This window comes from Saccharopolyspora sp. NPDC045941 (genome assembly GCF_056431445.1).
Genome location: NZ_JBWKKU010000030.1, coordinates 1 through 107,023 on the forward strand (window position 1 = coordinate 1; position 107,023 = coordinate 107,023).

Annotated in this window: 97 protein-coding genes and 4 pseudogenes; 51 read left to right on the forward strand and 50 right to left on the reverse strand. The window is 70.3% G+C overall.

Going from position 1 to position 107,023, the window contains the following annotated elements:
* Positions 1-94: 94 nt before the first annotated feature.
* From AC07FN_RS23690 to AC07FN_RS23720, 7 genes are all read right to left on the reverse strand, one after another.
* Positions 95-862, reverse strand: a complete 768-nt coding sequence (locus AC07FN_RS23690) for a succinate dehydrogenase cytochrome b subunit (RefSeq protein WP_478397580.1) — start codon at positions 860-862, stop codon at positions 95-97.
* A gap of 290 nt (positions 863-1,152) precedes the next feature.
* Positions 1,153-2,100 carry a LysR family transcriptional regulator gene (locus AC07FN_RS23695; RefSeq protein ID WP_478397581.1) on the reverse strand — a complete coding sequence of 316 codons (948 nt, stop codon included), beginning with the start codon at positions 2,098-2,100 and terminating at the stop codon, positions 1,153-1,155.
* Positions 2,101-2,296: 196 nt separating this feature from the next.
* Entirely contained in the window at positions 2,297-3,103 is an 807-nt protein-coding gene (locus AC07FN_RS23700; protein WP_358571505.1) for an ABC transporter permease, read from the reverse strand.
* A 210-nt stretch (positions 3,104-3,313) separates the two neighbouring features.
* Positions 3,314-4,204, reverse strand: a complete 891-nt coding sequence (locus AC07FN_RS23705; RefSeq protein ID WP_452618422.1) for an ABC transporter permease — start codon at positions 4,202-4,204, stop codon at positions 3,314-3,316.
* A gap of 73 nt (positions 4,205-4,277) precedes the next feature.
* Entirely contained in the window at positions 4,278-5,483 is a 1,206-nt protein-coding gene (locus AC07FN_RS23710; protein WP_478397582.1) for an ABC transporter substrate-binding protein, read from the reverse strand.
* A gap of 26 nt (positions 5,484-5,509) precedes the next feature.
* Complete coding sequence (locus AC07FN_RS23715) at positions 5,510-6,601, reverse strand: ABC transporter ATP-binding protein (RefSeq protein ID WP_478397583.1); 1,092 nt, start codon at positions 6,599-6,601, stop codon at positions 5,510-5,512.
* Between the two features lie 491 nt (positions 6,602-7,092).
* Positions 7,093-8,511: a gamma-aminobutyraldehyde dehydrogenase gene (locus tag AC07FN_RS23720; protein ID WP_478397584.1), complete on the reverse strand. Its 1,419-nt coding sequence runs from the start codon at positions 8,509-8,511 to the stop codon at positions 7,093-7,095.
* 125 nt (positions 8,512-8,636) lie between these two features.
* Here AC07FN_RS23720 and AC07FN_RS23725 point away from each other — a divergent pair, with 125 nt between their 5' ends.
* Positions 8,637-9,380 carry a FadR/GntR family transcriptional regulator gene (locus AC07FN_RS23725; protein ID WP_478397585.1) on the forward strand — a complete coding sequence of 248 codons (744 nt, stop codon included), beginning with the start codon at positions 8,637-8,639 and terminating at the stop codon, positions 9,378-9,380.
* 140 nt (positions 9,381-9,520) lie between these two features.
* The gene (locus AC07FN_RS23730; protein ID WP_452619486.1) at positions 9,521-10,267 is read left to right on the forward strand and encodes a cache domain-containing protein; all 747 of its coding nucleotides are present in this window, start codon (positions 9,521-9,523) and stop codon (positions 10,265-10,267) included.
* A gap of 18 nt (positions 10,268-10,285) precedes the next feature.
* Here the strand turns inward: AC07FN_RS23730 and AC07FN_RS23735 are convergent, their stop codons facing one another.
* From AC07FN_RS23735 to AC07FN_RS23755, 5 genes and pseudogenes are all read right to left on the reverse strand, one after another.
* On the reverse strand, positions 10,286-11,818 hold the full coding sequence (locus AC07FN_RS23735) for a sensor histidine kinase (protein ID WP_478397666.1): 1,533 nt from the start codon (positions 11,816-11,818) through the stop codon (positions 10,286-10,288).
* 66 nt (positions 11,819-11,884) lie between these two features.
* Positions 11,885-12,874 (reverse strand): annotated as a pseudogene (locus tag AC07FN_RS23740) (universal stress protein); the annotation flags it as partial.
* A gap of 66 nt (positions 12,875-12,940) precedes the next feature.
* A complete protein-coding gene (locus AC07FN_RS23745; protein WP_478397586.1) occupies positions 12,941-13,480 on the reverse strand; it encodes a hypothetical protein in 540 nt (179 codons plus the stop codon).
* 369 nt (positions 13,481-13,849) lie between these two features.
* The gene (locus tag AC07FN_RS23750; RefSeq protein WP_478397587.1) at positions 13,850-14,983 is read right to left on the reverse strand and encodes a threonine synthase; all 1,134 of its coding nucleotides are present in this window, start codon (positions 14,981-14,983) and stop codon (positions 13,850-13,852) included.
* A 47-nt stretch (positions 14,984-15,030) separates the two neighbouring features.
* Positions 15,031-15,948, reverse strand: a complete 918-nt coding sequence (locus tag AC07FN_RS23755; protein ID WP_478397588.1) for a LysR family transcriptional regulator — start codon at positions 15,946-15,948, stop codon at positions 15,031-15,033.
* A 182-nt stretch (positions 15,949-16,130) separates the two neighbouring features.
* Between AC07FN_RS23755 and AC07FN_RS23760 the strand changes: the two genes are divergently transcribed.
* On the forward strand, positions 16,131-17,213 hold the full coding sequence (locus AC07FN_RS23760; RefSeq protein ID WP_478397589.1) for a tartrate dehydrogenase: 1,083 nt from the start codon (positions 16,131-16,133) through the stop codon (positions 17,211-17,213).
* Positions 17,214-17,326: 113 nt separating this feature from the next.
* A pseudogene (locus tag AC07FN_RS23765) lies at positions 17,327-17,566 on the forward strand (2-hydroxycarboxylate transporter family protein); the annotation flags it as partial.
* 202 nt (positions 17,567-17,768) lie between these two features.
* Here AC07FN_RS23765 and AC07FN_RS23770 read toward each other — a convergent pair.
* On the reverse strand, positions 17,769-18,959 hold the full coding sequence (locus AC07FN_RS23770; RefSeq protein ID WP_478397590.1) for an alpha/beta hydrolase family protein: 1,191 nt from the start codon (positions 18,957-18,959) through the stop codon (positions 17,769-17,771).
* Positions 18,960-19,155: 196 nt separating this feature from the next.
* Between AC07FN_RS23770 and AC07FN_RS23775 the strand changes: the two genes are divergently transcribed.
* Positions 19,156-19,932 carry an SDR family oxidoreductase gene (locus tag AC07FN_RS23775; protein ID WP_478397591.1) on the forward strand — a complete coding sequence of 259 codons (777 nt, stop codon included), beginning with the start codon at positions 19,156-19,158 and terminating at the stop codon, positions 19,930-19,932.
* Positions 19,933-20,333: 401 nt separating this feature from the next.
* Here the strand turns inward: AC07FN_RS23775 and AC07FN_RS23780 are convergent, their stop codons facing one another.
* The 3 genes from AC07FN_RS23780 to AC07FN_RS23790 are packed head-to-tail and all read right to left on the reverse strand — an operon-like array spanning position 20,334 to position 22,117.
* Complete coding sequence (locus AC07FN_RS23780; RefSeq protein ID WP_452614190.1) at positions 20,334-20,741, reverse strand: nuclear transport factor 2 family protein; 408 nt, start codon at positions 20,739-20,741, stop codon at positions 20,334-20,336.
* Entirely contained in the window at positions 20,738-21,247 is a 510-nt protein-coding gene (locus AC07FN_RS23785) for a nuclear transport factor 2 family protein (protein ID WP_478397592.1), read from the reverse strand. Before AC07FN_RS23785 ends, AC07FN_RS23780 begins: the two co-directional genes overlap by 4 nt.
* Positions 21,248-21,262: 15 nt before the next feature.
* Positions 21,263-22,117, reverse strand: coding sequence for a TIGR03619 family F420-dependent LLM class oxidoreductase (locus AC07FN_RS23790; RefSeq protein ID WP_478397593.1), 855 nt, complete (start codon positions 22,115-22,117; stop codon positions 21,263-21,265).
* 228 nt (positions 22,118-22,345) lie between these two features.
* On the opposite strand from AC07FN_RS23790, the gene AC07FN_RS23795 reads away from it, so the two are divergent.
* The gene (locus AC07FN_RS23795) at positions 22,346-23,233 is read left to right on the forward strand and encodes an IclR family transcriptional regulator (protein WP_478397594.1); all 888 of its coding nucleotides are present in this window, start codon (positions 22,346-22,348) and stop codon (positions 23,231-23,233) included.
* A gap of 55 nt (positions 23,234-23,288) precedes the next feature.
* On the opposite strand, the gene AC07FN_RS23800 is transcribed toward AC07FN_RS23795, so the two are convergent.
* The gene (locus AC07FN_RS23800; RefSeq protein WP_478397595.1) at positions 23,289-23,870 is read right to left on the reverse strand and encodes a flavin reductase family protein; all 582 of its coding nucleotides are present in this window, start codon (positions 23,868-23,870) and stop codon (positions 23,289-23,291) included.
* 223 nt (positions 23,871-24,093) lie between these two features.
* Here AC07FN_RS23800 and AC07FN_RS23805 point away from each other — a divergent pair, with 223 nt between their 5' ends.
* The 9 genes from AC07FN_RS23805 (at position 24,094) to AC07FN_RS23845 (ending at position 34,227) form a co-directional block, all read left to right on the forward strand.
* Entirely contained in the window at positions 24,094-24,960 is an 867-nt protein-coding gene (locus AC07FN_RS23805; RefSeq protein ID WP_478397596.1) for an alpha/beta fold hydrolase, read from the forward strand.
* Positions 24,957-26,609 carry an FAD-binding protein gene (locus AC07FN_RS23810; protein WP_478397597.1) on the forward strand — a complete coding sequence of 551 codons (1,653 nt, stop codon included), beginning with the start codon at positions 24,957-24,959 and terminating at the stop codon, positions 26,607-26,609. The genes AC07FN_RS23805 and AC07FN_RS23810 overlap by 4 nt, the downstream gene beginning before the upstream one ends.
* 13 nt (positions 26,610-26,622) lie before the next feature.
* The gene (locus AC07FN_RS23815; RefSeq protein ID WP_478397598.1) at positions 26,623-27,666 is read left to right on the forward strand and encodes a 2Fe-2S iron-sulfur cluster-binding protein; all 1,044 of its coding nucleotides are present in this window, start codon (positions 26,623-26,625) and stop codon (positions 27,664-27,666) included.
* Positions 27,667-27,828: 162 nt separating this feature from the next.
* Complete coding sequence (locus AC07FN_RS23820; protein ID WP_478397599.1) at positions 27,829-28,614, forward strand: 2-keto-4-pentenoate hydratase; 786 nt, start codon at positions 27,829-27,831, stop codon at positions 28,612-28,614.
* 89 nt (positions 28,615-28,703) lie between these two features.
* The gene (locus tag AC07FN_RS23825; protein WP_478397667.1) at positions 28,704-29,555 is read left to right on the forward strand and encodes an acetaldehyde dehydrogenase (acetylating); all 852 of its coding nucleotides are present in this window, start codon (positions 28,704-28,706) and stop codon (positions 29,553-29,555) included.
* Positions 29,556-29,562: 7 nt separating this feature from the next.
* Positions 29,563-30,609, forward strand: coding sequence for a 4-hydroxy-2-oxovalerate aldolase (dmpG, locus tag AC07FN_RS23830; RefSeq protein ID WP_452614199.1), 1,047 nt, complete (start codon positions 29,563-29,565; stop codon positions 30,607-30,609).
* Positions 30,609-31,793 (forward strand): acyl-CoA dehydrogenase family protein, encoded by a 1,185-nt coding sequence (locus AC07FN_RS23835; protein ID WP_478397600.1) that lies wholly within the window; start codon positions 30,609-30,611, stop codon positions 31,791-31,793. The genes dmpG and AC07FN_RS23835 overlap by 1 nt, the downstream gene beginning before the upstream one ends.
* 33 nt (positions 31,794-31,826) lie before the next feature.
* On the forward strand, positions 31,827-32,747 hold the full coding sequence (locus tag AC07FN_RS23840; protein WP_478397601.1) for a VOC family protein: 921 nt from the start codon (positions 31,827-31,829) through the stop codon (positions 32,745-32,747).
* Positions 32,748-32,754: 7 nt separating this feature from the next.
* On the forward strand, positions 32,755-34,227 hold the full coding sequence (locus AC07FN_RS23845) for an FAD-dependent oxidoreductase (RefSeq protein WP_478397602.1): 1,473 nt from the start codon (positions 32,755-32,757) through the stop codon (positions 34,225-34,227).
* Positions 34,228-34,478: 251 nt separating this feature from the next.
* On the opposite strand, the gene AC07FN_RS23850 is transcribed toward AC07FN_RS23845, so the two are convergent.
* Complete coding sequence (locus AC07FN_RS23850; RefSeq protein ID WP_478397603.1) at positions 34,479-35,411, reverse strand: helix-turn-helix transcriptional regulator; 933 nt, start codon at positions 35,409-35,411, stop codon at positions 34,479-34,481.
* A 165-nt stretch (positions 35,412-35,576) separates the two neighbouring features.
* Between AC07FN_RS23850 and AC07FN_RS23855 the strand changes: the two genes are divergently transcribed.
* A complete protein-coding gene (locus AC07FN_RS23855) occupies positions 35,577-36,824 on the forward strand; it encodes an MFS transporter (RefSeq protein ID WP_478397604.1) in 1,248 nt (415 codons plus the stop codon).
* A gap of 49 nt (positions 36,825-36,873) precedes the next feature.
* On the forward strand, positions 36,874-37,896 hold the full coding sequence (locus AC07FN_RS23860; RefSeq protein ID WP_478397605.1) for a zinc-dependent alcohol dehydrogenase family protein: 1,023 nt from the start codon (positions 36,874-36,876) through the stop codon (positions 37,894-37,896).
* A gap of 185 nt (positions 37,897-38,081) precedes the next feature.
* Here AC07FN_RS23860 and AC07FN_RS23865 read toward each other — a convergent pair whose 3' ends face one another.
* Positions 38,082-38,300 (reverse strand): hypothetical protein, encoded by a 219-nt coding sequence (locus AC07FN_RS23865; RefSeq protein WP_478397606.1) that lies wholly within the window; start codon positions 38,298-38,300, stop codon positions 38,082-38,084.
* A 472-nt stretch (positions 38,301-38,772) separates the two neighbouring features.
* Here AC07FN_RS23865 and AC07FN_RS23870 point away from each other — a divergent pair, with 472 nt between their 5' ends.
* The 3 genes from AC07FN_RS23870 (at position 38,773) to AC07FN_RS23880 (ending at position 40,489) form a co-directional block, all read left to right on the forward strand.
* Positions 38,773-39,624: a helix-turn-helix domain-containing protein gene (locus AC07FN_RS23870; RefSeq protein ID WP_478397607.1), complete on the forward strand. Its 852-nt coding sequence runs from the start codon at positions 38,773-38,775 to the stop codon at positions 39,622-39,624.
* Complete coding sequence (locus tag AC07FN_RS23875) at positions 39,621-39,797, forward strand: DUF397 domain-containing protein (RefSeq protein ID WP_478397608.1); 177 nt, start codon at positions 39,621-39,623, stop codon at positions 39,795-39,797. The genes AC07FN_RS23870 and AC07FN_RS23875 overlap by 4 nt, the downstream gene beginning before the upstream one ends.
* Positions 39,798-39,940: 143 nt before the next feature.
* Positions 39,941-40,489, forward strand: a complete 549-nt coding sequence (locus tag AC07FN_RS23880) for a dihydrofolate reductase family protein (protein WP_478397609.1) — start codon at positions 39,941-39,943, stop codon at positions 40,487-40,489.
* A gap of 171 nt (positions 40,490-40,660) precedes the next feature.
* On the opposite strand, the gene AC07FN_RS23885 is transcribed toward AC07FN_RS23880, so the two are convergent.
* The 3 genes from AC07FN_RS23885 to AC07FN_RS23895 are packed head-to-tail and all read right to left on the reverse strand — an operon-like array spanning position 40,661 to position 42,882.
* Positions 40,661-41,461, reverse strand: coding sequence for an SDR family NAD(P)-dependent oxidoreductase (locus tag AC07FN_RS23885; RefSeq protein WP_478397610.1), 801 nt, complete (start codon positions 41,459-41,461; stop codon positions 40,661-40,663).
* Complete coding sequence (locus AC07FN_RS23890) at positions 41,462-41,734, reverse strand: ferredoxin (protein ID WP_478397611.1); 273 nt, start codon at positions 41,732-41,734, stop codon at positions 41,462-41,464.
* Positions 41,734-42,882, reverse strand: coding sequence for a 3-ketosteroid-9-alpha-monooxygenase, oxygenase component (locus tag AC07FN_RS23895; protein ID WP_478397612.1), 1,149 nt, complete (start codon positions 42,880-42,882; stop codon positions 41,734-41,736). Before AC07FN_RS23895 ends, AC07FN_RS23890 begins: the two co-directional genes overlap by 1 nt.
* 149 nt (positions 42,883-43,031) lie before the next feature.
* Between AC07FN_RS23895 and hsaA the strand changes: the two genes are divergently transcribed.
* Complete coding sequence (gene hsaA / locus AC07FN_RS23900; protein WP_478397613.1) at positions 43,032-44,198, forward strand: 3-hydroxy-9,10-secoandrosta-1,3,5(10)-triene-9,17-dione monooxygenase oxygenase subunit; 1,167 nt, start codon at positions 43,032-43,034, stop codon at positions 44,196-44,198.
* A 251-nt stretch (positions 44,199-44,449) separates the two neighbouring features.
* Complete coding sequence (locus tag AC07FN_RS23905) at positions 44,450-45,082, forward strand: TetR/AcrR family transcriptional regulator (RefSeq protein ID WP_478397614.1); 633 nt, start codon at positions 44,450-44,452, stop codon at positions 45,080-45,082.
* Positions 45,083-45,383: 301 nt separating this feature from the next.
* Here AC07FN_RS23905 and AC07FN_RS23910 read toward each other — a convergent pair whose 3' ends face one another.
* On the reverse strand, positions 45,384-46,316 hold the full coding sequence (locus tag AC07FN_RS23910; protein WP_478397615.1) for a 3-oxoacyl-ACP reductase: 933 nt from the start codon (positions 46,314-46,316) through the stop codon (positions 45,384-45,386).
* 212 nt (positions 46,317-46,528) lie between these two features.
* Between AC07FN_RS23910 and AC07FN_RS23915 the strand changes: the two genes are divergently transcribed.
* The 4 genes from AC07FN_RS23915 to AC07FN_RS23930 are packed head-to-tail and all read left to right on the forward strand — an operon-like array spanning position 46,529 to position 51,421.
* Positions 46,529-47,689, forward strand: coding sequence for a steroid 3-ketoacyl-CoA thiolase (locus AC07FN_RS23915; RefSeq protein ID WP_478397616.1), 1,161 nt, complete (start codon positions 46,529-46,531; stop codon positions 47,687-47,689).
* Between the two features lies 1 nt (position 47,690).
* Entirely contained in the window at positions 47,691-49,895 is a 2,205-nt protein-coding gene (locus tag AC07FN_RS23920; protein ID WP_478397617.1) for an acyl-CoA dehydrogenase, read from the forward strand.
* Positions 49,896-49,922: 27 nt separating this feature from the next.
* Complete coding sequence (locus AC07FN_RS23925; RefSeq protein WP_478397618.1) at positions 49,923-50,795, forward strand: MaoC/PaaZ C-terminal domain-containing protein; 873 nt, start codon at positions 49,923-49,925, stop codon at positions 50,793-50,795.
* Positions 50,792-51,421, forward strand: a complete 630-nt coding sequence (locus tag AC07FN_RS23930) for a PaaI family thioesterase (protein ID WP_478397619.1) — start codon at positions 50,792-50,794, stop codon at positions 51,419-51,421. Before AC07FN_RS23925 ends, AC07FN_RS23930 begins: the two co-directional genes overlap by 4 nt.
* Positions 51,422-51,559: 138 nt before the next feature.
* Here AC07FN_RS23930 and AC07FN_RS23935 read toward each other — a convergent pair whose 3' ends face one another.
* Complete coding sequence (locus tag AC07FN_RS23935; protein WP_478397620.1) at positions 51,560-54,304, reverse strand: sensor domain-containing protein; 2,745 nt, start codon at positions 54,302-54,304, stop codon at positions 51,560-51,562.
* Between the two features lie 459 nt (positions 54,305-54,763).
* Here AC07FN_RS23935 and AC07FN_RS23940 point away from each other — a divergent pair, with 459 nt between their 5' ends.
* Positions 54,764-55,735 carry a nucleoside hydrolase gene (locus AC07FN_RS23940; RefSeq protein WP_478397621.1) on the forward strand — a complete coding sequence of 324 codons (972 nt, stop codon included), beginning with the start codon at positions 54,764-54,766 and terminating at the stop codon, positions 55,733-55,735.
* A 118-nt stretch (positions 55,736-55,853) separates the two neighbouring features.
* Here AC07FN_RS23940 and casG read toward each other — a convergent pair whose 3' ends face one another.
* Positions 55,854-57,488: a steroid-24-oyl-CoA synthetase gene (gene casG, locus AC07FN_RS23945; RefSeq protein WP_478397622.1), complete on the reverse strand. Its 1,635-nt coding sequence runs from the start codon at positions 57,486-57,488 to the stop codon at positions 55,854-55,856.
* 207 nt (positions 57,489-57,695) lie between these two features.
* Here casG and AC07FN_RS23950 point away from each other — a divergent pair, with 207 nt between their 5' ends.
* The 9 genes from AC07FN_RS23950 to AC07FN_RS23990 all read left to right on the forward strand — a co-directional run bounded on the left by AC07FN_RS23950 (position 57,696) and on the right by AC07FN_RS23990 (position 67,194).
* On the forward strand, positions 57,696-58,457 hold the full coding sequence (locus AC07FN_RS23950; protein WP_452614224.1) for an SDR family NAD(P)-dependent oxidoreductase: 762 nt from the start codon (positions 57,696-57,698) through the stop codon (positions 58,455-58,457).
* 86 nt (positions 58,458-58,543) lie between these two features.
* The gene (locus AC07FN_RS23955) at positions 58,544-59,776 is read left to right on the forward strand and encodes an NADH:flavin oxidoreductase (protein WP_478397623.1); all 1,233 of its coding nucleotides are present in this window, start codon (positions 58,544-58,546) and stop codon (positions 59,774-59,776) included.
* Positions 59,777-59,790: 14 nt separating this feature from the next.
* Positions 59,791-61,452 (forward strand): steroid-22-oyl-CoA synthetase, encoded by a 1,662-nt coding sequence (gene casI, locus AC07FN_RS23960; protein ID WP_478397624.1) that lies wholly within the window; start codon positions 59,791-59,793, stop codon positions 61,450-61,452.
* Positions 61,453-61,516: 64 nt separating this feature from the next.
* Positions 61,517-62,683 (forward strand): acyl-CoA dehydrogenase family protein, encoded by a 1,167-nt coding sequence (locus AC07FN_RS23965; RefSeq protein WP_478397625.1) that lies wholly within the window; start codon positions 61,517-61,519, stop codon positions 62,681-62,683.
* Positions 62,680-63,627, forward strand: a complete 948-nt coding sequence (locus AC07FN_RS23970) for a bifunctional MaoC family dehydratase N-terminal/OB-fold nucleic acid binding domain-containing protein (protein WP_478397626.1) — start codon at positions 62,680-62,682, stop codon at positions 63,625-63,627. The genes AC07FN_RS23965 and AC07FN_RS23970 overlap by 4 nt, the downstream gene beginning before the upstream one ends.
* 24 nt (positions 63,628-63,651) lie before the next feature.
* Positions 63,652-64,758, forward strand: coding sequence for an acyl-CoA dehydrogenase family protein (locus AC07FN_RS23975; protein ID WP_478397627.1), 1,107 nt, complete (start codon positions 63,652-63,654; stop codon positions 64,756-64,758).
* On the forward strand, positions 64,755-65,195 hold the full coding sequence (locus AC07FN_RS23980) for a MaoC family dehydratase (RefSeq protein WP_478397628.1): 441 nt from the start codon (positions 64,755-64,757) through the stop codon (positions 65,193-65,195). Before AC07FN_RS23975 ends, AC07FN_RS23980 begins: the two co-directional genes overlap by 4 nt.
* A complete protein-coding gene (locus AC07FN_RS23985) occupies positions 65,192-66,382 on the forward strand; it encodes a lipid-transfer protein (protein ID WP_478397629.1) in 1,191 nt (396 codons plus the stop codon). Before AC07FN_RS23980 ends, AC07FN_RS23985 begins: the two co-directional genes overlap by 4 nt.
* A complete protein-coding gene (locus AC07FN_RS23990; RefSeq protein ID WP_478397630.1) occupies positions 66,379-67,194 on the forward strand; it encodes a MaoC/PaaZ C-terminal domain-containing protein in 816 nt (271 codons plus the stop codon). Before AC07FN_RS23985 ends, AC07FN_RS23990 begins: the two co-directional genes overlap by 4 nt.
* A gap of 59 nt (positions 67,195-67,253) precedes the next feature.
* Here the strand turns inward: AC07FN_RS23990 and AC07FN_RS23995 are convergent, their stop codons facing one another.
* On the reverse strand, positions 67,254-67,667 hold the full coding sequence (locus AC07FN_RS23995; RefSeq protein WP_478397631.1) for a RidA family protein: 414 nt from the start codon (positions 67,665-67,667) through the stop codon (positions 67,254-67,256).
* 91 nt (positions 67,668-67,758) lie between these two features.
* On the opposite strand from AC07FN_RS23995, the gene AC07FN_RS24000 reads away from it, so the two are divergent.
* The gene (locus tag AC07FN_RS24000; protein ID WP_478397632.1) at positions 67,759-68,253 is read left to right on the forward strand and encodes a MarR family winged helix-turn-helix transcriptional regulator; all 495 of its coding nucleotides are present in this window, start codon (positions 67,759-67,761) and stop codon (positions 68,251-68,253) included.
* A gap of 428 nt (positions 68,254-68,681) precedes the next feature.
* Here AC07FN_RS24000 and AC07FN_RS24005 read toward each other — a convergent pair whose 3' ends face one another.
* The 3 genes from AC07FN_RS24005 to AC07FN_RS24015 are packed head-to-tail and all read right to left on the reverse strand — an operon-like array spanning position 68,682 to position 71,012.
* Entirely contained in the window at positions 68,682-69,440 is a 759-nt protein-coding gene (locus AC07FN_RS24005) for an SDR family NAD(P)-dependent oxidoreductase (RefSeq protein WP_478397633.1), read from the reverse strand.
* A 22-nt stretch (positions 69,441-69,462) separates the two neighbouring features.
* Positions 69,463-69,678 carry a hypothetical protein gene (locus AC07FN_RS24010; protein WP_478397634.1) on the reverse strand — a complete coding sequence of 72 codons (216 nt, stop codon included), beginning with the start codon at positions 69,676-69,678 and terminating at the stop codon, positions 69,463-69,465.
* The gene (locus tag AC07FN_RS24015; RefSeq protein ID WP_478397635.1) at positions 69,675-71,012 is read right to left on the reverse strand and encodes an acyl-CoA dehydrogenase family protein; all 1,338 of its coding nucleotides are present in this window, start codon (positions 71,010-71,012) and stop codon (positions 69,675-69,677) included. The genes AC07FN_RS24010 and AC07FN_RS24015 overlap by 4 nt, the downstream gene beginning before the upstream one ends.
* Positions 71,013-71,163: 151 nt before the next feature.
* Here AC07FN_RS24015 and AC07FN_RS24020 point away from each other — a divergent pair, with 151 nt between their 5' ends.
* The 4 genes from AC07FN_RS24020 to AC07FN_RS24035 all read left to right on the forward strand — a co-directional run bounded on the left by AC07FN_RS24020 (position 71,164) and on the right by AC07FN_RS24035 (position 75,517).
* Positions 71,164-72,873: a class I adenylate-forming enzyme family protein gene (locus tag AC07FN_RS24020; RefSeq protein WP_478397636.1), complete on the forward strand. Its 1,710-nt coding sequence runs from the start codon at positions 71,164-71,166 to the stop codon at positions 72,871-72,873.
* A 9-nt stretch (positions 72,874-72,882) separates the two neighbouring features.
* Entirely contained in the window at positions 72,883-73,569 is a 687-nt protein-coding gene (locus AC07FN_RS24025; protein WP_452614241.1) for a TetR/AcrR family transcriptional regulator, read from the forward strand.
* Between the two features lie 76 nt (positions 73,570-73,645).
* Positions 73,646-74,374 (forward strand): SDR family NAD(P)-dependent oxidoreductase, encoded by a 729-nt coding sequence (locus AC07FN_RS24030; protein WP_478397637.1) that lies wholly within the window; start codon positions 73,646-73,648, stop codon positions 74,372-74,374.
* 504 nt (positions 74,375-74,878) lie between these two features.
* Complete coding sequence (locus AC07FN_RS24035; RefSeq protein WP_478397638.1) at positions 74,879-75,517, forward strand: LysE family translocator; 639 nt, start codon at positions 74,879-74,881, stop codon at positions 75,515-75,517.
* A gap of 105 nt (positions 75,518-75,622) precedes the next feature.
* On the opposite strand, the gene AC07FN_RS24040 is transcribed toward AC07FN_RS24035, so the two are convergent.
* The 4 genes from AC07FN_RS24040 to AC07FN_RS24055 are packed head-to-tail and all read right to left on the reverse strand — an operon-like array spanning position 75,623 to position 79,105.
* Positions 75,623-76,693 carry an NAD(P)H-dependent flavin oxidoreductase gene (locus AC07FN_RS24040; protein ID WP_478397639.1) on the reverse strand — a complete coding sequence of 357 codons (1,071 nt, stop codon included), beginning with the start codon at positions 76,691-76,693 and terminating at the stop codon, positions 75,623-75,625.
* Positions 76,690-77,457 (reverse strand): CoA-transferase subunit beta, encoded by a 768-nt coding sequence (locus tag AC07FN_RS24045; protein ID WP_478397640.1) that lies wholly within the window; start codon positions 77,455-77,457, stop codon positions 76,690-76,692. The genes AC07FN_RS24040 and AC07FN_RS24045 overlap by 4 nt, the downstream gene beginning before the upstream one ends.
* 2 nt (positions 77,458-77,459) lie before the next feature.
* On the reverse strand, positions 77,460-78,350 hold the full coding sequence (locus AC07FN_RS24050) for a CoA transferase subunit A (protein ID WP_452614245.1): 891 nt from the start codon (positions 78,348-78,350) through the stop codon (positions 77,460-77,462).
* A complete protein-coding gene (locus tag AC07FN_RS24055; RefSeq protein ID WP_478397641.1) occupies positions 78,347-79,105 on the reverse strand; it encodes an enoyl-CoA hydratase family protein in 759 nt (252 codons plus the stop codon). Before AC07FN_RS24055 ends, AC07FN_RS24050 begins: the two co-directional genes overlap by 4 nt.
* Before the next feature lie 81 nt (positions 79,106-79,186).
* Here AC07FN_RS24055 and AC07FN_RS24060 point away from each other — a divergent pair, with 81 nt between their 5' ends.
* Complete coding sequence (locus AC07FN_RS24060; RefSeq protein WP_478397642.1) at positions 79,187-79,948, forward strand: SDR family oxidoreductase; 762 nt, start codon at positions 79,187-79,189, stop codon at positions 79,946-79,948.
* Positions 79,949-80,013: 65 nt separating this feature from the next.
* Here the strand turns inward: AC07FN_RS24060 and AC07FN_RS24065 are convergent, their stop codons facing one another.
* Positions 80,014-81,033, reverse strand: a complete 1,020-nt coding sequence (locus AC07FN_RS24065) for a TerC family protein (RefSeq protein ID WP_478397643.1) — start codon at positions 81,031-81,033, stop codon at positions 80,014-80,016.
* Between the two features lie 500 nt (positions 81,034-81,533).
* On the opposite strand from AC07FN_RS24065, the gene AC07FN_RS24070 reads away from it, so the two are divergent.
* A complete protein-coding gene (locus tag AC07FN_RS24070) occupies positions 81,534-81,800 on the forward strand; it encodes a DUF3556 domain-containing protein (RefSeq protein ID WP_478397644.1) in 267 nt (88 codons plus the stop codon).
* The gene (locus AC07FN_RS24075; RefSeq protein ID WP_478397645.1) at positions 81,797-83,212 is read left to right on the forward strand and encodes a phytoene desaturase family protein; all 1,416 of its coding nucleotides are present in this window, start codon (positions 81,797-81,799) and stop codon (positions 83,210-83,212) included. Before AC07FN_RS24070 ends, AC07FN_RS24075 begins: the two co-directional genes overlap by 4 nt.
* Before the next feature lie 102 nt (positions 83,213-83,314).
* Here the strand turns inward: AC07FN_RS24075 and AC07FN_RS24080 are convergent, their stop codons facing one another.
* Entirely contained in the window at positions 83,315-83,962 is a 648-nt protein-coding gene (locus AC07FN_RS24080; protein WP_478397646.1) for a hypothetical protein, read from the reverse strand.
* A 145-nt stretch (positions 83,963-84,107) separates the two neighbouring features.
* Here AC07FN_RS24080 and AC07FN_RS24085 point away from each other — a divergent pair, with 145 nt between their 5' ends.
* The 3 genes from AC07FN_RS24085 to katG all read left to right on the forward strand — a co-directional run bounded on the left by AC07FN_RS24085 (position 84,108) and on the right by katG (position 87,334).
* On the forward strand, positions 84,108-84,329 hold the full coding sequence (locus AC07FN_RS24085; RefSeq protein WP_478397647.1) for a hypothetical protein: 222 nt from the start codon (positions 84,108-84,110) through the stop codon (positions 84,327-84,329).
* Positions 84,330-84,670: 341 nt separating this feature from the next.
* The gene (locus tag AC07FN_RS24090; protein WP_478397668.1) at positions 84,671-85,087 is read left to right on the forward strand and encodes a Fur family transcriptional regulator; all 417 of its coding nucleotides are present in this window, start codon (positions 84,671-84,673) and stop codon (positions 85,085-85,087) included.
* Between the two features lie 18 nt (positions 85,088-85,105).
* Positions 85,106-87,334, forward strand: a complete 2,229-nt coding sequence (gene katG, locus AC07FN_RS24095) for a catalase/peroxidase HPI (RefSeq protein ID WP_478397648.1) — start codon at positions 85,106-85,108, stop codon at positions 87,332-87,334.
* A gap of 95 nt (positions 87,335-87,429) precedes the next feature.
* Here katG and AC07FN_RS24100 read toward each other — a convergent pair whose 3' ends face one another.
* The 5 genes from AC07FN_RS24100 to AC07FN_RS24120 all read right to left on the reverse strand — a co-directional run bounded on the left by AC07FN_RS24100 (position 87,430) and on the right by AC07FN_RS24120 (position 92,001).
* Positions 87,430-88,704 (reverse strand): M20 family metallo-hydrolase, encoded by a 1,275-nt coding sequence (locus AC07FN_RS24100; protein WP_478397649.1) that lies wholly within the window; start codon positions 88,702-88,704, stop codon positions 87,430-87,432.
* A gap of 184 nt (positions 88,705-88,888) precedes the next feature.
* Positions 88,889-89,515: a helix-turn-helix domain-containing protein gene (locus AC07FN_RS24105; RefSeq protein ID WP_478397650.1), complete on the reverse strand. Its 627-nt coding sequence runs from the start codon at positions 89,513-89,515 to the stop codon at positions 88,889-88,891.
* Positions 89,512-90,072: an RsbRD N-terminal domain-containing protein gene (locus AC07FN_RS24110; protein ID WP_478397651.1), complete on the reverse strand. Its 561-nt coding sequence runs from the start codon at positions 90,070-90,072 to the stop codon at positions 89,512-89,514. The genes AC07FN_RS24105 and AC07FN_RS24110 overlap by 4 nt, the downstream gene beginning before the upstream one ends.
* A gap of 266 nt (positions 90,073-90,338) precedes the next feature.
* Positions 90,339-90,878: an NUDIX hydrolase gene (locus AC07FN_RS24115; RefSeq protein ID WP_478397652.1), complete on the reverse strand. Its 540-nt coding sequence runs from the start codon at positions 90,876-90,878 to the stop codon at positions 90,339-90,341.
* A gap of 4 nt (positions 90,879-90,882) precedes the next feature.
* Entirely contained in the window at positions 90,883-92,001 is a 1,119-nt protein-coding gene (locus AC07FN_RS24120; RefSeq protein WP_478397653.1) for an adenosylhomocysteinase, read from the reverse strand.
* 1,601 nt (positions 92,002-93,602) lie between these two features.
* On the opposite strand from AC07FN_RS24120, the gene AC07FN_RS24125 reads away from it, so the two are divergent.
* Together AC07FN_RS24125 and AC07FN_RS24130 are read left to right on the forward strand one after the other, a co-directional pair.
* Entirely contained in the window at positions 93,603-94,859 is a 1,257-nt protein-coding gene (locus AC07FN_RS24125) for a hypothetical protein (protein WP_478397654.1), read from the forward strand.
* Positions 94,860-94,869: 10 nt separating this feature from the next.
* Complete coding sequence (locus AC07FN_RS24130; protein WP_478397655.1) at positions 94,870-95,346, forward strand: hypothetical protein; 477 nt, start codon at positions 94,870-94,872, stop codon at positions 95,344-95,346.
* Positions 95,347-95,422: 76 nt separating this feature from the next.
* Here the strand turns inward: AC07FN_RS24130 and AC07FN_RS24135 are convergent, their stop codons facing one another.
* From AC07FN_RS24135 to AC07FN_RS24170, 8 genes and pseudogenes are all read right to left on the reverse strand, one after another.
* Positions 95,423-96,073: a GNAT family N-acetyltransferase gene (locus AC07FN_RS24135; protein ID WP_478397656.1), complete on the reverse strand. Its 651-nt coding sequence runs from the start codon at positions 96,071-96,073 to the stop codon at positions 95,423-95,425.
* Between the two features lie 71 nt (positions 96,074-96,144).
* Positions 96,145-97,212 (reverse strand): DUF6924 domain-containing protein, encoded by a 1,068-nt coding sequence (locus tag AC07FN_RS24140; protein WP_478397657.1) that lies wholly within the window; start codon positions 97,210-97,212, stop codon positions 96,145-96,147.
* Between the two features lie 173 nt (positions 97,213-97,385).
* Positions 97,386-97,958 (reverse strand): class I SAM-dependent methyltransferase, encoded by a 573-nt coding sequence (locus AC07FN_RS24145; protein ID WP_478397658.1) that lies wholly within the window; start codon positions 97,956-97,958, stop codon positions 97,386-97,388.
* Positions 97,959-98,027: 69 nt separating this feature from the next.
* The gene (locus AC07FN_RS24150) at positions 98,028-99,683 is read right to left on the reverse strand and encodes an MDR family MFS transporter (protein WP_478397659.1); all 1,656 of its coding nucleotides are present in this window, start codon (positions 99,681-99,683) and stop codon (positions 98,028-98,030) included.
* The gene (locus tag AC07FN_RS24155; RefSeq protein ID WP_478397660.1) at positions 99,680-100,258 is read right to left on the reverse strand and encodes a TetR/AcrR family transcriptional regulator; all 579 of its coding nucleotides are present in this window, start codon (positions 100,256-100,258) and stop codon (positions 99,680-99,682) included. The genes AC07FN_RS24150 and AC07FN_RS24155 overlap by 4 nt, the downstream gene beginning before the upstream one ends.
* Before the next feature lie 143 nt (positions 100,259-100,401).
* Entirely contained in the window at positions 100,402-101,553 is a 1,152-nt protein-coding gene (locus AC07FN_RS24160) for an AfsR/SARP family transcriptional regulator (RefSeq protein ID WP_478397661.1), read from the reverse strand.
* Between the two features lie 172 nt (positions 101,554-101,725).
* Positions 101,726-102,028 (reverse strand): helix-turn-helix transcriptional regulator, encoded by a 303-nt coding sequence (locus AC07FN_RS24165; protein WP_478397662.1) that lies wholly within the window; start codon positions 102,026-102,028, stop codon positions 101,726-101,728.
* 229 nt (positions 102,029-102,257) lie between these two features.
* Positions 102,258-102,512 (reverse strand): annotated as a pseudogene (locus tag AC07FN_RS24170) (AraC family ligand binding domain-containing protein); the annotation flags it as partial.
* 411 nt (positions 102,513-102,923) lie between these two features.
* On the opposite strand from AC07FN_RS24170, the gene AC07FN_RS24175 reads away from it, so the two are divergent.
* Positions 102,924-103,784, forward strand: coding sequence for an alpha/beta hydrolase (locus AC07FN_RS24175; RefSeq protein WP_478397663.1), 861 nt, complete (start codon positions 102,924-102,926; stop codon positions 103,782-103,784).
* Positions 103,785-103,828: 44 nt separating this feature from the next.
* Positions 103,829-104,704, forward strand: a complete 876-nt coding sequence (locus tag AC07FN_RS24180) for a macrolide 2'-phosphotransferase (RefSeq protein ID WP_478397664.1) — start codon at positions 103,829-103,831, stop codon at positions 104,702-104,704.
* 48 nt (positions 104,705-104,752) lie between these two features.
* Here AC07FN_RS24180 and AC07FN_RS24185 read toward each other — a convergent pair whose 3' ends face one another.
* Both AC07FN_RS24185 and AC07FN_RS24190 read right to left on the reverse strand, forming a co-directional pair.
* A complete protein-coding gene (locus AC07FN_RS24185; protein WP_478397665.1) occupies positions 104,753-106,057 on the reverse strand; it encodes an SLC13 family permease in 1,305 nt (434 codons plus the stop codon).
* Positions 106,058-106,143: 86 nt separating this feature from the next.
* A pseudogene (locus tag AC07FN_RS24190) lies at positions 106,144-106,896 on the reverse strand (fumarylacetoacetate hydrolase family protein).
* Between the last annotated feature and the right edge of the window lie 127 nt (positions 106,897-107,023).

Genomic DNA, 107,023 nt, shown 5'->3' on the forward strand with positions numbered 1-107,023 from the left:
CTGGGAACGCCGCGACGACATCCACGAAGCGTTCCTCGGCCTGGCCACATGCATCATCTGCTACCGACACACCAAAACCCTCTGTTAGGAACTCTTAGGGTCGGGTCAAGTTGACAATCCCGGTCACCACGGCGAACGGCACGGAGAGGAACCCGGCGGTGATGGCGATCGCGACCACGAGCGCGGTCAGCTTCGCGGCTCGTTGCCGCGCGGCGGTCATCGCCCCGAGGCTCTGCAGAGCGCTCCACAACCCGTGCCGGATGTGCAGGCCGAGGGAGCAGACCGCCAGCGCGTAGAACAGCGCGATGTACCAGCGCTGGAAGCTGGCCACCACGTTCCGGTAGACCTCGCCGTGCACGCCGTGCGGGTTGACGTGGCCGGTCGTGAGGTCGAGCAGGTGGTAGACGACGAAGAAGGCGAGGATCACGCCGCCCCACCGCATGGTGCGCACCGCGTACCCCGCCTGCACCTTCGGGCGGCGCCGGTAGCCGACCGGGCGGGCCGCCCTCGCCCGGCGCGCCAGCTGGTAGGCGGCGGTCGCGTGCAGCAGCACGGCGGCCAGCAGCACGACCCGCACGACCCACACGAAGCCCTCGTACCCCAGCAGGCCGTCGAACAGCCTGCGGAGCCACACCGCGTACGCGTCGATGCTGGCCGGGGAGATGAAGATCTTGAGGTTGGACAGCATGTGCGCCACCACGTACAGCAGCAGGAGGGCACCTGACGCCGCCATGGCGATCTTCTTGCCTGCCGTCGACGACCACAACCTGCCGATCGACGTCCGGCGGCGCCCGCGCCCGGCCGCGGGCCTTCGATCCCGGGCCGGGAGCGCGGGTTCGACTCGTTCGTCTTGGAGAGTCACGGAAGCAAGCTAGGCACGGCGCTCCGGCACTGTCCAATATGGTGAGACGCTGGGCTCGATAGCCCGAGGCGATCGCGGCTCGTGAGAGGTCTCGCGGCGCCGCAGGTGTGTCCCAGGTCTCGGCACCGGCTGGTCCGGATGTCACATCGGGCCCGCCGCCATCGTCGGTTCTCCGGGGCGGTATGGGAGAGGGGCGGTCATGACACTGGCCCACGGGATCGGCAGGCGGTCGGATCTGCCCGCACCGCTCTGGCTTGCGCTCTGCACGGCGCGGCGGCCGTGCTGGTCGGTCAGCCCGGTGTTCCGCCGATGAACTCGACTCCGCTGGGCAGGTCGCCGGTGGTGGCCGTGCTGCGCAGGAAGTCCAGCAGCGCGGTTTCGAACGCGCGCACCGCGTTCGTCGGCGCCGTGTCGGTCCTGCGCGCGAGGCCGATCGTCCGGCGCAGGCCCGGGCGCGCGAGCCGGGTGCCGCGCAGGCCGGGGCGCCCGGAAAGCACCATCCTCGGCACGATCGCCGCGCCCAGCCCGGCCTCGACGAAGCACAGCACGGCATCCATCTCGCCGCCCTCGACGGCCAGCTTCGGGGTGAAGCCGGCCTCCGCGCACGCGCGCAGGGTCGTCTCCCGCAGGTCGTAGCCCTCGCGGAACAGCACCATCTGCCGGTCGCGCAGCGCCTCGATCGGGATCGGCGCGCTCGGCCGCTTGGTGCCGGTGGCGGCCGTTGCGACGACGAGCTCCTCGGTCAGCAGCGGGGTGATCGACAGCGAGGGCTCGTCGCTGACGCCGCCGGTCGGCAGGACGACGAGGGCGAGGTCCAGCTGACCGTGGAGGAGCGCGCTCGCCAGGTCGCGCGATCCGTTCTCCCGCACGGAAAGCCGCACGCCCGGGTGCTCGCCGTGGAAGGCGCGCAGGGCGTCGGCGAGGACCGTCACGCACAGGCTCGGGGGCGCGCCGAGGCGGACCAGCCCGCCGTGCACGCCGACCACGTCGGCCACTTCGCGCTTGGCGACGTCCGCGTCGGCCAGCATCCGGGTCGCGATCGGCAGCAGCGCCTCCCCGGCGGGCGTGAGGAGCACCTCGCCGCGGGCGCGGATGAACAGCTCCGCGCCCAGTTCTGCCTCCAGGGCCCGGATCTGGTTGCTCAGCGAGGACTGCGCGACCTTGACCGCCTCGGCCGCCTTGGTGAAGTGCAAGGCGCGCGCGACGGCGAGGAAGTAGCGAAGCTGCTGCAAGGTCACCTGGCACCACCCGGAGTCCACCACCAGCATCCGCTCGGCCGCGGATCTGGCCCCGTTGCGTAGAGCATGCCCGACAAGGGCGCGCCTTCCCCGCGGTCCCGCACGCCTGGGTGCGATGTCACAAGTCGTGCGGACCGCTCGTCATGCCTGGGGAAGGATGACTCTGCCGGGGTGGACTCGGTGGGGCGGACGCGGCTCAGAGGCGGCCGCCGGCGTTGGTGTCGCCGGAGAGCCGTTGCGCCAGGTACACCGGGACCGTCGAGAACACGATCAGCACGGCCGCCACGACGTTGACGATCGGGGCCTGGTTGGGGCGGAACAGGTTGTTGAGGATCCAGATCGGCAGCGTTTCCATGCCGGTGCCGAGCGTGAAGGTGGTGACGATGATCTCGTCGAAGGACAGCGCGAACGCCAGCAGTCCGCCCGCCAGCAGCGCGGAGCGCAGCATCGGGAACGTCACCAGGCGGAACGTGGTGGCGCCGCCCGCGCCGAGGTCCATCGACGCCTCCTCCAGGTTGCCGCCCATCCGCCGCAGCCGGGCCACGACGTTGTTGAACACCACCACGATGCTGAACGTCGCGTGCGCGACGATGACCGTGAACAGGCCGAGGTCGATGCCCAGGATGGTGCGGAAGGCGTTGTTGAGCGCGATGCCGGTGACGATCCCCGGCAGCGCGATCGGCAGGATGATCAGCAACGACACCTGGTCGCGGCCGAAGAACCGGAACCGCTGCAGGGCGAATGCGGCCATCGTGCCGAGGACCAGCGCGATCGCGGTCGAGGCCACGCCGACCAGCGCGCTCGTCGCCAGGGCGTCGAGGGCGCCCTGGTTGCCGAGCGCCCGGTGCCACCACTCCAGGGTGAAGGACGACGGCGGCCAGGCGAACGTGGTGTCGGCGTTGACCGAGTTGAGCAGCACGACCAGCAGCGGGAAGTAGATCACCGCCAGTCCGAGAACGAGCGCGCCCAGCAGCACCAGCCGGGTCGTTCGGGAAGCACTCATCGCAGCGGCTCCTAGAGGGGCTGTTTCGGGAGTGGGCCTAGGTCTGGTCTTCGAGAGGGCCCCGGGTCTGCAATTTCCATTGAAATCGAAGGTTCGATTTCAATGGAAATTGCGGGGGACGCGGTCGGAACCCGGGGTTCCGGGTACCGCGGTCGGAACCCGGGGTTCCGGGTACCGCGCGGGGCGTGGAGCGCGGTCGTGGAGTGGGGTTCAGAGGTTGTCGAGGGCGCCGGTCCGGCGGACCGCCGCCAGGTAGCAGAGCATGATCACGACGGGGACGGTGGCCACCGTCGCGGCGAAGGGCAGGTTGTTGGCGGCGCCGATGTTGTCGTAGACGACGTTGCCCAGCATCTGGTTGGTGCCGCCGACGATCTTGACCGCGATGTAGTCGCCCAGCGACAACGAGAACGTGAAGATCGAGCCCGCCACGATCGCCGGGAAGACCAGCGGCAGCACCACCGACCGGAAGCTGCGCCACGGCTTGGCGCCCAGATCGCTGGAAGCGTCCACAAGGGAGTCCGGGAGGCGTTCCAGGCCCGCGTAGATCGGCAGGATCATGTACGGCAACCACAGGTAGGACAGCGTGATGACGGTGGCGAGCAGCCCGTAGCCGGGGGAGTCCAGGCCCAGCGGGCTCAGCAGCCAGTGCACCACGCCGTTGCCGGAGAGCATGACCCGCCACGCGTAGGCCTTGACCAGGTAGCTGGCCCACAGCGGCGTCATGATCGCGATGACCAGCAGCCGTTGCGCCCTGGGCGAGGCGAACTTGGCCATGTAGTAGGCCATCGGGAACGCGATCACCGCGTCCACGACGGTGACCAGCAGGGCGATTCCGACCGTGCGCAGCGTGACGGTCCGGTAGACCTCGTCGGTGAGCAGCGTCGCGAAGTTGTCCAGCGACCACTCGATCACCACCTGGCCGGTGAACGGGTCGGTGCTCCAGAACGCGGTGATGAACAGGGCGGCCAGGGCACCGAGGTAGGCCAGCCCCAGCCACAGCATCGGCGCGGACAGCAGCAGTCCCAGCCGAAGCCTCGGTCTGCGGTACAGCAAGCTCGACGACCGGCGCGGAGCGCGCTCGGCGGAGGCCGTGGTTGTCATCTCTCTCGATCCTCGCTCATCGGGGGGTGAACGGCCGGTGGACGCCCCTCGCACCCACCGGCCGCGGTTCGCGTCAGCCCTTGATCTCGGTCCAGGCGCGAGTCCACTCGCCGTAGTCCTTGCACTTCACATCGGTGCGCCCGTCGAGGCACTGCTCGATCGGCGTCGTCCAGTACCAGATCTTCGAGGCGTAGTCGGCGTCCCCGGCGTGGTAGGTCGTGCAGTGGTTGCGGTCCTCGGTCAGCTCGCACGCCTTCGGGTTGGCCGGGGATTCCCCGAAGTACTCGGCGACCTTGGCGTTGGCCTGCGGGCTCACGATGTGGTTCAGCCACTTGTAGGCGCAGGTCTTGTGCTTCGACTTCGATGAGACCATCCAGGTGTCCGACCAGCCGGTGGCACCTTCGGCGGGCAGCGTGGCGGCGACCGGGGCACCTTCGGACTGGGTCAGGTTCACCGTGACCTGCCAGGCGGTTCCGACGTGGGCGTCGCCGTTCTTGAGGGCCTGGCTCTCCTTGAGGTAGTCCGACCAGTATTCGCTGACCATCGGCCGCTGCTGCTTGAGCAGGTCGACGGAGGCCTGGAACTGCTTGTCGTCGAGCGCGTAGGGGTTGGTGATGCCCAGCTCGGGCCGGTGCTTCATCAGGTAGAGGGCGGCATCGGCGATGTAGATCGGCGAGTCGTAGGCGATGACCTTGCCCTTCTGCGGCGAGTTCGGGTCGAACATCACCGACCACGAATCAGGGGCGGGCTGGACCTTGTCCGTGCGGTAGGTCAGCAGGTTCGCGCCCCAGCCGTGCGGCACGCCGTAGGAGGTGCCGTCGACGCTGTTCCACGGCTTGTCCTTCAGGAACGGGAACACGTCGTTGTAGTTGGGGACCAGCGCGGTGTTGACCGGTTCGACGTCGCCCGCCGCCACCAGCCGCAGCGAGGCGTCGCCCGATGCGGAGATCACGTCGTACTGGCCGGTCTTCATCAGGTTCACGGCCTCATCGGAGGTGCCGAACGGCTTGACGTTGACCTGGCAGCCGGTTTCCTGCTCGAACGGCGTCACCCAGTCCACCGCGGGGTCGTTGGACCCGTCCTCGGCGTAGCCGGGCCAGGCGAGGACGTTGAGCTCCCCTTCGGGCTGGCCGAGCGCGCCGAGGGCGGGCAGCGCGGGCGGCTTGAAGCCGTGGCCGCCGGGCGCGGGGTTCGAGGAGCCGGCCGTGCCGCAGGCGGCGACCGCGGTGGTGGCGGCCAGCACGCCCGCGAGCATGCTCATCTTCTTGCGGTTGCGCATCGGATTTCTCCTGTTCGTCGGAGGGATCAGCGATCGGCTTCGGTGAGCTGGAAGCTGTGCTCGTCGTGCCAGACGAGGCGGACCTTGCTGCCCGCGCGGTGGTCGAGGTCGGCGGTGCCGGAGTTGGGGCGCACCACGGAAAGCCGCGCGCCCGCGTCCAGCGACACCTCGTAGCGCACCGACGCCCCGGCGTAGACGGCGTCGGTCACCGTGCCGGCGGCGCTGGTCTCGCCCAGCGCCGCGTCGCGGTCGAGGTCGCCGTCGATGCGGATCTTCTCGGGCCGGATGCTGTAGACGCCCGGCCTGCCGATGACCGCTTCCGCGCTGGAACCGCTGAGCAGGTTCGAGGTGCCGACGAATCCGGCGACGAACGGGCTGGCGGGCCGTTCGTAGACCTCCGCCGGGGTGCCGATCTGCTCGATGCGGCCCTGGTTGAACACCGCGATGCGGTCGCTCATCGTCAGCGCTTCGTCCTGGTCGTGGGTGACGAAGATGAACGTGATGCCCACCTCGCGCTGGATCTGCTTGAGCTCCAGCTGCATCTCCTGCCGGAGCTTGAGGTCCAGCGCGCCCAGCGGTTCGTCCAGCAGCAGCACCTTCGGCCGGTTGACCAGCGCTCGCGCCAGCGCGACGCGTTGGCGCTGGCCGCCGGAGAGCTGCGAGGGCTTGCGGTTGCCGTGCTCGCCCAGCCGCACGCTGCGCAGCGCCTGTAGGGCGCGCTCGCGGCGCTCAGCCTTCGGCACCCGCTTGACCCGCAGCCCGTACTCCACGTTGCCCAGCACGGTCATGTGCGGGAAGAGGGCGTAGTCCTGGAAGACCGTGTTGACGTCGCGTTGGAACGGTGCCGCCCGGCTGACGTCCCGGCCGTCGAGTTCCACGGTGCCGCTGGTGGGCAACTGGAATCCGGCGATCATGCGCAGCACCGTCGTCTTGCCCGATCCCGACGGCCCGAGCATGGAGAAGAACTCCCCGCCGGCGATGTCGAGGTCGACCCCGTCGACGGCGTGCACCTGGCCGAAGGACTTGCGCAGATCGCGCAGCCGCACGGCGGGCTCCGCCCCGCTCGCCACCGCGGCCGGCGGGCTGCCGACCAGCGGTGAAGTTGAATTCGGCGACATCGTCTGCCTTTCTTGCCGTACCGGCTGCAATTTCAATGGAAGTTGCGGTCCTCCGGCGTGTCGGGTCACAACACACCGGAGGGTGTGGACAACTTCCGCAATTTCAAATGAGCCTTTTTCATCCTGGTGGGCCCGCAGTCGCGGGTCGTAAAGCTGCACGTCGATGGGCTGTCGCATGCGCCGCAGGCGCATAGCCCACCTACGACACTCGCACCGCCGCGGGTTCTCAGAGGCTTCCTGGCGAGGACGGCCCTGACGCCGTGTATCGGACATACATAAGTCAGGGCACCCACAGTCCAGGGAGCCTCTGAGGTTCCGCTACCCGCACCGCCACGCAGAACGAGGTTGGAAAAGCCTCAATGGAAATCGACGCGTCGATTTCCATTGAAATTGCGGGACCGACATCCACCCGGGTGACGCGGCGGCCGTAACGCCCGCAGGGGTCGCTACCCGCACTGCCGCAAAACGAGTTCGGAAACAGCCTTTCTGCTCTAGAAAGCGCTCATGACGTGCTTGATGCGGGTGTAGTCCTCCAGGCCGTACAGCGAGAGGTCCTTGCCGTAGCCCGATTTCTTGAAGCCGCCGTGCGGCATCTCGGCCACCAGCGGGATGTGGGTGTTGATCCACACGCAGCCGAAGTCCAGCTCGCGGGACACCCGCATGGCGCGCCCGTGGTCGGCGGTCCACACCGAGGAGGCGAGGGCGTAGTCGACGCCGTTGGCCTTGGCCAGCGCTTCGTCCTCGTCGGCGAAGCGCTGCACGGTGATCACCGGGCCGAAGACCTCGTTCTGCACGATCTCGTCGTCCTGGCGCACACCGGAGATCACGGTCGGTTCGAAGAAGTAGCCCTGGTCGCCGACGCGCTTCCCGCCGCTGCGGACGACGGCGTGGTCGGGCAGCCGCTCGATGAAACCGGACACGCGCTGCAGCTGGGTGGCGTTGTTCAGCGGGCCGTAGGCCGCATCGTCGTCGTCGGGCTTGCCGGTCCGGGTCGCGCCGGCCTGCTCGACCAGCGCGGCGACGAACTCGTCGTGCACCGATTCGTGCACCAGCACCCTGGTCGCGGCGGTGCAGTCCTGCCCGGCGTTGAAGAACCCGGCGGCGGCGATGCCTTCCGCGGCGGCGGCGATGTCGGCGTCGGCGAAGACCAGCACCGGCGCCTTGCCGCCGAGTTCCAGGTGCACGCGCTTGAGGTCGGTGGCCGCGGCCCCGGCGACCTCGATGCCGGCGCGCACCGAGCCGGTGATCGAGGCCATCGCCGGGACCGGGTGCGTCACGAGCTCGCGACCGGTGTCGCGGTCGCCGCAGAGCACGTTGAACACGCCCGGCGGCAGGAATTCGGCGCAGATCTCGGCCAGCAGCAGCGTCGACGCCGGGGTGGTGTCGGCGGGCTTGAGGACCACGGTGTTGCCGGCGGCCAGCGCGGGCGCGATCTTCCAGATCGCCATCAGCAGCGGGTAGTTCCACGGCGTCACCTGCGCGCACACGCCGACGGGTTCGCGGCGCACGTAGGAGGTGTGCCCGGCCAGGTACTCGCCCGCGGCCTTGCCCTCCAGCACCCGGGCCGTGCCGGCGAAGAAGCGCACCTGGTCGAGCACCATCGGGATTTCCTCGGCGTGGGTGAGCGCGAGCGGCTTGCCGGTGTCGGCGGATTCGACGCGTACGATCTCGTCGGCGCGGGCCTCGATCGCGTCGGCGATGCGGGTCAGCGCGAGCTGGCGTTCGGCGGGGGTGGTGTCGCGCCACTTCCGGAACGCCGCCGACGCGGTCCGCATCGCGTGGTCCACGTCCTGGGCGTCGGCGACGGGCGCGGTGCAGTAGGGCCGGCCGGTGACCGGATCGATGATCTCGGCCACCCGGTCCGCGCGGGACTCGGTGTACTCGCCGCCCACGAAGTGCTTGAGCTCCACTGGATAGCTCCTAGTCAGGGGGGCAGGGGGTCTCGATGGGACGCAAACATATAAGACCATATGTAATAGAACAAGAGTTTCCGGCAAGATTGGTCCCGTAGGACCGAGAGGAGCCGGGGAAGCGCATGGGCGAACGGGTGCCGCATCGCGCGCGATCAGCGATGTTCGCGCCGCTGGACCAGACCGGCCGCGTGGAGGCGGTGACCAGGCGGCTGGTCGACGCCATCACGCTGGGTCTGCTCGCCGACGAGGAGCAGCTGCCGAGCGAAGCCGAGCTGGCCGGCCAGCTCGGGGTCTCGACGGTCACCATCCGCGAAGCGCTGATGGCCCTGCGGCAGCAGGGGCTGGTGGAGACCCGGCGCGGGCGCAGCGGCGGCAGCTTCGTGCGGGCCCCGCGCGACCACGGCGGCGAGTTCTGGCGCGAGCGGCTGCGCGAGGTGAGCCTCGGCGAGCTGCGCGACCTCGGCGACCACTACGCGGCCATCGCCGGGGCGGCCGCCCGCCTCGCGGCCGAGCGCAGCTCGCCGGAAGACCTCGAACGGCTCGAACAGGCCGCCGACGACGTGCGCGGGACCAGCGGGAACGACACCGCACGCGCGGAGCGGCAGTTCCACCTCGAAGTCGCCGCCGCGGCCCAGTCGAGCAGGCTGACCCAGCAGGAGGTCCAGCTGCAGGGCGAGCTCGGCGCCGTGCTGTGGCTGTCGGCCGGGTGCGGCGGGGGAGCCGACCGCTCCCACTCCGAGCACCGCGCGATCGCGGAGGCGGTAGCGCGCGCCGATGGCCCACTGGCCAGAACGCTCACGGAGAAGCACATCCTCGCGGCCGTGGATCGAGCGGCCGAAGTCCACCTGGAGCTGACCCGGCAGTAGTGCATTCCGGGCGCCCGGCACATGCGCCGCGAAACGGCCTGGCGCAATGGGCGCACCGGCGGGGGCATGCCGCTACGCTGACCCAACCCCAACATCGGCAGCCGGCGACGCAATCGGCACGTGCATGAGGTGGTCGCATCGTGAAGGACACGCGCACACTGGTCGGCGACGAGGTCATCGACCACGTTTCGACGCTGGTGGAGGACGTCTTCGCGCGCTTGGCAACGATCCGCAGCGGTGCCGAAACCCTGCTCGCCGAGGATTCGTTACGGGCCCGCGACCTGGCCCGGCTGCGGCCGGAGGTGGTCGGCGCCCTCGGCGAGCTGGTGAACGGAGCGGGTTTCATCGCCGCGCCGAACCTGCTCGTCGACCAGGAACTGGGCTTCCAGTGGTGGACCCTGACGCCGGGCGAGGAGCCCGCGCAGCTCCTCATCAGCCTGGACCCGGCCAGCGAGCACTTCCTGGACTACACGCGGCAGCCCTGGTTCACCATCCCGCGCGACACCGCGCAGCGCCACATCACCGGCCCCTACGTCGATTACCTGTGCAGCGACGAGTACGCGCTGACCTTCACCGTGCCGCTGAACGTCCGGCAGGGCTTCGCCGGAGTCGTCGGCGCGGACGTGTTCGTGAAGGACTTCGAGCGCGCGGTGTTCCCGCACCTGCGCGACCTCCGCGGCCGAGCCGCGCTGGTCAACTCCCAGGGAAGGTTCATCGTCTCCAACAACGTCGGGCAGGCGACGGGCGCGCTGGCCCGCGAACTGGACGTGCCGGCGTGGTGGAACGCAGGCGCGATCCCGCGCGCCGAGAACGGCGTGGTGCTCAGGCGCTGCGGCGAAACGCCGATCGCCCTCGTGGTCGACCGAACCGGATCCGCTGCGTCCTGACGCGGTCCCGGGCCCGGGTCACCGGATGCTCCCGCGATGCGGTGCGGGCCGTTCGGCCGAGGATTGTTCCGGTATCGCGGGAGATCCGGCCATCGGCAGGGTCAGGACCATGGTGAGTCCGCCGCCCGGGGTTTCGTCCGGGGTGAGCGTGCCGTGCATGGCTTCGGTGAGGCCGCGGGCGAGGGCGAGCCCGAGCCCGACGCCGGTGTTCTTGTCGCGGTCGCCGAGTCGTTGGAACGGCAGGAAGATCTTCTCGTGGTCCTCGGGCCGGACGCCCGGGCCGCGGTCGATGATGCGGACCTCGACGTGGTCGGCGAGCGCGCTGGCGGTCACGAGAACCGGCCGGCCTGGCGGGTTGTAGCGCAGGGCGTTGCCGATGAGGTTGGCCAGGACTCGTTCGAGCAGACCGGGATCGGCGAGGACGTCGGGCAGCGTTTCCGGAATCTTGATCCGCACCCGGCCGTCCGCGTCCAGGCTGTCGAGCGCCTGCGGCACGGCATCGGCGACGGCCAGCTCGCGGGTGACGGTGCCGAGCGTGCCCGCCTGCAGGCGGCTCATGTCCAGCAGGTTGGCGACCAACCGGTCCAGCCGGACCAGCGATTGGTAGGCGGTGTCGAGGAGTTCGGCCTCGTCCTCCTCGCTCCAGGCGACGTCGTCGCTGAGGAGGCTCTCGACGGCGGCGGTGGCCGACGCCAGCGGGGTGCGCAGGTCGTGGCTGACTGCGGCGAGCAGCGCGGTGCGCATCTGGTTCGCCGCGGTGAGCTGCCGGGCTTGCTCGGCCTGCTCGGCCAGCCGGTGCTGGTGGAGTGCCACGGCGGCCTGGGTGGCGAAGGCTTCGAGCACGCGGCGGTCGGCGGCCGGGAGGGTGGGGCCGCGCAGGGCCAGCGCGAGGTCGTCGCCGACGGCGATGTGCGTGTCGCCCGCGTCCGGGCTGGGGCACGGCGGCGCACCGGCGGCGTCCACGACGTGCCAGGCCCGCGGATCGTGCTGTTCGTCCGGTGTGCGGCCGGATTCGGGCCGCCGCTCCAACAGGGTCGCGGAGTCCTGCCCGAAGGTTTCGCGGAGCCGGGACAGCAGCGCGGACAGGGGGTGTTCGCCGCGCAGGACGCTGCCGGCGAGGTTGGACAGGACGGCGGCTTCGGCTCTCGCGCGGGCGGCCTCGCGGGCGCGGCGGGCCGCGAGGTCGACGACCGCGCTGACCGCGATCGCCACGATCGCGAAGACGATCAGCGCGACGAGGTTGTCGGGATCGGCGATCGTCCACACGTACAGCGGCGGGGTGAAGAAGTAGTTCAGCACCAGGAATGCGGCCAGCGCGGTGGAGATCGCGGGCCAGAACCCGCCGACGAGCGCGATGCCGACGACCAGCACGAGGAACAGCAGGATCTCGCTGGGCAGCGAAAGGTCGTTGCGCGCGAGCTCCAGGAGCGCGGTCAGCAGGGGAATTCCGAGCGCTGCCAAGGCGAAACCGGCGATTCGGCGCCGCCGGCCGACGCCCGGCGCGAAGGTGGGCAGCCACTGCCGGTGGGCGACGTGCTCGTGGGTGACCATGTGCACGTCGATGGGGTCGGAGCGGGCGGTGGTCGTGACGCCCACGCCGCGGGAGAACAGCTGCGCCAGCCGGCCCCGGCGGGAAGCGCCGAGCACGAGTTGGGTGGCGTTGACGCCGCGCGCGAAGTCCAGCAGTGCGCCGGGGATGTCCTCGCCGACGACCTGGTGGTAGGTGCCGCCGAGGTCCTCGATCAGGGCGCGCTGCCGCGCCAGGTGCGCGGGACTGGCGTCGGAAAGCCCGTCGCCGCGCACGACGTGCACCGCGAGGAGGTCCGCGCCGCGGGTGCGTTCGGCGATTCGGGCGGCCCGGCGGATCAGCGTGTCGCCTTCGGCGCCGCCGGTGAGCGCGACGACGACGCGTTCGCGGGCCTCCCAGGTGCCGGTGATGTCGTGCTCGGCGCGGTAGCGGTCGAGCTGTTCGTCGACCTTGTCCGCCAGCCACAGCAGCGCGAGTTCGCGCAGCGCCGTGAGGTTGCCGACGCGGAAGTAGTTGCTCAGCGCCGCGTCGATCTTCTCGGGCGGGTAGACGTTGCCGTGAGCCATCCGGCGGCGCAGGGCCTCGGCGGTCATGTCGACGACTTAGACCTGCTCGGCGCGGCGCGCCACCTCGTCGGGCACGGTTTCGCGCTGCGGGATGCCGGTGATGTGCTCGACGACGTCGTTGAGCGATTCGAGGTGCTGGATGTTCACCGTGGAGACGACGTCGATGCCCGCGTCGAGGATCTCCTCGATGTCCTGCCACCGCTTGGTGCGGCGGGAACCCGGCACATTGGTGTGGGCGAGCTCGTCGATCAGCGCGACCTGCGGACGGCGGGCGAGGACGGCGTCCACGTCGAGCTCGGTGAACGCGGCGCCGCGGTATCCGAGCGTCCGGCGCGGGAGGACCTCCAGGCCGTCGAGGAGTTCGGCAGTGCGAGGGCGGTCGTAGGTTTCGGCGAAGCCGACGACCACGTCGGTGCCCCGATCCTGGCGGCGGTGGCCCTCGCAGAGCATGGCGTAGGTCTTGCCGACACCGGGCGCGGCACCGAGGTAGACGCGCAGTCGTCCGCGTGGCATCCGCCCTCACCTCCGCGGCTACGGCCGTTCGGGTGCTCACGACCAGTGTGCGCACCCGTTCCCGGCTCACGCCACGGGCCGAGACGCCCGGGCCGGTGCGACCGCGACCTCGGGGGAGGAAGCGCACTTCGCGAGTTCCGCCTTCGGCTGCCGGTCGCGCGCAGGCGGCTCGGCTCTGGGGGCCGGGATGGTCACCACGACCACCGGCCGCTCATGGCGGGCAGCCAGGACATTGCCGAGGAGCGCGCCGAGCAGCGCCGCACCCGTCAGCGCGGCCAGTCGAACGGCGTCGCCGGAGCCGTTCCAGCCGAGATCGCCGTGGGAGTGCACGACGAAACCGTTGAACAACATCCAGCCCAGCACCGCGGTGACCAGCGCGCCGGTGGCGTTGCGGACGGCGAAGCCGTAGCCGCCTGCCACGAGGCACAGCACGACGAACCCGGCCACCTGCCCGCCCGACCACCAGACCGCCGCGGCCGTCGGCGCCATCCCCGCCACGACCGCGAAGAAACCGACCGCGGATGATGTCGCGGGCCCGGCCACCGACCGGCGAACCAGGCCACGCCGGAACACGACCATCACGACGCCCCCGGACCTGACGAGCACCGTCTTCCATCGCCGGTGACCTGTTCAGTGAAGCTCGCCGAGCGGCCCCGGGACGGGCTTCTTGACGCGATTCCTACAGGTGACGAGCGGACCTTGACGGAGGGATGACCCCGCGGCGGCGTTCAGCGCGCAGCCAGCGCCGTCCCGGCCCGGCTCCGGTTCCGGCTCCGGTCCCGTCCCGGTCCCGTTCCGTCCCGGTCCCGTTCCGGCTCCGGTCCCGGCTCCGGTCCCGGTCCGGCTCCGGTCCGGTCCGGTCCGGTCCGCAATTTCCATTGAAATTGAAGGTCCAATTTCAATGGAAATTGCGGACCGAGGGCGGAACCCGGGCATCCCGGGGGTTGGGTCGGTCGGTTGGGTCGGTGGGTCGGGTCAGTCGTCCAGCAGGCGGGCCATCGCGGTGCTCGCCTTGAGGCCCGAGCCGGTCAGCACCGCCACGACGACGTCGTCGCCGGCGAGGTGGCCGTCGCGCACGAACCGTTCGAGGGCGGGCACCACCTGGGCGCTCGTGGGTTCGGCGTAGAGACCGGTCTTCGCCAGGGCGAGCGTCGCCGGGCGGAGTTCTTCCTCGGGCACCGCGATCATCGCGCCTCCGCTGGCGCGGATCGCGCGCAGCACCTCCTGGTCGCGCACGGGGTGCGCGATGGAGGTGCCTTCGGCGAGCGTCGGGGCCCATTCGGCCGGTTCCACGCCGTCCGCGCCGGAGTCGAACGCCCGCACCAGCGGGCTGCACCGCTCCGGCTGGCTGACCAGCAAGCGCGGAATCCGGTCGATCTCGCCCGCCCGGTGCAGCTCGTCGAAGCCCGCGGCGCAGCCCAGCACGAGGCTCCCGGCACCGGCCGGGACGACCACCGCGGACGGGGCGGTGAAACCGAGGTCCTCCCAGATCTCGTAGGCGATGAGCTTGATGCCGTCGAGGAAGTGGGGGTGCCAGTTGTGGCTGGCGTAGAAGCGTTCGGCCGACCGGCGGAGCGCCTCGTCCGCGGTGTCCTGCCTGCTGCCGGGCACGAGTTCGACCGACGCGCCGTGGATCCGGCTCTGCAGGATCTTGGCCGGGGACGTCGCTTCGGGGGCGAGGATCTGCGCGTCGATCCCGGCCGCCGCGCAGTAGGCGGCGACGGACGAGCCGCCGTTGCCGCTGGAGTCCTCCAGCACCGCGGGGACGCCCTGCGCGCGCAGGGTGCTGATCATCACCGAGGTGCCGCGGTCCTTGAAGCTGGCCGTGGGGTTGGCCGATTCGGCCTTGACCGCGACGTCGAGCCCGGCCAGCCGGCGGTGCAGCAACGGGGTCAGCCCCTCGCCGAGGCTGACCGCCGGGGTGTCGGGCAGCGCGAGCGCGGCGGCGTAGCGCCATTGCGAGCGCACGCCCGAATCGATGCGCTCGCGGGTGATGCCGGGCAGCGGCTCGACCAGCAGGGGTGATCCGTCGTCGCCGCACCAGCGCGGCTCGTCGATCGGGTAGCGGCAGCCGGCGCGGTCGACCAGCTCGGGTTCGCCAGTGCTCACGATGTCTCCTCGGCTCGGGTGGACGGTTCGGAAGGGGAGCGCGAAAGTCATTGCCCCGCAGGGACGTCCAGGCGCTGGGCGAGTCCCTCGGCGATGTGGTCGATCGCCAGCTTCGCGCGCCGGGTCAGGTTCTGGGCGGAGTCGTAGACGGCGTAGATGTTCGCGCCGGGAGTGGGGACGGCGTCGAGCAGCTGGACCAGCGCGCCGGTGCGCAGCATCGGGGCGACGTGCCACCGGGAGCGCATGAGCAGCCCGTGGCCTTCCACGCACCACTGCGTCGCGACGTCGCCGTCGTTGCTGACCATGGACCCGGGGACCTTCACCGCGGTCTCCTCCGATTCGGTGCCGAATCTCCAAACGGCGTAGTCGGAATCGTTCTCCCGGATCACGATGCAGTCGTGCTCGGGGAGCTCGTGGATCGACCGCGGCGGGTTCCGCTTCGCGAGGTACTTCGGGGCGGCGCACACGACGCGCCGATTCGGGTGCAGGAGCCGGGCGCGGAGGCTGGAGTCGCGCTGCCTGCCGACCCGGATGGCGAAGTCGAACCGGGTCCCGGCGATGTGCAGCGGCAGGTGGGACAGCTCCAGGTCGATCTCGACGTCGGGATGCAGGTCCTTGAACCGCCCCAGCAGGGGAGCGATGTGCGTGCGGCCGAGCCCGATGGTCGAGTGCACCGCGACGTGGCCGCGCAGCTCGTGGCGGCGCTCGCCCACCTCCTCCTCCAGATCGCTGATCAGCGGAAGCAGCCGGGCCGCTCCCGCCGCGTAGCGCCGGCCCTCGTCGGTGAGGTCGAGCCGGCGGGTGCTGCGGGTGATCAGCTGTGCGCCGAGCCGCCTTTCCAGGTGTGCCAGCCGTTTGCTGACCGCGGAGGTCGACACGCCCCACTGCCGCGCCGCCTGGGTCAGGGTCTCCGAGCGGGCGACGCCGTCGAAGAACTGCAGATCGTCGAGCTCCGGCAGATCCACGACGTCCTTCTTTCGTCTCGCGCAACGCTGTTGTGTCGAATCGGGTCTTTTGGGTCCACTTCGTGCGCCCTACGCTACATGGAAATCGCCCGCGGGACGCGGGACGAGGTCGGGCCGAGCCGCGGGACAGAGCCGATTTCGACTGTGCCGCAAGGAAATGAGGCCACCGGAGGAAATCCAGCATGACCACCACTCATCGCATCGCCGTGATTCCCGGTGACGGCATCGGGAAGGAGGTCGTGCCCGAGGGCGTGCGGGTGCTGACCGCGGCCGCGGAAACCTTCGGTTTCGCCCTCGATCTCGTGGACTTCGACTTCGCGAGCGCCGACTACTACGTCGAGCACGGCCGGATGATGCCGGAGGGCTGGTTCGAGCAGCTGCGCGGTTTCGACGCGCTGTTCTTCGGCGCGGTGGGGTGGCCCGAGGTCGTGCCGGACCACGTGTCGTTGTGGGGCAGCCTCCTGCAGTTCCGCCGCCGCTTCGACCAGTACGTGTCGCTGCGCCCGGTGAAGCTGCTCCCGGGGGTGAAAAGCCCGCTCGCCGGGCGCGTTCCGGGCGACGTGGACTTCTACGTGGTGCGGGAGAACACCGAAGGCGAGTACTCCAGCATCGGCGGCAAGATCTTCGAGGGCACCGACCGCGAGACGGTGGTGCAGGAGACCGTCATGACCCGCAAGGGCGTCGACCGGATCCTGGAGTTCGCCTTCGAGCTGGCGCGCAGCCGCCCGCGGCGGCGACTGACCTCGGCGACGAAGAGCAACGGGATCTCGATCTCGATGCCGTACTGGGACGAACGGGTGCAGAACATGGCCGCCCGGTACCCCGACGTCGAGGTGGACAAGTACCACATCGACATCCTCACCGCGAACTTCGTGATGCACCCCGACTGGTTCGACGTGGTCGTGGCCAGCAACCTCTTCGGCGACATCCTCTCCGATCTCGGTCCGGCCTGCACGGGCACGATCGGCGTGGCACCGAGCGCGAACATCAACCCGGAGCGGAACTTCCCGAGCCTCTTCGAGCCGGTGCACGGCTCGGCGCCGGACATCGCGGGCAAGGGGATCGCGAACCCGGTCGGCCAGATCTGGTGCGCCGCGATGATGCTGGAGCACCTCGGCGAGCACGCCGCCGGCACGGACGTGCTGCGAGCGGTCGAGGACGTGTTGGGCCGCGGCGGAGCGCGGCTCACGCCGGATCTGGGCGGCGACGGCACGACCGCGGAGCTCGGAGCCGCCGTCGCCGATGCGGTCCGCGGCGCCCGCTGAGAGCGCTCCTGCCCGGTCGATCGGCTCCCGGATTTGCCGCCGCCCCCGGAAATCGATTGGTCTCGCAGGTCGGTTGCGCCGTTTTCCGCGCAACTCCCAGAAGGATCTCAAAGATGAGCACACCTACAGAAGTCGCGACGAGCAGGACGACAGGCCGGGGCAGGAACTGGAATCCGCTCAAGGCCGCGGTCGGAGGTGTTCCCCTCGTCGTGCCGGTCGTCCTCGTCGCCGGGGTGTTCGGCCGGATTCCCGAGAACATGATCGGCGGCCTAGCCGTCATCACGGGCTTCGGGATGCTGCTGGGCCCCCTGGGCAACCGGCTGCCGGGCATCTCGAAGATCGGCGGTGGGGCGCTGCTGTGCCTGAAGTGCGACGGGCCAGAGGTTGGATCAGCTGGACGACTTCTTCGGCGCGAGCCGCGATGCGCAGTTCGCCGCGATCGCGGAATCGCCGCCCGGCGAGGTTCACGGCTGACACGCCGCGCCTGGGCAACATCATGCGGGCACGCAAGGAGGTTTACCGTCGCTCCCGCTGCGGATCGGGCGGCGGCCGGGTTCACGGCCGGGAGCAGGCGCTCGCCGGTTGCCGGTTCGCGAGGAGATCTTCGGTGAACCGCTGCGCCGCGGGCTGGGACGCCGCGAGGACCTGGCGGTGATCCGCGCCGTCGTACGCTTCGTAGCCGATCGCGGGGGAGCGTTCGCACAGGGACTTCACCAGCTGGTCGGTTCCTCGCTTGCTCACGAGCACGTCCGTCGTGCCCTGCAGGACCAGGGTCGGGATGCGGAGCGCCAGGCCCTCCGGTTCCTGCGACTTCAGGTACGCCGTCAGCCGGTCGAGATCCGCGCCCTCGCGGAAGACCCGCTCCGCCCGCACCGTCGAGGCGGCCTCCCGGATCCCGTCCTGGCAGGTCGTGCGCGCCGCGTCCAGCACCGGCCGGACCTCGTCGGCGAGCAGCTGTTCGGGCACGATTCCGGGATCGACCGCGGCCGCCCCGATGAGCATCGTGGGGAGGAACGGCAGCGCCGCGCGGACGCCCCGCTCGCCCGATTGCTGCTGGAAGTACGCCGTCGTCTGGCTCGTCTGGAAGCCGCCCGGCGCGATGGACACGGCACCGCGCAGCGACAGCCCAGCGACTTGCTGGTCCGCTGCCGCGGTGAACAGCGCGGCGTGGCCGCCCTGGCTGTGCCCCACCGCGAACCAGTCCGATCCGACGCCGGGGTCGACCTGGCGCGCGGCCCGGACGATGTCGGCGACCGCGTTCGCCGCGCTGGGCCCGTTGAGGTAGGGGTGTTCCCCGGGGGTGCCGAGCCCCTCGTAGTCGGTCTGCACCACGACATAACCGGCGGCGACCCACCGGTCCAGCGTCTGGTCGACGAGCCCGACGTAGGAGTGCGCCGGGCCGCCCGGCCGGTCGGCGGACGGCGCGCAGGCGTCGGCCGTGCCGGTGGTGCCGTGCGCCCAGCTGATCACCGGCCAGCCCGCCTGCGGCGGGGGAGACCCCGGCACCGAGACCGTTCCCGAGACCGTGATCGGCTTCCCACCGGCGTCCGCGGAGGTGTAGGAGATCAGCCATTCGCCCTGCGCGCTGGGCAGGCGCCGGTGGTCCAGCGGGACCGAACTCGACAGGGTGCCGCGTTCCGCCGGCACCGGCTCCGGGGTGTCGCCGGTGCCCGCGGAGCAACCGGACGCGACCAGTCCGGCCGCGAGCAGCGCGGTCAGCGAGGTGGTTGGGGACAACCGGTTCACGGGCGTTCCTCCCGGGCGGTCGGGTTCGAAGTCCCGCAGAGACAACCCCGTCGGCGCTCGGTGGGAGTCCGCCGATCCCACTCACCGGTACTACCGGATACCGCGGCGCGGTGAACTCCGATAGGCATGCGGTGATGGCCGCTGCGCCGGATTTCCCAGGCGAGGCCGAACGAACTGGTGTGAGGAGCACGAGGACATGACACGCCGCATCGCCGTGACCGGCTCGGCATCGGGCATCGGCAAGGCCCTGGTGGAGGTGCTGAAGGCGCAGGGGGACACCGTGATCGGTGTCGATCGGGAGACCGCGGACGTCCGGGCCGACCTGTCCACCGACGAGGGGCGCACCCGGGCGGTGGCGGAGGTGGCCGAACTCGGCGCGGGACGCCTGGACGGCGTGGTCGCGTGCGCCGGCGTCTCGCTGCCCGATCCGATCGCCGTGGGCGTCAACTACTTCGGCGTCGTCCGGCTGCTGGAGGAGCTTCGGCCATTGCTCGCCGCCGCCCCGCAACCGCGGGCCGCGGTGGTCGGTTCCATCGCCGGCACGCAGCCGGTCGACCAGGCCGTGATCGAAGCGTGCCTGCGGGACGACGAGCAGGCGGCGCTGGAACGCGCGAAGGCAGCGGTCGAGGGCGGGGCTGGTTACCGGTTGTACCCGTCGTCGAAATCGGCCCTCGCGCAGTGGCTGCGCAGAGCGGCGGTGACCGCGGACTGGGCGGGTGCGGGCATCCCGCTCAACGCCGTGGCACCGGGAGTCGTGCTCAGCCCGATGGTGGCGCCGCTCCTCGAGGACGAAGCGATGAAGAAGGTCATGGACGAGGCGGTGCCGATGCCGCTGAACGGATACGCGGAACCGGGCGTGATCGCCACGGCGCTGGGCTGGCTGATCAGCGCGGGGAACACGCACATGACCGGCCAGGTGATCTATGTGGACGGTGGCACCGAGGCCACCCTGCGGGGCCCGGAAGTCTTCTAGCGGGCCGGAAGCGGGGCTGCGGTGCCCCGTTCTCGTGGCGCAGTGGCCGAACCAAAGCGCCCACCGACCTTGGCGCCTATCGAGGTGAACGGTCCGTTCGCTCCGTTTCGGTGGTGCGTGCTGGTGTTGGGTGGGCGGAGTGAGCGGCCTGTTCGCCTCGTCTATTGAGGTGAACAGGCCGTTCGCTCCACACCAGCCGGGGCGAGGTCGTGCACCGCGCCCGGCTGGGTGGGGCGTTCCAGACTGCGGTGCGGGCACGCGTGAGGCGTGACCGCCTGGCACGCAGGGCGTCGCTTTCGCGCGAAACCGGCGCCTCCTCGGGCCTCAGGCGCCTTGCAGATGAGCCCTTGTGAAACGATTCCTGAGGCGGCATGTGTCCTATTAGGACGTGGCTGTGGTGCTCAGGCCGGTCGGAGCACCGCGAAATCGCCCAGGGTGATCCGCATGTCGAACGTGCGCGACGACAGCCGCCATCCGCCGGGCGTGCGCACCCAGCGGTCGTCGTACTCGCCCATGCACTCGAAGAACCGCCCGGCCATCGGCCCGGCCCCGACGTGGTGCACGCGCGCGTAGGTGAGCGAACGCGCGGTGTCGCCGTCCACCGCCACCCGGTGGTTGCCGAGCAGGTGCTGCGTCGGCCCGCACCCGTCGAGGTGATCGCGCATCTGCCGCACGATCGCCTCGACGCCGTCCCGGCTGTACCCGTGGGCGTCCGGTAGGAAGGTGGCCTCGATGGCTGCCCAGTCCCGTGCGTCGATCGCAGCCGCCAGCTCGGCGAGCCGCTCCACGATCTCCTCCCGGGCGGTCATTCCGCCTCCACCGCAACGGGATCGAGCGCGGCGAGCAGTCGCGGCGACTCCTCGCGGCCGTCGAGCACCCGGCCCGTGCGGCGGGTGACGCGCCAGCCCGCCGGGCCGCGCCGCAGCTGCCAGCGGTTGGCGGTGGCGCGGCGCACGACGAACTCCCCGCCGTTGTGCACCACCATCAGCGAGTGGCCCACGGCGATGGCCTCGTCGCCGTCGACGGTGATGTGCGCGGGGCCGAGGAAGTGGGCGCAGCCGCCCTCGATCCAGCCCTGGTGCGTCGCGCCGGTGACCATCGCGGCGATCTCGGCGCGGCCGTTCATCGACCACCCGTCGACCTCGTACGCGCCGTCGGGTTCCCAGCGGTCGGCCACCGCCTCGGCGCTCCCGCTGTCGACCAGCGGGCCGTAGCTCGCGATGAGCCGGGCGATCTCCTGCTGGTCTTCGAGCCGCCGCAGGCGCTCCTCCAGCGCGGCGAACCGCTCGGCAAGATCGATGGATTCCTCAGCCATCGGTACCTCGTCCCGTCAATCGAGGCCGGCCGCGATGCCGGCCAGGGCTTCGAGCTGCTCGCAGTAGTGGTCGGCGGATCGCGCCCGCAGCTGGGCGCCGACGAGCGTGGCGCCCGCTTCGCGCACCTGCACCAGCGCCGCCTCGGCTGCCGTCGGCTTTTCCATCGGGTCCAGCGCGCCGGAGGAGAGCACGACCTCGAAGTCCGCAGGCAAGTCGACCTTGGCCAGCATCTCCCGCAGCTGAGCCGTGTCGAGGCCGAAGGGCGCCCAGCCGTCGCCGTGCTTCGCCGCGCGGCGGAGGGAGCGCAGCGTCCGGCCGCCGATCCACATCGGCACACGGGCTTGCACGGCGTGCGGCTCCACGACGAAGCCCGCGTAGTCGTAGTGCTCGCCGTGGTACTCCGGTTCCCGCTGCGACAGGCTGGCCCGCAAGGCGGCGAGGGCGTCGTCGGCTCGGGAGCCCCGTCCCTCGAACTGCGCGCCGATCAGCGCGAATTCCTCTTCCAAGCTGCCCACGCCGAGCCCGAGCACCAGGCGGCCGCCCGACACGCGGTCGAGGGTGCCGTAGCGCTTGGCGATCTCCAGCGGGTGGTGGTAGCCGAGCACCAGGACCTGCGTGGCGAGGCGGATCCGCGTGGTGCGCGCGGCCAGGTACCCGAGCGTGGCCAGCGGGTCCCAGTAGGTCGCGCCGCGCTGCTCGGCGACCTCCCGGGGAATGCCCACGTGCTCGCTGCACGTCAGGTGGTGGAAACCCAGCCGGTCGGCGGCCTCGGCGATCCTGCCGAGCTCCTCGATGCCCGCAGTGCGCTCCCACTCCGAATGCACGCCGGGCACCTGCGTCACCACCGGGCTTGCGATGCCGACTCTCATCTGCAGACCTTTCCTCGCACGGCACCGGTCCCACCGGGCCGTCGACAAGGTTTAGCCCAGCCGCCTCGGCGAACTCCCGGCTCGTCCCGGTCACCGGGAGCCGGCGGCCGCCCGGAACACGGGCGAAACCCCGGCGGGAGGCTTCCGCAGCTCGCGCGCCGCTGCTACCGTTCCAAGGAAGAATTCATTTCAGTTTTACCTCCGGTACGCCGGGCCGAGGGGAGAACCATGACTGTCCCTTTCGCTCGCGAGAACGCTGACTCCCCGCGCCGCGAGCTGCCGCCGTCGATGGTGGAGCGGATGACGCTGATCCTCGACTCGTTCGAGCGCTGCGCCGCTCGGCTCACCCTGGAAGACGTGGCTCGGCGCACGCATCTTCCCAGGTCGACCGCGCATCGGATCCTCGATCAGCTGGTCCGGCTCGACTGGCTCCGGCACAGCGCCGCCGGCTACTCGCTCGGGCGCCGCGCGCTCAGCCTCGGCGGCCAGGCCAACGCCCACGACGAGCTCCGCGGCGCCGCCGCACCGCTGCTCCACAACCTCCAGATGAAAACTGGAATGGTCGTTCACCTCGCGGTGCTGGAGCGCGGCGAGATCCACTACCTTGACAAGGTGGGCGGCCGGTTCGCCGCGTCGGTGCCCTCGTGCGTCGGCGGCCGGGCCCCGGCGCACTCGACCGCCCTGGGCAAGGCGATCCTGGCCGGGCTCGCGCCCGAGACCGTGGACGAGCTGCTCGGCGACCGCATCGGGCGGCTGACGGACCGGACCATCGGCGACATCGGCACCCTGCACCAAGAGCTCAACCGCATCCGGCGCCGCCGCGGTCTCGCCTTCGAACGGGGCGAGTGCATTCCCTCGCTCGCCTGCGCGGCGGCCGCCGTCCGCGGCCCGGAGGGACCGGTGGGCAGCATCTCCCTGGTGGGCTACGTCAAGGCGCCGTTGGAGAAGGTGGCGCCGCTGGTGGTGGACGCCGCCAGGACGGTGTCGGACGTGCTCTACCCGGCCGCGGTGAAACCGCGCTCCTGCCGCAAGATGCGCGTGGTCGCGCCCGAGAAGACCTGGTCGACCGCGACGCTCGACCGGATGATGGCGGCCGGATCCGGCGACTGGCTCTGACCGCCGGGCGCCGGATTCCGGCCGCGCCCGGCGGAAACCCGGTGTGCACGGCGGCTCAGGCCCAGGTGTCGCCCCAGCCCCAGGCGTCCGGCATGACGAGCTCCGGCTCCGGGGCGATCCCGAACTTGCCCCGGAAGAAGACCATCGGCGGCGCGTCGGCGGGCGTCTCCAGCTCCAGCACCCGGCCGATCACCACGTCGTGGTCGCCGGCGGCGTGCACGTCGTGCACCTCCGCGTGCACCCGCAGGAGCACGCCGGGCAGCGCCGGGCTGCCCCACCGGGACAGCTGCCAGGGCAATCCCTCGAACTTGGCTCCCCGGCTGGAACCGAACCGGTCGCACAGGTCGTTCTGCCGCTCGGCGAGCACGTTCACGCAGAAGCGCCCGGCGTCGCGGATCCGCGGCCAGGACCGGCCCCGGTGGTCGGCGCAGAACAGCACGAGCGGCGGTTCCAGGGACACCGAGGCGAAGGACTGGCAGGCGAAGCCCACCGGCTCGCCGTCGTACCCGGTCACCACCGTGACGCCGCTGGCGAAGGTACCCATCGCCCGCCGCATCTCCAGCGGCGTGGGCGCCACCGCCGCGGGGGCGTCGTCCACCGTCACCTGAGGATCTTCCGCTGCACGCTGGGTGTTCACGGGACCGACGTTATGCGCGCGGTTGCGGCGTTCTCGCCGCGTCGTCCCGTTGAGCGGGAGGCACCTCCGGGGCCCCCGGAAGCGGATTCCGCGTGCGGTCGCGATCCCGTTGGCCGGGAGCCCGCGATCCCGCTGATCGGGAGTTCGTGACGCCCGACCGGGGCACCCGCGCTTAACGTGCAGCGGCGAAACCCCTGAAAGTCCTCGAGAGCTTGGGCGTGAGATGACGGAACTGAACTACGAGTCCACGCTGCGCGAGCTGCAGACGGACCGCGGTGTCCTGCGCTACCACGAAGCCGGCGACGGGCCGCCCCTGCTGATGCTGCACGGGTCCGGCCCCGGCGTCACCGGGTGGCGGAACTTCCGCGGCAACCTCCCGGTCTTCGCCGAGCACTTCCGCTGCCTGGTCCTGGAATTCCCCGGCTTCGGCGTCAGCGACCCCACCGACGAGCACCCCATGGTCGCCGCCCCCGAGGCCGTCCGGCGCTTCCTGGACGGCCTCGGCCTCCAGCAGGTGGACGTGATCGGCAACTCCATGGGCGGCATCGTCGCGACCCGGTTCGCCATCGGCCAGCCGGACCGCGTGCGCCGGCTCGTCACCATCGGCGGGATCGGCCGCAACATCTTCAGCCCCTCGCCGGGCGAGGGCATCAACCTGCTGATGGAGTTCACCGAGGAACCCACGCGGGAACGGCTCGTGGCGTGGCTGAACTCCATGGTGTACGACCGGTCGCTGGTGACCGAGGAGCTGATCGAGGAGCGCTGGGCGCACGCCACCGATCCGAGCACCCTCGCCAGCGCGCGGAAGATGTACGGACGCAAGGCTTTCGAGGCCGTCGCCGCCGCCGCGGCGATGTCCGACGAGCCGCCGTACTGGGCGATGCTGCACAAGGTCCGCGCCAGGACGATGATCACGTGGGGACGCGACGACCGGGTCAGCCCGGTGGACATGGCGCTGATCCCCATGCGCACGATTCCCGACGCCGAACTGCACATCTTCCCCAACTGCGGGCACTGGACGATGATCGAGCAGAAGGAAGCCTGGGAGAGCGCGGTGCTGGCATTCCTGACGCGGAAGGACGCGCCGTGACCGCGTCCTGGGACCACGAGTTCGACCTCGTCGTCGTCGGCTCCGGCGGCGGCGGGATGACCGCCGCGCTCACCGCCACCGACGCGGGCCTGTCGACGGTCGTCGTCGAGAAGGCCGGGAAGTACGGCGGCAGCACCGGGATGTCCGGCGGCGGCATCTGGATCCCCAACAACCCCGTGCTGAGGGCGAAGGGCCACGACGACAGCCGCGAGTCGATCCGCCGGTACCTGGACCTGCTCACCGAGGGCAAGGTGCCGGCCGCCCGCCTCGACGCCTACGTCGACCACGGCCCCGCGGCGATGGAACTGCTGTGCCGCAGCAGGTGGATGCGGTTCTACTGGACCAAGGGGTACGCCGACTACCACCCGGAGTACGAGGGCGGCCGGCCGATGGGGCGATCCGTCGAGCCGCTGCCGTTCGACACGCGGAAGCTCGGCGCGGACGAGGAGTTCCAGCGCCCCAACAGCATGAAGGACCCGCTGGGTCTGTGGGTCACCGGCAAGGACTACCACGACCTGGCCATGGTCAAGCGCACCTGGCGGGGCCGCTGGGCGTCGGTGATCGCCGCCTGGCGGGTGTCCTCCAACGTCGTCCGGCGGCGGCACATGTCCACCGGCGGCCGGGCCCTGGTCGCGCGGATGCGGATGGCGCTCAAGGACGCCGGAATCCCGCTGTGGCTGCGGACGCCGATGACCGACCTGGTGGTCGAGGACGGTCGCGTGACCGGTGTCGTCGTGCGCCGCGACGGCAAACAGCAGCGCATCCGCGCGCGCCGCGGCGTGCTGCTCGCGACCGGCGGCTTCGACCACAACAGCGAGATGCGGGCGGAATACCTGCCCGAGGGCGGCCAGGAGAACCACAGCCTCGGCGCGGTGGAGAACGTCGGGGACGGCATCGCCGCGGGCCGGAAGCTGGGCGCGGCCCTGGACTTCATGGACGACGCGTGGTGGATGCCCTCGGTCGAACATCCCTCGGGCGCCACGATCCCGCTGGTCTCCGAGCGCGCCATCCCGGGCCAGATCATCGTGTCGGCGGACGGGAAGCGGTTCACCAACGAGTCGGCCCCGTACACGAACTTCGTGCACGCCCAGCTGGCGGGCAAGCACCGGCCGATCTGGTTCATCATGGACGCCAGGGCGCGCGCGAGGTACCCGTTCGCGCAGATCCTGCCCGGCATGCCGTTCCCGCAGAGCTTCTACGACGCCGGCATCGTGCACCGGGCCGGCACGATCGCGGAACTCGCGGAACGCATCGACATCCCGGCGGACGCGCTGCAGCAGACCGTCGACCGGTTCAACGGCTTCGCCCGCGCGGGAAAGGACGCGGACCACGGCCGCGGCGACAGCGCCTACGACCGCTACTACGGCGATCCGACGCTGAAGAACCCCAACCTGGACGCGATCGACAAGGCGCCGTTCTACGCGGTGCGGGTCGAGGCCGGCGATCTCGGCACGAAGGGCGGCCTGGTCACCGACGAGCACGGCCGGGTCCTGCGCGCGGACGACTCGGCGATCGAGGGCCTCTACGCCACCGGCAACACCACCGCGTCGATCATGGCCAACGAGTACGCGGGCCCCGGCGCCACCATCGGCCCGTCCATCGTCTTCGGCTACATCGCGGCGAAGCACGCCGCGGGAGTTCTCGGATGAGGCGGGAGGAAACATGACGCCGCCAACGGTGTGGAAGCTTCGCGTCGTCGAGGTGATCCGGGAGACCGCCGACGCGCACACCCTGGTCCTGGAGCACTCCGAGCGGCCGGGCGAGCCGTTCGGCTACCTGCCCGGCCAGTTCCTGACCATCCGGATCCCCTCGGACCGGCCGGGCGGTGCCGCCCGCTGCTATTCGCTGTGCAGTTCCCCGGTCTGCGACGAGAAGCTGAAGGTCACGGTCAAGCGCACCAAGGACGGCTACGGCTCGAACTGGATCTGCGACAACGTCGTGGCGGGCGGCGTGCTCGACGTGCTGAGCCCGTCGGGCACGTTCACACCCGCGTCGCTGGACACCGATCTGCTGCTCGTCGCCGCCGGCAGCGGGATCACCCCGGTGCTCTCGATCCTCAAGTCCGCCCTCCGCGCGGGCGCAGGCCGGATCACCTTGCTCTACGCCAACCGGGACGAGAACTCGGTGATATTCCGCGACGAACTGCAGACGCTCGGGCTCGACGAGCACGGCGACCGGCTCACCGTGCTGCACTGGCTGGAATCCGTGCAGGGGCTGCCGACCGCCGCGGGCGTGCGGGAGCTGCTGCGGCCCTATGCCGACCGCGAGGCTTTCGTCTGCGGGCCCAAGGTGTTCATGGACCTGGTGCTCGAATCGCTGACCGCGCTCGGCGCGCCGCCGAAGCGGGTGCACGTCGAACGCTTCACCTCGCTGACCGGCGATCCGTTCGCCGCCAACGAGAATCCGCCGGAGATCAGCCCGGACGGGCCGGTGAGCGAGGTCGAGGTGACCCTCGACGGGGAAACGCGCACCGTGTCGTGGCCCCGGAGCAGCAAGCTGCTCGACGTGCTCCTGGCCGCGGGCCTGGACGCGCCGTACTCCTGCCGGGAAGGCGCCTGCAGCGCTTGCGCCTGTGTGCTGCTCGAAGGCGAGGTCGACCTCGAGCGCAACGAAGTGCTCGACGACACCGACCGCGCGGAGGGCATCATCCTCGGCTGCCAGGCAGTGCCGCTCACCGACCGGCTGAAGTTGACCTACGACTACTGACCGGACGGGGTCCCGGTGAGCGGGCGGGAGAACCCGCGGTGCGATCCCGCACCGCGGGTTTTCGCTTGTCCGGAAGGAGTTCTGCGACGACCTCGCGGCGGGTGGTCCCGGTGAGCGGGAGAGGAATCCCAGCTGAGCGGGATCGGCTGGCACCGTTCAGGCATGCTCGATGCGACAACTCGACAGGCTGCCGCCGACGCCCTCCGGGCCGCGCAGTCCGATCGCGCGCCGATCGATCCGCTCACCGAACGGTTCCCCGGCATCGACGTGGTCGACGCCTACGAGATCCAGCTGCTGAACATCCGCAGGCAGCTCGCCGCCGGTGCGGTGGTGCGCGGTCACAAGGTCGGGCTGTCGTCCCCCGTGATGCAGCGGATGATGGGCGTCGACGAGCCCGACTACGGCCACCTCCTCGACACGATGTTCCTGGCGGAGGACCGCGCGGTGGAAACCGCGCGCTACTGCTACCCGCGCATCGAGGTCGAGATCGGCTACGTCCTGGGCGATTCGCTGCCGAGCGAGGGGTGCACGGAGGAGGACGTGCTCGCCGCCACCGAGTACGTCGTCCCGAGCCTGGAGCTGATCGACAGCCGGATCGGGGACTGGCGGATCGGCCTCGCCGACACCATCGCCGACAACGCCTCCTCCGCGGGCGTCATCCTCGGCGCCGCCCGGGCCAAGCCCGGCGAGCTGGACCTCGCCGACATCGAGGCGGTGCTGTTCTCCGGCGGCACGGAGATCGCCCGCGGGAACACCAGCGCGGTGCTCGGGAACCCCACCACCGCGGTGGCCTGGCTGGCCCGCAAGGTCGCCACCTTCGGCGTCCGGCTCGAAGCTGGGCACGTGATCCTGCCGGGCTCGTGCACCAGGGCCGTCGACGTCGCGCCGGGCGAGGAGTACCGCGCCGACTTCACCGGCCTCGGGTCGGTCACGGCCCGGTTCGCGTGAGGCGCACCGGGAACCTGGAAAGGACGAATGGAACAGTGACCAAGGCGACCGCTGCCATCGTGGGCTCCGGCAACATCGGCACCGACCTGATGTACAAGCTGCTGCGCTCCGAAACCATCGAGCCGCGCTGGATGATCGGCGTGGACCCCGACAGCCCCGGCCTCAAGCGCGCGGACGGCGAGGGGCTGATCAGCTCCGCCGAGGGCGTCGACTGGCTGCTGGCGCAGGACGAGCAGCCGGACATCGTGTTCGAGGCGACCTCGGCCTACGTGCACCGGGAGAACGCGCCGAAGTACGCCGAGCGGGGCATCCAGGCGATCGACCTGACCCCGGCCGCGCTGGGGCCCGCGGTCGTGCCCGCGGTCAACCTCGGCGAGCACCTCGACGCGCCCAACGTCAACCTGATCACCTGCGGCGGCCAGGCCACCATCCCGATCGTGCACGCCGTCTCGCGCGTGGTGGAGGTCGCCTACGCCGAGATCGTGGCCAGCGTCGCCTCGCCGTCGGCCGGGCCCGGCACCCGGGCGAACATCGATGAGTTCACCATCACGACCTCGCGCGGCATCGAGGAGATCGGCGGTGCGCGGCGGGGCAAGGCGATCATCATCCTGAACCCGGCCGAGCCGCCGATGCTGATGCGCGACACCGTGTTCTGCGCGATCCCGGCGGACTGCGACCGGGACGCGATCGCCCGGTCCGTCCACGAGGTCGTCGCGAACGTCGCGAGCTACGTGCCGGGCTACCGGCTGCGCGCCGAGCCGCAGTTCGACGATCCGTCCACTGTGAACGGTGGCATGGCCCGCGTCGCGGTGTTCCTCGAAGTGGAGGGCGCCGGCGACTTCCTCCCGCCGTACTCCGGGAACCTCGACATCATGACCGCCGCAGCGGCCGGCGTCGGCGCGGGCTTCGCCCGGCGGATCCGCGCGCAGAAGGGGCAGTGAGAAACCCATGGCCTACAGCACCGATCTCGACATCAGGATCACCGATTCCTCGCTGCGCGACGGTTCGCACGCCAAGCAGCACCAGTTCACCGCCGAGCACGTGCGGGACATCGTGGCGGCCCTCGACGGCGCCGGGGTCCCGGTCATCGAGGTGACCCACGGCGACGGCCTCGGCGGCTCGTCGTTCAACTACGGCTTCAGCCACACCCCCGAGCAGGAGCTGATCAAGACCGCGGTGGCCACGGCCAAGCGCGCCAAGATCGCCTTCCTGATGCTCCCCGGCGTCGGGGTGAAGGACGACATCCGCGCGGCGGCCGACAACGGGGCGGCCATCTGCCGGATCGCCACGCACTGCACGGAGGCCGACGTCTCCGTCCAGCACTTCGGGCTCGCCCGCGAGCTGGGCCTGGAGACGGTGGGCTTCCTGATGATGTCGCACAGCCAGCCGCCGGAGGTGCTGGCGCAGCAGGCCCGGATCATGGCCGACGCGGGCTGCCAGTGCGTCTACGTCGTGGACTCCGCGGGTGCGCTCGTGCTGGAGGACACCAGCGAGCGGATCGCGGCGCTGGTCGCGGAGCTCGGCGACGACGCCCAGGTCGGCTTCCACGGCCACGAGAACCTGGGCCTCGGCGTGGCCAACTCCGTGCTCGCCGTGCGCGCCGGGGCGACCCAGATCGACGGCTCCACCCGGCGCTTCGGCGCCGGCGCCGGGAACACCCCGGTCGAGGCGTTCGTCGCGGTCGCCGAGAAGCTCGGCATCCGCACGGGTGTCGACACCCTGAAGATCATCGACGCCGCCGAGGACGTGGTCCGGCCGGTGATGGACGGCGAGTGCCTGCTCGACCGGCTCTCGCTGACCATGGGCTACGCCGGTGTCTACTCCAGCTTCCTCAAGCACGCCGACCGCGCCGCGAAGAAGTACGGCGTCTCCGGCGCCGAAATCCTCGTCGAGGCGGGCAAGCGCAAGCTGATCGGCGGCCAGGAGGACCAGCTGATCGAACTCGCCGTGGGCCTCGCCGCTCGCGGCTCCGACACCGAAGCGAGGGCCAGCTGATGTCCAACCCGGTTCTGACGGCGGTCGAAGAGCGCGCCGAGGAGATCGCCGCGGCCGCCGCCTCGAACGAGCGGCTCGGCAGGCTCGACGACCGAGCGGCCAAGGTGCTCCGCGAGACCGGTGTGATCAAGATGCTGCAGCCCGTCCGGTACGGGGGAGCGGAGGCGCACCCGGCCGAGTTCGCCGAGACGGTGATGAAGGTCGCGAGCCACGACGGCTCCACCGGCTGGGTCGCGGGCATCGTCGGGGTCCACCCGTGGGAGATGGCGATGGCCGATCCCAGGGTGCAGGAGGAGATCTGGGGCGAGGACACCGACACGTGGATCGCCTCGCCGTACGCCCCGCTGGGCGTGCTCAAGCCGGTCGAGGGCGGTTACGTCTTCAACGGGCACTGGCAGTTCTCCTCCGGGACCGACCACTGCGACTGGATCTTCCTCGGCGCCTTCATGGGCGACGAGGAGGGCAACGTGGCCCAGCCGCCGGAGTCCTACCACGTGATCCTGCCGCGGTCGGACTACGAGATCGTCGAGGACTCCTGGGACGTCGTGGGACTGCGCGGCACCGGCAGCAAGGACGTCATCGTCAAGGACGCGTTCGTCCCCTCGTACCGGGTGATCCCGTTCAGCACGATGCTCGACGGGTCGGCGCCCCGGGACGCCGGGCTGGACAACCCGACCTACCACGTCCCGTTCACCACGGCCTTCCCGCTGGGCATCACCTCCGCGGTGATCGGCATCTGCGAGGGCGCCCTGGCGCACCACATGGCCTACCAGCAGAAGCGCGTGCAGATCACCGGCACCAAGATCAAGGACGATCCCTACGTGCTGTTCGCGATCAGCGAGGCGGCGGCCGAGATCCACGCCTCCCGCGTCGCGTTGCTCGACAACGTCTCCCGGATCTACGACAAGGTGGCCGCGGGCGCGGAGATCGGCTTCGAGGAGCGCGCGGTCAGCCGCCGTACCCAGGTCGCCGCGGCGTGGCGAGCCGTCCGCGCGATGGACGAGATCGTCGCCCGCTCCGGCGGCAACGGCCTGCGCATGGACAACCCGATCCAGCGCTTCTGGCGCGACGGCCACATGGGCATGGTGCACGCCATCCACGTCCCGGGCGCCGTCTTCCACGTGTCCGCGCTGACCGAACTCGGCATCGAGCCGCCGCCGGGCCCGATGCGCTCGATGATCTGACCGCCCCGCCGCACAGAGATAGGAAGGACGCACATGCCCCAGATCCGCGGCCTCGGATACCTCACGGTGCAGACCCGGGACATCGACCGCTGGCGCGAGCTCACGGTCGACGCCCTCGGGCTCCAGGAGACCACCGGTCCCCACGCCGACGGGCTCTACCTGCGCATGGACGAGCGGGCCGCCCGGCTGGTCGTGCTGCCCGGCGACACCGACAAGGTGCTCGCCGTCGGCTGGGAGGTGCGCGATCAGTTCGGGCTCGCGGCCGTCGGCCGCGACGTGGAGGCGGCAGGAACGGCGGTCAAGGCGCTGTCGCAGGCCGACTGCGACGAGCGGCGCATCGAGGCCGGGATCGCCTTCGAGGACCCGACCGGCACTCCCGTCGAGGTGTTCTTCGGGCCGGTGCTCGACCACAGCCCGGTCGTCACCAAGCACGCCCACCGGTTCGTCACCGGCGATCAGGGCATGGGCCACGTGGTGCTGCCGACGATCTGTCCACAAGAGACGGTCGAGTTCTACACCGAGGTGCTCGACTTCCTGCCGAGAGGCGCTATCCGCGTCGGCGGCGGAACCGCGGACACCCCGCCGCGCCGGGTGCGGTTCATGGGCGTGAACCAGCGCCACCACAGCCTCGCGGTCTGCCCGGCCCCGCACGGCGAGCCGCCGGGCCTGGTGCACCTGATGGTCGAGGTCGAGGAGATCGACACCGTGGGCCGGGCTCTCGACGAGGTCAACCGGCGCGGCTTCTCGCTGTCGTCGACCCTGGGCAGGCACACCAACGACAAGGCGATCTCCTTCTACGTCCGCGCGCCCGGCGGCTGGGACATCGAGTACGGCTGCGACGGCCTGCTCGTCGACGAGACGTACTACACGGCGGAGGAGATCACCGCGGACAGCTACTGGGGCCACGACTGGTCCGGCTCCGAACCGCTCGCGGCGTTCAGCCAGGAAGGGTGAGCCGCCGATGAGCCCCCGGCCGGTGCACCCGGTGCCGCTGTCGCAAGTGGAAGCGTTCGACCACGAAGCCGACGTCCTCGTCGTCGGCTTCGGGTGTGCCGGCGCGGCGGCCGCTTTCGAGGCGGCCTCCGCCGGTGCCGACGTCATCGTCCTGGAACGCGCCGGGGGCCCTGGCGGGTCCTCGGCGCTGTCCGGCGGCGAGCTGTACCTCGGCGGCGGCACGCGCGTCCAGCGGGCGTGCGGTTTCGACGACACGCCGGACGAGATGTTCGCCTACCTCGAAGCGGCCCTCGGCCCGCACGCCGACGCGGAGAAGCTGCGGCTGTACTGCGACGAGAGCGTGGAGCACTTCGAGTGGCTCTGCGTCCGCGGGCTGACCTTCGAGGAGTCGATGTACGACGCCCCGAGCTGGATGCCGCCGACCCGCGACGGCCTGATGTGGCTGGGCGAGAATGCCTGGCCCTACAACACGATCGCGCGGCCGGTCCCGCGCGGCCACCGGCCCGCCGCGGAGAACTTCGGCGGCTGGCTGATCATGGAGCGCCTCGCGTCGGCCGCGCACGAGGCCGGGGCGCGGACGCACGCCGACACGCTCGCCACCGCGCTCGTCGTCGACGAGTCCGGGCGGGTCGTCGGGGTGGTGGCGAGCAACTACGGCAAGACCGTCCACTACCGCGCCCGCCGCGGCGTGGTGCTCACCACCGGCGGCTTCGTGGACGACGAGGAGATGCTCGCCGACCACGCGCCGGTGCTGCTCGGGCACGGCAAGGTCAGCGACGGCCTCGACGACGGCAGCGGGATCCGGATGGCCGCCGCCCTCGGCGCGGCCACCCGGCGGATGGCGCAGGTGGAGGCGGCGCTGACCGCGCTGCCGGCGATGGTCTGCCGCGGCATGCTCGTCAACGCGCGGGGCCAGCGGTTCATCAACGAGGACGTGTACCCGGGCATGTTCAGCCACGCCGCGCTGCACAACCCGGCGCCGTGGTGGGTGATCATCGACGAGGCGGGCTACGACGCCATTCCCGAGCGCGACCTCTGGGGCGTGCGACCGCAGCACGTCGCCGAAACCCTTGCAGAGCTGGAAGACGAGCTCGGCATGCCGGCAGGTGCGCTCGAAACGACCGTCGCGACGTACAACCGGCACGCCGTCGAGGGCGACGACCTCCACTTCCACAAGAACCCGGCGTGGCTGCGCGAGCTCAAACCGCCGTTCGCGGCGGTGAACCCGGCGCTCGGGTTCAACCCGGGAGGCGGCGACGCGGCGCCGCCGGGGACGGGCATCGCCGGGTTCACGCTCGGCGGCCTGCACACCACAGTGGACGGTGCCGTGCTCGACGTCTCGGGCAAGCCGATCACGGGGCTTTTCGCGGCAGGGCGGGCGAGTTCCGGAATCCACGGCGAAGGCTACGTGAGCGGCACGTCACTGGGCGACGGAACGTTCTTCGGCCGCCGCGCGGGCCGCACCGCCGCAGCGGGCTAACCGCGACTGGCGCGGCGGCGACTCCTGGTAGCGGCCCCAATCCTCGTGAGTGTTCGCGCCGGTAAGAACCGGAGTGAGCACTCACGAGGCTGTTCGGGGCTCCTCGATGAGCTGCGGCAGTTCCCGCCGTCGTCTGGTCGGCCGGCATGCAGGCGAACGGCTTGGTCCCGGAAGTGACCTGGAAAGTGGCGCGCGGTTCCTCGCTTGCCACCGGCCGGTCCACTGCGGACATCGCGACGCGGAGCAGGACGTCAGTGCTCGGGGTGCTGGGATGGCGACCGCCCGGCTTGGTCGTCGGCCGTGGCAGCGGCTTCGCCGAGGTGGATGGCGGCCCAGGTGGCCAGGAGGGTCATGGCATCGGCCGAAGGGCTGCCGGGTTCGGGGCTGTAGATGGTGAGGACCAGGCCGGGGTCAGCGGGCAGCGGCATCGTCTCGTAGGTGACCGTGATGTCGCCGACGACGGGGTGGTGGAAGGTCTTGGTGCCGGTGTAGTGCAGGCGCACGTTGTGCTTGGCCCAGCGCACCCGGAATTCCTCGCTGCGGGTGGACAATTCTCCGACCAGATCGGAGATGCCCCGATCGTAGGGGTCGCGGCCGGCGTCGGTGCGCAGCAGGTTGACCGCGCTGTCGGCCATCCACTCCCAGTCGGGGTAGAAGTCCCGCGCTCGGGGGTCGAGGAAGCAGAACCGGACGAAGTTGACCGGTTGGCCGGGGTCGGGGTGCAGCGGGTCCGGATAGAGCGGGGAGTAGAAGGCGTAGGCCAGCTGGTTGCCGCAGACGAAGTCGTGGCGGGCGTTGCGGACGAAAGCGGGCACGGTTATGGCGTCCACCATGCGCTGCACCATCGGCCGGATGGTCTTCGTGCGGCGGGGCCGGGGCCGCTGCGGGCTGGTGGTGGCGCTGCGGTGCAGGTCGAACAAGTGGGAGCGCTCGGCCTCGTCCAGTTGCAGTGCGCGGGCGATCGCGTCGAGCACCGATTCGGAGACGCCGTTGACCTTCCCGCGCTCGATCTGCGTGTAGTAGTCGACCGAAAGCCCGGCCAAGGTGGCGACCTCCTGGCGGCGCAGTCCGGGCACGCGGCGCTTGGCGGCGTCGTAGACCGGCAGCCCGACCTGGTCGGGGGTGATCCGGGCCCGTCGCGACGCCAGGAACTCGCCGATCTCCGCGTGGTGCTGCTTGCCCATGCCGCCGACGTTACGACGCCCGTTCCACCGCTGCCAGGTTCTGCGAGGGGGGTGCTGCCAGCACCCCCCTGAACGCCGCCTCCCACACCCGCGACGTGCGGCGTTTCCTTGGGCATCGGGGTCCGCTGCGGACCCGATGAAGAGCCACCTGGAGGGACGGAGACGTTGAGCACATCGCTGCGGGGTGCCACGAGCAGCACGCGGACGCCGGGACTGGTCTACGTGATCGCGGCGGGCATCTTCCTGATGGGCACCACCGAGTTCATGATCGCGGGGCTGCTTCCCGAGGCGGCTGCCGACCTGGGCGTGGACGTCGCGCAGGCGGGCCTGTTGGTGTCCGCTTTCGCGGTCGGGATGATCGTCGGCCCGCCGGTGATGGCGTTGGCCACGCTGCGCCTGCCCCAGCGGGCGACGTTGGTGCTGTCGCTGGTGGTGTTCGCGGTGGGGCACGTCGTGGCGGCGTTGAGCGGTTCGTTCGCCGTGGTGACCGTCTCGCGGGTGGTCACCGCGCTGGCCACCGGGACGTTCTGGGCGGTGGGTGCCGTGGTGGCCACCACGGCCGCCGGTCCGGGGGCGAATGCCCGGGCGCTGTCGGTGATGTCGGGCGGGCTGAGCCTGGCCGTGGTCGCCGGTGTGCCGCTGGGCACCTTCGTCGGGCAGTACACCGGTTGGCGGGGCCCGTTCTGGATGCTGGCCGGCCTGGCGCTGCTGGCCATCGTGGCGGTGCTGCGATTCATGCCGGCCGCCACCGGCCCTCAGCGCGCCGAGGTCACGGTGCGCGGGGAGCTGGCCACGCTGCGGCCGTGGCGGTTGTGGGTCGTGCTGGGCGCGATCGGGCTCGCTCAGGCCGGGTTCCTCGGTGCCTACAGCTACATCAGCCCGCTGCTCACCGACGGCGCCGGCATCCTGGTCGAGTTCGTGCCGCTGGTGCTGGTCGGGTTCGGGGTCGGTGCGCTGGTGGGCACGGCCGTGGGCGGTCGTCTCGGCGACCGTCGTCCGCTCGCGACCGTCGCCGGAGCGTTCGCGCTGACGTCGTTGTTGCTGGTGCTGATCGTGTTCAGCTCGACCCGGTCGACGGTCGTGGTCGCGCTGGTCGTCCTGCTCGGGGCGTCGGGGCTCGGGGCCAACCCGGTGCTGATCGCCCAGACGCTGCGTCATGCGGGCAACGGTTCGACGTTGGCCTCCTCGCTGGCGACCGCGGCGTTCAACCTGGGCACCGCCGTCGGCGCCGCCGTCGCCGGGACGACCCTGGCGACGTCGTGGGACCTGGTCGGACCCGCCGCGCTGGGCGCTGTCCTGACCGGTGCCGCGCTGCTGCCGATCGGACTGCTCGCGGCTGCCACAACTCGGCGCGCGCCCGGAGGCCGTCATGAACGCGAAGACGACACACCTGTTCCTGCTGCGGTGAGTTGACCCGGAAATGCCGGTTATCCGCAGAAGTTGTTCGCACGAGGAGAAAATCATGCTTGGTGCTGTGATGCACGCCCCCGGTGATGTTCGGGTGGAAGAGCGGGAAGACCCGAAGATCCTGCAACCGACCGACGCGATCATCCGCCTGTCCGCGGCGTGCGTGTGCGGCTCGGACCTGTGGCCGTACCGGGGAATCGAGCAGATCAGCGGCCCGACGCCGATGGGCCACGAGTACGTCGGCATCGTCGAAGAGGTCGGCGGCGACGTCGAGAACATCAAGCCGGGTCATTTCGTGGTCGGCTCGTTCTTCGCCTCCGACAACACCTGCGAGGTGTGCCAGGCCGGTTACCAGAGCTCGTGCGTCCACCGGGTGGTCATGGGCTCCATCGGGACCCAGGCGCAGCTGCTGCGCGTTCCGCTCGCCGACGGCACGCTCGTCGCCACCCCGGAGCTGCCGCCGGCGGATCTGATCCCGAGCCTGCTCACCGCCTCCGACGTGCTCGGCACCGGCTGGTTCGGCGCGGTGGCAGCCGAGGCGGGCCCGGGCAAGACGGTCGCGGTCGTCGGTGACGGGGCGGTGGGGCTGCTCGCGGTGCTGGCCGCGAAGCAGCTCGGCGCGGAGCGGATCATCGCGATGAGCCGCCACGAATCCCGCCAGGAGCTCGCCCGCGAGTTCGGCGCCACCGACATCGTCGAAGAACGCGGTGACGAAGGCGTGGCCAGGATCAAGGAGCTGACCGGCGGGCTGGGCGCGCACAGCGTGGTCGAGGCGGTCGGCACCCAGGAGTCGATGATGCAGGCCATCCGCTCCGCCCGGCCGGGCGGGCACGTCGGCTACGTCGGCGTCGCCCACGACGTCGCGCTGCCCGGTGACGAGTTGTTCTTCTCCCACGTGCACCTGCACGGCGGTCCGGCCCCGGTGCGCCAGTACTTGCCGGAGCTGATCGACCTGATCTGGCGCCGGGAGATCGATCCCGGCAAGGTCTTCGACCTCACCCTCCCGCTGGAGAAGGCGGCCGAGGGCTACCGGGCGATGGACGAACGCCGCGCCATCAAGACCCTCCTCACCTTCTGACACGGCTTCTCCTCCCCGGTGAGCGCCGAGGGCTCCAGTCCTCGTGAGTGTTCGCGCCGGTAAGAACCGGAACGAACACTCACGAGGCTGCGGTGCCCGGTAGCCGGGCGGGGTCGGGGGCAAGCCCGGCTACCGGGAGGATCGGCGCGCTGGGGTCGGGGAGGTGCGCGCCGATCCGGTCAGGGTCAGGCGGCTCTCGACGAGGCGCCTTCAGGTGGAGCGCCGAGGCGGTGGCGGCCGGTGTACTCGGCTTCGCGTTCGGTCTCGATGTCCTGGATGAGCTGCCAAACGCCGTAGGCGTCCTCGCCCGCATCGCCGTGCTGCGGGTTCGACGCCGGGATGAGCAGCATCGCGAAGATGACGACGTTGAACGCGATGAGCGTGCCCAGCTGCAACCAGAACATGACGCCTACCTTGTCACCGTCCGATGTGGTCAGATCACCGTTCTCGCTTGATGCACTGCTGTTTCCGCAAGTGCCGCACCGCCGCGCCGGATCGTGCTGGATTCGAGGCGTGCTTGCCTGCTTCCGCGATCCGCACGCAAACCGAGCAGCGCGGCCGGGTCGTGGTCGGATGCCCGACGGCGGCCCACATCACCTCGGCCCCGCACTCGCCAGAGCCGCCGGGCCGAAGCACGAGGTGCGTGTCCAACGCCCGCAATCCAGGCGAAGGCAACCACCGAGGCCACACCTTCCAACACCAACGAAACCACCTCCACGACGTTCTTCGGCTACATTGGGCCGTGATCGCTTCGCAACCGGTCACGAACCACCCAGGTCAATTAATTCCTGGTCACGGGCTGAGACCGCAAGCTCGTTGCCCTCAACCTTTTGGGTGGTATCCGAAATGGCTCAAGAACGCCGTAAGCTGTGGAACGTGGGCGACACCGCTGGTACACCGCGAACTCGCGCGCTAGCCGCCGCATTGCGGGGCGCGCTCGACGACTCCGATCTGACAGCGCGGCAGGCCGGGCGCCTGCTCGACAAGTCCCACAGCACGATCTCGCAGTGGCAGACGGGCAAGCGAGTGCCGACTACCGATGACGTCTCCGCGTTTCTCGCCGTGCTCGGTGTGACCGGCAAACGGCGACGGCAGATCCTCGACCTGGCTCGCAATGCACGTGAGTCGAACTGGCTCGCCGGTGGTGCCTCGGAGCAGCTGGCAGGCATCGTCGAATGCGAACGAACTGCCATCGAGATCGTCGACTGGTGCCCGCTCGTCGTATCCGGACTCCTTCAAACCTACGAGTATGCGAAGGCCATCATCGGTGATGACGATGCCTTGGCGCCGCACGTGGTCGAGACGCGCGTAAAGCTCCGACTCGACCGCCAGGACCAACTGGCGCAACGCGATGATCGATCAGTTGATCACACCGTGCTGATCGGCGAGCCCGCGCTTCGTCAGTGCATCGGTGGGAAGGCAGTTCTCAGCGAGCAGCTTCGCAGGTTGGTGGAGCTCAACGGGAAGAACGGGACGACGATCCAGATCGTGCCGACCGGTGGCGGATGGCATCCCGGCTTGATGGGGCCGTTCGTCATCTACGGTTTCGAGGAGTCGCCGGCGATCATCGCGATCGAGAACCACCGGTCGTCGGTGTTCCTCTACGAAGACGACGACGTGGTGACCTACCGGCGCGCATCGGCAGCGATTCGCCGCGCCGCGATCAGTCCCGAAGATTCATCAGCGTTCGTCCTCGATGTGGTCCGAGAGTTGGAGGCAAGCGGATGATCAAGCAAACCCAGTGGCGCAAGAGCAGCTACAGCGGCCAAGAAACGCACTGCGTCGAGTTATCCAGCCCGCTCGGGTTGATCCGGGACTCGAAGGATCCGGAGGGGCCGCGTCTGGACGTCGATGTCGCTGGTTTCCTGCGGGCCGTCAAGGCCGGGCGTTTCGAGCGGTGAGCAGGTGGGTCTCGTGAGTGCTGAAACCGGTTCTTACCAGTCTCAGCACTCACGACCCCGCTAGTGGTATGTCGCTCCCCGGAGCCCACGTTCAGCGAGGCGAACAGGTCCGTCGTGCACCCCATCGGCAGTACTCTTGCGAGATGCGACCTCTCCGGTACTCCATCAACGTCACATTGGACGGGTGCTGCGATCATCGTGCAATCCCCGCGGACGAAGACTTGCATCGTCACCACGCCGGGAATCTCGACCAGGCCGATGCCCTCCTCTTCGGCCGGGTGACTTACGAAATGATGGAATCGGCGTGGCGGCAGCCGGAGCCGACGGGAGCGGGACCTGATGGGGTGGATCCCTTCGCCCAGACGATCAACGCGGCGAAGAAGTACGTCGTGTCGAGCACCCTGGAGCAGGTCGATTGGAACGCGGAACTCGTGCGCGGGGATCTGGGCGAGGCCGTTCAGCGCCTCAAGCAGGAGTCGGGCAAGGGACTGCTCGTAGGAGGCGTGAAGCTCCCACTGGCGTTGACGGAGCTGGGATTGATCGATGAGTACGAGTTCGTGGTGCATCCCAGGCTCGCGGGCCACGGGCCGACGTTGTTCGCGGGACTGTCGAAGCATGTCGACCTGAAGCTCGTCAGTCGGCTGGAGCTCGGCTCGGGGGCAGTGGCGATGCGGTACGAGCCGAGAAGGTAGCCATCGGGCTTGCTGGCCGGAGTCGACCGGATCATGGAGCCCTGGTTCGCGGCTCTTGCGCGCCCCACAACCGCGGTCCATTGAGGACATTGCCGGCGATCCGCCCGAGCGACGCGGGAAACCGCGGTCCAGGTGCTCGGCAGGCCCTGGGCTGCGGTGATCCGTGCCGCGTCAGGCCTTCGCTTCGGGTGGTAGCAGGCGTTTCGACGCCTCGCGGGCGCCCAGTGCGAGCTCCGCCCGGTTGGGGCCGCTGCGCTTCTCCGCCGCCTCGGCGTTGCCGCCCGCCACCCACACCGGGCCGTGCGGCAGCTGTTCGAGCCCTTCCCGGGCCACGTCGTCGGATTCCGCGACGTTGAGGCCCGGGATGTCGAAGTTGAGTCCGGCGCGCTCCATCGCCGGTGTCCGGGTCACGCCGAGCACCAGCTCCAGGACGTCCACGCCGTGCTCCCGCAGTTCGAGCCACAGGCCCTCGGCGAACACCCGGGAGAACGCCTTCACCGCCGAGTAGACGCTGATCTGCGCCTGGCCCAGGTAGCCCGCCATCGAGCCGACCAGGACCACCCCGCCACGGCCCCGCTCCTTCAGCAGCGCGCCGAAGTGGTGGGTGAGCGCGAGCTGTGCGGTGATGTTCAGGTCGATCACGCCGCGCACGCGGTCGAGGTCGCCCGTGACGAACTCGTGGCCATAGGTGTTGGCGCCCGCGTTGAAGATCAGCAGACCGACGTCGAGGTCGTCGGTGACGTCCCTGATGGCCCGCAGTGCATCCGGGTCGAGCAGGTCGAGCTCCAAGGCGCGCACCTGCACGCCCTTGGCCCGCACCGCATCGGCGGTGGCCTCCAGCGGCCCCGGTTTCCGCGCGATCAGCACCGGGTTGATCCCGGCGTCGGCGAGCCGGTGGGCGAACGAGGCGCCCACGCCTTCGGATCCGCCCGCGATGACCGCCCATGGTCCGTACTTCGTGGTGTCGAGCACTCAGTCCTCCGCCTGGATCGCGATCTCGCCGCGGGCCGCCGCTGCGCACACGGAATCCCGCAATGCCTTGCAGCCGCTGAAGAACCGGCCGTTCGGCCCGGAGCCCGGCTGTGCGTCGCGGCGCTCCGCGCAGGCCCGGACGGCGTCTTCGTGCCACTGGATGCTGGTCTGGTCCCAGCTGCTCTTGCGGACCTCGACGCGGCCGCCGCAGGCGCCGCACTGCACGGACTGCATGGGCGAATCGGCGAGCCGGCCGTCTGTGCGCACCGCCATCAGATCACCTGCGCCTTGCGGGCCAGGTTCTCCTCGACCTCGCGGCGCCAGGCCTCGTTGGGCCGGGTGGTGTCGATCTCGAACTCGAACCGCTCCACCATCTCGGGCGTCACGTCCGCGACGTCGACGTAGAACTGCTCGTACCACCGGCGCAGCTGGTAGACCGGGCCGTCCTCCTCGCACAGCAGCGGGTTGTCGATGCGGGTCTTGTTCTTCCAGATCTGCACGTCCTGCTCGAAGCCGATCTTGATGAAGTCGCCCATCTTGCGGGCCATCTCGTCCGCGTCCTCGCCGCGCATCCGGTCGGAGCGCTTGACGATGATCCCGTACTGCAGCACGAAGGAGTTCGCGGTGACCGGGTAGTGGCAGTTGATCAGCACCGACTCGACGTCGCCGTCGCTGTAGTGGTACGTCAGGTCGTCGATCATGAACGACGGGCCGTGGTAGGCGGCCACCGACGTGTTGCCGAGCATGCGGGGCGCGCCGCTGCCGGACTCCTGCGGGCGGGCGTCCTCCCGCCCGACGCCGTTCTGGATCTGGGTCGCGGTGTGGCCCTCGAAGATGTTCTTGAAGTACGTCGGGAACGAGTAGTGGACGTAGAAGAAGTGCGCCATGTCCACCACGTTGTCCACGATCTCGCGGCAGTGCGCGTTCTCGATGGTGACCGAGTACCACTGCCAGTCGGTCCACTCGTCGCTGGTGGCGCCTTCGATGCGCGGGATGGTCACGTCTGCGGGCGGCGGATTGCCCTCGGGGTCGTTCCACACGAAGAACATCCCGGCCTGCTCCAGGGTCGGCCACGCCACCGTCCGCGCGCGCAGCGGAACCCGGCGCGCGTAGGGGATGCTCTTGCACTTGCCGTCGCCGCCCCACCGCCAGTCGTGGAACGGGCAGGCGATCTCGTCGCCCTTGACCGAGCCCTGCGACAGGTCGCCGCCCATGTGCCTGCAGTACGCGTCGAGCACGTTCAGCTCGCCGTGGGAATCGGCCCAGACCACCAGTTTCTGGCCGAACGCCTGCACCGTGTGCGGCTCGCCGTCCTTGAAGTCCTTGGCGAGCCCGAGGCAGTGCCAGCCGCGTGCGAACCGGGTGGGCGCCTCGTCCACCTCGATCTGCCGGACCTCCTCCACAGCGGTCATGCTCGTCATCCCTTCCCGTGAGCAGTGGGTCACCGCGAAGGTAGGCGGAGGCGGCCACCGGAACCGCCGGTGATCCCACTCACCGGTACCTTCCGGAGACCGCTGCCGACGGCAGGCCGCACGATGGGGAACCCCGATGCCGCAACGGGAGGACGAGCATGACCGACGAGGTGCTGGAGCGGGTCCGCGACGTCCTGCCGGCGATCGAGAAGCGGACCCGGACAGCGGAGGAGGACCGGCGGTTGCCGGCGGAGACGGTGGCCGACCTGGTGTCGGCCGGCGCGTTCCGGATGCTGCAGCCGAAGCGCTACGGCGGCCTGGAAAGCGATCCCGTGCGCTTCTACGAGGTGGTCCGGGAAGTGTCCACAGTGTGCGGTTCCAGCGGCTGGGTGCTCTCGATCCTCGGCGTGCATCCCTGGCACGTCGGCCTGTTTCCCTGCGAAGCCCAGGACGAGGTCTGGGCGGGCGGCCCGGACGTGCTGATCTGCTCGTCGTACGCGCCCATCGGCCGCCTGACCGCGGTCGAGGGCGGTTACCTGCTCAGCGGCCGGTGGGGCTTCGCGTCCGGATGCGACCACGCGAGCTGGGCGCTGCTCGGCGGGCTGGTCGTCGGCGAGGAGGGGCGGCCGGTCGACTTCCTCAGCGTCCTGGTGCCGCGCGCGGACTTCCGGGTGCTGGACGTGTGGGATCCGGTGGGGCTGCGCGGCACCGGGAGCAACGACATCGTCGTGGACAAGGCGTTCGTGCCCGCGCACCGGATCGTCCGCAACTACGACGTGTCGCAGCTGCGCGCCCCCGGCCGGGCGGTGAACCCGGGCCCGCTGTTCGCGCTGCCGTTCGGCGCGGTGTTCACGACCGCCGTCGCCGCACCCGTCGTGGGAGTCGTGTCGGGCTGCTACGAGACCTACGTGTCGGCCATGCGCGACCGGGTGCGGCTGAGCCTCGGCGGCGGCCGGTTCGTGGAGGACCAGGGCGCGCAGGTGGCAGTGGCGCGGGCGGCGTCCGAGATCGACGCGGCGGTGCTGCAGCTGGACCGCAACATGACCGACCTCTACGACCACGCGGTCCGGGACGCGGAGATCCCGATGGAGCTGCGGCTGCGCGCCCGCCGGGACCAGGTGCGCGCCACCGAGCGCGCGTTGGTGGCGATCGACCTGCTGTTCCAGAGCGCGGGCGGGAACTCGCTGCGCCGGGGGAATCCCATCGAACGGGCCTGGCGCGACGCGCACGCGGGTAGCACGCACGTCGCCAACGACCCGCAGCGCGCCCTGGCGCTGTACGGCATGGGCGCGTTCAGCCTCCCCGTCGAGGACACGCTGGTCTGATCGCCTGCCTCCGAGTCGAACTCGATGGTCTTCCTCCGGCAAGGAGACCAGCGCGGGAGAATGCGCCACGACCGCCTCCTGCCGTTCGGCGACCGTGGTCGCGTCCTCCGCGCTGATCCGATCGCCGGCGGGCAAGGCGGAAGCCCGTGGTACGGGGCCCGCCCGTCCCGGTGAGCGGTACGTTGGCGGAGACGGCCACGAGGCGAACCCGCACAATCAGATGTCGATGCGGATCAACCGAGGGGGGACACGTGCCGAGAATCGCCGAGGCCCGGCCGGCCGCGGAGCCGAGCTCGCAGGAGCAGAAGGCGCGCCAGCGCCGGATCCTGCGCGCCGCCGCAGGCCTCGCGGCCGAGCGAGGGCTCGACCGCGTGCAGATGCATGACGTGGCCAAGGAAGCAGGCGTCGCGATCGCCACGCTCTACCGCTACTTCCCCTCGAAGACGCACCTGTTCACCGCCGTCATGGCGGAACAGGTCGAGCAGCTGGACAAGCTGGCGCGGCCGCCGCGCGCGGATCAGGACCCGGTGGACGCCGTGTGCGAACTGCTGCTGCGGTCCACCCGCCAGCTGCTGAGCAAGCCGTTGCTGGCCAGCGCGATGATGCAGTCCAACGTCCAGGCCAACGCGGCGACGGTGAACGAAGCCATCCGCATCGACAAGATGATGAACGAGGCGGTGTTCCGGATGCTCGGCATCGAGAGCCCGACGGCCCGCGACGTCCGCCTCGTGAGCCTCGTCATCGAGTGCTGGTACGGAATGCTGAGCTCGGCGCTCAACGGCCGGATCTCGATGGCGGACGTCGAGGTGGAGATCCGGCTCGCCTGCGGCCTCCTCCTAGCGGCCCGCTCGAACGCACCGAAACCCGCTGCCCTGGAAGACTGACCCCTCCGCTCATCCCTCCCCGCACCTCGCCCGGCGGACCGAACTCCCGACCTCGTTCCCGCAATTTCCATTGAAATCGAACCTTCGATTTCAATGGAAATTGCGGACCAGGTCGGGCGGGACCACCGGCCGACCCTGGATCAACGGCCGATCCCGGGCGATCGGCCGATCCCGGGCCACCGGCCGACCCTGGACCACCGGCTTGATCCCCTCGGGTGGCCCGGGTTCCGTCTTCGGTCCGCAATTTCCATTGAAGTTGGACCTTCGATTTCAATGGAAATTGCGGATCAGGTCGGGGCGGTTACTTCTTCTGGGGCGCGATGTTCTGCACTCCCGTGGTGTCCAGCTCCGCGACGCTGTAGGCCGCGTAGGTCTGGTACGGGCTCCGGCCCTCGAAGTACGGCGTGAGCTGGTCGTTGAGCTCCGCGACGCTGAAGGCGCCCGCCGCCGCCGTGAACTTCCGCTCCACCGTGGGCGCGGCCAGCAGTGCGACCATGTCGCCGTAGACCACGAAGACCTGGCCGTTGATCTCGTCCGCCGCCGGCGAGGCCAGGTAGGCCACGAACGCGCCCACCCGCTCCGGCGCCAGGATGTCCAGGTCGCCTCCGTTCGGGTCGTCGCTGAACACGTGGGCCGTCATCCCGGTCCGCGCCCGTGGGCAGATCGCGTTGGTGCGAACCCCGTACCGCGACAGCCCCTGCGCGCTGGACAGGGTCAGCGCGGTGATGCCGGCCTTCGCCGCCGAATAGTTCGGCTGGCCCGCGGCGCCGAACAGGAACGCCTCCGACGTGGTGTTTACGATGCGGCCGTAGACGGGCCCGCCCGCCGCCTTGCTGGCGTTGCGCCAGTGCACCGCCGCGGCGCGCGAGACGGCCGCGTGGCCCTTGAGGTGGACGTGGATGACGTCGTCCCAGTCGCGCTCGGTGAGGTTGAAGATCATCGTGTCCCGCAGGACGCCCGCGTTGTTCACCACGACGTCCAGGCCGCCGAAGATGTCCACGGCCGCCTCGACCAGCCGGTCGCCGGTGGACCAGTCGCCCACGTCGCCGGTCACCGCCACCGCGTCGCCGCCCGCGGACTTGATCTCGTTCACGACGTCCTCGGCGGCCGGGCCCATGTCGTTCACGACCACGTTGGCCCCGTGGGCCGCGAGCGCGAGCGCTTCCGCGCGCCCGAGCCCTGCGCCGGCGCCGGTCACGACCGCGGTGCGGCCCTCCGGAGTGCTGTCGCTCATCGCGTGCTCCTTGTCCTGCATCCGACGGTCCTGGCACGGCCGTGCCCGGTCCCGGGCCGAAAACTAGTATTCATTCTTCTAGCGAGCGCGCCCCAGTCCCACTGAGCGAGCCTGAAGCGGTCCGCTCTCGCTGTGGTGGTGTTTCAATGCGGATAGATAATGAATTCTAGGGATGCGGGGCGCGTCGTCCCGCATCCGGATGGAGAAGCCAGATGCCCGAGGCCGTCATCGTCGAGGCCGGTCGAACGCCGGTCGGCAAGCGCTACGGAGCCCTGTCCGGGCTGCATCCCGCCGAACTCCTCGGCCTCGCCCAGCGGGGCGTGCTCGACCGGGCCGGCCTGGACCCGGCGAAGGTCGGCCAGGTCGTCGGCGGCTGCGTGACGCAGGTGGGGGAGCAGTCCAACAACGTCACACGGAACGCCTGGCTGCACGCCGGCCTGCCGCACACCACCGCGTGCACCAGCATCGACTGCGCCTGCGGCTCGTCCCAGCAGGCCGTGCACCTGATCGCCGGGTTGATCGCCAGTGGCGCCATCGACACCGGGATCGCCTGCGGCGTCGAGGCGATGAGCCGCGTCTTCCTCGGCGCGGCCCTGGCGCCGGGCACCGGCATCCCGGTGCCGGACTCCTGGTCGATCGACATGCCCGACCAGTTCACCGCCGCCGAGCGGATCGCCCGCAACCGCGGCATCACCCGCGCCGACGCCGGCGCGCTCGGCGCGGCCTCCCAGCAGAAGGCGGCGGTCGCCTGGTCCGAGGGGCGCTTCGACGGCCAGATCATCCCCGTCGACGCGCCGGTCCTGACCGAGGACGGCCCCACCGGGGAAACCGCCCTGGTGACCCGGGACCAGGGGCTGCGCGAGACCACGACCGAGGGCCTTGCCAAGCTCAAGCCGGTGATCACCGACGGCATCCACACCGCGGGCAACTCCTCGCAGATCAGCGACGGGGCGGCGGCCGTGCTGCTGATGAGCCGGGAGCGGGCCGAGGCGGAGGGCCTGCGGCCGCGGGCCCGGATCGTCGCCTCCGGGATGGTGGGCTCCGACCCGTACTTCCACCTCGACGGCCCCGTGCACGCCACGGCGCACGTGCTGGAGAAGGCGGGCATGGCGCTCGGCGACATCGACCTGGTGGAGATCAACGAGGCCTTCGCGTCGGTCGTGCTGTCGTGGGCCCAGGTGCACCGGGCCGACATGGACAAGGTCAACGTCAACGGCGGCGCGATCGCGCTCGGGCACGCCGTCGGCTCCACGGGCGCCCGGCTGATCACCCAGGCCGTCCACGAACTCGAACGCAGCGACCGCTCCACCGCGCTGATCACCATGTGCGCCGGCGGCGCGCACGCCACGGCCACCATCGTCGAACGGATCTGAGATGACACGAGGAACTCTGGGGTTGAGCGAGGAGCACCGCGACCTGCGGGACTCCGTGCGAGCCTTCGCCGGCCGGCACATCACCGAGACCGAGGTGCGCGCGGCGGTCGATGCCGACGCGGAGCAGCTGCCGCCCTTCTGGAAGCAGCTGGCCGCGCAGGGCCTGCTCGGGCTGCACCTGCCGGAGGCCGTCGGCGGCGCCGGTTACGGGCTGCTCGAACTCGCGGTCGTCCTCGAAGAACTCGGCCGCTGCATGGCGCCCGGTCCCTTCCTGACGACCGCGCTCACCAGCGCGGTGCTGCGCGAGGCGGGGCACCAGGCGCACCTCCCGGCGCTCGCGGACGGAACGGCGACCGGCGCGCTCGCCCTCGGCGACGGGTTCACCGCCGAGCGCGCCGCGGACGGCGGTCTCCTCGTCTCCGGGACCGCCAAGCCGGTGCTCGGCGCGCACCTCGCGGACGTGCTCGTCCTTCGCGTAGCGCTGGAGGGGGCGCAGGCGTGGGTGGTGCTGCCGCGCTCCGCGGTCGAGGTCGCCGAGGTGCCGAGCCACGACCTCACCAGGCGGCTCGCCGAGGTCGCGGTCTCCCGCGCGCAGGTGCCCGCCGAGGATGTCCTCGACGTCCCGCCGCACCGGCCGCACGACCTCGCCGCCACGCTCTTCGCGGCGGAGGCGTGCGGCATCGCCGACTGGTGCACCACGACCGCCGCCGAGTACGCCCGGGTGCGGGAGCAGTTCGGCCGGCCGATCGGGCAGTTCCAGGGCGTCAAGCACCGCTGCGCCCGCATGCTGGCCCGCACCGAGGCCGCCCGGGCCTGCGCCTGGGACGCCGCCCGCGCGCAAGACGCGCAGGACGCCGCCGACGAGGTTGAGCTCGCCGTCGCCGTCGCGGGAGCCACCGGCATCGAGGCCGGGTTCAGCACCGCGAAGGACTGCATCCAGGTGCTCGGCGGCATCGGGTTCACCTGGGAGCACGACGCCGGTCTCTACCTGCGCCGCGCCCAGACGTCGAGATTGCTCCTGGGAGCGACCGGCCACTGGCACCAGCGGGTGGCGCGCCTGGCGCTGGACGGCACCCGCCGCGCGGTTTCGGTGGACCTGCCACCGGAGGCGGAGGAGATCCGGGCGGTGGTGCGCGCAGAGCTCGCCGAGGCGGCCGCCCTGCAGGGCGGGGAGCGCATCGCCTACCTCGCCGAGCACGGGTACACCGCGCCGCACCTGCCGAAGCCGTGGGGCCGGGGCGCCGACGCCGTCGAGCAGCTCACCATCGCGGAGGAGATGCGGGCCGCGCAGGTGCGCGCCCACGACATGGTGATCGGGAACTGGGTGGTCCCGACCCTGATCCAGCACGGCGACGAGGAGCAGCAGCGCCGGTTCCTCCCAGCGACGCTCCGCGGGGACATCACCTGGTGCCAGCTGTTCTCCGAGCCGGGCGCGGGATCCGACCTGGCCGGCCTGTCCACCAGGGCGGAGAAGGTCGATGACGGCTGGAAGATCAACGGCCAGAAGGTGTGGACCTCCATGGCCCGCGAGGCGCACTACGGCATCCTCCTCGCCCGGACCGACCCGGACGCGGCCAAGCACAAGGGACTGTCGTACTTCCTGCTGAACATGGACGCCCCGGGCATCACCATCAGGCCGCTGCGCGAGCTGACCGGCGATGCCCTGTTCAACGAGGTGTTCCTGGACGACGTCTTCGTGCCCGACGACATGCTGGTCGCCGAGCCCGGCGACGGCTGGAAGCTCGCCCGCACCACCCTGGCCAACGAGCGCGTCGCGCTCTCGCACGACTCGTCGCTGGGCACGGGCGGCGAAGCGCTGCTCGAACTGGCGGCGGCGGAAGCCGACGACCACCGCCTCGCGGTGCTGGGGCAGATCCTCTCCGACGCCCAGGCGGGCGCCTTGCTCGGTCTCCGCCAGACGATCCGCTCGCTCAGCGGGCAGCAGCCGGGATCGGAGTCGTCGATCGCCAAGCTCCTCGGCGTGGAGCACATCCAGCAGGTGTGGGAGACCGCGGTGGAGTGGCAGGGTCCCGCGGCGCTGCTCAACGGCCAGCGGCCGTCCGCGGATTCCCCCGGCGCGACCTGGAAGTTCCTCAACACCCGATGCCTGTCGATCGCGGGCGGCACCACCGAGGTCCAGCTCAACATCGTCGGCGAGCGGCTGCTGGGGCTCCCGCGCGACCCAGAGCCCCGCCCCAAGTCCTGATCTGACGCACACAGGAGAAACGCAAGAATGGCGATCGACCTCGACGAGGCGCTGAACGCCCGGCCCGCGAACCGCGAGATCTCGTGGACGCGGCGGGACGTGCTGCTCTACCACCTCTCGCTCGGCGCCGGCGCCCGCGCCGACACCGAGCCGGAGCTGCCCTACACCTACGAGGGCGGCCTCCAGGTGCTGCCGACCTTCGCGATGGTGGCGGGGCAGGGGATCTCCGCGGGCGACCGCGCCGCGCCGGGCCTGGCGCTGCCCGGGATCGACATCGACCTCCGCAAGATCCTGCACGCGGGCCAGTCGCTGCGCGTGCACCGGCCGCTGCCCGCGTCCGGCACGGCCACCATCACCAGCCGCGTCGCGGACGTGTGGGACAAGGGCAAGGCGGCGGTGATCGTGCTCGAATCGACCGCGGCGGACGGCGACGGCGCGGCGCTGTGGACGACGACCATGCAGATCTGGGCGCGCGGCGAGGGCGGGTTCGGCGGAGCACCGGGACCGGACGTCGCGGCCGCACTGCCGGAGCGCGAACCGGATGTCGTGCTGGAGTCGCCCACGACGCCCGCCCAGGCGCTGATCTACCGGCTCAACGGCGACATGAATCCGCTCCACGCCGATCCCGGCTTCGCCCGCACGGCCGGTTTCGACCGGCCCATCCTGCACGGTCTGGCCTCGTACGGGCTGGTCGCCAAGGCGATCGTCGACGGGCTGCTCGACGGCGACGCCGCCCGGCTGCACGCGTTCGAGGTGCGATTCGCCGGCACGCTGCTGCCGGGGGAGACCATCCGGACCGCGGTGTGGCGCGACGGCGGGCGACTGGTGCTGCGCTCGACGTGCCCCGACCGCGACGACGCGCCCGTGCTGACCCACGCCACCGCGGAGGTGGCGTCGTGACCGCCGCGCAGAAACAGCCGCTGGAGCTGACCGCCGCGCCCCGCAACGAGGGCGTCGACGCCGCGGTGTCGGCGGCCCGCCGGGTGATCGCGTCGCTGCTGCACGCCGGGGACGGATCGGCGGCGGAGATGAAGGAGGTCGCGGACCGGCTCAACGCCGTCGCGGACCACCTCGACGAGCACGCGCCCGCGATGGACCAGCGGATGGTGGACATGTGGTCGGGGGAGGGCATCACCCGCCACGACCCCGTGACCGGCCCCGAGAACGCGATCGCGCCGCCGCTGCACCTGACCGGGAAGGACGACGGCTCGGTCGAGGGGGTGGTGGCGCTGGGCCTGCCGTATCAGGGGCCGCCCGGGCACGTGCACGGCGGGCTCTCGGCGCTCTTGCTCGACCACACCCTCGGCGTGGCGAACCACTGGGCGGGTCAGTCGGGGATGACGGCGGAGCTCACGCTGCGCTACCACCGGCCGACCCCGTTGTTCGAGCCGCTGACCGTCACCGGCGAGCAGGTCGCGGTCGACGGGCGCAAGATCCGCACGGCGGGCGCGATCACGGCGCGGGGCGAGGTCTGCGTGTCGGCCGAAGGCCTGTTCGTGGCGAAGCACCTGCCGCGACCACGCTGACCCGAACCCGAAGGGCTTCCGACCGGTGCGGGCACGTCCGAGATGTGGCCACCTGGAGCGGCGGGGAGCGTGCCCGGAGCCGTCCTGGGACGACCCTGTCCAGCACGGGGGCCTTCGATGGTCGGGCTCGTGCGCCGGTTACGACGGCCAGTGGTTTCCGGGGAGTCGGTCGGCGGGCGTCGGTCTGCCGATGTAGAAGCCCTGGGCTTGGTCGCACCCGAGACGGCGGAGGAGGTCCAGTTGCCCCGCCGTTTCGACGCCTTCCGCCACCACCGTGAGCTTTACCGCGTGCGCCATCGCGATGATGCTGCTGACGATCGCTTCGGAGTCGGGGTTCTCGTCCACCCCGGTGATGAACGAGCGGTCGATCTTGAGCGTGTCCAGGGGGAGTCGTTGGAGCTGGGCGAGTGAGGAGTAGCCCGTCCCGAAATCGTCGATCGCCAGCCTCACCCCGAGCCGGCGCAGGTTGCTGAGCACCTGCGCCGCCGCCGTCGGGTCGTGCATGAGGGCGCTTTCGGTGACCTCCAGGCAGACGGCGCCGGCCGGCAGCCCCGCTTCGGTGAGGGCTTCGTGCACGTCGTTGTGCAGGTGGGGGTCGTCGAGCTGGCGTGCGGAGAGGTTCACCTTGAGCCGGAGATCGAGCTGGTGCCGGGCGCGGTAGGCCGCTAGTTCACGGCTGGCCATGCGCAGCATGTGGGCGCCGATTCCGTGGATGACGTCGCTTTCCTCGGCCAGCGGGATGAACTCCGCCGGCGACACCGTGCCGTACAACGGGTGCGTCCACCGCAGCAGTCCTTCCACGGCGACAGTCCGTCCGGTGCCCAGATCGATGATGGGCTGGTAGGCCATCCAGAGCTGGTCCTTCTGCGCCGCTTCGCGGAGGTCCTGCTGCAGGAGGAGGTGGCGCTGCATGCGTTCGCGCAGTCGCACGTCGAAGAACGCGGTCCGCCCGCGGCCGAGCGTTTTGGCGTGGTACATGGCCACATCGGCGTCGCGGAGCGCATCCGCGGCCGTCCTCGGGTCACCGGAGGGCGCCAGCACGATCCCGATGCTGGCGTCGACGCGCAGCTTCCGGCCCTCCACGTTGATCGGATCGGCGATGTTCCGGCGCAGCTCCTCGGCGAGCAAGAGGAGCTTCCTGCGATCGTCCTCGGCGCGGGCGATGACGACGAACTCGTCACCGCCGAGCCGGCCGACCACTTCGCCCTCGCCCACCAGTTGCTGCAGCCGCTCGCCCACGACGCGCAGCACCTCGTCGCCGACACCGTGCCCCAGCGAGTCGTTGATGACCTTGAACTCGTCCAGGTCGATGAACAGCACCCCGGCGGGGCGGGTGGATCGCAACGCGGAATCGAGGCACCGGAGCACCAGGGTGCGGTTGGCCAGGCCGGTCAGCGGGTCGTGCGTGGCCTCCCGCTCCAGCCGCTCCCGGATCGCCCGGGACTCGGTGATGTCGGTGAACGAGAGGACGACCGGGTGCGGCGCGTCGCTGTCCGGGGTGAGCGACCGCGAGGTCACCGAGAGCCACACGCTGCGTCCATCGCCTCGGCGGGTACCGATCACCCGGGCGTTCTCCGGGGCTCCGGTGCGGTGGGTCTGCGTCGCCGGTCGAGCGTCCAGCGGGATCGGCGTCCCGGTCTCGTCGAACAGCGGCCAGTCCCCGAGGGACGAGCCCACCACCTCCGTCCGGGCGGTGCCGAGGATCTGCGCCGCAGCGGGGTTCGCGGACAGGACGACCCCCTTCGCGTCGGCCACGATCACTCCTTCGTCCAGCGAGTTCACGACGGTGGCGTAGTCCTGCTCGGCCCGTCGGCTCGCGGTCTCGTCGGCGCAGACCAGGACGAAACCGGACGGCATCTCCGCAGCGGAGACGCGGATGGCCAGTGCGGATCCGTCGGCGTGCAGGTGTCGAGCCTCGGTGATGCCGCCGGCGTCGAGCAGCTCCGCGGGATCCAGCGGCGCGCCGACCACCGCGCCGATCTGCCGGCCGATGGCCTGCTCGGGGGACAGCCCGTAGATGGCCGCTGCCGCCCGGTTCCAGCTGGTCACCATCCCGTCCCGGGTGGTGGCGATGATCGCGTCGCTGACGTGCTGGACCAGCGCGGCCTGGTGGTGCAGCACCACCTCGGCCGGTTGGTGGGCCGTGACGTCCCGTTGGATGATCTGGAACGCGGGGCGGCCCGCCCAGTTGATGCGCACAGCCACTGATTCGACCGGGATGGTGCTGCCGTCGAAACGCCGCATCTCGACCTCGGCCGGCATCGTGGCCGTTCCCGGGGTGGTCAGCGCCGCGAGCCGCTCCTGGACGCCCGGCATCGCGTGCCCGGCGACGAGGTCGGCGATCGGGCGGCCGACGATCTGCGCGCTGGACTCGGCCGCGAGCATGCGGACGGTAGCGGGGTTGGCGTAGACGGCCTTCCGATCTTGGTGGACCCAGATCGAGTCCGGGCTGTGCTCGACGAAGACCCGGTAGCGGGCGGCCAGGTCGGACATCGCCCGCCGGTCCTCCCGCGCCCGCGTGACATCGGTGGTGATCCCGAGCAGGCGACCGGTACGGGCGTCCCCGACCAAGCGGGCGCGGGAACAGAGCAGCCGTTCGTCCCCGGTCGCCGTCGTGCAGTGCTGTTCGTGCCCGAAGACCTCCCCGGCCGGGGCGGAGCGGGCGGTCGCGATCAGCGGGCGGATGAGCTCGATGAGCCGGGCGCGGAGGTCGTCGTGGGTCGCGCCGGGCAGGCCCAGCAGGTCGTCCAGGCCGGCCGCCCAGGTCGGCTCGTCATGGGCAAAGCCGAACGACCAGGGGACCGCCTCGTTCAACGACCACACCGCGTCCAGGAGCTCGCGATCGACCACCGCGAACCCATCGGCATCATGCGGGTCGGTCATAGCCCTCCGGAAACCACCAGGAAGCGGTGGGGAGAATTCGCCCGATCGGACTCCCGCTCGGTCGGGTGGTCCACCACGGCGTGCCGTCATTTCTAGACGCGTTCCGACGTGCATTCAAGCTCGGTTCGTTCAAGGTCGGACTTGACCGATTAAGCCGTTGGTCGGCGTCGTGCCCAGCGAAAACCGGTGGTCCGCAAGTGGCGCCCGGGGGGTGAGGTGCAATCCGGGCCGGTCGACTTGATTTGAACAGTCCTCGTGTTCGCAATGCTCTGGAGCGCTTGGAGTTCGAGGTAGTTCTGATCTTGATCCGGCCCGCACGAGATCGCGGAGGCGCTCACCCGGCGAACCCTGGTGGAGATCCCGTCGTACGCCGGGAGGCGTGATCGGCGCCGTTCCGCTCTTGATCTACTGGGCGCTGGTTCGCCGACCCGGAGCGAACCGGAGTCGAAGGGATTCTCCATGGGCCGCAGGATCATCCTCGATGTCGACACCGGCACGGACGACGCCGTCGCCATCATGTTCGCCGCGCTGCACCCCGATCTCGATCTGATGGGCATAACCACGGTCAACGGGAATGTGCCGCTGGAGAACACCACGGACAACACGCTGCGGGTCCTGGACTGGATCGGGAGGCCGGACATCCCGGTCTTCGCAGGCCTGTCGAGGCCCGTCGCCCGCCGGGGTTTCCCCGGGGGAAGGCATTTCGAACGGGACACCGATCAGGACCCGCACGGCAGCGAGCTGCCGATTCCGGCCCCGCACAGCGAGGTTCGGGACACCGGAGCCGTCGAGTACCTGGTGGAAACACTGCGATCGACCACCGAGCGGCTCACCTTGGTCCCGGTCGGTCCGTTGAGCAACATCGCCACCGCGCTCGCGATCGACCCGTCCTTGACCGAAGCCGTCGACGAGTTGGTCGTCATGGGCGGTGGCCACGGTGTCACCAACGTGACCGCGTCCGCCGAGTTCAACGTCTGGGCCGACCCCGAAGCGGCGGCCCTCGTCCTCTCGGCAGGCTTCGATCGCCTCACCCTCGTGACGCTGGACGCGACCCACCAAGCGTTGATCACGCTGGAGGACTGCGACGCGCTCGAAAACCTGGCGACCCCAGCGGGAATCGCGTCCGCCCGGATCATCAGGCGCCGGATCGACGCCTACGCGTCGGCGATGACGATCGAGCACGCGGCACCGGTGCACGACGTGCTCTGCACGGCCTACCTCGTGCGGCCCGAGGTCGTCACCACGCGGCACCTACCCGTCGCGGTGGACACGACCAGCTCGCTCACCATCGGCCGAACGGTCATCGACACCCGCCCGGACACGCCGCAGGAACCCAACGCGCACATCGCGTTCAGCGCGGACGCACGCATGCTGTCCGAGCTCCTCGCCGGTACTTTCGCCCGCGACGCTCGCGCCGGCCAGCCGAACTGAATCTCGGGACGACGCCCGGCGTCGTCGGACGATCAGCGCGCGAGCCCAGGGAAATCCGGGTGCGAAGGCCCCGGTCGTTCAGCCGGAGCGAACGGCCGGGACTTCGCGCTCCGCCGGGCTAGACGTCCTCGCGGACCGCGGTTCGGATCACCTTGCCCGTGGCGTTGCGCGGCAGCCGGTCGTGGGTGATCCGCCAGCGCGACGGCACCTTGAAGTAGGCCAGCTGGTCCCGGGCGTGGTCGCGCAGCTCCTCCTCGGTGAGCCCGCTGCCGGGATCCGTGACCACCACCGCGAACACCTCCTGGCCGAGGTTGGCGTGCGGGACGCCCAGCACGGCGCACTCCTGGACCTCCGGGTGCTCGGCGAGGACGCCCTCGATCTCCGCCGGGTAGACGTTCTCCCCGCCGCGGATGATCAGGTCCGAGCGCCGGCTGCTGAGCCGGAGCCTGCCCCGCTCGACCACCCCGATGTCGCCGGTGCGCAGCCACCGGTCCTCCCGGATGGTGTCGCCCGTCGCCTTCGGGTCGTTCCAGTAGCCGAGCATGTTGTAGGCGCTGCGGACGCACACCTCGCCCTCCTCGCCGTCCGGCAAGGGGATTCCGAGCGGGTCGCGGATCTCGAGCTGGACGCCGACGATCGGCCGGCCGAGGGTGCCCGGCGCCTCGGCGAGGTCCACCGGGCTCGCGGCGGTGAGCGCCGTGCAGGTCTCGGTCATCCCGTAGCTGTCCACAAGGGACTTCTCCGCAAAGGGTAGCTTCTCCCGCAGGCGCTGCTTGAACGCCGTGGACGACGGCGCGGAGGCGAGCGAGAACGCAGTGAGGGCCGAGAGGTCGTACTTCGACACGTCGCCGTGCTCCAGCAACCGGTGGGCCTGGGTCGGCACCGCGCCCCAGTTGGTCACCCGCTCCCGCGCCACCAGGCCGAGCACCGCGTCCACGTCGAAAGCGCCCTGGTGCATGACGACCGTGCTGCCGGTCGCGAGCCTCGGCACCGCCAGGTTGTGCAGGCTGGCGATGTGGAACAGGGGCAGCGCCAGCAGGTATCGCCGGTCCTGCGGGTCGACCGGATCGCGGAGTGCCGCGGCGAGGGCGTCGTTCATGCGGTGGTACTCGACGACCGAGCACACGTTGCGGTGCGAGTGGACGGCTCCCTTGGGGCGGCCGGACGTCCCGCTGGTGAACAGGACGATCGCGGGGTCGTCCTCGGCCACTTCCACGGCGGGCAGCGGCGCGCCTGCGTACCGCTGGACCAGGTCGCCGACCTGCCGCTCCATGCGGAGCAGCGGCACGGAGCCGTTCTCCAGCAGGGCGGCGCGCTTGGCGTCGGCGACGATCACGCGCGGCTCGACGAGGCCGACGCCGTGGTCCAGCTCGCGGGCCGACCACCAGGCGTTGAACCCGGCGGCGATGCCGCCCACTGCCATCGTGGCCCAGAACGCGAGGATCCATTCCGGCGTGTTGGCGGCGGCGATCGCGACCCGGTCGCCCTTGCCGACGCCGAACTCCTCGCGCAAGGCGGCGGCCAGCGCGGCGACCTGTTCGGCGTGCTCGCGGAAGGAGATCCGCCGGTCGGCCGTCACGATGTAGTCGCGGTCGCCGTGCGCGGTGGAACCGGCGAGGATCTCGGCGAGCGACCCGGCCCGGTTCTTGAACACCGGAAGCCGCGCGCCGAGCACGTCTTCTTCGGCGAGTTCGAAAGCGCCGCCAGGCCCGGTCAGGGCGGTCACGACGGCAGCAGGTTCGGTTGTGCTCATGGGTGGGCGTTCCTCCAACTGCTGACCGGGACGTTGAGCGCATCAAATCGTGCGGTACCCGGTGCGGACAACAGCCGCAGGTTTCCGTTCATCGGGACGCCCGCTCGCCCGTCTTCCCGCTGAGCGGGACGGTCCGCTCGGCTCTGCCCCGATCCGCCCCACCCTTTGCGGGGCAGGCGCAGCACACGTCGATCTGGGAGTCGCCGCATGGGCATCTTGCAGGGCAAGGTCGCACTGGTCACCGGGGCCGGGCAAGGCGTCGGGCAGGGCATCGCGCTCGCGCTGGCCGGGGAGGGCGCGTCCGTGGCGGTGGTCGGGCGCACCGAGGCGAAGCTGAGCGCCACCTGCGAGCTGATCCGCGAACGCGGCGCCGAGGCCGTGCCGTTCACCGTCGACGTGGCGGACACCGCCGCCATCCCGCCGCTGGTGGAGCAGGTCGTCCGCACGCTGGGCGGCGTCGACGTGCTCGTCAACAACGCCTACACCGGCCACTACGGGCCGCTGCTGTCGATGAGCGACGACGACTTCCAGCGGGGCTTCCGGACCGCGCCGTTCGCCGCGTTCGCCTTCATGAAGGCCTGCCACCCGCACCTGAAGGCCCGCGGCGGCGGCTCCATCGTCAACCTCGTCACCTCCGCGATGGTGCGCTGGGATCCCACGACCTACGGCGCGTACGCCGCGGCGAAGCAGGCCCTGCGCTCGCTCACCCGGACCGCGGCGGCGGAGTGGGGGCGCGACGGGATCCGCGCCAACTCCATCGCGCCCCACGCCCTGTCCCCGGGGCTGGAGGCATGGGTGGCGAAGAACCCGGAGGAGGCCGCCGAATTCGTCAAGTCCATCCCGCTCGGCCGCATCGGCGAGTGCGAGGCGGACATCGGGCGCGCGGTCGTCGCCCTGGTCGGCCCGGACATGCGCTACCTGACCGGGGCCACCGTGCCCCTGGACGGCGGCCAGGCCTTCTTCGGCTGACCCGGCCTTCCCGATGAGCGGGACGGCCGGGGTGCGGGATCTCCCCGGCGGCCTACCGTCCGCGCAGAAACCGAACAGGAGCATTCGTGACCACCACCGACAGGACCGTTCCGGACGTCTTCAGCCCCGGCAGGATCGGCCCCCTGACCCTCCGGAACCGGACCATCAAGGCCGCCACCTACGAAGGTCTCAGCCACAAGGGCAGGGTCACCCGGGATCTCGTCGACTTCCACGTCCGGCACGCGGCCGGCGGCGTGGGCATGACCACGGTCGCCTACTGCGCGGTGTCTCCCGAAGGGCGTACCGACCGGCACCAGATCCTGTGGACCCCGGAATCGCTGCCGGGCCTGCAGAAGCTCACCGCCGCGGTCCACGCCGAGGGCGCCGCCGCGTCGGCGCAGATCGGGCACGGCGGCCCGGTCGCCAACCCCAAGGGCAACGGCGCGCCCGCGCTGGCGCCGAGCCGGCACTTCCACAAGACCACGCTCAGCTTCGCCAAGGAGGCCACGCGGGACGATCTGCGCCGCATCGTGCGGGATCACGCCCGGGCGGCGCGCATGGCCATCGACGCGGGCTTCGACGCGGTCGAGGTGCACCTGGGCCACAACTACCTGGCCAGCTCCTTCCTGAGCCCGAAGCTCAACCGCCGCACCGATTCCTACGGCGGGAGCCTGGAGAACCGGGCGCGGTTCGCGCGGGAGATCATGACGGCCGTCCGCGAGGCCGTCGACGACCGGATCGCGATCATCGCCAAGATGAACATGGACGACGGCGTGCCGGGCGGCTTCTGGCTCGACGAGGCGATCGCGGTGACCCGCTGGCTGGAGTCCGACGGCACGGTCGACGCCCTGGAGATGACCGCGGGCAGCTCGCTGAGCAACCCCATGTACCTGTTCAAGGGCGACGCGCCGCTGGAGGCGTTCGCCGACGTCATGCCTCAGCCCATCAAGCTCGGCGTGAAGCTGGTCGGGAACAAGGTGCTGCGGGAGTACCCCTACCGGGACGGCTTCCTGATCGAGGACGCCCGCCAGATCCGGGCCGCCGTCGAGCTGCCGATGATCCTGCTCGGCGGCATCACGAACCGGGGGATCATGGACCAGGCGATGGCCGATGGCTTCGAGTTCGTCGCGATGGCCCGAGCCCTGCTCCGCGAGCCTGACCTGGTGAACCGGATCGAGGCCGACGCGGGCGTCCGGTCGCTGTGCAACCACAACAACCGTTGCATGCCAACGAACTTCACCGGCACACGCTGTGTCCTGGTCGACCGGACCACCACGCGCTCCGCGACCTGGGGCACCGAGGCCGGTTACGTCTCCTGAAGCGGCGAGGACCGATGACCGAGCGACGAGAGACCATCGCCGATCTGCTGCTCGACCGGCTCGGTGACCACCGGCCGGGGCTTCGCTCCCGGGAGCGGAGCTGGACCTGGGACGAGGTCGTCCGGGACAGCGCCGCCCGCGCCGACCTGTTGCGGCGGCAGCGCGACGAGGACCGGCCCTTCCACATCGGGATCCTCCTGGACAACGTCCCGGAGTTCATCCTCTGGCTGGGCGCCGCGGCGCTCAGCGGGGCGACGGTGGTGGGCATCAACCCCACCCGCCGCGGCGCCTACCTGGCGGAGGAGGTGCGCAACACCGACCTCCAGCTGGTGGTGACCGACGCGGCGGGGCTGGAGATCCTCGACGGTCTCGACATCGGCGTGGCGCGGGACCGCTTCCTGCTCGTGGATTCGGCGGAGTACGCCGAGCAGCTCCCGAGCCGGGCCGAACCGGCCAAGGACCCGTCGGTCGCGGCCGCGACCCGGATGCTGCTGCTGTTCACCTCCGGGACCACCGGTGCGTCGAAGGCCGCGATCTGCTCCCAGGGGCGGCTCGTCGGGCTGGCGTACCAGAACACCGCGAAGTACCGCATCGGCCGCGACGACGTCTGCTACTGCTGCATGCCGCTGTTCCACGGCAACGCGCTGATGGCCCTCTGGGCGCCCGCCCTGCTCGCGGGGGCGTGCGTCGTGCTCACGCCGAAGTTCACCGCGTCGGGCTTCCTGGACGACGTTCGCCATTACGGCGCAACGTACTTCACCTACGTCGGCAAGGCGCTCGGCTACATCCTCGGCCAGCCGGAACGACCGGACGACGCCGACAACACGCTGACGCACGGCTTCGGCACCGAGGCGTCGCCGGAGGACCAGGCCGAGTTCAAGCGCCGCTTCGCGGCGACGCTGTACGAGGGCTACGGGTCCAGCGAAGGCGCCGGGATGATCAACCAGGCCCCGGACGGGCCGCCCGCGGCGCTCGGGGTGCCCGCGCACGCGGGCGTCCGCGTCGTCAACCCGGAGACCCGCGAGACCTGCCCGCCCGCGAAGCTGGACGAGCACGGCCGGGTGCTCAACGCCGAGCTCGCCATCGGCGAGATCGTCAACACCGAGGGCGCCGCGAAGTTCGAGGGCTACTACAAGAATCCGGCGGCCAACGCCGAACGGGTGCGCCACGGCTGGTACTGGACCGGCGACCTCGGGTACGTCGATCCGGCGGGCTACTTCTACTTCGCCGGCCGCTCGGGCGACTGGATCCGGGTGGACGGCGAGAACATCTCCGCGCTGCTGACCGAGCGGATCCTGCGCCGCCACCCCGATGTCGTCGCCGCCGGCGTCTTCGCGGTGCCCGACCCGCGCTCGGGCGACCAGGTGATGGCGGCCGTCGAGATCCCCGAGCGGATGAGCTTCGAGGGCCTCGGCCTGCCGGATTTCCTCGCAAGGCAAGAAGATCTGGGCGCCAAGGGCGCGCCGCGCTACATCCGCGTGTCGCACCAGCTGCCCACGACCGGCTCGAACAAGCTCCGCAAGAAGGAGATGCAGGCCGACGGCTGGCGGACCACCGACGACGTGTACTGGTGGGCCGGTCGCGGCGAGCCGTCGTACGAGCTGATGACCGCGGCGGACAAGGAATCCCTCCGCGAGCGGTTCGCCGCGAACGGCCGGCTGCGCTTCCTGCCCTGACCTTCCGCCGCCGCCGCACCACCGGCCGGGACCGGCCGCACCGAGCCAGGAACGAGGACTCCCGATGGATTTGCGCGAAACCCCCGAGCAGCGCCGGCTCCGGCAGGAGCTGCGCGGCTACTTCGCCGGGCTGCTGTCCGCGGACGAACGCAGACGAGTGGGGGAGGAGGGCGTCGGCGGGGACATGTTCCGGGAGGTCGTCAAGATGCTCGGCCGCGACGGCTGGCTGGGCATCGGCTGGCCGCGCGAGTACGGCGGCCAGGGCCGGTCGGTCGAGGAGCAGTACGTCTTCTTCGACGAGGTGCAGCGCGCCGGGCTGCCGTTCCCGTTCGTCACCGTGAACACCGTCGGCCCCACGCTGATGGAGTACGGCACGGAGGAGCAGAAGAAGGCGTACCTGCCCGGAATCCTCAGCGGCGACGTCGTCTTCGCCATCGGCTACACCGAACCCGACGCGGGCACCGACCTCGCCTCGCTGAAGACCCGGGCGGTGCGCGACGGCGACGAGTACGTGGTCAACGGGCAGAAGATCTTCACCTCGGGCGCGAACACGGCGGACTACGTGTGGCTCGCGGCCCGCACCGACGCGGAAGCGCCCAAGCACAAGGGCATCTCGATCCTGATCGTGCCCAACGGCGCCCCGGGCTTCTCCTGGAGCCCGATCCAGGCCGTCGGCGGCATGGTGGTCACCGCCACCTACTACAGCGACATCCGCGTCCCGGCCGGCGACGTCGTCGGCGCGGTCGACGGCGGATGGCGGCTGATCACCGCCCAGCTCAACCACGAGCGCATCGGCCTGGCCGCGCTCGGCGGGCGGATGATCCAGCTCTGGGAGCAGGTGCTGGCCTGGGCGAAGCGCACCGGGGTCGTCGAAAAGCCCTGGGTGCGGCGGGAAATGGCCCGGACCTACGCGAAGCTCGAAGCGATGCGCCTGATGAACTGGAAGATGACCACGGCCGTCGCGGAGGGCACGCTGATCGGCGCGACCGCCGGTGCTGCGAAGACGTACGGCACCGAGACCCACATCGACGTCCAGCGCACGCTGACCCAGGTGCTCGGCGCGGCGGGCCGGATCCGGCCGGATTCGCCGGCGGCCGTGCTCGGCGGGCAGATCGAGCAACTTTCCAGGCAGGGCATCGTCAACACCTTCGGTGGCGGCGTGAACGAGGTGCTGCGCGACATGGTCGCCACCCAGGGCCTCGGCCTGCCCCGGGCGAAGAGGGGCGCATGAGCGGCGAGCAGATGACCCCGGAGGCGGCGTACGAGCAGCGCCTCCAGTCCTACGTGGGGAGCGTGCTCGTGCCGGGCAGGCCGGGCCAGGACCCGGTCAACGTGCCGATGATCCGCCACTGGGTCGAGGCGATGGGCGACGCCAACCCGGTCTACCTCTCGGCCGAGGCCGCGCGGGCCACGGGCCGCGACGGCGTCGTCGCCCCGGCCTCGATGGTGCAGGCGTGGACCATGCGGGGCTACGCCGCCACCACGGCACCGCACGATCCCACGCCCTTCGACGAACTCGCCGCCCTGCTCGCGGAGGGCGGCTACACCTCGGTGGTGGCCACCGACTCCGAGTTCGAGTTCCACCGCGAGCTCGTGCCCGGCGACGAGATCAGCACCGAGGAGGTCGTGGAGTCGATCTCCCCGGAGAAGCGCACCGGGCTCGGAGCGGGGCGCTTCGTCACCACGGTGCGCACCTACCGCGACGCGAGCGGAACCGCGGTGGCGACCCAGAAGTGGCGCACCCTGCGGTTCCGGCCCGCCGAGAAGAAGGCGCTGCGGCCCCGGCCCGCCGTGAACCAGGACAACGAGTTCTGGTTCGCCGCGGCGAAGGAGAAGCGGCTGGTCGTCCAGCGGTGCCGGTCCTGCGAGACCCTGCGCCACCCGCCCGGCCCGTGCTGCCCGCACTGCCAGTCCTTCGACTGGGACACCGTGACGGCTTCCGGACGCGCCACCGTCCACAGCTACGTGGTCGCGCACCACCCGCCGCACCCGGCGTTCGAATACCCGCTGGTGATCGCGGTCGTCGAACTGGCGGAGGGCACCCGGCTGATCACCAACCTGGTGGGCGTGGCGCCGGATGACGTCGCCATCGGCATGCCGGTCCGGCTCGACTGGCTCGAAGCGGACCCGGAGCTGACGCTGCCCGTGTTCCGCCCTGCGACCGAACGGCCCTGACCGGCCGGAGAAGGAGAACCCCGAATGGACTTCCACCTCAGCGACGAGCTGGTCGCGGTCCAGGACCTGTCCCGCAGCATCTTCGCCGACCGGGCCGCCACCGACCGGATCCGGGAGGTGGAGGCGTCGGAGACGCGCGTCGACGAGCGCCTCTGGGCGGACCTGGCCGGGGCCGGGCTGGTGGGCATCGCGCTGCCCGAGGAGCACGGCGGAGCGGGCCTCGGCCTCGCCGGCCTGTGCGTGCTGCTGGAGGAGCAGGGCCGGTTCGTCGCACCCGTTCCACTGTGGACGGCGGGCGTGGTGGCGCTGGCGGTCGCCACCCACGGCGACGAGGAGCAGCGCGCCCGGATCCTGCCGGCGGCAGCCGACGGGAGCCTGCGGCTGGCCCTCGCGCTGGAGGAGTTCGCCCCCGCCGAGCCCGGCGCGCCGGCGTGCACCGCGACCGCCGACGGAAATGCCTGGCGGCTAACGGGAACCAAGGCGGTCGTGCCGTCCCCGCAGGGCGCCGGCGCGGTGGTCGTGTCCGCGACCACGGACCGGGGACCGGGGCTGTTCCTGGTGCGAGCGGACGCCGAAGGCGCGCGGTGGGAACAGGCCGAGACCACGACCCGGGACCTCAGCGGGCACCTCCACCTCGACCGGGCCGCCGGGCACGCGGTCGGCGCTCCGGGCGGCGACGCGCTCCGCCGGACCCTGCACCGCGCCACCGCCGCCCTCGCGGCGATCCAGGCCGGGGTCGCGCGAGGAGCCCTGGCGCTCGCCGCCGGCTACCTCGGCGAGCGGCACCAGTTCGGCCGCCCCTTGGCCACCTTCCAGGCGGTCCAGCACCAGCTGGCCGACTGCTACATCGACATCGAGGCCATGCGGGTGACGCTGTGGCAGGCGATCACCTCGCTCGCCGACGAGGCGCCCGGCGCCGGCGCCGCCGTGCTGGTGGCCAAGTGGTGGGCGGACCAGGCCGGGCTGGACGTCGTGCACCGCACGCAGCACGTGCACGGCGGCATCGGCGTCGACTACCCGGCCCACCGGTTCTTCCTGTGGGGCAAGCAGATCTCCGGCACGTTCGGCGGAGCCGAGGCCGCTCTCGCCGACCTGGGCGAGCACCTGGCCGTCGAGGAGGTGGCCTCGTGACGATCCCGCCGACGCGGACCTTCGACGTGGTGCGCGTCGGGGAAGTCCTCCCGGAGCTGGAGATCCCGCTGACACGAACCCTCGTCGTGGCCACCGCCATCGCGAGCCGGGACTTCCAGGACGTGCACCACGATCCGGGGCTGGCGGCCGAGCGCGGCTCCCAGGACGTGTTCATGAACATCCTCACGACCAACGGCCTGGTGGACCGGTTCGTCACCTCCTGGGCCGGCCCGGCAGCGGTGGTCAAGGCCATCCGGATCCGGCTCGGCGCGCCCAACTACCCGGGCGACACGATGGTCCTCAGCGGCGCGGTGACCGGCAAGGACGAGCCGAACCGGCGCGTCCAGGTCTCGGTCCGGGGCGAGAACGGCCTCGGCGCGCACGTCACCGGCACGGTCGACGTCCAGCTTCCCGGCACCCGGAAGGAATCCGCATGAGCCCGGCCAGCGGCACCGCGCTGTCCCGTTCGGCCGCGATCGTCGGCATCGGCGCGACGGAGTTCTCCAAGAAGTCCGGCCGCAGCGAACTGCAGCTGGCCACCGAAGCGGTGCTCGCCGCCGTGGCCGATGCCGGGCTGACGCCCGCCGACGTCGACGGCATGGTGACCTACACCGCGGAGTCGAGTTCCGACATCCACGTCGCCCGCAACGCGGGGATCGGCGATCTCACCTTCTTCTCCCGCGTCGGCTACGGCGGCGGGGCGGCGTGCGGCACGGTCGCGCACGCCGCGGCCGCCATCGCCACCGGGCTGGCGTCGGTCGTGGTCTGCTGGCGGGCGTTCAACGAGCGGTCGGGGGAGCGCTACGGCCTGGGCCAGGCCGACCGCGCGATGGACACCAGCGCCGACCGGGCCGCGTACTCGTGGATGACGCCGTACGGCCTGAACACCCCAGCCCAGTGGGTCGCCATGTTCGCCCGCCGCTACCAGCACGAATACGGCGCCACCTCGGAGGATTTCGGGCGGGTCGCCGTGCTGGACCGCAAGCACGCCGCCACCAACCCCAACGCCTGGTTCTACGGGCGCCCGATCACCCTGGCGGACCACCAGGCGTCGCGGTGGATCGCCGAGCCGCTGCACCTGCTGGACTGCTGCCAGGAAACGGACGGGGGCCAGGCGCTGGTGCTGGTCTCCGCGGAGCGCGCCCGGGACCTGCCGCACGCCCCGGTGGACGTGCTCGCCGCGGCGCAGGGTTCCGGCGCCGACCAGCACATGATGACGAGCTACTACCGGCCGTCGATCTCGGGCATCCCGGAGCTGGGGCTGGTCGGCGACCAGCTGTGGTCGCAGAGCGGGCTGCGCCCCGACGACGTGCAGGCCGCGATCCTCTACGACCACTTCACCCCGCTGGTGCTCCCGCAGCTGGAGGAGCTCGGCTTCTGCGCCCGGGGCGAGGCGAAGGACTTCATCCGGGACGGTCACCTCGAACTGGACGGCAGGCTGCCCACCAACACCCACGGCGGCCAGCTCGGCGAGGCGTACCTGCACGGGATGAACGGCATCGCCGAGGCCGTCCGGCTGGTCCGGGGCACCTCGGTCAACCAGCCGGCGGGAGTGCGGAACGTGGTGGTCACGGCGGGAACCGGGGTGCCGACCAGCGGCCTGATCGTGGGAGCGGCGCGATGACGGCGGAAACGGCCCGCCCGGCGGGCGAATGGCGGGGCGTCGAGCTCGGCAGCCGCGTGGTCGACTACACCGAGCGGGACGCGATCCTCTACGCGCTGGCGGTCGGCGCCGCGGCAACGGACCTGGACCTGGTCTTCGAGGAGCGGCTGCGCGTCCTGCCGACCTTTGCGCTGACGCTCGCGCAATGGGCTCCCGACGCACTGGGCGCCCGGGGAGCTTTCGACACCCGCACCGCCGTGCACGGCTCACAGCGGCTCGAAGTGCTCGCCCCGCTGCCCCGCTCGGGTTCGCTGGCGCTGACCGCGTCCGTGGCGCAGGTGTGGGACAAGGGCTCCGCGGCGATCTTCGAGGTGGCGGTGGAGAGCGACTACTTCGTCGCCACCTGGGCGCTGTTCGCCCCCGGCTGCGGCGGGTTCGGCGGCGAGCGCGGCCCGTCGAGCCCGAAGCGGCCGGAAGCCGCGGCCGACCGCCGGCTCGACGTCGCCACCGCGCCGAACCAGGCGGCGCTGTACCGGTTGCTGGGGGATCGACACCACATGCACATCGATCCCGAAGCCGCCGAGGCGGCCGGGCAGCCGCGGCCGTTCCTGCACGGCCTGTGCACCCTGGCGGGCACGACCCTGTCCGTGGCGCGGCGCTACGGAGCCCATCCGGCCGACCTGCGCCGGTTGGAGGGTCGCTTCGCCGCTCCCGTCTTCCCCGGCGACCGGCTCTCGGTCGAGTGCTGGGGAGCCGACGCGAGCGCGGTCGCTTTCGGCGCCGCGGTCGCGGAGCGCGCCGTGCTGACCGGTGGGACGGTCTCGTTCGGCTAGCGCCGGCGCCTGCCGACCGGGGGCGTCCGGTCGGCAGGCGCATCGGGGGTGGCCGGCGGTCAACCGACGATGGCCGTCACGCGGATCTCGACGCGCATCCCCGGGGCGCCGAGGGCCGGCACGCCGAGCTCGGTCCAGATGGGCGCGCGGTCGCCCATGCGCTCGCGGAACTGCGCCACCATGACGCGGTTGTGGACCTCTCCGATGAACTCGGCGGATTCGGGGACGTGGTAGGAGTTCACGGCGATGACGTCCCGCCACGTGGCGCCGGCCGTGGCGAGGGTTCGCTCGACGTTCTCGAAGGCCTGCACGATCTCGTCTTCGAGGGACTCGGGGAAGTTCCAGTCGTCGTCCCATCCTCCTTGGCCCGAGGTCTCGACGCGGTCGCCGATGCGAACCGCCTGGTTGTAGTGCATGTCGGTCAGCTGCCTCGCGCCGTACCCGGGCGTGGCGAAGAATTCCGGCTCGCTCATGGGGTCCTCTCGTGATCACTTCACGCGTGAAGTCAACGTAGCACGGTTTTACTTCATGCGTGAAGTAATGGCCGCTGGGTAGGGTTCCGCCATGGCCACCACCGCACCCCCAGGCGGGCACGCCCCGGACGAGACGCCGTGGCTGAACCCGGACGAGAAGGAGGCCTGGACCGGGCTGGTCTCGCTGATCCTGCTGCTACCGGGGCGGCTGGAGTCGCCGCTGCAGCAGGAGGCCGGCCTGACCCTCTTCGAGTACCTGACCCTCAGCCACATCTCGGAGGCCCCGGAGCGCCGCCTGCGGATGAGCGAGCTGGCCTACCTGGCCAACGGTTCCCTCTCGCGCCTGTCCAACGTCGTGAAGCGGTTCGAGCAGCGGGGCTGGGTGGAGCGTTCGCCCGATCCCGACGACGGCCGGTACACCATCGCCGCCCTCACCGACGCCGGCTACGAGGTGGTCGTCGCCGCCGCGCCCACGCACGTGCGCGCGGTGCGGCGGCTCGTCCTCGACCCGCTCACCGCCACCGACCAGCAGGCGCTGGCCCGCATCGCGGCCAAGCTGCGGGTACGACCGGTCGACCTGGCCTAGGTGCAGGACGCCACGACGTTGGTGACACGCTGATCCAGCATGGCTGCGGGCGGTTGTCCGCCTGCTGCGCCGTGCGGGCGGTGATAGTCGTAGTGCGCGTTCCACACGCAGAGGGCGTTCGAGCGTTGCTGCTCTGAGGTTGTGTCACTGCCGGTCTGCCCGGGCAGCACCGCCCTCACCCGGTTCCGCGGGTGCGTCCGGTGACGGCGGCAGAACGCCAACACGCTCACCTCGCACCCCCGGCTGCTCGGCAAGGTCGACGATCGCGCGAGCGTGGTCGGGACGAGATCGTCGATGCGCGGGAGCCCGGTGCCACCCGCTACCCGAGCAAGCAGTAACCGGCCGGACGTCAGCAACCTGTTGGCCGGCAACGCCTAGAGGTCGTTCCCGCGGGTTCGGTCCTGCGATTGCGGGACGGCCGACCGAAATCAGTGGACGCCGCCGTCGAGGCGGAGGATTGCTCCGGTGCAGAAGGAAGACGCGGCACTGGCGAAGTAGAGAGCCGCCCCCACGACCTCGTCGGGCTCGCCTCCGCGGCCCAGCGCGATCGAGGTTCTGGCCCGTTCGGCGAAGGCGTCGAGGTCCCAGGCGTGGGAGATGTCGGTGAGGAACGGCCCGGCTTGGATGGCGTTGACCCGGACCTCGGGGCCGAAGGCGCGGGCGAAGCCTTCGGTGAGGGTGTTCAGACCGGCTTTCGCCGCGGCGTAGGGGAGTTCGATCGGTGCCGGTCGGATCGCGGCTATCGACGAGATGTTGATGATCGCGCCGCCGTCGCCCTCGGCCATCCGGGTGCCGATCAGTGCGGTGAGCCGGAACGGGCCCTTGAGGTTGACGGCGAGAACCTTGTCCCACAGGGCTTCGCTCACCTCGTCGAGGCTGGGGTAGAGCGGCGAGAGGCCGGCGTTGTTGACCAGCACGTCGACTCGGCCGAACTCGGCGTAGGCGCGTTCGACCAGGGCATCGCACTGGTCCCAGTGGCTGACGTTGCAGGCCACGGGGAGTGCGCGGACGCCGTGCTCCTCCTCGATCTCACGTGCCGTGCTCTCGCAGGCTGCCAGCTTGCGGCTGGCGATGATCACGTCCGCCCCCTTGGCCGCGAAGGCGTGGGCCATCGCGCGGCCCATGCCCCGGCTGCCACCGGTGACGAGGGCGATCTTGCCGGTCAGGTCGAAGGTCGTGTCGGTCATGGGATCGCGCTCCAACCGGGGTTCATATCAGCGTTCGGGCGCAGATGTCGCGGCGGGCGGCGCAGTACGTCACCTGATCGCCCCTGCGTAGCCGCAGCATGACGTTCTGCGTGCCGCCGGTCAGCTCGGTGACTTCGGTGAAGTCGCCCGGCGGCAGGCCCTGGTCGTCCATCCACCGTGCGAGCGCGGCGAAATCGACCAGCGCGGGATCCACTGTGGATGGTCGGGGTGCGCTCACGCCGGGAGCCGCCCGTGCCGCTTGAGCACGTCGGCGTACTTCTGGCGGGCCTGGTCGCGCAACTTCGGCTCGTGGCGGGTGGGGAACAGGTCGTCGGACGGCTCGTAGTCGTGCAGCACCTGCCGGGCCAGGGTGGCCTTGTGGACCTCGGTCGGGCCGTCGGCGAGCCCCATGTGAAAGGACTGGGTGACGTACCCGGCGAACGGCATCTCGTTGGAGACGCCGAGCGAGCCGTGGACCTGCAGCGCGCGGGAGGCCACATCGCGCAAGACGCGCGGCATCATCGCCTTGACCGCGGAGATGTCGGCGCGCACCTTGCGGTAGTCCTGGTACTTGTCGATGCGCCACGCGGTGCGCAGCACCAGGAGCCGGTAGGTCTCCAGGTCCAGCCAGGAATCCGCGATCATCTCCTGCACCATCTGCTTGCGCGCGAGCTGCTCGCCCTGGGTGGTGCGGGAGAGCGCTCGCTCGGCCATCATGTCGAGGCTCCGCCTGATCAGCCCGACGGTGCGCATGGCGTGGTGGATGCGCCCACCGCCGAGGCGGGTCTGCGCCACCATGAACGCCTCACCGCGCGGGCCGAGCAGCGCGTCGGCCGGAATGCGGACGTTGCTGTAGCGGATGTAGGCGTGCGAGCCCGCTCCTTCGGGGTCACCGCCGAGCCCGACGTTGCGGATGATCTCCACCCCCGGCGCGTCGGTCGGGACGATCAGCATCGACTGCTGCCGGTACGGCGGGTTGTCCGGGTCGGTGACCGCCATGACGATGAGGAAAGCCGCGTAGCGGGCGTTGGAGGAGAACCACTTCTCCCCGTTGATCACCCATTCTCCCCCACTCTCGGCTTCGCTCGAGCGGGGGGTGCCCCCTCCATCGCGAACCGCGCTGGTGGTGAACACCTTCGGGTCGGCGCCACCTTGCGGCTCGGTCATCGAGAACGCCGAGACGATCTCGTTGGCGAGCAGCGGCTGCAGCCAGCGCTCCTTCTGCGCCGGCGTGCCGAAGTGGGCGAGGATCTCGCTGTTGCCGCTGTCGGGGGCTTGGGCGCCGAAGACGATCGGGGCGCAGCGCGCCCGGCCGAGGATCTCGTTCATCAGGGCGAGCTTGACCTGCCCGTACCCGGGTCCGCCCAGGTCCGGGCCGAGGTGGCAGGCCCACAGGCCGCGTTCGCGGACCGTTTCCTGCAACGGCGGGATCAGCTCCGCGCGGACCGGGTCGTCGAGGTCGTAGGGGTGGTCGATGATGTGGTCGAGCGGTTCGATCTCCTCGCGGACGAACTCCTCGATCCAGTCGAGTTCTCGCTGGAACTCGGGGTCGGTCTCGAATTCCCAGGCCACGGCGGTCTCCTCCGGTGCGGGCTTCGGTGCCGGGCGCCAACGTAATGCGACTGCCTTAGAAGCACAAGCACTTGATTTTCCGTTGCGGGCGGAGCAGATTCGAGCCGTCTCACGGAATGTCCGAGCCGGCGAGGGTGGGGACGTGGAAACGATGAGGAACCACGAGGACATCCGCGCAGAGCTGACCGCTCCGGGCGCGCCTTTCGAGACCGTCGAGGTCGACATCCGCGGTGTGCGAGTGCGTGCCTGGCGGAACGCGCCAGCCAGCTTGCGGGCCGTGGTCGAGAACTCGCGGGCCTTCGCCGAGCGGGATTTCCTCGTCCACGGCGATGAGCGGGTCACCTACCGCGAGCACTTCCAGCAGGTTGCCGGGTTGGCGGGGCAGCTCGTCGACGAGCACGGCATCCGGAAGGGCGACCGGGTCGCCATCGCCATGCGCAACTACCCCGAATGGCCGGTCGCCTTCTTCGCCGCCGCGTGCGCCGGTGCTGTCGTGGTGCCGTTGAACGCTTGGTGGTCGGCGAGCGAGCTGGGGTTCGGGCTGCGCGACTCCGGGGCGAAGGTGCTGATCGCGGACCAGGAGCGGATGGACCGGCTGCGGGACGTGCTACCGGGCCTCGGGATCACCGCGATCGTGGCGCGGCCGACCGGGCCGCTGCCCGCCGGCAGCAGCGACATCCGCGATGTGCCCGCCGCCGCGGAGCTTCCCGATGTCGACCTCGGCCCCGAGGACGACGCCACGATCTTCTACACGTCCGGCACCACCGGCACTCCCAAAGGCGCGTTCGGCACGCACCGCAACATCTGCGGCAACGTGACCAGCGTGGGATACGCGGCGGCCCGGGCCCTGCTCCGGCAGGGCGGGTCGCTCGCCGATCTGGCCGCGGCGCAGGCGATGCCGGCGACGGCACTGGTGGCGGTTCCGTTCTTCCACGGCACCGGCTGCCACTCGGTGCTGCTAGGTGCTTTCCACCGAGGCGCCACTTTGGTCCTGATGCACAAGTGGGACGCCGGCACCGCGCTCGAACTCATCGAGCGCGAGCGCGTCACGCAATTCACCGGCGTGCCGGCGATGCTCGCGCAACTTTATGCGCACCCCGAGTTCGCGCGGCGCGACCTGACCAGCCTGACCGCGGTCGGAACCGGAGGAGCGGCTGCGCCACCGGCGCTCGTGCAGCGCTCCACCGCGCTCCTGCCCGGCGCGGCGCCGGCCAACGGCTACGGCCTCACCGAGACGTCCTCGATGACCACGGCCAACCGCGGACTCGATTACCTGGCCAAGCCGGACAGCATCGGGCTCGCGGTCGCGATCTGCGACGTCGAGGTGGTGGACCCGGTCACCGAGCAGCGGTTGCCCGCGGACGAGATCGGCGAGCTGCGGATGAAGGGCGCGAACGTGGTCAAGGGCTACTGGAACCGGCCGGACGCCACGGCCGACGCGATCACCGACGGCTGGCTGCGCTCCGGCGACCTCGCCCGGATCGACGAAGAGGGGTTCGTCTACATCGTCGACCGGGCCAAGGACATGCTGATCCGCGGCGGGGAGAACGTCTACTGCGCCGAGGTCGAGGCCGCGATCCACGAACATCCCGCAGTGGCCGACTGCGCCGTGATCGGCATCCCGCACGACATCCTGGGCGAAGAGGTGGGGGTGCTGGTCCAGGTCCTCGCCGGCACCACCCTGACCGCCGAGGCACTGCGCGCGTTCCTGGACGGGCGGATAGCGCGGTTCAAGATCCCCGCGCACGTCTGGGTGCAGGAGGACGAGCTGCCCCGCAACGCCTCCGGGAAGATCCTCAAGCGGCAGATCCGCACCGAGCTGATCCGCGCGGTCACGGCCGGCGAATCGCGGCACGGATAGGTTCTCGCCATGACCCACACCTCGACGCGCGATGCCGAACCCGCGGCGGACGCGCGTTCGGCGCTGACCCGAGCGGCCACCCGGCTCTTCGCCGAACGCGGGATCTACGCGGTGTCGCTGCGGGAGATCACCCGCGCCGCCGGGCAGCGCAACACCACCGCGCTGCAGTACCACTTCACCAACCGGGAAGGCCTGCTCCGGGAGGTGCTGATCGAGCACGGGCGGGACGTCGGGGCTCGCCGCAACACGCTGCTCGACCAGTACGAGCTGACCGGCCGCGACGACCTGCGCGCGCTGGCGTCCGCACTGGTCCTGCCCCTGATCGCGAAGCTGTCGGATCCCGCGGGCGGCCGCGAGTACCTGCAGATCGCCGCGGAACTGCTCGGCCGGACCAACCGGATGGTCGAGCCGGGGGAACCTGCCGCGATCGTGCTCGACGACCCCGGGGGCAGCCTGGCCCGCTGGCTCGGACTGGTGGCACCGATGCTGCCGCCCGAGGCGGTCGGCCCGCCGCTGCACCGCCGATTCGCGGCCATCCACTTCGCGCACCTCGAACTGAGCCGCCGCGCCAAGGACGACCCGCGCAGCGAACAAACCCTGTTCACCCACTACCTCACCGACCTGGTGGCCGCGGTGCTCGCAGCACCGGTCTCCGACGAGACGAAGCGGGTGCTCGCCACGCGGCAGCGATCCTGACGCCCGCCCGACCGGAAGGACATCGATGTCCCGACTGACCAGATTGAGCCGTTCTGTCGCCGGCAGCGTTGCCCTCGTGACCGGAGCGGCGAGCGGGATGGGGCGGGCGACGGCCCACCTGCTCGCCGACGAGGGCGCCGCCGTCGGCATCGTCGACCGCGACGCCGACGGGCTGGCGGCGGTTGCTGAAGAGATCCGCGGCGCAGGAGCTGAGGTGCACGCCGTGGTCGCGGACGTCGCAGATCCCAGCGCGCCTGCTGCCGCGGTGTCGGAGGTCCGCGAAGCGCTCGGCCCGATCGACGCCCTGGTCAACAACGCCGGGGTCAGCATCCACGCCGGTCTGGCGGACGAGGGCTTCGACGATGCGTGGGCGACCACGCTCGCGATCAACCTGACCGCATATCCCGGGTTCGTCCGGGCGGCCCTTCCGGACCTGCGCCGCAACCGCGCGGGCCGGGTCGTGAACATCGCCTCCACCGAGGGGCTCGGCGCGACGGCCGGGATCACGGCCTACACCGCTTCCAAGCACGGCGTGATCGGCCTGACGCGCTCGCTCGCGGTGGAGCTGGGACCCAGCGGAGTCACGGTGAACTGCGTCTGCCCCGGCCCGATCAACACCGGCATGACCGCGCGAATCCAGGACGAGGACAAGGCCGTCTTCGCGCGGCGGCGCACAGCGCTGCGGCGGTACGGAGAGCCGGAGGAGGTCGCCCACGTCACGGTATCCCTGCTACTGCCCGCGGCCTCGTTCGTCACCGGCGCGGTGCTCGCGGTCGACGGCGGCCTGACGGTCCGCAACGCCTGATCCAGGCGGATTGCAAAGGATCTTCCGCCTGAACGGCGAATCCCTCGCGGTCAAGTCCGCAGTTTCAATGAGGTTTTTCCAACCTCGTTCTGCGTGGCGGTGCGGGTGGCGGAACCTCAGAGGCTTCCGGGACTGTGGGTGCCCCTCCTGATGTATGTCCAATACACGGCGTCAGGGCCGTCCTCGCCGACGGAACCCCGGAGGGGTGGGCACCGTGAACCCGCGGCGGTGCGAGTGTCGTAGGTGGGTTATGCGCCTGCGGCGCATGCGGCACCTCATCGACGTGTGGCTTTGCGACCCGCGGCTGCGGGTTGACCAGGATTAAAAGGGCTCAATTGAAACTGCGAACTGGGTGCCCGGCGAGCGGCGACTGCGCCCTTGCGGGGAGCCGAGTCGCGTGCCGTTGCACCGCTTTCCGCAACACCCTCTTGCAAAGGGTCGTTTCAGAGGGGCGGGCGTGAGCCCGGCTGGGAAGGGCGACTGCCCGCCCGATACGTTCGCTCCATGGAACTCGTACCGCTCGCCTCGTTGCTCGGCGTCGTGGTGGTGGAGTTGGGCATGGTGCTGACCCCCGGGCCCAACATGGTCTACCTGGCATCGCGAGCCATCTCGCAGGGGCGGCGTGCCGGACTCGTGTCGCTCGCCGGGGTTGCCCTCGGATTCGTCGTCTACCTCGTCGCAGCGGCCGCCGGTCTATCCGCGCTCTTCGTGGCCGTACCTGAGGCCTACCACGTGGTGAAACTCCTGGGCGCGGCGTACCTCGCGTGGATGGCTTGGCAGATCCTGCGCCCCGGTGGCGCCTCGCCGTTCGAACCGCGCGAACTGGCCCCGCACTCGGCGGCCCGCCTGTTCGGCATGGGGCTGCTGACGAACCTCTTGAACCCCAAGATCGCGCTCCTGTACGCCGCGCTGATCCCCCAGTTCGTCGATCCCGCGCTGGGTGCGACGTGGTGGCAGTTCCTCCAGCTCGGAACCGCGCAGATCGTGGTTGGCGTGACCATCAACGGCCTCATCGTTCTCGCCGCCGCTGCGCTCGCCGGGTATCTGGCCCGCCACCCCCGCGTGCTCCAGGCACAGCGTTTCGCATCCGGCACCCTGCTGGGCTTCTTCGCCGCGAAGATGGCCGTCAGCCGGCCCAACTGAACCGATCAGCTGGCCGGAATCCGGGCCGGGGAACCTTCGGAGGGGCGTCCGCGAAGCTTCTGAAAGAGGCGGTGCCCGCTGCGTCGTGGGCACCGCCTCTGGTTCTCAGAGCGCGTATTTCTGGGTCCTCCGCAGGCATTCGGCCGCCTCGGTGACCACCCTGCCGATCAGCTCCTCGCAGGTCGGCAGGTCGTCCAGGACACCGACCACCTGACCGGCGGCGAGCACGCCGGCGTTCGTGTCGCCGTCGACGAGGCCGGACTTGAGCATCGTCGGGGTGTTGGCCGCGAGCACCATCTGCGACCAGGAGCGGCCGCTGCCGTGCTTCATCGACCGGCCGTCGGCGGCGAGCTCGCGCCAGGTCATTCCGCTCAGCTTCTTGAACTTCAGGGTCCGCCGGATGGTCGGCCCCAGCCGCTTCAGGATGCTCGTCTCCTGCAGTTCCTCCACGAACCGGGTGCGCAGCATGCGGTGCGGCATGCCGTCGACCTTGTCGGTGACGACGGTCCCGTTGACGTCGTGGGAGAGGTACAGCCGCTTCACGGCATCGGGAACGGCGCTGTCCTTGGTGAGCAGGAAGCGGGTGCCCATGCCGATTCCTGCGGCGCCGTAGGACAAAGCCGCCGCGAGGCCGCGGCCGTCGAAGAAGCCGCCCGCCGCGACGACGGGGATGTCGACGGCGTCGAGCACGCTCGGCAGGAGCAGCGTGGTGGGCACCGAGCCGGTGTGACCGCCGCCTTCGCCGCCCTGGACCATGACCGCGTCGGCGCCCCACGCCGCCACCTTCTCGGCGTGGCGGGGCGCGCCGACCGAGGGCATCACGACGATGCCGTGGTCCTTGAGCTTGGCGATCAGCTCCTTCTTCGGCGCCAGCGCGAACGATGCGACCTTCACCCCGTGCCGGATCAGCAGGTCGACGCGCTGCGGCGCGTCGCCGGCGTCGGCCCGGAGGTTGACGCCGAAGGGCTGGTCGGTGCGGCGCTTGACCGCGATGATCGCCCGCTCCAGCTCTTCCAGGCCCATCGTCGCGCTGGCCAGGATGCCCAGGCCGCCGGCGTTGGCCGTGCCGCCGACCAGGCTCGGCCCGGCCACCCAGCCCATGCCGGTCTGCACGACCGGATGCCGGATGCCGACCAGGTCGTTGAGCGGGGTGCGCAGGAGCTGCTCGGCACTCATCGGGCGGCCTCCGGCTTGACCTCGCGGTCGCGCAGGTTCTTCGGGTCGATCACCTCGCGGATGAGCGTCAGCTCCGCGCCGGTGGGCGTGCGGGTCTCCGGGACCTCGTCGTCGGCGTGGATCTCGCAGCCGCTGGCCGCCCGCACGTCGTCGACGGTCACGCCCGGGTGCACCGAGCGCAGCCGCAACGTGCGGTCGGGGCCGCCCAGGTCGAGGACCGCGAGGTTCGAGACGATGCGGTGGATGTCGTTGTACCGGGCCGCGGCCGGTCCGGCCTGCTCGGCCAGCTTCGGGCCGATGCCGGAGACGATGTCCACCCGTTCCACGAAAACCCGGGGGGCGTGCTTCGGAACCCAGTACGAGGTGCGGTTGTTCGCGGTGTTGCCGGGGGCGCCGCGGGAACCGAGCAGCTGGCGCTTCGGCTGCGCGAAGTCGCCGATCGCCGAGATGTTCTGGTTGCCGTGCCGGTCGATCTGGGTGGCGCCCATCATGACGTGCCGCTTGCCGTAGGCGACCACGTCGAAGACCTTCCGGAACGGGATCCAGCCCTCCACCGCATCGGATCCGGCCCCGAGCGCGGGAACCTCGGCGAGGAAGCGGGATTCGCCGTCGGAGATCACCAGATCGGGATTGCTCGTCAGCTTGGCCAGCCGGACGCCCAGGGTGGGCAGCAGTCCCATCGGGCTGCCGAAGATCTCGCCGTCGTCGGCGAACGCGTCGGCGATGGCCGCCGCGCAGATCTCGGCACGCGTCACGTCGGACATCCTCACGCCTCCTGCTCTTCGTGGAACGCCTTCACGGCGGCCTGGTAGTCGTCCTCGGTGCCGCGCAGGAAGCGCCGTTCGAAGGCTTCCCAGGCCGACGGGTCGGCGGCCGCGGCGGCGTAGGCGCGCTGGAACTTCTCGTCCCGCTCGTAGTCCGGGGTGCACGTGGTGAAGTGGGCCCCGTTGGGCGTTTCGACGACGCCGTCGACCATCATCCGGCTGATCAGCAGGCGCTGGACGGCGGCTTCGCGGGTGAGCTCCGCGGTGTCGACGATGCGCTCGCAGGTCACGAACGCCTTGTCGGCCGCCATGCAGAACAGATCGTCGAAGTAGGGATCCGGGCCGAGGTAGGTGGCGTTGCCGTGCGGGTCCGCGCGGTTCATGTGCACCAGCGCGGCGTCGAGGTGCAGCGCCGGAACGGCGACGAGTTCCTCGAAGACGCCGTCCGCAGCGGGGTACGGGCTGGTCACGGTGCGCAGGCCGGGGTTGTTCACCATGACGTCGGAGCCGAGCCCGGCGCGCATGGGCAGGAAAGGCAGGCGCTGAGCGGCGGCGCGCAGCCCGGCCTGGAACATGCCCTCGTCGAGCTCGACGACCTCGGGGATCGTCCGGTTCTGCCGCGCCTGCTGGAAGTTCGGTTCGAGCGGCACGGAGTCGAGCGAGACGAACGCGTACACCAGCTTGCGGATCCGGCCCGCGCGGGCGAGGAGCCCGACGTCGGCGCCGCCCCAGGAGACCAGGGTGAGGTCGGTCAGGTTCGAGCGCAGGATCGCGCGGACCAGCGCCATCGGCTTGCGCCGTGGGCCCCAGCCGCCGATGCCGATGGTCATGCCGTCTTCGAGCCCGGCGACCACGTCGTCCGCGGTCATGCGCTTGTCGCGGGGCTTGCTCATTCGCTCCTCGCTTTCTCGGTGCCGGCGAACCGGTCCCGGTGCTCGTCCGCCACCCCGGCGAGGTTGAGCTCCATGGTGAAGCCCTGCTCGAACCGGTAGCTGCGGTTGACGTCGACGGGGTCGATGCCGTTGATGGCCTCCTTGGCCATCCGGATGACCCGGGTGTCCTTCGCAGCGATCTCGGCCGCGACGGAGAGGGCCGCCTCGTCGAGGCGGTCGCGCGGGACGACTTCGAGGACGGAGCCGTGCCCGACGAGGTCGGTGGCGGGGATGTTGCGGCCGGTGAAGTAGAGGGTGCGCAGCAGGTGCGGCGGGACGAGGCGGGCGAGGTGGGTCGCGGCGCCGAGGGCACCGCGATCCACCTCCGGCACCCCGAAGTAGGCGTCTTCGGCGGCGACGATCGTGTCGGCGTTGCCGACCAGGCCGACGCCGCCGCCGAGGCAGAACCCGTTGACGGCGGCGATGACCGGCACGGCGCACTCGTAGACGGCCTTGAACGCGGCGTAGCAGCCGCGGTTCGCGCCGATCAGGGCGTCGAATCCGTCGGTGTGCTGCATTTCCTTGATGTCGACGCCCGCGTTGAAGCCCTTGCCCTCCGCGCGCAGCACGACGACGTGGGTGTTCAGGTCCGCGCCCGCTTCGTCGAGCGCCGCGGCGAGGTCGAACCAGCCCCGAACGGGGAGCGCGTTGACAGGCGGGTAGTCGACCGTGATGACGCGGATGCCGTCGTCACGCAAGTCCGAGGTGATGCCCATGTGCCACCTTCCGGGCTACTTGACCTATCATTTGCTTGGTACCCTAACATCTGCTTGGTTCTCGACCCATCGGAGAGACGCGTGGCTGTTCAGCTGGACATGACGGGACGGGTGGTCCTGGTGACCGGGGGCACCAAGGGCATCGGCCGGGCCATCGCCGCGGCCTTCGTCGCGGCCGGCGCGCAGGTGGTGACGTGCGCGCGGTCCGAAGGGGACGAGCCGGCCGCGGGCACGACGCACCTGCGGTGCGATGTGCGGGACGAGGAGTCGGTCCGGGCGATGATGGCCGAATTGCTCGCGCGGCACGGCCGGATCGACGTGGCGGTGAACAACGCCGGCGGCGCGCCGTACGCCCTGGCGGCGGACGCGTCACCGCGCTTCCACAGCAAGATCATGGGCCTCAACTTCTTCGGCCCGCTGCTGGTCGCCCAGGTCGCGAACGCCGCCATGCAGCAGCAGGACACCGGCGGCTCGATCGTGAACATCTCCTCCGTCAGCGCCCTCCGGCCGTCGCCCGGCACGGCGGCCTACGGCGCGGCGAAGGCCGGGCTGGACTCGCTCACCCGCTCGCTGGCCGTGGAGTGGGCGCCGAAGGTGCGGCTGAACTCCATCAACGTCGGCCTGTGCCGCACCGAGCTGACCGGCGGCCACTACGGCGACGACGGAAGCGTCGAGGCCATCGAGCGCACCATCCCGCTGGGGCGGATGGCGCGGCCGGAGGAAGTGGCCAACGTCGCGCTCTTCCTGGCCTCCGACCTCGCCTCGTACGTCAGCGGTGCCTCGGTCGAATGCCACGGCGGGGGAGAGCCGCCCGCCTTCCTCTTCGCCACTCAGACCCTCTAGCGCACCGCGCGATCGAAGGGGAGTGGGACGCGGTCACCCGGGTCTACGGCACGTAACCGGTGTGGTCACCGGTCGGTCGGGGTGTCCGCGTCCGGTGCCTTGGTGCGGTGTGCCCGGAGGGAACCGGGGTGGGCCTTCGCCGACGGGTCGCGCCGGGTCTTGATCAGGCTCGCCACGGTCACGACCAGCAGCACCGCGATGATCACCCCGAGGCTGAGGGGCGTCGGGATCTCGGGGACGCGCTCGTCGATGTCCACGTGCAACCAGTGCAGGATCAGCTTGACGCCGATGAACGCGAGGATCAGCGACAGCCCCGCCGAGAGGTAGACCAGGCGCTCCAGTAGGCCCTTCACCAGGAAGAACAGCGCGCGCAGGCCGAGGAGGGCGAAGGCGTTGGCGGTGAAGACGATGTAGGGCTCCGCGGTGATGCCGAAGACCGCCGGGATGGAGTCGAGGGCGAACAGCAGGTCGACGCTGCCGATCGCGATCAGCACGATGAACATCGGCGTGACCACCCGGCGCCCGCCGGCGCGCGCCACGAGCTTGCCGCCCACGTACTCGTCCGAGACCGGCAGCACCCGGCGGGCCGCCTTGACCACGGCGTTGTCCTCGACGTCGGGATCCTCGTCGCGGTGCCGGAACAGTTGCACGGCGGTGTAGATCAACAGCAGCCCGAAGACCAGGAACATGAAGGAGAACAAGGACAGCAGCGCCGCGCCGACCGCGATGAAGATGCCGCGCATGATCAACGCCAGCGCGATGCCGAAGGTCAGCACCTTGTGCTGGTGCTCCTCGGGGACCGCGAACGTGGTCATGATGATCACGAAGACGAACAGGTTGTCGACCGAGAGGCTCTTCTCGACGATGTAGCCGGCGAAGTACTCGGTGCCGGCCTGGCCGCCGTACTGCGTCGCGAACCAGACGCCGAAGACGACCGCCACCAGGGCGTAGGCCACCGACCACGCGCTCGCCTCGGCGAAGCCGACCCGGTGCGGGCGCGCGGCCGCCATGATCAGGTCGATCGCCAGCAGCCCGACGATCACCGCGATGGTGAGCACCCAGGTCAGCGTGGATATCTCGAGCACGTTCCCTCCGCTTGGAATCGTCGTGCGACGCCGGCGTGCTGGTGCTGTGCGGGCGGTCGCGGCGGACGGTGGATCCGCCACCTTCGGAACGCGGCGCCGCCGCACACCCGATCCCGGACGGGCGGGATCGCAACGGCTCGTGCCAGGTGCGTGTTTGTTGATCTGCCGCCGGTCAGGGTAATCGGGCTCGCCGCGCCGCGCCCGCTCGACACGCGCACCGATCCGACCGTCCACTGTGCAGCGCGGAATCCGATGCGCATGGCCTTCGATGACCGTCTCTTGTGGACTGGGAGGTGGCGCGGTGCCGAGAAGTCCTGTTGCGGCTCGGACTCCGGGACGATCCGCCGTCCGCTCACGCCCCCGAGGCATAGTGCAGGCGGCCGGGACGGCACGCCAATGCGGTTGCCACGACCAGCAGCGCGGCCGGTTGTCGATCGTGCACAACCGCGCCGGAGGTCTTCGGCGACGCTGGATATGGGCGCGGCTCCGCGCCGCTCCTAGTGCTCGACGCCGCGCTCGGCGTGATCGAGCGCGGCACCTGGAAGGTCTCCGACCCGGTGGCCGCCCAGCCGTGGCTGCCGGACGGGCCGATCCCGCTGGACGTCACGTGGACCCGCGAACTGGCCCGGCGGTCCGCACGACCGCCTGACCGCAGCCGGGCCGATCGGTCTTCCGGCTGGAAGACTCCGGGGCGGAGGGCGAAACCGGCCCGCCCTCCGCCCGCCCAGGAAGCGCACGACACCGACCCCGGGAGGGAACCCCGATGAGCACCGCGATCGTGATCGGCAGCGGCCCCAACGGACTCACCGCAGCCGCAGTCCTGGCCCGGGCGGGCGTTGAGGTCACCGTGCTGGAGGCGGCCGGCGAGATCGGCGGCGGTACCCGCACCGTCGAGGCGATCGTGCCCGGCCTGCTGCACGACCACTGCTCGGCGACCCACCCGATGGCCGTCGGCTCGCACGCCCTGCGCGATCTGGGACTCGACCGCTACGGCCTGCGTTGGCGGCTGCCGGAGATCGACTGCGTGCACCCGCTCGACGACGGCACCGCCGGCGTCCTGCACCGCTCGGTGGCCGAGACGTCCCGCGGGCTGGGGCCCGACGGCCGCCGTTGGCGCGCGCTGTTCGAGCGACCGGCCCGCGGCTACGACGCGCTGAGCGAGGACATCCTGCGTCCGCTCCTGCGCCTGCCGCGGCATCCGCTGCGGTTCGCCCGGTTCGGCATCCCGACGCTCCTACCTGCCACGGCGCTGGCGCGGCTGTTCAGCACCGAGCGGGCGCGGGCCTTGTGGCTCGGCGTGGCCGCGCACGCCTTCCGGCCGCTGGACCTGCCGCTGTCCTCGGCGATCGGGCTCGGCGTCCTGACCGCCGGTCACCGCAACGGCTGGGCGGTCGCCGAAGGCGGTTCGCGCGCCATCTCGGACGCGCTGGCCGCGCTGCTGCGCGACCACGGCGGGAAGATCGAGACCGGGGTCGCGGTCCGCTCGGCGGCGCAGCTCCCGCCGTCGGACGTCGTGGTGTGGGACGTCGCGCCGACCGCGGTGGCCGACGCGCTGGGCGACCGGCTGCCCGCGCGGATCTCCCGCGCCTACCGCCGGTTCCGGTACGGGCCCGCCGCTTTCAAGGTCGACTTCGCGGTCGCGGGCGGCGTGCCCTGGACCGTCGAGCAGGCCCGGCGGTCCGGTTCGGTGCACGTCTGCGGCGCCGCGGCCGAGGTGGCCGCGGCCGAACGGACGGTGCACGCCGGGCGGCTGCCCGACCGGCCGTTCGTGCTGGCCGGCCAGCAGTACCTCGCCGACCCGACGCGCTCGGTGGGCGATGTGAATCCACTGTGGACGTATGCGCACGTCCCGCACGGCTACACCGGCGACGCGACCGAAGCGATCATCGCGCAGATCGAGCGGTTCGCCCCCGGGTTCCGGGACCGGATCGTCGGCACCGCGGTCCGCACTCCGGCCGGATTCGCCCGGGAGAACGCCAATTTCGTCGGCGGCAACATCCTGACGGGCGCGAGGGACGTCCGGCAGCTGACCTTCGGCCCCCGAACCACCCTGCAGCCCTACGACGTCGGGCTGCCAGGCCACTTCCTGTGCTCGGCGGCGACCCCGCCGGGTCCGGGCGCCCACGGCATGTGCGGCGCGCACGCGGCCGCCCGCGCACTACGCCACCTCCGCCGCTGACCCCCGCCCGTCGTCCTCCCGCAATTTCCATTGAAATTGGACCTTCGATTTCAATGGAAATTGCGGGAGGACCACGCCCTGGGGGAGTCGGCCCTGGGGGAGTCAGGGGTGGTTGGGTTGGTGGAGGACTCGTTCTCCCAGGAAGTGGCAGACCTCCAGGGCCAGGGTGACGTCCATCCGGTCGTAGGAGGTCGGGGTGCTGCCCTCGCCGAAGACCTTGTTCATCCGGTACTTCACCGTGTGCAGGTGCAGGTGCAGGTGCAGGTGCAGGTGCAGGTGCAGGTGCAGGTGCAGGTGCAGGTGCAGCAGTTCCGCGGTCCGGGCGTAGTTCTCGCCGGTGCGGAATGAAGATGCGCATCGTCTCCCGGAGCGTGGCGGCGTGCTCGTTGGCGACGGCGAGGTGGCCGAGGACGTCGCGCACACATTGCCGGGTCTCATCGATACCATCACGGCCGGCGCGGAGGGCACGGCCGCGAGCACGGCGGCCGCCGTCGCGATCGCCACCGCGCCGAGGGTGAGGTGGTTGCGGAAGCCGAGCGAGCGCGCAGTGGCCCCGGCGATGAACCCGCTGGCGACGATCGCGAGCTGCCCGGGCAGCAGCCACCCCGCCATCTGGGTCGCCGAGAGCCCGAAGCCGTACGACGTGCTCTGCGGCGCCTGCAGCAGCATCGGCATCAGGGTGGCGAGCAGGGTCGTGGCGCCGTAGGCGATGCCGCCGGCGATGACGGTGTAGCGCAGGCCCGCGCGCACCTGCGCCGGGCCGACTCCGCCGTGCTGCTGGCCGTGCTGGCCCAGGCCACCCGGGACGTGTCGGTGCTCGACGAGCTCGTGATGAAGCCCCGACGAGGTCCACCGGGTTGAGTCCGGCTTCCATCGCGTCGAGCAAGCTCGTCGCGTGCCGTTCGATCCCCGGCAGGTGCTCGGGGCGGAAATCCGGTTGAGCGGCCACCAGGCGGGAGAATCGATGGTCGGTGCAAACCTTGGTGATGTCGTCCCGGCGGGTGATCATCCAGAGCTGCTGCCCGCCGGGCAGCGTCACCGGGCAGAGGGGGTGGTGCTTGCGTGCCAGGCGATCTCGCCGGGCGGAATTCCTTTGTGGACGGACGAGAACGGGTAGCGGAGCGGGAGTTCGTAGGACATCGGCTAGTCCTTGCGCGCAATGCCGAATGCCTGCCCGGGCGCAAGGGTGACAGTCGGGTCCCCGCCGAAGACCAGGGGCGCGCCGCGCGGCGAGCGATCACCGGCGTGATTCCGGCCCGCCTATGCCTGCTTCCTGGGATAGGAACGATGTGGTGATCGCCTCTCGGAGCGGCCGGGCTGGTCGATTTGCGCGATTTCGACCATCTCCGGTGTCCGGGTGCTTCGGGGATCCGTGGCGAGGCGGGACTCACTCTTGATTAGTTCCAGAAAATGCGGCAGGCTCTGCGCGTGCCAACGACCACGGCGGATCTTGAGCGCATGTTGCGCAAGACTGCGCTTCGCGTGACCCGGCCCCGGGTCGCGGTGCTGTCCGCAGTGCGTGAGCATCCGCACGCCGATACGGACTCGATCGTCGATGCCGTGCGCAGAGAACTCCCGAAGGTTTCCCGCCAGGCCGTCTACGACGTGCTGCGCGCGCTGACCGAAGTGCGTTTGCTGCGTCGCATCCAGCCGATGGGGTCCGTGGCCCGCTACGAGGCGCGAGCCGGGGACAACCACCACCATCTCGCGTGCCGGTCGTGCGGTGCCATCGTCGATGTCGATTGCGCCGTGGGAGCGGCCCCCTGCTTGGCCGCCTCCGATGTCCACGGCTTCACGATCGACGAGGCCGAGGTCATCTACTGGGGGCTGTGCTCCTCCTGCTCGCCCGACCCCGCCGCTGAACAGAACAGCTGAACCTGAAAGGGAACTCCCGTGACTGACAGCCCTGACGCCGTTGTTGGAGACAACAAGGAGGCGAGCGCAGGCAAGTGCCCGGTCGCGCACGGGCGCGCGCCGCACCCGACCCAGGGCGGCGGGAACCGCCAGTGGTGGCCGAACCGGCTCAACCTCAAGATCCTCGCGAAGAACCCCCCGGTGGCCAACCCGCTGGGCGAGGAGTTCGACTACGCCGAGGAGTTCAAGACCCTCGACCTGCCCGCGGTCAAGCGGGACATCGAAGAGGTCCTGACCACCTCGCAGGACTGGTGGCCGGCCGACTTCGGTCACTACGGGCCGCTCATCATCCGGATGGCGTGGCACAGCGCGGGCACCTACCGCATCAGCGACGGCCGCGGTGGCGCCGGCGCCGGTCAGCAGCGCTTCGCGCCGCTGAACAGCTGGCCGGACAACGTCAACCTGGACAAGGCCCGCCGCCTGCTGTGGCCGGTCAAGAAGAAGTACGGCCAGAAGATCTCGTGGGCCGACCTGCTGATCCTGGCCGGCAACGTCGCGCTGGAGTCGATGGGCTTCAAGACCTTCGGCTTCGCCGGTGGTCGCGTGGACGTCTGGGAGCCCGACGAGGACGTCTACTGGGGCCCCGAGACCACGTGGCTCGACGACGAGCGCTACAGCGGTGACCGGGAGCTCGAGAACCCGCTGGCCGCGGTCCAGATGGGACTCATCTACGTCAACCCGGAGGGCCCCAACGGCAACCCGGACCCGATCGCCGCGGCCCGCGACATCCGCGAGACCTTCCGCCGCATGGCGATGAACGACGAGGAGACCGTCGCGCTGATCGCCGGCGGGCACACCTTCGGCAAGACCCACGGTGCGGCGCCGGACAGCAACCTGGCCGCCGACCCCGAAGGCGCCGCGCTCGAAGAGCAGGGCCTGGGCTGGAAGAACTCCTTCGGCACCGGAAAGGGCGCCGACACCATCACCAGCGGTCTCGAGGTCACGTGGACCTCGACGCCGACGAGGTGGACCACCAACTTCCTCTGGAACCTCTTCAGCTTCGAGTGGGAGTTGACGGAAAGCCCGGCCGGCGCGAAGCAGTGGAAGCCGAAGGGCGGCGCGGGCGAAGGCACGGTGCCGCACGCCCACGATTCGTCGAAGCGGATCGCGCCGAGCATGCTGACCACCGACCTCTCGCTGCGGTACGACCCGGTCTACGAGCCGATCGCGCGGCGCTTCATGGAGAACCCCGACCAGTTCGCCGACGCGTTCGCCCGGGCGTGGTTCAAGCTGACCCACCGCGACCTGGGGCCGAAGTCGCTCTACCTCGGCCCGGAGGTGCCCGAGGAGACCCTGCTGTGGCAGGACCCGCTCCCCGCGGTCGACCACGAGGTCATCGGTGCCGAGGACATCGCCGCTCTGAAGGCGCGGATCCTCGACTCGGACCTGAGCGTCTCGCAGCTGGTCTCGGCCGCCTGGGCGTCGGCCTCGACGTTCCGTGGCAGCGACAAGCGCGGTGGCGCCAACGGCGCGCGCATCCGCTTGGAGCCGCAGAAGGGGTGGGAGGTCAACAACCCCGACGAGCTGGCGAAGGTGCTGAGCACCCTGGAGGGCGTCCAGGAGTCGTTCAACGCCGCTCAGACCGGTGGCAAGAAGGTCTCGCTGGCCGACCTGATCGTCCTCGGTGGGGCTGCGGCCGTCGAGCAGGCGGCCAAGGCCGCGGGCTACGACGTCGAGGTGCCGTTCACGCCGGGCCGCGTGGACGCATCGCAGGAGCAGACCGACGCCGAGTCGTTCGCCGCGCTTGAGCCCGCCGCGGACGGGTTCCGCAACTACCAGGGCAAGGGCAACCGGCTGCCGGCCGAGTACCTGCTGCTCGACAAGGCGAACCTGCTCACGCTGAGCGCCCCGGAGACGACCGTGCTCGTCGGCGGTCTCCGCGTCCTCGGCGCGAACTACGACGGCTCGGCGCTCGGTGTCCTCACCGGCACCCCGGGCGCGCTGACCAACGACTTCTTCGTGAACCTGCTCGACCTGGGCACCACGTGGAAGCCGGTGTCGGAGGACGCCCAGTCCTTCGAGGCTCGCGACGACTCCGGCGAGGTCAAGTGGACCGGCAGCCGCGCCGACCTCGTCTTCGGCTCGAACTCCGAGCTGCGGGCGCTCGCGGAGGTCTACGCGAGCGACGACGCGAAGGAGAAGTTCGTGCGCGACTTCGTCGCCGCGTGGGACAAGGTCATGAACCTCGACCGGTTCGACGTCGCCTGATCCCGACCGCGCCAGCTCGCTTCTGACGAGCTGAAATGGTCCGAAGAGGACAGCGAGACCCCGTCCACCAGGACGGGGTCTCGCCGTTTCCGGTGCTACCGCTGGGATTCCAGGGCGCCCGACATGAGGCGGTGGATCACCTCGGTCAGCAGGTCGGTGCCCGCGCAGATGTCGTGATCGGGGGTGAACTCGCCTTCGTTGTGGGAAATGCCGTCGGCGCTGGGGACGAAGAGCATGACCGCGGGCGTGACGTCCTTCATGTTCACCGAATCATGACCGGCGATGGTCATCATGGTCCGGTGCCGGAGCCCCAGCTCGTCGGCCACCTCGGCGGCGAGATCCACCCCCGCCAGCGGGAAGGGCGCCACGCCCCATCCGTGCGTCTGCACCACCTCGATGTCGACCGCCGCGTGCTCCTCGATGCCGGGGATGGACTCGGCGAGCTCTTTGGCCGCGTCGTCGAGGAAGGCCTCGTCGGGGGATCGCAGGTCGATGTGCATCCGCACCTCGCGGGCCACCACCACCGGCGAGTTGGGCTCGATGTACATCTCGCTCACCGAGGTGTGCAGCGGGACGGACGCGGCCCGCTCCGCCAGTTCGCGCACGGCCACGACCAGGAGGGAAGCGCCGAACAGGGCGTCGCGCCGGTCCGCCATGATCGTCGATCCGGTGTGCGACTGCTCGCCGCGGACGATCACCTGGTACTTGCGCGCCGCCCAGGTCGAGCCGACGAGTCCGATCGTGGTGCCCGCGTTCTCGAGTTCTCGCCCCTGTTCGATGTGGATTTCGGCGTATGCGGCCAACTCCGGCCCGGCGTAGTCGCCGATCGTCCCGATCTCGCGGAGCGCGGCCCGCACCGAGGTCCCCGCCGGGTCGGTCGTGGCGAGCGCGGTCTCGGCGGGCAGCTTCCCGGTGAAGACCGCGCTGCCCATCATGCTCGGCTTGAACCGGGAACCTTCCTCGTTGAACCAGTTGACGACGGCGACGTTGTAGCGCGGGGAAGCGCCGGAGGCCCTCCAGCGCTCGACGGCTCGGTGCGCGGCGTGGGCTGCCGCCAGAACACCGTAGGCGCCGTCGTAGCGGCCCCCGAGCGGCTGGCTGTCCAGGTGCGAACCGCTGAGGACGTACGGCGCGCCCGGCGTGAAGGTGAACAGGCCGAACTGGTTGCCCACGTCGTCGTAGTGCACTTCGAAGCCGTGGCTGGTCAGCCGCCGGTGCAGCCAGGCGCGCTGTTCGCCGTCGGCAGCGGTGGCGGCCTGGCGATCGACTCCGCCGCCGGGCGTCGCTCCGAACGCCGAGAGCGTCGCGAAGTCCTTCAGCAGTGCGGTGTTCTGCTCTTCTGGGGTCGGCGAGGCGGAGGCGCTTCTCATGATCAGGTCCTTCTGGGCAGGTTCGCGGCTCCTCGGATCCTCCGGTCGACCGGATCCCAGTCGTCGCTGTTGTCGTGATCGTCGTGCCGTCCATTCGACCCGAACCCGGGTCCGTGGGGAATTGCTGCCCGCCGCGGGAATCGGCCATTTCCTTGGGCGTATGCACAAGCCGCGGCGCAGCCGATCAACCAGGGGCGACCTCGCCGTCCGCGCGTTCCCGGCAGGCCAGTGCGACCAGGACCGCGGCGGCGTGCTCCGGCCGGGTCACGTCGTGCCCGGTGAGCTCGGCGAACCGGTGCAGCCGGTTGAGCACGGTGTTGCGGTGGCAGAAGACCTCGTTCGCGACCGCGTTGATCGAACCGGACCGGAGATACGCCCGCACGGTCTCCAGCATGCGAGCCCGCTCGTGCGGCGTGCCGGCGGCCGGTGAGGGGAGCACCTCGTCCCGCAGGGCGGCCGCGACCTCGCCCAGGCGGGCGCCGACGACATGCGGCCACCGCTCGACGAGGTGGTGCGGCCGGCCGTCCTCGCCGCTGATCGTCGCGGCCACTTCCACGCTGATCCGCAGCGCCCGGGGCACGTCGGCGAGCCCGTTCGCGATCGGCCCGACGCCGCACGGCACGGAGTCGAGCCACCGCCCCGGTGTCCCCGGCGCCCGGTTCGGCAGCTCGGCGATGAGCACCTGGCGCCGGTCGACGTCCTGCAGGTGGGCCGGAACGGACGTGGCCCGCAACCGGTCTGCCGCCTGGCGCAGCGGGCGCGGCGCGTCGACGGGGGCGGCCGCGACCAGGAAGTCGCCCTTCGCGTTCATGCCGAGCGCCTGCGCGACCTGCTCGACGACCTGCGGATCACGCCCCCCCCGGCGGCCAGCAGCGAATCCACCAGGCGGTTTCGTTCGTCGTCGCGTTCCCTGGCCAGCACGGCGGCCTCGTTCTCGTAGGCCAGGTGCACCCGGGCGCTGTACTCCTCGACCACGTCCCAGACGCGAACGGTGTTGTGCACGAGGAGCGGGAGTTCGGACCGGTCCACCCGGCGCAGGAACGCCGACCACATCACCCGGAAGTCCAGTCGCACCGCGCGGAGCAGGACTTCCAGCGGGACGCCGAGGTGCGCGCGCCTGCGCCCGATCCGCTCGCAGGTGTCGCCGAGCCGCTGCGGCACGGGCAGCCCCGCGGCGGTGCGCAGGAGCAGTTCGATGCTGGCTTCGGCGTCCTCGCGCAACTCCTCGTCCGGCACCGCGCCGCTGGCGTAGGGCTCGATCGCGCTCAGCTCCGCGATGAAGTCGTCGACCAGCTCGTCCAGGTCGTCCAGGCACGCGTGCACCAGGCCGCGCAGCGGGCCGCCCGGCGCGATATCGACGTCCGACATGTGTGTTCGCCCATTCCGTCGCGATCTTCCAGGTCGTCCGCCTCATTGTGCGGTGCGGGGGAGCGCTCGGGGCGATCACCGGCCGCTGCTCGTGTGCATTTGCCCAAGCCGCCCCGGGGAAGTAGCGGCATTTCGTCATTGTGCCGGGATGTCGGTGCGAGGACGCTGTCCGCACAGGATCACCGGGTTCCCACTTGGACATGCGAGAGCCCACGCGCCGATACGGGTACATCCCGGTCGGTGCGGGGCTCTCTTCGTGTCTGGCCCTAGGCGATGGCCGCACGCACGTGGTCGCGGAGCGGGTTCGGCAGGGTATCGACGCTGAGCCAGTCGGCTCCGGTCACTTCTTCGGTCTGCAACGCACCAACGTCGCCGCTGGTGCGGAACAGGAACCGGAAGTCGAAGTGGTGGTGGTCAGGTTCGCCCTTCGTCGGGTTGGCGGGGATCGGGTGAACGTCGACGTGGATCGGATCGTCCCCATCCACCGATACCAGCTCCAGGTTGAAGCCGGTCTCCTCGCCCAGTTCTCGCAGCGCAGCGCCGAGCAGCGACTCGTCATCGGGTTCGAGGTGACCACCAGGCAGGAGCCAGCGGCCGAGCCCCTTGTGACGGATGTGCAGAACCAGTCCCTCGTCGTTGACGAGGACAGCGCCAGCCGTGGCGTGTCCACGGAACTCGGTGCGAGGCGTGATGTCCACGCCCGCGTCGAGTAGATCCGTGATCATCTTGAGTTCGTCAACGTACTCGGGCCGGAACGTCAGATAGGTCTTGACCGTCTGGGAGATGTGTTCATGTGTGATCGGCATCTGTTCACCTGTTGAAGTAGTTCAGCCATGTTGCGGCGATCATGGGTCGGCAATCGGCCACTTCGTGCATGCCGGGCTCCAGGTTGCGTTGGGAAAGCCTGGCAACGGCGGCAAGGATCTCGGCCTGGACCAGAAAGATGAACGGCCCCACGCTCGCGCCGTGGAGAAAGTTCACCGCGTTGCCCTTGTTCAGGAGATAGAAGTAGTGGCCGGTCGTCATGTATCGGGTGATGTCATCGGTGATCGGGGTCCGGTCGTACACCTCCGTGAGCCCGTCCAGTTCCAGTTCGTCCTCGCTGCTCGTGACGGTGGCGACGTATGCGCCGTTCCTGAGCTGCGGGAAGTCTTCGCCGCGCAATGACAAGCGGCCGGTGGCGCAGAGCACGAGCCCCGCGTCCACGAGTGCGGACCGGCAATCTCGCGCTACCGTGAATCCCTGCGAGAGGGCCTGCGTTCGGCGTACGGGGTCGATGTCGTACACGGTGACGCGGACCCCCTTGACGTGGAGCAGCCGGGCGATGGAGCTCCCCAGCTTGCCAAAGCCGATCACCAGTGCGTTCCGCCCGTGCAGGATGTCGCCCCGGCCGCGCATGAGGGCTTCGGCGCTGAATACGACTGACTGCCCGACCAGGTAGTCTTCGGGGTCCTTGAGCGGTGACCGCGCCACCGAGACCACCGGGCACGGCAGCTTCAGATCTTGGTACCGCTGGTGTCCGTTCTCGGTGTCCTCCACCACGCCGAGAACTTCCCCCGAGAAGCGGTCACACAACTCGGTGAGGACCGACGCGAAGTACCCGCCGACGTCCAGTAGGACCACCGACCGCCCAGCGGCTCGCGCTTCCAGGTAGTCGACGGCACGGTCTGCGTCACTGAAGAGATCACGTGAGAGTCGATCGCACACGTAGCCGTCCGCCTCGACCTGACGTGCCGCGACGTTGTCGATCGACTTCGGCTTGGGCAGCACAGCGCGCAGATCGGTCAGGTGGCCCACGGCCCGAACGAACGCAGGGCGCTCGGGCAGCACGTGGGTGATCAGGAATGAGCTTGGCCGCTCGTCTGCGGGAACTTGAGCAACGATCCGGCCGAAGTAGGCATCGAGGTTCGCTCGCTCGAAAGCTTCCATCTGCGAAACCTGTCCCTTTCGTGTCAGTACTACTTCTCAGCGGTCGTGCGTGGTTCGGTAGCGGGAGAGGGAAGCGCCCGGCGCTGGATGAAGCCGGTTGCGACGACGGGTCGCTCGGCAGCCTCGTGCCGCGATTTCTCCGATCAGGTAGGCGATTCCAGCGCTGGGCACTTCATCCCGGAAGAGAAAAATGCTGCGCCTTCGTGTCGGGGGGCATGCACAACTGGGCAGCATCACCCGATGCGGCCTCGTACTGATCAGCGCCAGCACGAGAGCACCGGGTTACCTCTGGCGGGGTTTGCCTGGTTCGTGCGGCGGATGGTTCGGGTTGCCGCAGGCGATCCACTCCACGCTGGGACTACCTCCCTTCTCGGCTCGTCGGATTGGTGGCCCTGCTCGGTGTCCGGTGTGAGAGCTGCGAGCACCGGCAGGGAATCTGTAGTCAGGCGACACGAGAAACCTCGGTAGCCTTCGCGGACGTGGTTCCTGCCAGGTAAGGACTGGCAGGAACCACTCCTGAACGATCCGCCTCCAGCGCTTCGGCCAAGACCTGCACTCGATCGGTCTTCGGTGGGTCGTCTAACGGCCACATGACCTCGTCGCCCTTGGAGGGCAGCGCCGGGAACCAGTTGACGATGTTCGCACAGACCTGGCACACCGACCGGCGATCGACGGGAGGGGCCTCTCCGATCCTGCGGTGCACAGGCCCGTAGAGCCGGTGGCCGCAGGCAACAACGAACGATCCGCCGGAGTCGGTGACATCGCAGACGTGCCACCGGGTTTCGCGGGTACTCGCGACCCAAGCGCGCTGACTCACGGTCGCCGTCCGGTGCCTTCGCCAGCTCGCCAGGCGAGCCAGCTCAGCGCCAACACGATGATCGCCAAGACAACAGTGAACTGAACCATCAAGACGTGCCTCCTGGTTTTGACCCGGCCGAATCATGTCTGCATTCCTCAATGAGGACGCTAAGAAGGTCGCGAAATGACACTGCCTGATCGACGGTCCATGTCGTGACTTGCGCGGGGGCTGGGGAGAGGATCTTTATCGCTCTTCCTCTTTCTGTTTTTCCTAGAATCATTCGCTTGCGCTGCCTGGCAACATTGCACTCAGCACGGCGCCAGTGTTCAGAATCCAATCCGAGTACCTCGATCCCACTGATTCCCAATGGGCAAATAGATTTGCAATGAATCGACGCACGCATTCCTGGCAGAAATCGTGCCTGCTTGCGTCCAGGTGCGCGGGCGGTTCTGGCGGCAGTTGCATCTGCTCCCCACACAGACCGCCCAGGAGCCCTCCCTGGGAGCTCTCGGCCAAGCGTCGCGTTGTGCCGTGGATGACCATCGAGCCGACCGGGAGTACCCAGCGCACGAGTTCCTCGTTCGTACCAGCTGTCAGCTCGCCGAAAGTGGCGCGCTGGATCATCGACACGTTGACATCACTCCCCGTTGATCGAGCACCTGATCACGAGCGTGCTCGCTGGGAGGGGATTGCAAGAGGGAGAGTTACAGGGAGCGCAAGGGGAGACTTCGGGGAGAGTTGCACCCCCCGATGCGCGATCAGTCCATTACACTGAGCGACACCCTGGTCCCAAGGAGTCGACTTGTCTGAACCGAACGACGCGCTGCGCGCCGCTCGTGAAAGCATCGAATCGCCGTCGTCGCCAGGGCAGCCCTTAACTCGCCAGGAGCTGGCTGAGGCGGTGAATGCGCAGGTCTTCCGCTCGACCGGGAAGGTCACGGCTATCGATGCCAACCACATTGGGAAGTGGGAGCGAGGCGTAATCAGGTGGCCGGCTGCGCACTATCGCGCAGCAATCCGAGCGGTCCTTGACGTTGCAACCGACGCCGACCTTGAGTTTAGAAGAGGCGGCAGCGGGTGTACCACTGAGGACGTGGACCGCAAAACCTTCTTACGAAGCACCCTCGGTCTCGGAGCGGGTGCTGCGCTGGCACGCGCCACACCAGCCGTTGCCGCATTGGCAGGCGGGCAAGACGATCTCGTGTCAGCAGTCGCAGGCCCGACCCAGGATTACCGGCGCATGGAATCCAGCGTCTCATCTCAGTACCTCGCTCCAGCCGCAGAAGGGCATCTGCGACTAGCCAAGCAGGTAGTGCACGAGAAAGTTCGCAGCAGCAAGGGCTTTGCGACGTTGAGCGAGATCGCGGGCCTCGCAGCGTGGCTTGCGGCAGATCGAGGCGACTCCGCGACGGCTCGCGCTCGCTACAAGGAGAGCATCCGCTATGCGGAATCGTCTCGAAATTCGCTGCTGGTCTCCTACATGACGGCCAGCTTGGGGCACTACGCCGTTGAGATGGGTGATCCCCGCCAAGGATTGCATCTGCTCGATCGCGCTGCGCAGTACCAGGACGGTCACACTCCGGCTGCTGCACGCGCCTGGCGGGCTTCCCTGCGTGCCGTCGCGTTCGGCGCGATGGGCGATCGAGCGCAAACGTTGGACGCGCTCCGAACAGCTCAACGCAACACCGATCGCCAGACCAGCGACGCTCAATGGCCGTGGGTTTTCGCGTTTACTTCTGCCAAGGCGGCTCGATACCAGTCAACCGCGCTTGCTGCGCTGGGTGACTACTCGGGCTCTCGTGCTGCCTGTACAGCCGTGATCCCCACGATCAGCGCGCCAAAGCCACTGGCGCTTGCAAAGGTTGAGTTCGCGGGTCTCATGGTGTCCATGCGCCAGGAGGATGAAGCGTGTCGTCTCGCGGTGGAGGCGCTTCAGGTAGGGAAGCAGTACGGCTCGGAAAAGATCGTCGAGCGCGTGCGTGACCTGCGTTCCCGTATGGGCACGATGTGCGGTGACGCCAAGCTGCTTGATCGTATGTTGATCGACCTTTACGACTGAAGGAGCGACTGTGACGCGACTTGCTGTGACGGGACACCGAGGGCTGCCGCAGCAGACCACAGAACTGGTGCAGCATGCGCTCCGTGTCGAGTTGGGGAAGTATGGCGGCTCCCTGATCGGGCTGAGCTGCATCGCGGACGGCGCGGATACGCTCTTCGCACGAGCGGTCCTCGATCAAGGCGGGTCGCTGATCGTCATCGTTCCGGCGGCCAACTACCGCGAGAAACTTCCGGAAGAGCACCACGCCGACTACGACGAACTGTTCAGCCGGGCCTCGGAGATCATCCGGCTCGACTTCCCCGATTCGACCTCCGAGTCCCACATGATGGCCAGCGTCAAGATGATCGAGCTGGCAGATCGCCTCGTTGCAGTGTGGGACGGCAAGCCTGCTCGTGGCTACGGGGGCACGGCTGATGTTGTGGATGCCGCTCGTGAGCATGATCTCCCGGTCACCGTCATCTGGCCGGATGGAGCCGAGCGCGACTAGCCTCCCTGCATGTTGGTGGCCAGTTGCAATTCCCCGCAGGCAGCCAGTTAGCGGGGAATCATCTGGCCACCGGCGGTCACGGAAGGTTAATGCCGAGCAGCGGCAAGCACGGGGAAAGTCCCTTGATGCCGACCGGTACGGCGCGATGCCGCTCCCAAGCCGCGCGAGTAAGCCGCAGTCGATGCTCAACCGACGCGGCCCCACGGACAGCGCGGCGTTGGAGGCCGTCGGGTTGGTAGCCGAGCTTTCGAGAAACGGCCTGGGAGGCCACGTTGTGCTCAAATGCGGCGGAGACGGCCTCTTCCACATCAAGGCCGGCGAAGGCGAGGTGGAGTACTGCGGCGCGCATCTCGGTGCCGATTCCCTGCCCGTGGTAGCGCTGCCCAAGCCACGAGCCCGTGTGCACCTCCCGGGTAATGCCCAGGTCACGGGCATCGATGCTCTGCTGTCCGACGACGACTCCGCCGCGAAATACGGTGAGGTTGAGCGACCAATTCTGCGGGGTCCAGCTGCCGAGCTGCCGCCAGTAGTGCTGGATCACGTTCAGTGCGACCTGTTCGGGCGGGTGGTCGGTCCACGGCACAGTGAAGGGCATGACGTCTGGATCATGGACGCCGCTGGCGGCCAGTTCGGCCAGCTCACTGAGTTCATCGGGCGAGGGCAGGCGCAGTTCGAGCCGCGGCGTTGTCAGCCTGAGCCCGACCAGCGGGAAATGGTCGACCAGCATGCGTCCATTGTGGTGGCGGGGCGGCCGCAGATCATCCTATTTTCGGGCGCAGACTGAGTCTGGAAAAGGCTCTAGAGCATTGGCTGCACGATGCCGTTCTCGTCCACGTTGTCGGCGAAGTCCTCCCAGTCCATGTTCGCTATCGACAGGTTGTTCTCGATCTCCTGGATCGCCGGTGGAGTGGCGCGGAAGGTCTGGCCGAGGTTTTCCTCGTCGAGATCGACGACCAGCACGTGGCGTTCGGGGGATTCCATGGTCGCCTTGTCGGCGACGACCAGCAACGCCCAGTCGGCGTCCGGCGGCAGCAGCTGGACGAGTTGTGCGGCCGTCAGGCCGTCGAACCTGATGTCGTCGACGGGTTCCACGTTCGCGATGAAGACGTCGTCGCCGAACACCTGGCGCGGTGCGGTCACCTGGCTGCTCGCCGCGGCCCACGCCTCGTCGTCGGAGAAATCGGTGCGCACCAGGGGTACCGACCCGAGCGGCAGCTGCGGCGTGCCGGCCGGAACCTCCGCCGGCGCCACCGGTTCGCGCGCCTCCTCGAACAGCGGCTCTTCCGGGGGTTCCACGAGCGTGCCCCGGTAGGCGACCGGGGCTTGGCCCGCCGGTTGGCGGTAGCCGATGAATTCGGCGCCGGTTTTCTTGAAGGTCGAGCCGGCGACCGTGAATTCCTCGGACTCGCCAGACCAACCGGGCTTCCACAGCCCGACCGAGTACGCGTCGCCCGATCGGTCGCGCCACGCCACCCACTGCAGGGGCGACTCCTCGCCGTCGTCGATGAGGAACCGCAGTCGCCCCGCCGGGTGCCACCCCTTGGACAGGGTTTCAGTGGTGAACTCGAACCCGTGGACACCGTCGGCGTCCGCGAGGACCTCCCGGCCTTCGAGCTCGCCGCGAACCTGGATCAGGTGGGCGCTGTCCGCTCGGCGGTGGCCGAAGCAACCGCTCATGTCCGGCGCGAAGGCGAGTGAGGACTCCGCGCCGTCCCGCGTGACCCAGGACAGCTGCTCCGGCACCGCGCTCCCGTCTTCGGCGATGTGCACCAGCAGCCGGGGGCCTGGTTCCCACTCCACGGCCGCAAGATCGCGCCGCCACATGCGAAAGACGAACACCGAAGCGTTGCCCGAAGCCGACTGCACAGAAGTCTCCTCACAACCACGGCGCCGGAACACACAGCCCGGCGGCACCTCACGAGAGGCTCAACGTAGCCACGCCTCATGGCAGGCAGCGCCGCATCTGGGGAGGACTGTCCCGACGGGCAAATTGCGAATCCTGAATAGGCAGCGGAATGCCCGACCGTCTCTTGTGGACTTCAGCGGGTGTGGACCGAAACCGCGTAGTCGCCGTCGGTGAAGGGGGCCTGATCCCAGGTGGCGAATCGATCGGTCAGCGTGAGCCCGGCCGCCGCCGCGTGCGCGTCGTAGTCCGCGATCCGGTAGCCGCGGTCGAGGCTGAAACCGGCGATGAGCACGCCCGCGGGCCGCACGTGGCGGGCCACGCCCGCCACGAGCGCCGCCTGCGTGCCGGGCGGGGTGAACAGCGGGACGTTGCCGGCCATGACGACCACGTCGAAGGTCCGCCCGAGGTCGAGCCCGGCCAGGTCGGCCTGGACCCAGGAGATGCCCGGGGCCAGGCGGCGGGCGGTGGTCAGCATCGAACCGTCGACGTCGGCCCCGACGACCTCGATGTCGTGCCGGGCCAGTTCGATCGCCACGCGGCCCGTCCCGCAACCGGCGTCGAGAACGCTCGCGGGGGAGAAGGAGCGGACGAAGCCCGCTTCGCCGTGGACATCCGCCCCGGACGCCGCCAAGGCGTCGAAGCGCTGCTGGTAGTCCTCACCGTCCCACTCGGCGGGTGCGGTGGCGGTGTCGCGTCCTTCAGGCATGGCTCGATCCTCGCATTCCCGGAGACCTGCGAGTACTACCGGCCTACCGGTAGTACTCGCAGGTGGCGGTCACGGAACCGGATCTTCGGATCCTTCCCGGCGTGCGCTCGCCTGGTCGGCCTCCGGCGCCTTCTGCGTGCGCTGCTCGGCTTCCAGTCGCTCCGCCTCCTCGCCGCCGATCGCCTCACCGCGGGCGACGAGCCCGGCGACGTCCGAGAGCGGGATCTGCTTGAGGACCAGGGCGAGCAGGAAGGCGATGCCGATGAACGGCAGCAGGTACCAGAACACGGGCGCGAGGGCGTCGGCGTAGGCCGTGACCACGCCGTCGCGGAGCTGCTCGGGGAGCTGGCTCAGCGTCTTGGGATCGAGCGTCGCGGTCGCGGTCGAGGCGTCCGCCGCCGAGGCGCCGGAGGCGGTGAAGACCCCGGTGAGGTTCTCGGTGAGGCGGGTGGTGAAGATCGTGCCGAACACCGCGGTGCCGAGCGCGGCACCGACCTCGCGGAAGTAGTTGTTGGTGCTCGTCGCGGTGCCGATCATGGCGGGTGGCACCGCGTTCTGCACCACCAGCACGACCACCTGCATGATCAGGCCGAGGCCGGCGCCGAAGATGAACAGGTAGACGCAGATCAGCCAGACCGGGGTTTCGGCGGTGAGCGTCGTCATCAGGACCATGGCGACGGCGGTGATGATCGTGCCGACGATCGGGAAGATCCGGTAGCGGCCGGTCTTGGTGATCGCGGAGCCCGAGGCGATCGAGGTGCCGAGGAGACCCACCATCATCGGCAGGAGCAGCAGCCCGGAGGCGGCCGCCGAGGTGCCCGACGACATCTGCAGGAACGTCGGCACGAAGCCGATGGCGGCGAACATGCCGAGGCCCAGCGCGAGGCCGATCGCGGTGGCGTTCACGAAGATCGGGTTGCGGAACAGGCTCAGCGGGATGATCGGGTCCGCGGCGCGCGCCTCGGTGATGACGAACGCGACCGTCGCGGCGAGCAGACCGAGGCCCCAGGCCCACGTCTCGATCGCGGTCCAGCCGTGCGCCTTGTCGCCGCCGAAGTCGGTGAAGAAGATGAGGCACGTAGTGGCGATGGAGAGGAACACGACGCCGAGGACGTCGATCGGCTGGGTCGCCTTCTTGTTCGGCAGGGTCAGCGCGACGAGCGCGATGACGAAGGCGGCGATGCCGACCGGGATGTTGATGTAGAACGCCCACTGCCAGCTGAGGTGGTCGACGAAGAACCCGCCGAGCAGGGGACCGCCGACGGCCGACAGGCCGAAGATGCCGCCGAGCGGGCCGAGGTACTTGCCGCGCTCGTTGGCGGGCACGATGTCGGCGATGATCGCCTGCGACAGGATCATGAGCCCGCCGCCGCCGAGGCCCTGCATGGCCCGGAACACCACGAACGACCAGAAGTCCGTGGCGAACGCGCAGCCGACCGAGGCGAGCGTGAACAGCGCGATCGCGATGAGGAACAGCCGGCGCCGGCCGAGGACGTCGCCGAACTTTCCGTAGATCGGCATGACGATCGTGGTCGCGAGCAGGTAGGCGGTGGTGATCCACACCTGGTGCTCGACGCCGCCGAGATCGCCGACGATGGTCGGCATGGCGGTCGAGACGATCGTCTGGTCGAGGCTGGACAGCAGCATGCCCGCGATGAGCGCGCTGAAGATGATCCAGATCCGCCGCTGCGTCAGCAGTAACGGGGCGGGCGCGGTGGTGGTCATGACTTCCGTTCGAGGTTCGGCGCGAAGAGCTCGCGGACGGCGGCCAGCCGGCGGGCGAGGATCTCCGCGAAGGAGTCGGAGTTCGTCAGGGTGAGGAATTCCCGCACGGCGGCCGAGACCAGGGCGCGGATGACCTGCACTGCGGCGGCGGCGCGGAGATCACCGGGAGCGAGGCCCTCGCGCTGCTCGACGAGTTCCACGTCGGACTGCTCGTCGAGCTGCATCTTCTCGACGAACCGGGTGAGCAGCCGGGGCTCGCGCTCGAACACGGCGAGGACGTCGCGGATGCTCTCGGCCGTGATGTCCGCGCGTTCCCAGCGCTGCACCGCCAGCTCGGCGAGCTCGTCGAGCAGGGTCGGCGAGAGTCCGGGGCTCGCGGAGGTGCCGTGCGCCAGGAACTGGTCCGTGAGCGCGTCGTCGTCCTTGCGTGCGGTGATTCCCAGGACAGCGTCGTCCTTGGAAGCGAAGTAGTTGAAGAAGGTGCGGCGGGAGATGTCGACCTGCTCGCAGACTTCCTCGACGGTGAACCCGGACAGCCCGCGTTCGGCGGTCAGCCGGAGAGCGACGGAGGTCACCTGAGCAGCGGTCGCGGCCATGCGCCGCTCGCGAAGGTTAGTTGCACGATTCATCTCATAGTGCAGTATTGCACCCTCGGTTGCACAGTGCATCAATACCCACTGTGCTCTCGACCGCACCCGACAGGGCGACGGCTGACACGTCAGATCGGCACGGCATGCGGCGGGGAGCGCAATGAAGACCGGCTCGGGGAGCCGGTGACAGCTGTGTCCCGCTGTGTGGCACCACGGCTACCCACGTGCCGCAATGAGGACCGGCTCTGGGAGCCGGTGACAGGCGATCTCGGGCAGATCGCGCAGGCCGTGCCGGGGGCGCCGCAATGAGGACCGGCTCGGGGAGCCGGTAGCCACAACCGGCCTCGCCGGTGGGCCCGGTGCCGGGACGCCGCCTCCACCGCCAGCCGGGTCTTGCCCACGCCGCCGGGGCCGAGGACCGTGACCAGCCGGGAGGTCTCCATCAACTCGGCGAGCAGTTCCAACTCGTCGTCCCGGCCGACGAACGTGGTCAGCGGCGCGGGCAGGCGGCCCGGTGCCGATTCGGGCCGTGCCGCCGTGCGGTCCGTTCCGCCGCGCAGCACGGCCAGGTGCGCCTCCCGCACCTCGGCCGAAGGATCGACGCCGAGCTCGTCGGCGAGCGTGCTGCGGAGTTCCTCGTGCACGGCCAGGGCATCGACCTGGCGGCCGGCCGCGTGCAGCGCGCGCATGCGCAGCGCGGCCAGCCGTTCCCGGAGCGGGTGCTCCGTGGAGAGCGTCTCCAGGTCGGCGAGGATCTCGGCGTGGTGACCGAGTCGCAGCTCCGCATCGAAACGGTCTTCGACGGCTCCGATCCGGAGTTCCTCCAGGCGCGCGCCGGCCCTGGTGGCGAACGGGGCGTCGAGCACGTCGGAGAAGGCGGTGCCCTGCCACAGAGCGAGCGCGGCGCCTAGCGATGAGGCCGCTTCGCGCGGCACGTCCGCTGCTAGTTCCCGCCTGCCCCGCGCGGTCATCTCCTCGAACCGGTGCGCGTCGACGTTCTCCGCGGGCACCGCGAGCCGGTAGCCCGTCCGCGTCGACTCCAGCGTCCCGGCGTCCCCGAACGCCTTTCGCAGCCGGTACACCACTGCGTGCAATGCGTTGACCGCGTCCGCCGGCGGATCGTCGTACCAAAGGTCGTCGATGAGCGAACCGGTCGGCACGCTCTCGCCCGCGGTCAGCGCGAGCCTCGCCAGCAGCATGCGCGGCCCGGCGCCCGGGACGCGGATCGGCGCCCCGTCCTCCGCGCAGGCCCCGACCGGCCCGAGCACTGTCACCCGCATGGTCCCCAGTCCTTCACATCGCCCCTCGTCCCCGCGGGTGGCAAGCCACGCCGCGGGCGAACGAGATCATCGTAGGTCCGATCGCGGGTCCCTTTTCCGGGTGTGCCCGACCGGCCGGGGAGCGGGAGTGCCTGCGCAATCCTGGTCCACAGTGGAGCATTTGGGTGCGCGGTCATTCCGTTGGAAGGCTGCTGAAGTACTGGGATGGGGGCTTGCCGAGGCAACGGCGGAACATCGCGCTGAACGCGCTTGGGCTCTCGTAGGACAGCTGCGCCGAAACCCGCGTGACCGACTCGCCCTTGGCGAGCATCTCGACGGCCGCCAGCAGCCGCGCCTGCTGGCGCCAGCGGCCGAACGTGCAGCCGACCTCGGCGACGAATCGGCGGGCCAGCGTCCGCTCGCTCATGTGCGCGTGCTGCGCCGCGTCGGCGGTGGTCCACGCGAGCTCCGGCTCGTCGATGAGGCGCCGGCACACCTGCAGCAGGGCGGGGTGGCGGGGGGAGGGGCAGTTGCAGGGGTACGACTGTCAGCGGCGCGAATTCGTCCAGCAGCAGCTCCATGACCAGCCCGTCGCGGCCGCGCGGGTCGTAGTCGATCGGGATCTTGGTCGCCGCGAGCAGCAGTTCGCGCAGCAATGGCGTGACCGCCACCACGGTGCACGACGTCGGCAGGTGCGGGCGTGCACCGGGTTCGACGTAGACGGTGCGCATCGGGACCGCGCCGGAGGTGCGCATCGCGTGCCGGACCCCGGCGGGTATCCAGACCGCCCGCTGCGGCGGTGCCACCCAGGTGCCCTCCGGGGTGGTGACGGTGATCGCTCCGGACGTCCCGTAGATCAGCTGGGCCCGGCGGTGCGAGTGCTCCGGGATGGCGTGGCCGTCCGGCAGGTCGCGGGCCATCGCGGCGAGCGGCCGGGCGGTGCGCTGGTAGTCCTCGCGGTCCTCGCTCTTGCCGAACATTGGCAGCCCTTCGACGATGCGTGGCCGGTTCGCGCGAGACAGCCAGTGGTAGTCCGCCGGAGACTGTAGAGGCTGTTTTGGATGTCGTGGTGTGAGGTGTGGTATCGCGGGGTTTTGTCTTTGAAGCGGCGCAGCCGCTTGGCCCACCCTCGCAACCGGCACCGCCGCGGGTTCTCGGGCGTCTCCTCGGGAGGACAGCCCCAGCGCTGTGTATTGGCATACATGAGTCGGGGATCCCGGACCGAGGGGGCGTCTGAGGTTCCGCCACCCGCACCGCAACGCAGGCCGAGTTTGGAAACAGGCTCTATGGTCCGGCCGGTCGACGGGCGTGATCGAGTGCCTGCGAGGCGTCGGAGGCAGGAGCGCTCGGGCCGGACTGTTGTGCAGGGACTACGCGGAGGACGTTGACCGATGATCGTCGATGGGATCGAGCGGAGCCGGCAGTGGCTGGACGCCGAGTACAACGTGCGCGCCGGCATCCCGGACCACGAGGAGATCTTCGCCCGGTGGACCGCGGAGAGCGAGCAGCTGCGCTCCGCGGCGGACGTGCGGTCGGTCGGCTACGGCGACCATCCGAAGCAGGCGTTCGACGTCTACCCGCCGGCGGCGCCGACCGGGGCGGACCCGCTGCTGGGGTTCGTGCACGGCGGGTACTGGCAGTCGCTGGACAAGGAGATGTTCGGCTTCCTCGCCGCGCCGTACACGGCCCGCGGCATTTGCTTCGCCTCGCTGGACTACCGGCTCGCTCCCGAGGCGGGCATGGACGAGATCGTCGCCGACGTGCGCGCCGGGATCGCCGAGATCGCCAGGCGTGCCCCGCAGTTCGGGGCCGATCCGGGCCGGATCTTCGTCGCCGGGCACTCCGCCGGCGGCCACCTCGCGGCCACGGCCGTGGCCACGCCCTGGGAGGACTTCGGCCTGCCCGCCGACCTGGTGACCGGGGCGTGCGCGATCAGCGGCCTCTACGACCTCGAACCGATCCAGGCCTGTTATCTCAACGAGAAGCTGGGCATGACGCGCGAGATCGCGCGGCGAAACAGCCCGGTCCGGCAGCAGCCCGCCCACGCATCCCCGCTGATCCTGACCTTCGGGGGCGCCGAGTCTTCGGAGTTCGCGCGCCAGCAGGAGGAGCTCGTGCGGGCGTGGTCGGCGCACGGGGTGCCGTGCGAGGTGGTGGACCAGGCCGACGGCCACCACTTCGACGCCGTGGAGCGGCTCGCCACCGACGGCCCGCTGCGCGAGGCGGTGCTCGCCATGATCCGCGGCGCTTGAAACTGAATCGCGTCGAGCGGCCTCCGGACGCTACGGTTCGTGGCGTGTTCGTCGATCTTGCCCGCAAGCACGGGCTGCAGGTTCGCGTGCTCGAAATCGATGAGACGGGCTGGGATTTCCAGGTCGGGCACGCCGTGGCCGCCGACGGCGCGCGATGGGTGCTCCGCGTGCCGCGGCGTCCCGAGGTCAGCGAGCTGATCGCGGGGGAGCGGCGGCTGCTGGAGTTCCTGCGCCCGCGGCTGGACGTCGCGTTGCCGCAGTGGGAGGTGTGCACCTCCGAGCTCGTCGCCTACCGGCGGCTGCCCGGTTCGCCGTTGGGGCCGGAAGATCCGGTGACGTTGGCGTACCAGTGGCGGATGGACGCGCCCGAGGAGCTCTTCTGGGTCCTCGGCGCGGTGATCGCGGAACTCCACCGCGCGCCGGTGGCGGAGATCGCCGAGCTCGGTGTTCCGGTGTCGGAGCGCACGGCGTCGCGCGACGAGGCCGACGACCACCTCCGCCGCGCGGAGTCCGAATTGGACGTTCCGGCGTGGCGGGCTCGCCGGTGGCGGGAGTGGATCGACGACGACCGGTACTGGATCGGCGAGTCCGCCGGGCTCCGCCTGGTGCACGCCGACCTGCACCCGGGGCACCTGCTCGTGGACGATTCCGGAATGCTGACCGGAATCCTGGACTGGACCGACGCCGCGGTCGACGATCCGGCGCTCGACTTCATCGCTCCGCGCCGGGCGTTCGGCGAAGCCGGCCTCGACCGGCTGCTGGCCGCCTACGTCGACGCGGGCGGACGGCCGCGCGAGCACTTCCGGGAGCACGTCGAGCAGCTGTCGTCGTTCTTGTTCAGCGTCTCGCTCGGCATCCACGGGATCGACACGGGCCACGACGGCTACGTCAAGATCGCCCAGGAACGCCTGCTGGAGTGACGTGCGGCCCGGGGTTCGGCGGCACGGGCCGCCGAACCCCGGGTTCCGTCAGAGCCAGCCGGGCAGCACGAAGATCGCGACCGACAACACGGGCGCGACCACGATCATGCTCATGCCCCACGCCATCAGCCGCTTGAACGTGGTGTCCCGCGCCTCCTCCGGGGTGCTGGCGATGACGAGCGCACCGCTGGTCGAGAACGGGGACGAGTCGACCACGGACGACGAGATCGCCAGGGCGATGATCAGGCCGACCGCGCCGACCTGACCGGTCTGCAGGAACGGCACCGCGAGCGGGATGAGCGCCCCGAGGATCCCGGTGGTCGACGCGAACGCGGACACCCCGCCGCCGATCAGGCAGATGACGAACGCGGCCAGCAGCGGGATCCCGATGCCGACGACGCCGTTGCCGAGGTACTCGATGGTGCCGACGCTCTCCATCAGGCTCACGTACGTCACCACGCCGCAGACCAGCAGCACGGTCGGCCACGCGACCTCGGACACGCACTTCTTGGTGACACGGGGCCACAGCAGGATGATGATCGTGGCGATGCTCAGCGCGAGCAGGCCCACGTCGAACTCCAGCGCCAGCGCGCCGACGGCCAGCGCGACGAGCCCGACGAGCGTCACGACCCGCTGCACGTTCAAGGTGATCGCCTCGACGGCCGTGCTCGTCCGGGTCGCGGTCGCCGCGCCTCCGCCACCCACCGGCTCGTCGTCCTGCCGCGTCGGATCGGTGCTGACCCGCCTGCCGAGCAGTTGCCTCCCGCCGAACATGAAGAACACTGCCACGCTCAGCAGCGTGTTGAACAGCAGCAGGCTGATCCACAGCAGCACGGGATCGCCCGGCAGGCCGCTGCGTTCCACGACGCCGTTGGTGATGCTGCCGAAGATGCTGATCGGCGAGAAGCCGCCCGCGCTCGCGCCGTTGATGATGAGCAGGCCCATGAGCAGCGGGTTGATCCGGTAGCGCGTCGCGAAGTTCATCCCGATGGGGGCCATCATCGCCACCGCGCCGGGGACCACGGCGCCCACCATCGTCAACAGGCTGGTGACCAGGAACATCACCCACGGGATGAGGGCTATTCGACCCCGCACGGCCCGCACTCCGCTGTGGATGAGCCAGTCGACGGTGCCGTTCGCCTTGGCGATGGCGAACAGCAGGGTCACGCCGACCAGGGTGACGAACAGGTCGCCCGGGAAGCCGGCGAAGAGGTCGTCGCTGGACTTGTCGAACACGAACGTGCCGAGCAGGAAGGCGCCCAGGAACGCGACCGCTCCCATGTTCACCGAGCGCACGGTCGCGAAGGCGAAGATCAGAACCAGGCCGATGATCGATATGATCTGTAAGGACATCGACACTCCTCGAGGCTGACGTTGACTCGCAGGGGTTGTGGATTCGTGTTGGTACGGCGACGGAATCTGACGGCCGGACGGCCGGGTCAGACCCGGTCGGCCACCGCGTTGCGCAGTGCGCCCACCCCGGAGATCTCGACCTCGACGACGTCTCCGGGCACCATCGGCCCCACCCCGGCCGGACTGCCGGTGAGCAGCACGTCGCCGGGTTCGAGGGTGATCCAGCGGGTGACGAAGGCCAGCAGTTCCCCGATCCCGAACACCATGTCCGCGACCGATCCCCGCTGGACGACCTCCCCGGCCAGCCTCGTGGTGATCCGCAGGGCCGACGGATCGGCCACCTCGGTCTCGATCCAGGGGCCCAGCGGGCAGAACGCGTCCGCGCTCTTCGCCCGCGTCCACTGGCCGTCGGCCCGCTAGTCGTCCGCGGTGACGTCGTTCGCGCAGGTGTAGCCCAGCACGACGTCGGCGAAGCGATCGGCCCGCACGTTGCGCGCGGTGCGGCCGATGACGACGGCCAGCTCGCCCTCGTACTCCAGCCGCCGCACCTCGGGCGGCCGCAGCACCTCCGCGTCCGGACCGGTGATCGCGTTGGGAGCCTTGAGGAACAGCGATGGCTGTTGCGGCCAGGGCCTGCCCTTCTCCGCGATCTGGTCGGCGTAGTTGCTGCCCGCGCAGACGATCACGCGCGGCTCGCACGGGGCGAGCAGCGTGACCTCCGACAGCGCCCCCACGGCTCGCCCCGGGGTGTCGTGCCCGTCGGGCAGTTCGTGCACCAGATCGCCGACGACGGCGCCGCGGCCGACCCGGTCGCCGAGGCGGTAGCGGACTATTCGCATGGTCCCTCCTAGTGTTCCGAGTCGTTAATAGTTTTATTGATTCTGGTGCAGTAGTGGGCGAGGCTGGCGAGGATCTCGTCAGCGGTCTTGGTCCACACGAAGGGTTTCGGGTCCTCGTTCCACGCTG

What these genes read in the sequence shown, in the direction of transcription:
- AC07FN_RS23700 (WP_358571505.1), bottom strand. Translation starts at nt 3,103, where the DNA reads ATGAGTGCTTCCCGAACGACCCGGCTGGTGCTGCTGGGCGCGCTCGTT.
- AC07FN_RS23705 (WP_452618422.1), bottom strand. Translation starts at nt 4,204, where the DNA reads ATGACAACCACGGCCTCCGCCGAGCGCGCTCCGCGCCGGTCGTCGAGC.
- AC07FN_RS23710 (WP_478397582.1), bottom strand. Translation starts at nt 5,483, where the DNA reads ATGCGCAACCGCAAGAAGATGAGCATGCTCGCGGGCGTGCTGGCCGCC.
- AC07FN_RS23715 (WP_478397583.1), bottom strand. Translation starts at nt 6,601, where the DNA reads ATGTCGCCGAATTCAACTTCACCGCTGGTCGGCAGCCCGCCGGCCGCG.
- AC07FN_RS23725 (WP_478397585.1), top strand. Translation starts at nt 8,637, where the DNA reads ATGGGCGAACGGGTGCCGCATCGCGCGCGATCAGCGATGTTCGCGCCG.
- AC07FN_RS23735 (WP_478397666.1), bottom strand. Translation starts at nt 11,818, where the DNA reads ATGGTCACCCACGAGCACGTCGCCCACCGGCAGTGGCTGCCCACCTTC.
- AC07FN_RS23760 (WP_478397589.1), top strand. Translation starts at nt 16,131, where the DNA reads ATGACCACCACTCATCGCATCGCCGTGATTCCCGGTGACGGCATCGGG.
- AC07FN_RS23775 (WP_478397591.1), top strand. Translation starts at nt 19,156, where the DNA reads ATGACACGCCGCATCGCCGTGACCGGCTCGGCATCGGGCATCGGCAAG.
- AC07FN_RS23780 (WP_452614190.1), bottom strand. Translation starts at nt 20,741, where the DNA reads ATGACCGCCCGGGAGGAGATCGTGGAGCGGCTCGCCGAGCTGGCGGCT.
- AC07FN_RS23785 (WP_478397592.1), bottom strand. Translation starts at nt 21,247, where the DNA reads ATGGCTGAGGAATCCATCGATCTTGCCGAGCGGTTCGCCGCGCTGGAG.
- AC07FN_RS23790 (WP_478397593.1), bottom strand. Translation starts at nt 22,117, where the DNA reads ATGAGAGTCGGCATCGCAAGCCCGGTGGTGACGCAGGTGCCCGGCGTG.
- AC07FN_RS23795 (WP_478397594.1), top strand. Translation starts at nt 22,346, where the DNA reads ATGACTGTCCCTTTCGCTCGCGAGAACGCTGACTCCCCGCGCCGCGAG.
- AC07FN_RS23805 (WP_478397596.1), top strand. Translation starts at nt 24,094, where the DNA reads ATGACGGAACTGAACTACGAGTCCACGCTGCGCGAGCTGCAGACGGAC.
- AC07FN_RS23815 (WP_478397598.1), top strand. Translation starts at nt 26,623, where the DNA reads ATGACGCCGCCAACGGTGTGGAAGCTTCGCGTCGTCGAGGTGATCCGG.
- AC07FN_RS23820 (WP_478397599.1), top strand. Translation starts at nt 27,829, where the DNA reads ATGCTCGATGCGACAACTCGACAGGCTGCCGCCGACGCCCTCCGGGCC.
- AC07FN_RS23825 (WP_478397667.1), top strand. Translation starts at nt 28,704, where the DNA reads ATGTACAAGCTGCTGCGCTCCGAAACCATCGAGCCGCGCTGGATGATC.
- dmpG (WP_452614199.1), top strand. Translation starts at nt 29,563, where the DNA reads ATGGCCTACAGCACCGATCTCGACATCAGGATCACCGATTCCTCGCTG.
- AC07FN_RS23835 (WP_478397600.1), top strand. Translation starts at nt 30,609, where the DNA reads ATGTCCAACCCGGTTCTGACGGCGGTCGAAGAGCGCGCCGAGGAGATC.
- AC07FN_RS23840 (WP_478397601.1), top strand. Translation starts at nt 31,827, where the DNA reads ATGCCCCAGATCCGCGGCCTCGGATACCTCACGGTGCAGACCCGGGAC.
- AC07FN_RS23845 (WP_478397602.1), top strand. Translation starts at nt 32,755, where the DNA reads ATGAGCCCCCGGCCGGTGCACCCGGTGCCGCTGTCGCAAGTGGAAGCG.
- AC07FN_RS23850 (WP_478397603.1), bottom strand. Translation starts at nt 35,411, where the DNA reads ATGGGCAAGCAGCACCACGCGGAGATCGGCGAGTTCCTGGCGTCGCGA.
- AC07FN_RS23860 (WP_478397605.1), top strand. Translation starts at nt 36,874, where the DNA reads ATGCTTGGTGCTGTGATGCACGCCCCCGGTGATGTTCGGGTGGAAGAG.
- AC07FN_RS23865 (WP_478397606.1), bottom strand. Translation starts at nt 38,300, where the DNA reads ATGTTCTGGTTGCAGCTGGGCACGCTCATCGCGTTCAACGTCGTCATC.
- AC07FN_RS23875 (WP_478397608.1), top strand. Translation starts at nt 39,621, where the DNA reads ATGATCAAGCAAACCCAGTGGCGCAAGAGCAGCTACAGCGGCCAAGAA.
- AC07FN_RS23880 (WP_478397609.1), top strand. Translation starts at nt 39,941, where the DNA reads ATGCGACCTCTCCGGTACTCCATCAACGTCACATTGGACGGGTGCTGC.
- AC07FN_RS23890 (WP_478397611.1), bottom strand. Translation starts at nt 41,734, where the DNA reads ATGGCGGTGCGCACAGACGGCCGGCTCGCCGATTCGCCCATGCAGTCC.
- AC07FN_RS23895 (WP_478397612.1), bottom strand. Translation starts at nt 42,882, where the DNA reads ATGACGAGCATGACCGCTGTGGAGGAGGTCCGGCAGATCGAGGTGGAC.
- hsaA (WP_478397613.1), top strand. Translation starts at nt 43,032, where the DNA reads ATGACCGACGAGGTGCTGGAGCGGGTCCGCGACGTCCTGCCGGCGATC.
- AC07FN_RS23910 (WP_478397615.1), bottom strand. Translation starts at nt 46,316, where the DNA reads ATGAGCGACAGCACTCCGGAGGGCCGCACCGCGGTCGTGACCGGCGCC.
- AC07FN_RS23915 (WP_478397616.1), top strand. Translation starts at nt 46,529, where the DNA reads ATGCCCGAGGCCGTCATCGTCGAGGCCGGTCGAACGCCGGTCGGCAAG.
- AC07FN_RS23920 (WP_478397617.1), top strand. Translation starts at nt 47,691, where the DNA reads ATGACACGAGGAACTCTGGGGTTGAGCGAGGAGCACCGCGACCTGCGG.
- AC07FN_RS23925 (WP_478397618.1), top strand. Translation starts at nt 49,923, where the DNA reads ATGGCGATCGACCTCGACGAGGCGCTGAACGCCCGGCCCGCGAACCGC.
- AC07FN_RS23935 (WP_478397620.1), bottom strand. Translation starts at nt 54,304, where the DNA reads ATGACCGACCCGCATGATGCCGATGGGTTCGCGGTGGTCGATCGCGAG.
- AC07FN_RS23940 (WP_478397621.1), top strand. Translation starts at nt 54,764, where the DNA reads ATGGGCCGCAGGATCATCCTCGATGTCGACACCGGCACGGACGACGCC.
- casG (WP_478397622.1), bottom strand. Translation starts at nt 57,488, where the DNA reads ATGAGCACAACCGAACCTGCTGCCGTCGTGACCGCCCTGACCGGGCCT.
- AC07FN_RS23950 (WP_452614224.1), top strand. Translation starts at nt 57,696, where the DNA reads ATGGGCATCTTGCAGGGCAAGGTCGCACTGGTCACCGGGGCCGGGCAA.
- casI (WP_478397624.1), top strand. Translation starts at nt 59,791, where the DNA reads ATGACCGAGCGACGAGAGACCATCGCCGATCTGCTGCTCGACCGGCTC.
- AC07FN_RS23965 (WP_478397625.1), top strand. Translation starts at nt 61,517, where the DNA reads ATGGATTTGCGCGAAACCCCCGAGCAGCGCCGGCTCCGGCAGGAGCTG.
- AC07FN_RS23970 (WP_478397626.1), top strand. Translation starts at nt 62,680, where the DNA reads ATGAGCGGCGAGCAGATGACCCCGGAGGCGGCGTACGAGCAGCGCCTC.
- AC07FN_RS23975 (WP_478397627.1), top strand. Translation starts at nt 63,652, where the DNA reads ATGGACTTCCACCTCAGCGACGAGCTGGTCGCGGTCCAGGACCTGTCC.
- AC07FN_RS23985 (WP_478397629.1), top strand. Translation starts at nt 65,192, where the DNA reads ATGAGCCCGGCCAGCGGCACCGCGCTGTCCCGTTCGGCCGCGATCGTC.
- AC07FN_RS23990 (WP_478397630.1), top strand. Translation starts at nt 66,379, where the DNA reads ATGACGGCGGAAACGGCCCGCCCGGCGGGCGAATGGCGGGGCGTCGAG.
- AC07FN_RS23995 (WP_478397631.1), bottom strand. Translation starts at nt 67,667, where the DNA reads ATGAGCGAGCCGGAATTCTTCGCCACGCCCGGGTACGGCGCGAGGCAG.
- AC07FN_RS24000 (WP_478397632.1), top strand. Translation starts at nt 67,759, where the DNA reads ATGGCCACCACCGCACCCCCAGGCGGGCACGCCCCGGACGAGACGCCG.
- AC07FN_RS24005 (WP_478397633.1), bottom strand. Translation starts at nt 69,440, where the DNA reads ATGACCGACACGACCTTCGACCTGACCGGCAAGATCGCCCTCGTCACC.
- AC07FN_RS24020 (WP_478397636.1), top strand. Translation starts at nt 71,164, where the DNA reads ATGAGGAACCACGAGGACATCCGCGCAGAGCTGACCGCTCCGGGCGCG.
- AC07FN_RS24025 (WP_452614241.1), top strand. Translation starts at nt 72,883, where the DNA reads ATGACCCACACCTCGACGCGCGATGCCGAACCCGCGGCGGACGCGCGT.
- AC07FN_RS24035 (WP_478397638.1), top strand. Translation starts at nt 74,879, where the DNA reads ATGGAACTCGTACCGCTCGCCTCGTTGCTCGGCGTCGTGGTGGTGGAG.
- AC07FN_RS24040 (WP_478397639.1), bottom strand. Translation starts at nt 76,693, where the DNA reads ATGAGTGCCGAGCAGCTCCTGCGCACCCCGCTCAACGACCTGGTCGGC.
- AC07FN_RS24045 (WP_478397640.1), bottom strand. Translation starts at nt 77,457, where the DNA reads ATGTCCGACGTGACGCGTGCCGAGATCTGCGCGGCGGCCATCGCCGAC.
- AC07FN_RS24050 (WP_452614245.1), bottom strand. Translation starts at nt 78,350, where the DNA reads ATGAGCAAGCCCCGCGACAAGCGCATGACCGCGGACGACGTGGTCGCC.
- AC07FN_RS24055 (WP_478397641.1), bottom strand. Translation starts at nt 79,105, where the DNA reads ATGGGCATCACCTCGGACTTGCGTGACGACGGCATCCGCGTCATCACG.
- AC07FN_RS24075 (WP_478397645.1), top strand. Translation starts at nt 81,797, where the DNA reads ATGAGCACCGCGATCGTGATCGGCAGCGGCCCCAACGGACTCACCGCA.
- AC07FN_RS24090 (WP_478397668.1), top strand. Translation starts at nt 84,671, where the DNA reads ATGTTGCGCAAGACTGCGCTTCGCGTGACCCGGCCCCGGGTCGCGGTG.
- AC07FN_RS24100 (WP_478397649.1), bottom strand. Translation starts at nt 88,704, where the DNA reads ATGAGAAGCGCCTCCGCCTCGCCGACCCCAGAAGAGCAGAACACCGCA.
- AC07FN_RS24105 (WP_478397650.1), bottom strand. Translation starts at nt 89,515, where the DNA reads ATGAACGCGAAGGGCGACTTCCTGGTCGCGGCCGCCCCCGTCGACGCG.
- AC07FN_RS24110 (WP_478397651.1), bottom strand. Translation starts at nt 90,072, where the DNA reads ATGTCGGACGTCGATATCGCGCCGGGCGGCCCGCTGCGCGGCCTGGTG.
- AC07FN_RS24115 (WP_478397652.1), bottom strand. Translation starts at nt 90,878, where the DNA reads ATGCCGATCACACATGAACACATCTCCCAGACGGTCAAGACCTATCTG.
- AC07FN_RS24120 (WP_478397653.1), bottom strand. Translation starts at nt 92,001, where the DNA reads ATGGAAGCTTTCGAGCGAGCGAACCTCGATGCCTACTTCGGCCGGATC.
- AC07FN_RS24135 (WP_478397656.1), bottom strand. Translation starts at nt 96,073, where the DNA reads ATGCTGGTCGACCATTTCCCGCTGGTCGGGCTCAGGCTGACAACGCCG.
- AC07FN_RS24145 (WP_478397658.1), bottom strand. Translation starts at nt 97,958, where the DNA reads ATGCCTGAAGGACGCGACACCGCCACCGCACCCGCCGAGTGGGACGGT.
- AC07FN_RS24150 (WP_478397659.1), bottom strand. Translation starts at nt 99,683, where the DNA reads ATGACCACCACCGCGCCCGCCCCGTTACTGCTGACGCAGCGGCGGATC.
- AC07FN_RS24160 (WP_478397661.1), bottom strand. Translation starts at nt 101,553, where the DNA reads ATGCGGGTGACAGTGCTCGGGCCGGTCGGGGCCTGCGCGGAGGACGGG.
- AC07FN_RS24175 (WP_478397663.1), top strand. Translation starts at nt 102,924, where the DNA reads ATGATCGTCGATGGGATCGAGCGGAGCCGGCAGTGGCTGGACGCCGAG.
- AC07FN_RS24185 (WP_478397665.1), bottom strand. Translation starts at nt 106,057, where the DNA reads ATGTCCTTACAGATCATATCGATCATCGGCCTGGTTCTGATCTTCGCC.